The 114,976-nt window shown below is 56.7% G+C and carries 105 protein-coding genes and 9 pseudogenes (1 of these 114 cut by a window edge); 47 read left to right on the top strand and 67 right to left on the bottom strand.

The window, feature by feature from the left end:
* The 4 genes from AXG89_RS27245 to AXG89_RS44900 all read left to right on the top strand — a co-directional run.
* On the top strand, positions 1–63 hold the final stretch of the coding sequence (locus AXG89_RS27245) for a carboxymuconolactone decarboxylase family protein (RefSeq protein WP_062173920.1). The gene continues 507 nt to the left of window position 1, outside the view; only the last 63 of its 570 coding nucleotides appear in the window; its start codon lies beyond the left edge, outside the window; the stop codon is at positions 61–63.
* A gap of 10 nt (positions 64–73) precedes the next feature.
* A complete protein-coding gene (locus AXG89_RS27240) occupies positions 74–667 on the top strand; it encodes a carboxymuconolactone decarboxylase family protein (protein ID WP_062173922.1) in 594 nt (197 codons plus the stop codon).
* An 89-nt stretch (positions 668–756) separates the two neighbouring features.
* On the top strand, positions 757–1,761 hold the full coding sequence (locus AXG89_RS27235) for a hypothetical protein (protein WP_062173924.1): 1,005 nt from the start codon (positions 757–759) through the stop codon (positions 1,759–1,761).
* A 357-nt stretch (positions 1,762–2,118) separates the two neighbouring features.
* The gene (locus AXG89_RS44900; RefSeq protein WP_442861767.1) at positions 2,119–2,472 is read left to right on the top strand and encodes a DUF1330 domain-containing protein; all 354 of its coding nucleotides are present in this window, start codon (positions 2,119–2,121) and stop codon (positions 2,470–2,472) included.
* Positions 2,473–2,851: 379 nt separating this feature from the next.
* On the opposite strand, the gene AXG89_RS27220 is transcribed toward AXG89_RS44900, so the two are convergent.
* Positions 2,852–3,214: a response regulator gene (locus tag AXG89_RS27220; RefSeq protein WP_062173926.1), complete on the bottom strand. Its 363-nt coding sequence runs from the start codon at positions 3,212–3,214 to the stop codon at positions 2,852–2,854.
* Between the two features lie 415 nt (positions 3,215–3,629).
* Here AXG89_RS27220 and AXG89_RS27215 point away from each other — a divergent pair, with 415 nt between their 5' ends.
* Positions 3,630–4,757: a J domain-containing protein gene (locus tag AXG89_RS27215; protein ID WP_062173928.1), complete on the top strand. Its 1,128-nt coding sequence runs from the start codon at positions 3,630–3,632 to the stop codon at positions 4,755–4,757.
* A 138-nt stretch (positions 4,758–4,895) separates the two neighbouring features.
* Positions 4,896–6,661 (top strand): annotated as a pseudogene (gene ltrA / locus AXG89_RS27210) (group II intron reverse transcriptase/maturase).
* 211 nt (positions 6,662–6,872) lie between these two features.
* Here the strand turns inward: ltrA and AXG89_RS27205 are convergent.
* Positions 6,873–7,169: pseudogene (locus AXG89_RS27205) on the bottom strand (transposase); the annotation flags it as partial.
* Positions 7,170–7,363: 194 nt separating this feature from the next.
* A complete protein-coding gene (locus AXG89_RS44280; protein ID WP_069638448.1) occupies positions 7,364–9,031 on the bottom strand; it encodes a methyl-accepting chemotaxis protein in 1,668 nt (555 codons plus the stop codon).
* 360 nt (positions 9,032–9,391) lie between these two features.
* Between AXG89_RS44280 and AXG89_RS27195 the strand changes: the two genes are divergently transcribed.
* Positions 9,392–11,311 carry a putative bifunctional diguanylate cyclase/phosphodiesterase gene (locus AXG89_RS27195; RefSeq protein WP_162916143.1) on the top strand — a complete coding sequence of 640 codons (1,920 nt, stop codon included), beginning with the start codon at positions 9,392–9,394 and terminating at the stop codon, positions 11,309–11,311.
* A 180-nt stretch (positions 11,312–11,491) separates the two neighbouring features.
* On the opposite strand, the gene AXG89_RS42395 is transcribed toward AXG89_RS27195, so the two are convergent.
* Complete coding sequence (locus AXG89_RS42395) at positions 11,492–11,668, bottom strand: hypothetical protein (RefSeq protein ID WP_162916144.1); 177 nt, start codon at positions 11,666–11,668, stop codon at positions 11,492–11,494.
* A gap of 235 nt (positions 11,669–11,903) precedes the next feature.
* On the opposite strand from AXG89_RS42395, the gene AXG89_RS27190 reads away from it, so the two are divergent.
* Positions 11,904–12,233: a Type 1 glutamine amidotransferase-like domain-containing protein gene (locus AXG89_RS27190; RefSeq protein ID WP_062173934.1), complete on the top strand. Its 330-nt coding sequence runs from the start codon at positions 11,904–11,906 to the stop codon at positions 12,231–12,233.
* Positions 12,234–12,691: 458 nt separating this feature from the next.
* Positions 12,692–12,907, top strand: a complete 216-nt coding sequence (locus AXG89_RS42390) for a hypothetical protein (protein ID WP_162916145.1) — start codon at positions 12,692–12,694, stop codon at positions 12,905–12,907.
* Between the two features lie 303 nt (positions 12,908–13,210).
* Here AXG89_RS42390 and AXG89_RS27180 read toward each other — a convergent pair whose 3' ends face one another.
* The gene (locus AXG89_RS27180) at positions 13,211–13,837 is read right to left on the bottom strand and encodes a TetR/AcrR family transcriptional regulator (RefSeq protein ID WP_062173938.1); all 627 of its coding nucleotides are present in this window, start codon (positions 13,835–13,837) and stop codon (positions 13,211–13,213) included.
* A gap of 151 nt (positions 13,838–13,988) precedes the next feature.
* Between AXG89_RS27180 and AXG89_RS27175 the strand changes: the two genes are divergently transcribed.
* From AXG89_RS27175 to AXG89_RS27160, 4 genes and pseudogenes are all read left to right on the top strand, one after another.
* Complete coding sequence (locus tag AXG89_RS27175) at positions 13,989–14,996, top strand: aldo/keto reductase (protein ID WP_236873518.1); 1,008 nt, start codon at positions 13,989–13,991, stop codon at positions 14,994–14,996.
* Between the two features lie 237 nt (positions 14,997–15,233).
* A pseudogene (locus AXG89_RS43430) lies at positions 15,234–15,332 on the top strand (hypothetical protein); the annotation flags it as partial.
* 67 nt (positions 15,333–15,399) lie between these two features.
* Complete coding sequence (locus AXG89_RS27165) at positions 15,400–15,540, top strand: hypothetical protein (RefSeq protein ID WP_205583097.1); 141 nt, start codon at positions 15,400–15,402, stop codon at positions 15,538–15,540.
* Between the two features lie 210 nt (positions 15,541–15,750).
* Positions 15,751–16,026 (top strand): HU family DNA-binding protein, encoded by a 276-nt coding sequence (locus AXG89_RS27160; RefSeq protein WP_062173940.1) that lies wholly within the window; start codon positions 15,751–15,753, stop codon positions 16,024–16,026.
* Positions 16,027–16,101: 75 nt separating this feature from the next.
* On the opposite strand, the gene AXG89_RS27155 is transcribed toward AXG89_RS27160, so the two are convergent.
* The 3 genes from AXG89_RS27155 to AXG89_RS27140 form a co-directional block, all read right to left on the bottom strand.
* Positions 16,102–16,317 carry a hypothetical protein gene (locus AXG89_RS27155; protein ID WP_062173942.1) on the bottom strand — a complete coding sequence of 72 codons (216 nt, stop codon included), beginning with the start codon at positions 16,315–16,317 and terminating at the stop codon, positions 16,102–16,104.
* Positions 16,318–16,359: 42 nt separating this feature from the next.
* Positions 16,360–16,827 (bottom strand): hypothetical protein, encoded by a 468-nt coding sequence (locus AXG89_RS27150; protein WP_236873519.1) that lies wholly within the window; start codon positions 16,825–16,827, stop codon positions 16,360–16,362.
* Positions 16,828–17,272: 445 nt separating this feature from the next.
* Positions 17,273–17,920 carry a TetR/AcrR family transcriptional regulator gene (locus tag AXG89_RS27140; protein ID WP_062173946.1) on the bottom strand — a complete coding sequence of 216 codons (648 nt, stop codon included), beginning with the start codon at positions 17,918–17,920 and terminating at the stop codon, positions 17,273–17,275.
* Positions 17,921–18,009: 89 nt separating this feature from the next.
* Between AXG89_RS27140 and AXG89_RS27135 the strand changes: the two genes are divergently transcribed.
* Entirely contained in the window at positions 18,010–18,891 is an 882-nt protein-coding gene (locus AXG89_RS27135; protein ID WP_062173948.1) for an aldo/keto reductase family oxidoreductase, read from the top strand.
* Positions 18,892–19,066: 175 nt separating this feature from the next.
* Positions 19,067–19,990 carry an SDR family NAD(P)-dependent oxidoreductase gene (locus tag AXG89_RS27130; RefSeq protein WP_062173950.1) on the top strand — a complete coding sequence of 308 codons (924 nt, stop codon included), beginning with the start codon at positions 19,067–19,069 and terminating at the stop codon, positions 19,988–19,990.
* Positions 19,991–20,079: 89 nt separating this feature from the next.
* On the opposite strand, the gene AXG89_RS27125 is transcribed toward AXG89_RS27130, so the two are convergent.
* Positions 20,080–21,030 (bottom strand): alpha/beta fold hydrolase, encoded by a 951-nt coding sequence (locus AXG89_RS27125; RefSeq protein ID WP_062173952.1) that lies wholly within the window; start codon positions 21,028–21,030, stop codon positions 20,080–20,082.
* On the opposite strand from AXG89_RS27125, the gene AXG89_RS42385 reads away from it, so the two are divergent.
* Positions 21,029–21,190, top strand: coding sequence for a hypothetical protein (locus AXG89_RS42385; RefSeq protein ID WP_162916146.1), 162 nt, complete (start codon positions 21,029–21,031; stop codon positions 21,188–21,190). The two genes, AXG89_RS27125 and AXG89_RS42385, sit on opposite strands and share 2 nt — an antisense overlap.
* 212 nt (positions 21,191–21,402) lie before the next feature.
* On the opposite strand, the gene AXG89_RS27120 is transcribed toward AXG89_RS42385, so the two are convergent.
* The 6 genes from AXG89_RS27120 to AXG89_RS27095 all read right to left on the bottom strand — a co-directional run bounded on the left by AXG89_RS27120 (position 21,403) and on the right by AXG89_RS27095 (position 26,005).
* Positions 21,403–22,020 carry a TetR/AcrR family transcriptional regulator gene (locus AXG89_RS27120; RefSeq protein ID WP_236873520.1) on the bottom strand — a complete coding sequence of 206 codons (618 nt, stop codon included), beginning with the start codon at positions 22,018–22,020 and terminating at the stop codon, positions 21,403–21,405.
* Between the two features lie 76 nt (positions 22,021–22,096).
* Complete coding sequence (locus tag AXG89_RS27115; protein ID WP_162916147.1) at positions 22,097–22,756, bottom strand: YoaK family protein; 660 nt, start codon at positions 22,754–22,756, stop codon at positions 22,097–22,099.
* The gene (locus AXG89_RS27110; protein WP_062173957.1) at positions 22,757–23,131 is read right to left on the bottom strand and encodes a DoxX family protein; all 375 of its coding nucleotides are present in this window, start codon (positions 23,129–23,131) and stop codon (positions 22,757–22,759) included.
* Positions 23,131–23,994 (bottom strand): sugar phosphate isomerase/epimerase family protein, encoded by an 864-nt coding sequence (locus tag AXG89_RS27105; RefSeq protein WP_162916153.1) that lies wholly within the window; start codon positions 23,992–23,994, stop codon positions 23,131–23,133. Before AXG89_RS27105 ends, AXG89_RS27110 begins: the two co-directional genes overlap by 1 nt.
* A gap of 2 nt (positions 23,995–23,996) precedes the next feature.
* Positions 23,997–24,995 carry an alpha/beta fold hydrolase gene (locus AXG89_RS27100; protein WP_062173961.1) on the bottom strand — a complete coding sequence of 333 codons (999 nt, stop codon included), beginning with the start codon at positions 24,993–24,995 and terminating at the stop codon, positions 23,997–23,999.
* 8 nt (positions 24,996–25,003) lie between these two features.
* Complete coding sequence (locus AXG89_RS27095; RefSeq protein WP_082771647.1) at positions 25,004–26,005, bottom strand: YncE family protein; 1,002 nt, start codon at positions 26,003–26,005, stop codon at positions 25,004–25,006.
* A 471-nt stretch (positions 26,006–26,476) separates the two neighbouring features.
* Between AXG89_RS27095 and AXG89_RS27090 the strand changes: the two genes are divergently transcribed.
* The gene (locus AXG89_RS27090) at positions 26,477–27,016 is read left to right on the top strand and encodes a hypothetical protein (protein WP_062173964.1); all 540 of its coding nucleotides are present in this window, start codon (positions 26,477–26,479) and stop codon (positions 27,014–27,016) included.
* Positions 27,017–27,821: 805 nt separating this feature from the next.
* On the opposite strand, the gene AXG89_RS27085 is transcribed toward AXG89_RS27090, so the two are convergent.
* The 3 genes from AXG89_RS27085 to AXG89_RS27075 all read right to left on the bottom strand — a co-directional run bounded on the left by AXG89_RS27085 (position 27,822) and on the right by AXG89_RS27075 (position 31,714).
* On the bottom strand, positions 27,822–29,789 hold the full coding sequence (locus tag AXG89_RS27085) for an AAA family ATPase (RefSeq protein ID WP_236873521.1): 1,968 nt from the start codon (positions 29,787–29,789) through the stop codon (positions 27,822–27,824).
* Between the two features lie 67 nt (positions 29,790–29,856).
* Positions 29,857–31,031 (bottom strand): IS3 family transposase gene (locus AXG89_RS27080; RefSeq protein ID WP_119024612.1). Its coding sequence is split into 2 segments (ribosomal slippage): positions 29,857–30,758 and positions 30,758–31,031, totalling 1,176 coding nucleotides; the frame shifts between segments, so codons are not numbered across the junction.
* 47 nt (positions 31,032–31,078) lie between these two features.
* The gene (locus tag AXG89_RS27075; protein WP_062173971.1) at positions 31,079–31,714 is read right to left on the bottom strand and encodes a hypothetical protein; all 636 of its coding nucleotides are present in this window, start codon (positions 31,712–31,714) and stop codon (positions 31,079–31,081) included.
* A 1,636-nt stretch (positions 31,715–33,350) separates the two neighbouring features.
* On the opposite strand from AXG89_RS27075, the gene AXG89_RS27070 reads away from it, so the two are divergent.
* The 4 genes from AXG89_RS27070 to AXG89_RS43420 all read left to right on the top strand — a co-directional run bounded on the left by AXG89_RS27070 (position 33,351) and on the right by AXG89_RS43420 (position 43,541).
* Positions 33,351–39,968 carry a DUF3320 domain-containing protein gene (locus AXG89_RS27070; RefSeq protein WP_062173973.1) on the top strand — a complete coding sequence of 2,206 codons (6,618 nt, stop codon included), beginning with the start codon at positions 33,351–33,353 and terminating at the stop codon, positions 39,966–39,968.
* A 117-nt stretch (positions 39,969–40,085) separates the two neighbouring features.
* Complete coding sequence (locus AXG89_RS27065; RefSeq protein WP_062173975.1) at positions 40,086–41,837, top strand: DUF4236 domain-containing protein; 1,752 nt, start codon at positions 40,086–40,088, stop codon at positions 41,835–41,837.
* Positions 41,838–42,288: 451 nt separating this feature from the next.
* Positions 42,289–43,032 (top strand): hypothetical protein, encoded by a 744-nt coding sequence (locus tag AXG89_RS43425; RefSeq protein ID WP_236873522.1) that lies wholly within the window; start codon positions 42,289–42,291, stop codon positions 43,030–43,032.
* Positions 43,033–43,115: 83 nt separating this feature from the next.
* Complete coding sequence (locus AXG89_RS43420; RefSeq protein WP_236873523.1) at positions 43,116–43,541, top strand: hypothetical protein; 426 nt, start codon at positions 43,116–43,118, stop codon at positions 43,539–43,541.
* 1,081 nt (positions 43,542–44,622) lie between these two features.
* On the opposite strand, the gene AXG89_RS43415 is transcribed toward AXG89_RS43420, so the two are convergent.
* Entirely contained in the window at positions 44,623–44,934 is a 312-nt protein-coding gene (locus AXG89_RS43415) for a hypothetical protein (RefSeq protein WP_062173980.1), read from the bottom strand.
* 89 nt (positions 44,935–45,023) lie between these two features.
* Between AXG89_RS43415 and AXG89_RS27035 the strand changes: the two genes are divergently transcribed.
* The 4 genes and pseudogenes from AXG89_RS27035 to AXG89_RS27025 all read left to right on the top strand — a co-directional run bounded on the left by AXG89_RS27035 (position 45,024) and on the right by AXG89_RS27025 (position 47,780).
* Positions 45,024–45,467, top strand: coding sequence for a LexA family protein (locus tag AXG89_RS27035; protein ID WP_056361248.1), 444 nt, complete (start codon positions 45,024–45,026; stop codon positions 45,465–45,467).
* Positions 45,410–45,700: a Y-family DNA polymerase gene (locus AXG89_RS44420; RefSeq protein ID WP_335671990.1), complete on the top strand. Its 291-nt coding sequence runs from the start codon at positions 45,410–45,412 to the stop codon at positions 45,698–45,700. Before AXG89_RS27035 ends, AXG89_RS44420 begins: the two co-directional genes overlap by 58 nt.
* Before the next feature lie 14 nt (positions 45,701–45,714).
* A complete protein-coding gene (locus AXG89_RS27030; RefSeq protein ID WP_335671979.1) occupies positions 45,715–46,731 on the top strand; it encodes a Y-family DNA polymerase in 1,017 nt (338 codons plus the stop codon).
* A gap of 90 nt (positions 46,732–46,821) precedes the next feature.
* Positions 46,822–47,780: pseudogene (locus AXG89_RS27025) on the top strand (SOS response-associated peptidase family protein).
* Between the two features lie 124 nt (positions 47,781–47,904).
* On the opposite strand, the gene AXG89_RS27020 reads toward AXG89_RS27025, so the two are convergent.
* Positions 47,905–48,306, bottom strand: coding sequence for a hypothetical protein (locus tag AXG89_RS27020; protein ID WP_069638450.1), 402 nt, complete (start codon positions 48,304–48,306; stop codon positions 47,905–47,907).
* A gap of 192 nt (positions 48,307–48,498) precedes the next feature.
* On the opposite strand from AXG89_RS27020, the gene AXG89_RS27015 reads away from it, so the two are divergent.
* Positions 48,499–48,798 (top strand): H-NS histone family protein, encoded by a 300-nt coding sequence (locus AXG89_RS27015; protein WP_062173984.1) that lies wholly within the window; start codon positions 48,499–48,501, stop codon positions 48,796–48,798.
* Positions 48,799–48,937: 139 nt separating this feature from the next.
* Here AXG89_RS27015 and AXG89_RS27010 read toward each other — a convergent pair whose 3' ends face one another.
* The 3 genes from AXG89_RS27010 to AXG89_RS27000 form a co-directional block, all read right to left on the bottom strand.
* Positions 48,938–49,267: a hypothetical protein gene (locus AXG89_RS27010; RefSeq protein WP_062173986.1), complete on the bottom strand. Its 330-nt coding sequence runs from the start codon at positions 49,265–49,267 to the stop codon at positions 48,938–48,940.
* A gap of 20 nt (positions 49,268–49,287) precedes the next feature.
* On the bottom strand, positions 49,288–49,983 hold the full coding sequence (gene imuA, locus AXG89_RS27005) for a translesion DNA synthesis-associated protein ImuA (RefSeq protein WP_062173988.1): 696 nt from the start codon (positions 49,981–49,983) through the stop codon (positions 49,288–49,290).
* Positions 49,984–50,137: 154 nt separating this feature from the next.
* A complete protein-coding gene (locus tag AXG89_RS27000; RefSeq protein WP_062173989.1) occupies positions 50,138–51,127 on the bottom strand; it encodes an IS1595 family transposase in 990 nt (329 codons plus the stop codon).
* Between the two features lie 502 nt (positions 51,128–51,629).
* On the opposite strand from AXG89_RS27000, the gene AXG89_RS26990 reads away from it, so the two are divergent.
* The 3 genes from AXG89_RS26990 to AXG89_RS26980 are packed head-to-tail and all read left to right on the top strand — an operon-like array spanning position 51,630 to position 52,672.
* Positions 51,630–51,815, top strand: coding sequence for a hypothetical protein (locus AXG89_RS26990; protein ID WP_062173992.1), 186 nt, complete (start codon positions 51,630–51,632; stop codon positions 51,813–51,815).
* A 30-nt stretch (positions 51,816–51,845) separates the two neighbouring features.
* Complete coding sequence (locus AXG89_RS26985; RefSeq protein ID WP_069638451.1) at positions 51,846–52,448, top strand: LPD29 domain-containing protein; 603 nt, start codon at positions 51,846–51,848, stop codon at positions 52,446–52,448.
* Between the two features lie 11 nt (positions 52,449–52,459).
* Positions 52,460–52,672, top strand: a complete 213-nt coding sequence (locus tag AXG89_RS26980; RefSeq protein WP_162916148.1) for a hypothetical protein — start codon at positions 52,460–52,462, stop codon at positions 52,670–52,672.
* A 646-nt stretch (positions 52,673–53,318) separates the two neighbouring features.
* Here the strand turns inward: AXG89_RS26980 and AXG89_RS26970 are convergent.
* Positions 53,319–53,645 carry an antirestriction protein gene (locus AXG89_RS26970; protein WP_236873524.1) on the bottom strand — a complete coding sequence of 109 codons (327 nt, stop codon included), beginning with the start codon at positions 53,643–53,645 and terminating at the stop codon, positions 53,319–53,321.
* Positions 53,646–53,937: 292 nt separating this feature from the next.
* Here AXG89_RS26970 and AXG89_RS26965 point away from each other — a divergent pair, with 292 nt between their 5' ends.
* The 8 genes from AXG89_RS26965 (at position 53,938) to AXG89_RS26930 (ending at position 62,449) form a co-directional block, all read left to right on the top strand.
* Positions 53,938–54,534 carry a ParB/Srx family N-terminal domain-containing protein gene (locus tag AXG89_RS26965; RefSeq protein WP_062174001.1) on the top strand — a complete coding sequence of 199 codons (597 nt, stop codon included), beginning with the start codon at positions 53,938–53,940 and terminating at the stop codon, positions 54,532–54,534.
* A 69-nt stretch (positions 54,535–54,603) separates the two neighbouring features.
* Positions 54,604–55,761 carry a tyrosine-type recombinase/integrase gene (locus AXG89_RS26960; protein WP_062174003.1) on the top strand — a complete coding sequence of 386 codons (1,158 nt, stop codon included), beginning with the start codon at positions 54,604–54,606 and terminating at the stop codon, positions 55,759–55,761.
* Positions 55,751–57,565: a hypothetical protein gene (locus tag AXG89_RS26955; RefSeq protein WP_062174005.1), complete on the top strand. Its 1,815-nt coding sequence runs from the start codon at positions 55,751–55,753 to the stop codon at positions 57,563–57,565. The genes AXG89_RS26960 and AXG89_RS26955 overlap by 11 nt, the downstream gene beginning before the upstream one ends.
* A 2-nt stretch (positions 57,566–57,567) precedes the next feature.
* Positions 57,568–59,442, top strand: coding sequence for a hypothetical protein (locus AXG89_RS26950; protein WP_236873525.1), 1,875 nt, complete (start codon positions 57,568–57,570; stop codon positions 59,440–59,442).
* Positions 59,432–59,926 carry a hypothetical protein gene (locus AXG89_RS26945; RefSeq protein ID WP_069638467.1) on the top strand — a complete coding sequence of 165 codons (495 nt, stop codon included), beginning with the start codon at positions 59,432–59,434 and terminating at the stop codon, positions 59,924–59,926. The genes AXG89_RS26950 and AXG89_RS26945 overlap by 11 nt, the downstream gene beginning before the upstream one ends.
* A 108-nt stretch (positions 59,927–60,034) precedes the next feature.
* A complete protein-coding gene (locus AXG89_RS26940; protein WP_062174008.1) occupies positions 60,035–61,651 on the top strand; it encodes a ParB/RepB/Spo0J family partition protein in 1,617 nt (538 codons plus the stop codon).
* A gap of 121 nt (positions 61,652–61,772) precedes the next feature.
* Positions 61,773–62,129, top strand: a complete 357-nt coding sequence (locus tag AXG89_RS26935; protein WP_062174144.1) for a type II toxin-antitoxin system RelE/ParE family toxin — start codon at positions 61,773–61,775, stop codon at positions 62,127–62,129.
* The gene (locus tag AXG89_RS26930) at positions 62,126–62,449 is read left to right on the top strand and encodes a helix-turn-helix domain-containing protein (protein WP_062174010.1); all 324 of its coding nucleotides are present in this window, start codon (positions 62,126–62,128) and stop codon (positions 62,447–62,449) included. The genes AXG89_RS26935 and AXG89_RS26930 overlap by 4 nt, the downstream gene beginning before the upstream one ends.
* Positions 62,450–62,611: 162 nt before the next feature.
* On the opposite strand, the gene AXG89_RS26925 is transcribed toward AXG89_RS26930, so the two are convergent.
* Complete coding sequence (locus AXG89_RS26925) at positions 62,612–63,109, bottom strand: hypothetical protein (RefSeq protein WP_062174012.1); 498 nt, start codon at positions 63,107–63,109, stop codon at positions 62,612–62,614.
* 678 nt (positions 63,110–63,787) lie between these two features.
* Between AXG89_RS26925 and AXG89_RS26920 the strand changes: the two genes are divergently transcribed.
* Positions 63,788–64,354 carry a hypothetical protein gene (locus AXG89_RS26920; protein ID WP_062174013.1) on the top strand — a complete coding sequence of 189 codons (567 nt, stop codon included), beginning with the start codon at positions 63,788–63,790 and terminating at the stop codon, positions 64,352–64,354.
* Positions 64,355–64,375: 21 nt separating this feature from the next.
* Here AXG89_RS26920 and AXG89_RS26915 read toward each other — a convergent pair whose 3' ends face one another.
* The 23 genes from AXG89_RS26915 to AXG89_RS26805 form a co-directional block, all read right to left on the bottom strand.
* Complete coding sequence (locus tag AXG89_RS26915) at positions 64,376–67,249, bottom strand: LPD7 domain-containing protein (RefSeq protein ID WP_062174150.1); 2,874 nt, start codon at positions 67,247–67,249, stop codon at positions 64,376–64,378.
* The gene (locus AXG89_RS26910) at positions 67,239–67,631 is read right to left on the bottom strand and encodes a plasmid mobilization protein (RefSeq protein WP_086386491.1); all 393 of its coding nucleotides are present in this window, start codon (positions 67,629–67,631) and stop codon (positions 67,239–67,241) included. The genes AXG89_RS26915 and AXG89_RS26910 overlap by 11 nt, the downstream gene beginning before the upstream one ends.
* A gap of 1 nt (position 67,632) precedes the next feature.
* A complete protein-coding gene (locus tag AXG89_RS26905) occupies positions 67,633–68,196 on the bottom strand; it encodes a PH domain-containing protein (protein WP_062174020.1) in 564 nt (187 codons plus the stop codon).
* 11 nt (positions 68,197–68,207) lie between these two features.
* Positions 68,208–68,645 carry a single-stranded DNA-binding protein gene (gene ssb / locus AXG89_RS26900; protein ID WP_062174022.1) on the bottom strand — a complete coding sequence of 146 codons (438 nt, stop codon included), beginning with the start codon at positions 68,643–68,645 and terminating at the stop codon, positions 68,208–68,210.
* Between the two features lie 31 nt (positions 68,646–68,676).
* Positions 68,677–69,093, bottom strand: a complete 417-nt coding sequence (locus tag AXG89_RS26895; protein WP_062174025.1) for a hypothetical protein — start codon at positions 69,091–69,093, stop codon at positions 68,677–68,679.
* 12 nt (positions 69,094–69,105) lie between these two features.
* Positions 69,106–69,549 carry a hypothetical protein gene (locus tag AXG89_RS26890; protein ID WP_162916151.1) on the bottom strand — a complete coding sequence of 148 codons (444 nt, stop codon included), beginning with the start codon at positions 69,547–69,549 and terminating at the stop codon, positions 69,106–69,108.
* Positions 69,542–70,285, bottom strand: coding sequence for a StbB family protein (gene stbB / locus AXG89_RS26885; protein WP_062174148.1), 744 nt, complete (start codon positions 70,283–70,285; stop codon positions 69,542–69,544). Before stbB ends, AXG89_RS26890 begins: the two co-directional genes overlap by 8 nt.
* Before the next feature lie 24 nt (positions 70,286–70,309).
* On the bottom strand, positions 70,310–72,187 hold the full coding sequence (locus tag AXG89_RS26880; RefSeq protein ID WP_062174033.1) for an LPD7 domain-containing protein: 1,878 nt from the start codon (positions 72,185–72,187) through the stop codon (positions 70,310–70,312).
* A 292-nt stretch (positions 72,188–72,479) separates the two neighbouring features.
* Positions 72,480–74,489, bottom strand: a complete 2,010-nt coding sequence (locus AXG89_RS26875; RefSeq protein WP_062174036.1) for a type IV secretory system conjugative DNA transfer family protein — start codon at positions 74,487–74,489, stop codon at positions 72,480–72,482.
* A 122-nt stretch (positions 74,490–74,611) separates the two neighbouring features.
* A complete protein-coding gene (locus tag AXG89_RS26870; RefSeq protein ID WP_082771560.1) occupies positions 74,612–75,778 on the bottom strand; it encodes an ATPase, T2SS/T4P/T4SS family in 1,167 nt (388 codons plus the stop codon).
* A complete protein-coding gene (gene virB10, locus AXG89_RS26865; RefSeq protein WP_062172664.1) occupies positions 75,756–77,036 on the bottom strand; it encodes a type IV secretion system protein VirB10 in 1,281 nt (426 codons plus the stop codon). The genes AXG89_RS26870 and virB10 overlap by 23 nt, the downstream gene beginning before the upstream one ends.
* A complete protein-coding gene (locus AXG89_RS26860; protein WP_236873557.1) occupies positions 77,036–77,812 on the bottom strand; it encodes a TrbG/VirB9 family P-type conjugative transfer protein in 777 nt (258 codons plus the stop codon). The genes virB10 and AXG89_RS26860 overlap by 1 nt, the downstream gene beginning before the upstream one ends.
* 65 nt (positions 77,813–77,877) lie before the next feature.
* Positions 77,878–78,930: a virB8 family protein gene (locus AXG89_RS26855; protein ID WP_062172666.1), complete on the bottom strand. Its 1,053-nt coding sequence runs from the start codon at positions 78,928–78,930 to the stop codon at positions 77,878–77,880.
* A gap of 157 nt (positions 78,931–79,087) precedes the next feature.
* Entirely contained in the window at positions 79,088–79,408 is a 321-nt protein-coding gene (locus tag AXG89_RS26850; RefSeq protein WP_062172667.1) for a hypothetical protein, read from the bottom strand.
* A gap of 59 nt (positions 79,409–79,467) precedes the next feature.
* Complete coding sequence (locus AXG89_RS26845; protein WP_069638425.1) at positions 79,468–80,151, bottom strand: type IV secretion system protein; 684 nt, start codon at positions 80,149–80,151, stop codon at positions 79,468–79,470.
* 18 nt (positions 80,152–80,169) lie between these two features.
* Complete coding sequence (locus AXG89_RS26840; protein WP_236873527.1) at positions 80,170–81,114, bottom strand: type IV secretion system protein; 945 nt, start codon at positions 81,112–81,114, stop codon at positions 80,170–80,172.
* Complete coding sequence (locus AXG89_RS26835; protein ID WP_236873528.1) at positions 81,111–83,252, bottom strand: transporter; 2,142 nt, start codon at positions 83,250–83,252, stop codon at positions 81,111–81,113. Before AXG89_RS26835 ends, AXG89_RS26840 begins: the two co-directional genes overlap by 4 nt.
* Before the next feature lie 299 nt (positions 83,253–83,551).
* Entirely contained in the window at positions 83,552–83,980 is a 429-nt protein-coding gene (locus AXG89_RS26830; RefSeq protein ID WP_062172669.1) for a VirB3 family type IV secretion system protein, read from the bottom strand.
* Complete coding sequence (locus AXG89_RS26825) at positions 83,977–84,282, bottom strand: hypothetical protein (protein WP_119024689.1); 306 nt, start codon at positions 84,280–84,282, stop codon at positions 83,977–83,979. Before AXG89_RS26825 ends, AXG89_RS26830 begins: the two co-directional genes overlap by 4 nt.
* Before the next feature lie 61 nt (positions 84,283–84,343).
* Positions 84,344–85,012 (bottom strand): lytic transglycosylase domain-containing protein, encoded by a 669-nt coding sequence (locus AXG89_RS26820; protein WP_062172671.1) that lies wholly within the window; start codon positions 85,010–85,012, stop codon positions 84,344–84,346.
* On the bottom strand, positions 85,009–85,215 hold the full coding sequence (locus AXG89_RS26815) for a hypothetical protein (protein ID WP_062172672.1): 207 nt from the start codon (positions 85,213–85,215) through the stop codon (positions 85,009–85,011). The genes AXG89_RS26820 and AXG89_RS26815 overlap by 4 nt, the downstream gene beginning before the upstream one ends.
* Positions 85,215–87,326: a DNA topoisomerase gene (locus tag AXG89_RS26810; protein WP_062172674.1), complete on the bottom strand. Its 2,112-nt coding sequence runs from the start codon at positions 87,324–87,326 to the stop codon at positions 85,215–85,217. The genes AXG89_RS26815 and AXG89_RS26810 overlap by 1 nt, the downstream gene beginning before the upstream one ends.
* A 124-nt stretch (positions 87,327–87,450) precedes the next feature.
* Complete coding sequence (locus tag AXG89_RS26805; RefSeq protein WP_062172676.1) at positions 87,451–88,080, bottom strand: hypothetical protein; 630 nt, start codon at positions 88,078–88,080, stop codon at positions 87,451–87,453.
* 355 nt (positions 88,081–88,435) lie between these two features.
* Here AXG89_RS26805 and AXG89_RS26800 point away from each other — a divergent pair, with 355 nt between their 5' ends.
* The 3 genes from AXG89_RS26800 (at position 88,436) to AXG89_RS43410 (ending at position 91,116) form a co-directional block, all read left to right on the top strand.
* Positions 88,436–88,762, top strand: coding sequence for an XRE family transcriptional regulator (locus AXG89_RS26800; protein ID WP_235527625.1), 327 nt, complete (start codon positions 88,436–88,438; stop codon positions 88,760–88,762).
* Between the two features lie 486 nt (positions 88,763–89,248).
* Positions 89,249–90,616, top strand: coding sequence for a helix-turn-helix transcriptional regulator (locus tag AXG89_RS26790; protein WP_162916107.1), 1,368 nt, complete (start codon positions 89,249–89,251; stop codon positions 90,614–90,616).
* A 164-nt stretch (positions 90,617–90,780) separates the two neighbouring features.
* Positions 90,781–91,116, top strand: a complete 336-nt coding sequence (locus AXG89_RS43410; RefSeq protein WP_082771562.1) for a hypothetical protein — start codon at positions 90,781–90,783, stop codon at positions 91,114–91,116.
* Between the two features lie 687 nt (positions 91,117–91,803).
* On the opposite strand, the gene AXG89_RS26775 is transcribed toward AXG89_RS43410, so the two are convergent.
* Together AXG89_RS26775 and AXG89_RS26770 are read right to left on the bottom strand one after the other, a co-directional pair.
* Entirely contained in the window at positions 91,804–93,174 is a 1,371-nt protein-coding gene (locus AXG89_RS26775) for a hypothetical protein (RefSeq protein ID WP_062172683.1), read from the bottom strand.
* Between the two features lie 367 nt (positions 93,175–93,541).
* Positions 93,542–94,126: a DUF7713 domain-containing protein gene (locus AXG89_RS26770; protein ID WP_062172684.1), complete on the bottom strand. Its 585-nt coding sequence runs from the start codon at positions 94,124–94,126 to the stop codon at positions 93,542–93,544.
* Between the two features lie 317 nt (positions 94,127–94,443).
* On the opposite strand from AXG89_RS26770, the gene AXG89_RS26765 reads away from it, so the two are divergent.
* Complete coding sequence (locus AXG89_RS26765; protein ID WP_236873529.1) at positions 94,444–94,977, top strand: nucleoside 2-deoxyribosyltransferase; 534 nt, start codon at positions 94,444–94,446, stop codon at positions 94,975–94,977.
* Positions 94,978–95,107: 130 nt separating this feature from the next.
* On the opposite strand, the gene AXG89_RS26760 is transcribed toward AXG89_RS26765, so the two are convergent.
* From AXG89_RS26760 to AXG89_RS26735, 7 genes and pseudogenes are all read right to left on the bottom strand, one after another.
* The gene (locus tag AXG89_RS26760; RefSeq protein ID WP_082771563.1) at positions 95,108–95,260 is read right to left on the bottom strand and encodes a DUF2256 domain-containing protein; all 153 of its coding nucleotides are present in this window, start codon (positions 95,258–95,260) and stop codon (positions 95,108–95,110) included.
* A gap of 297 nt (positions 95,261–95,557) precedes the next feature.
* Positions 95,558–96,579: pseudogene (locus AXG89_RS26755) on the bottom strand (IS30 family transposase).
* Positions 96,580–96,679: 100 nt separating this feature from the next.
* Positions 96,680–96,814 carry an SEL1-like repeat protein gene (locus AXG89_RS44895; RefSeq protein WP_442861763.1) on the bottom strand — a complete coding sequence of 45 codons (135 nt, stop codon included), beginning with the start codon at positions 96,812–96,814 and terminating at the stop codon, positions 96,680–96,682.
* Positions 96,780–97,031, bottom strand: coding sequence for a hypothetical protein (locus AXG89_RS44890; protein WP_373408619.1), 252 nt, complete (start codon positions 97,029–97,031; stop codon positions 96,780–96,782). Before AXG89_RS44890 ends, AXG89_RS44895 begins: the two co-directional genes overlap by 35 nt.
* A complete protein-coding gene (locus AXG89_RS44885; RefSeq protein WP_062172688.1) occupies positions 96,917–97,246 on the bottom strand; it encodes an SEL1-like repeat protein in 330 nt (109 codons plus the stop codon). The genes AXG89_RS44890 and AXG89_RS44885 overlap by 115 nt, the downstream gene beginning before the upstream one ends.
* Before the next feature lie 102 nt (positions 97,247–97,348).
* Positions 97,349–97,546, bottom strand: coding sequence for a tetratricopeptide repeat protein (locus AXG89_RS44880; protein ID WP_062172690.1), 198 nt, complete (start codon positions 97,544–97,546; stop codon positions 97,349–97,351).
* Positions 97,547–97,606: 60 nt separating this feature from the next.
* Positions 97,607–98,290 carry a tetratricopeptide repeat protein gene (locus AXG89_RS26735; RefSeq protein WP_062172696.1) on the bottom strand — a complete coding sequence of 228 codons (684 nt, stop codon included), beginning with the start codon at positions 98,288–98,290 and terminating at the stop codon, positions 97,607–97,609.
* Between the two features lie 198 nt (positions 98,291–98,488).
* On the opposite strand from AXG89_RS26735, the gene AXG89_RS26730 reads away from it, so the two are divergent.
* Positions 98,489–98,821, top strand: a complete 333-nt coding sequence (locus tag AXG89_RS26730) for a flagellar transcriptional regulator FlhD (RefSeq protein ID WP_082771564.1) — start codon at positions 98,489–98,491, stop codon at positions 98,819–98,821.
* A 15-nt stretch (positions 98,822–98,836) separates the two neighbouring features.
* Here AXG89_RS26730 and AXG89_RS26725 read toward each other — a convergent pair whose 3' ends face one another.
* From AXG89_RS26725 to AXG89_RS26695, 7 genes and pseudogenes are all read right to left on the bottom strand, one after another.
* Positions 98,837–99,079 (bottom strand): hypothetical protein, encoded by a 243-nt coding sequence (locus tag AXG89_RS26725; RefSeq protein WP_082771565.1) that lies wholly within the window; start codon positions 99,077–99,079, stop codon positions 98,837–98,839.
* A 510-nt stretch (positions 99,080–99,589) separates the two neighbouring features.
* Positions 99,590–99,964: a hypothetical protein gene (locus AXG89_RS26720; RefSeq protein WP_062172699.1), complete on the bottom strand. Its 375-nt coding sequence runs from the start codon at positions 99,962–99,964 to the stop codon at positions 99,590–99,592.
* 23 nt (positions 99,965–99,987) lie between these two features.
* Positions 99,988–100,291, bottom strand: a pseudogene (gene ligD, locus AXG89_RS44415) (non-homologous end-joining DNA ligase LigD).
* Between the two features lie 303 nt (positions 100,292–100,594).
* Entirely contained in the window at positions 100,595–100,951 is a 357-nt protein-coding gene (locus AXG89_RS44875; protein WP_082771566.1) for a nucleoside 2-deoxyribosyltransferase, read from the bottom strand.
* Positions 100,933–101,190: a DUF3717 domain-containing protein gene (locus AXG89_RS44870; RefSeq protein ID WP_442861766.1), complete on the bottom strand. Its 258-nt coding sequence runs from the start codon at positions 101,188–101,190 to the stop codon at positions 100,933–100,935. The genes AXG89_RS44875 and AXG89_RS44870 overlap by 19 nt, the downstream gene beginning before the upstream one ends.
* A 106-nt stretch (positions 101,191–101,296) precedes the next feature.
* On the bottom strand, positions 101,297–102,589 hold the full coding sequence (locus AXG89_RS26700; RefSeq protein ID WP_062172705.1) for an MFS transporter: 1,293 nt from the start codon (positions 102,587–102,589) through the stop codon (positions 101,297–101,299).
* A 273-nt stretch (positions 102,590–102,862) separates the two neighbouring features.
* On the bottom strand, positions 102,863–103,864 hold the full coding sequence (locus AXG89_RS26695; protein ID WP_236873530.1) for a GntR family transcriptional regulator: 1,002 nt from the start codon (positions 103,862–103,864) through the stop codon (positions 102,863–102,865).
* A 313-nt stretch (positions 103,865–104,177) separates the two neighbouring features.
* Here AXG89_RS26695 and acnA (AXG89_RS26690) point away from each other — a divergent pair, with 313 nt between their 5' ends.
* Genes acnA (AXG89_RS26690) through prpF form a run of 3 tightly spaced genes read left to right on the top strand, consistent with a single transcriptional unit; the run spans position 104,178 to position 109,048 of the window.
* Positions 104,178–106,781, top strand: a complete 2,604-nt coding sequence (gene acnA, locus AXG89_RS26690) for an aconitate hydratase AcnA (protein ID WP_062172707.1) — start codon at positions 104,178–104,180, stop codon at positions 106,779–106,781.
* Positions 106,782–106,783: 2 nt separating this feature from the next.
* Positions 106,784–107,857, top strand: coding sequence for a lactonase family protein (locus AXG89_RS26685; protein WP_062172709.1), 1,074 nt, complete (start codon positions 106,784–106,786; stop codon positions 107,855–107,857).
* Positions 107,858–107,866: 9 nt separating this feature from the next.
* Positions 107,867–109,048, top strand: a complete 1,182-nt coding sequence (gene prpF, locus AXG89_RS26680) for a 2-methylaconitate cis-trans isomerase PrpF (protein WP_062172711.1) — start codon at positions 107,867–107,869, stop codon at positions 109,046–109,048.
* 470 nt (positions 109,049–109,518) lie between these two features.
* Here the strand turns inward: prpF and AXG89_RS26675 are convergent, their stop codons facing one another.
* From AXG89_RS26675 to acnA (AXG89_RS26665), 3 genes and pseudogenes are all read right to left on the bottom strand, one after another.
* Positions 109,519–110,256, bottom strand: a complete 738-nt coding sequence (locus tag AXG89_RS26675) for an ABC transporter substrate-binding protein (RefSeq protein WP_062172713.1) — start codon at positions 110,254–110,256, stop codon at positions 109,519–109,521.
* 34 nt (positions 110,257–110,290) lie between these two features.
* Positions 110,291–111,182, bottom strand: a pseudogene (locus AXG89_RS26670) (GntR family transcriptional regulator).
* Between the two features lie 50 nt (positions 111,183–111,232).
* Positions 111,233–113,860: pseudogene (acnA, locus tag AXG89_RS26665) on the bottom strand (aconitate hydratase AcnA).
* Positions 113,861–113,984: 124 nt separating this feature from the next.
* Here acnA (AXG89_RS26665) and AXG89_RS44865 point away from each other — a divergent pair.
* Positions 113,985–114,916 (top strand): annotated as a pseudogene (locus AXG89_RS44865) (lactonase family protein); the annotation flags it as partial.
* Positions 114,917–114,976: the final 60 nt, after the last annotated feature.

Below are 114,976 nucleotides of genomic sequence, written 5' to 3'. Positions count from 1 at the left end.
GCAGTCTCGCTGACCCTCATGGCGTTCGATGTGCCGTCTGATGCGGTTGGACTGCAGCAATAAGGAGCAAACGATGTCTAAACCATTACAGAACCTCGGCGGACGGGTGCCACTTTTCGATCCGCAAGAGCTGACAGCAGCGCAGGAGGCTGTCTATGAAACGGTCAACAGCAAGATGGTTCCATGGGCGCAAGCGGCGGGTTTTCAAGCGAAGCTGGACGACGGGAAGCTGGTTGGCCCTTTCAACACGATTCTGCTGAGCCCAGAGATTGCAGCCTCATTTTTAGCCCTTCAAGCGTCCGAGCAGGAGCATACATCGCTCAGCGAGCGCGTGCGACAGGTCGTCATCCTGACGGTTGGCGCGGTTTGGAATTGCGATTATGAGCGGTACGCGCACGCCGCAGTCGCAAGAGAAGCAGGCTTTTCGGAAAAGGTCATCAGCGCCCTCGCGGAGGGTACTGATGTCGAAGGCCTGAGCGCAACGGAGCAGCTTGCGCAACGCGTCACGTGGCAACTGACGGCTGAGCACCGACTATCAGCGGAGCTCTATTCGAAGGCGGTATCCGTTTTGGGTGCTCGCGGCATCGTGGACCTGATCTTCCTTGCCGGCTGCTATCAAAGTATCGCGGCGCTCCTGAATGCTTTTCAGGTTCCTGTGCCTCAGTAGACTCGATCCGGCTTCGACATCGTGGCCGATTCAAAAAAAGGATCGTCAGTGGCCCTCATCTTGCATCGTTCCCCCGGAGGAGACTCATCATGTCTCACAATCTAGCGCCTCAAGCCCGCCTGACCACCGTAGCCAAATTTCCAGCCAACTACTTCCTTGAAAATCTAGCCGTACGGCAGGACAATTCGGTCCTGGTCACGGCCATGAACAACAAAGAGCTCTGGTACGTTCCGCCGCAGAAAAACGATGAAGCGGTTGAGGCTGTATGCATCCACACTTTCGAGCAGCCTACAACCGGCATCGTCGAAGTGGAGCCTGAGGTGTTTCTCGTGCTCACCAGCAACTTATACACCACCCACGAGTCATTTGCGCATCAGTTGGACCTGCGTCATTGGGAGAAGGGCTCGCCGGTCGCGCCAAAACTTTTGTGTCGCTTCCCAGAGACCGCACGTGGTCTCAATGGCTGCTGCCTGATTGCGCCCGGCATAGTTCTGGTCGCGGATTGTTTTGCAAGCCGTATTTGGAGGCTGGACTTAGCTGCAGGCGATCGCGCTCCCGACATTCGAGTGTGGCTTGAGCACGAGAGCATGGGATACTTTCCGGGCAAAATGAAGCCTGAGCAGCCGGGAGTGAATGGGGTGCATTATGCCGCAAAGACCAACTACCTCTATTACACGTCAACGGCGAAGAAGCTTTTCATGAGGGTCAAGGTTGATCCTAGAACACTCGAACCTGCAGGCTCGCCCGAACTGGTCGTCGCCGGCCGCATGGGGGATGACTTCTGCATCGATGAGCAGGCTGGGGTCATTTACCTCAGTACCCACCGTCAGAACACAATTGATGTTGTGTCCATGGACCCGGGCCTGAATAGCGGCTTTACGCAGAGCGTCGCCGGAGATCCATTCACAGAAGAATTGATTGGCCCATCGAGCGGAACCTGGAGGCGCAGTCCTGGTGACTACGGCCGCGTCGCGTACTTCATCATGGACGGCGGTACCGCATCGGTCCCGCCCGATGGCGTCCCGAGGCCAGCCAAGCTGTTCAGGGTAGACCTTCAACCGATACCAAAATCTTTCCCCGGGACGGTCGCATAGTGACCTGACAGACCTAATATGTGATCTCTAACTATTTAATAATCCGAAACGTCGGTGATTCCTGGAAACGACTGTTGCACCGATCGTAAGTTCGCGTTGTGGCGATATTGGCGTGACCGAGCATCATGTAAATTAGGGACTTCTCGCACTTGTCTTGTCGATTTCGGATAATTGTTCTGACTAGCGAATCATGCGCCGTAAATTGACGACATGAGATCGCTTCACGCCGGATTGACATATCACCTGGATCGCGGATGTTTTCATACTTAGTGCAGAAGGCGACGTGATACGGTGACAGTGCAAATCGCTGATACCGCCGGTCAGTGCGGGAACGTGCTCAACGAAATCGGAAATCTAATGTCGGCTTATATGCTTGTGCAGGCCTTAATCAACGATGATAATAAATACGGACAATATCGTCAGGCCGTGATGCCATTAATAAACGCGTTCGGAGGGAAGCCTGTCCGGGGTGGAAAAGTTGAACAGTTAGAAGGCAGAGCCGACGGCCGGCGTATTGCCCTGTTTGAGTTTCCGTCTATCGAAGCCATACGCGCGTTTTGGAATTCCCCACAGTATGTTCCTGTGAAAGCGCCTAAGGGTTGGGGCCGCAGATTTAGAAATTTGGGCCATACCAGGGATTTGACTAACAACAGTCCAATCGGGTATATCCCACCAAGACGGCTCACCCGACTGTTGCAATCTTGGCCTTAACAGTCGTTGGCTAACCTCCCTCTCTTCGTGGTTGACGAAGGCTATGGTGGCTCTGCTTGTTGGACTAGGTTAAGGTTGGCAACAGAAAAAATTCGAGCCGAATTTTTATCTGCCAGCACGTGAACGGTCGCGGCCCGAAGGGTGCAGCAGTGTCGGAATACGCGTTCGAGACCGATTGCCGCAACGGCGACCCCAATGTAGACAATTCGGGTTAAATTTCGAATGACTCTTCGTGGCCGACATGCGCCGGATGGGATCAAGACAGCATAAAGCTGATTTTATGCACGCCTTGCTTTTCTCTATATGCAGCGTAGCTTGCAAATTGACGACATTTTCACTTTTGCGCCGACGTGTTTGGTCACGTTCGGCCGTTGGCTCGTCAATTGGATATGCCCTGCAGAAGTCGCGATATTGAAGCACGCATAGTCTCTATCGCAACCGGTTTTTCCCAAGCCTCATCCCAAGCAGGCGCACTAGAGAAATTTCCATGCTCAATGCTGGTCAAAATCAACGGAATTGCGAGGAACCTTGGGTCGCGCCGAAGCAAACGGCAAAACTCCGCTCCGCTCATCCCGGGCATCGACAGATCTGTAACGATCAAATCGGGTCGTACCTTGTCGGCGGCGATCAGGCCAGCCTCTCCGCTGTCGGCTATCTCAACTCGATAACCTTCCGCCCGCAAAAGGCGTCTCCATGCCGTCAAAATCCCATGATCGTCGTCTACTATTAAAATGGTGCTCATAAACGACGTACTTGTCCTTGGCAAAAACAACGGGTCGGGCTCGCATTGCTTGCGAGCAAACAGCTGCCGTGAGGGTAACAGGCAGATATCTTGAAAAGATATCGATACATCGATATTTACGTATCGAGGTCTACTTTGGATGCAAGCGCATCGCATGAGGCAAGCCGATATGGATCACGCGTTTGAGTGTCTCTAGGTAACCAAGCCCTTAAACGACTAACCGTTTTGTGTGATTTCCTACGGCCGTTCTCCCTGCGGGTCGATCGGCGTTCGACGCGCTGCCGGCATGAATCGATCGTTGATCGTGACGTGCACGTGCTCCGCTATAGCCGCGTGCGGAACCAACGCGGCTATAGCGACCTCCGTTAAAATAGTGGCTGCTCGCTCTCTAGCATCCACCAGCGGAAATCATCCTATGACCAGGACAAATCTCAGGGCCATCGGCATTGCTCCCGACCACAATAAGTCTGATCTGTCTAAGGGGCAGAAGGCATTCAACACGCTGATCAAGCAGATCGAAAAGCGGCGCGCCCGGCTGAGTGCTTGGGAGGCTGCAATGCCTGCCTTCCACCGGAAATACCTAAACGAGTTCGCGCCTCTTGAGCAAACTTCGATCAGCTTGCGAACCAAGCTCGTGTATCGCCTTGACCAAACATACGGTATGAAGGGGCTGACCAAATCCGAGCGACGTACGATCGCCGACCTGATCAGCGACTTGGCGGGGGAGTTGGTTGCCGAGAGCGATGATCCGGAGCTTAAGACAATTTACAACCGGTACAGCGAATCTGACTTTGACAGTGAAGCTGCCGCCCAGTTTGATGATATGAAATTGGCGCTCGAAGCCATGCTCGGCGTTGAGTTAGGCGACGACGTTGACATGAGTTCGCCCGAGGATGTGCTGCAGCGCGCGCAGGCGCAAATGGAGCAGCTCCGAAAACAAGACGCCGTCGAAAACCAAGCTCGTGAAGAACGCCGCGCAAAACGAAAAAAGACCCCTAAACAACTCGCTGCAGAGGCACGAGAACAAGCGGAGCAGGCAGAGCTCAGCTTATCGATTCGCGAGGTCTACCGAAAACTAGCCAGCGCTCTTCATCCTGATCGAGAAACTGATCCGCAGGAACGTGAGCGGAAGACCGCTCTCATGCAAAGGGCCAATCAGGCGTATAGCAAAAACAGCCTGTTGCAATTACTTGAGTTGCAGTTGGAGCTGGAACATATCGACCAAAGCGCCATCAACAACATCGGCGAAGACCGGTTGAAACACTACAACAAGATACTAAAGGAACAGGTCGGTGAACTCGACCACGAAATCCTGCATGTCGAGAACGGATTCAAGCACAGCTACGGAATTCCACCCTTCATCGACGTGTCGCCCGGCACCATCATGCGCAATCTTGCCTCTGATATCTTCTCGCTGCAGGAGAGCCTCCACGCCCTTGAACATGACCTGCTCGTATTCGAAGACATCAAGCAACTGAAGGAATGGCTAAAGATTGTGAAGCGGTCATTGGCCGCGCCGCGTGACGACGATATGCCGTTTTAGCGGACCGCTGATCCTCACGCTTCCTTCGTAGTGTGGAGAAAACACCGCTTAGTGCGGCTGCAAAGCCGATGAAAGATAGTTGAGTAAGTTCAATACGGAGAAGAAGTGGCGAATCACTCTGGCCCCGAGTCATGCGGCATGCATCGCGAGGTACATGTCGAAGCGTTGACAGGGGAAACCGACAGGCCAGCCATTCAGCCGCGAAATATTTCTTCTGGGATGCCGACGCTGTTAAGCGAAGCGGAAGGCAACACGGAGCATGACGATAATCGCAAGTCGTGCGCTGATCCTGCGCGGTCGGAGACCCTGAGCATGTCGGGAAGTCTTTCATACGGAAGCAGCGAGATCTCATCGGTGTCCGGCGTAGTATGGCCGGACAGGGCTGGGAAGGTCCATGACCGTAATCCAGCCATTGACGCCGGTGAGAAGTCGGATACGCCCATACTACCGAGGAAGTTGCCGAACAAAGGGGATGACCCGGCGGAGGTGATGGAGGGAAGGGGTGTAACCAAAGGGAACGCTGACGAGGACCCCGCGCCCCGGACTCAGAGCCGGGATATAACCGCGTCGACGGGACTCGAAGGCGTACGTGAAGCAGCTCGACGGAATCGGAAGTCGCGTTTCACGGCACTACTGCACCACGTTACGCCGTCACTGTTGGTGGAAAGCTTTTATGCTCTTCGCAAGCAGGCTGCGGCAGGCGTGGACGGAGTAACGTGGCACGACTACGAGGGCCATCTTTATGGGCGCGTACACGAACTGCACCGGGAGATTCATTCGGGTGCCTACCGTGCACAAGCGTCCAGACGGGTTTGCATTCCGAAAGCGGACGGCAAGTTGCGTGCGTTGGGGATTGCAGCATGGAAGATAAGATTGTGCAGCAGGCCGTAGCCACGGTACTGAGCGCAATCTATGAGCAGGACTTCCTTGGGTTCTCGTACGGGTTTCGACAGGGACGCGGTCAGCACGACGCGCTCGATGCCTTATCGGTAGGGATTTCGGATCGGAAAGTAAACTGGATTTTAGATGCGGACATTCGTTCGTTCTTTGATGAAATTGATCTCGAATGGATGCTCCGCTTTCTAGAACATCGGATTGCTGATCGACGAGTAATTCGCATAATCCGAAAGTGGCTGAAGGCAGGCACCCTCGAGGGCGGACGCCGCATTGCTTCTGTGCGGGGGACACCTCAGGGTTCTGTGATTTCGCCTTTGCTCTCAAATATCTACTTGCACTATGTGCTGGATTTATGGGCGCAGCAGTGGCGCCAACGATATGCGGCTGGCGATGTCATCCTCGTACGCTACGCCGACGACAGTGTGGTGGGCTTCCAATACGAAGGCGATGCAAAACGATTCCTGGCAGCACTGCGGGAACGTCTTGCCAAATTCAAACTGGAATTGCACCCGGACAAAACGCGGCTGATTCGCTTCGGGCGATTCGCCGCGCAACAACGTCAAGAGCGTGGGGCCGGAAAGCCGGAGACATTCGACTTCCTAGGCTTCACGCACTGCTGTGGCACGGCTCGGTCGAATGGCCAATTCAAGATCATTCGGTTGACGAGCAAGAAGCGGATGCTTGCATCACTGGCGCGCATTCGGCAAACGCTGATGCGGCGTCGCCATGAACCGGTACCTGTGGTAGGTAGATGGCTGAGGCGGGTGATTCAAGGGTATTTTAACTATCATGCAGTGCCGGGCAACCTTCGCCGCTTATCGGGCTTCCTTTACGCAGTGCGCCGCTCTTGGCGTCACGCACTGATGCGAAGAAGTCAGCGGCATCGGCTGCCTTGGTCACGGTTCAGTCGTGTGGTCAGCAAATACCTGCCTCCTTGCAAGGTACTCCACCCGCATCCGTCGGAGCGGTTTTACGTCAACACCTTTGGTAGGAGCCGCATGCAGTAGTTCTGCACGTACGGATCTGTGCGGGGGGCGCTGGGTAACCACCGTCCCTACCGCGACCCGCCAAGAGATTGCGCGAACGACGTCCACCTCTACTCGCGCCGATACGCGGTCGGCTCTGCAGGCAGCACTAGCGCGAGACTCGGACGATGGCAGGTTCATCAGCCGATCGACGCGTGCCTCGGCTACCTCGGTCCTGCGCCATGTGTGCCTAATCGACTTGCCCCGTTGTGCGTAACTCGGCGAGTAACAGTTCGTGCAATCGATCCCACAAGCCTGTTGCTTGCCAGTCGCGCAAGCGGCGCCAACAGGTCACGCCGGAGCCATATCCCAGATCGGAAGGCAGATCGCACCAACGCAGACCTGTGCGTAGCACAACGACTATGCCGCTCAGCGCAGCCCGATCTGATACCGGCTTGCGTCTTGGTTTCTTCGCGCCTGGCGCCTTCGATTGCAGCAGGAGTAATTCAAGTCGTTCCCACAATTCGTCGTCGATGATCGGCATATCCAATACTTCATTCTCGTGGGATTTTCGCTGTGAACCGAGATTAGCGACCAAAAACTGGATTCGTCCCATTCGGACACCTCTTTCTCTTTTTTGCCGCCTCGCAGAGTGTGTAGGCTGCGATGGCAACTCGATGAATCTTCTACATGAACTGCCTGCAGAGTTTCATGACCAGTTATTAGGGGTCAGCAAAAGTCGTTTTAAATAAACCCCTTGTCCACGGCAGTTTTGATTTGCATGATGCCAATTGGCTTCGCTTTAGGTATCCTGGATAAATGCCCCGCAGGAACGCGGGCAGCTGGCATTCCGCTTTCATCCACGTTGAATATCGACACCGCTTGGCGCAGCGAATTCGACTGATCCGCCATGGATTGGGCAGCGGCCGATGCCTGCTCCACGAGCGCAGCATTTTGCTGCGTGACTTCGTCCATCTGGCTGACCGCCTGGTTAACCTGTTCGATTCCCACGCTCTGCTCAGCCGACGCAGACGAAATTTCGCCTACGATGTCCGTAACCTTTTGTACCGATGTGACGATCTCTGCGATCGTCGTGCCCGCTTCCGAAACCAGTTTCGAGCCAGCATCCACACGTTGCACCGACTCGCCTATGAGTGCACCGATCTCTTTGGCCGCCGCCGCACTGCGTTGCGCGAGTGTGCGCACTTCACTTGCGACGACCGCAAAGCCACGCCCCTGCTCACCGGCCCGTGCAGCTTCGACCGCCGCATTAAGTGCAAGAATATTGGTTTGGAACGCGATGCCCTCAATCACGCCGATGATGTCGGCGACCTTGCTGGAGCTATCGGAGATACCTTGCATTGTGTCGACCACGCGTGCGACCACCTCGCCGCCTCGCTGCGCCGTAAGCGACGCGGAACCAGCGAGCGCGGCGGCCTGTTTCGCGTTGTCCGCGTTATGGCGAACCGTGGTCGTGAGTTCTTCCATGCTCGCCGCCGTTTCTTCCAGAGATGCCGCTTGTTCTTCCGTGCGCTGTGATAGATCCGTGTTGCCCTGCGCGATTTCCGAGGCGGCCACCGAGATCGATTCGCTCGAAGTCTTAATGCCGCGCACGATCGTGGTCAACTGTTCCTTCATCGCGGCGAGCGAAAATAGGAGGCTGCGGTCATCGCCGGCCCTTAACGTGATCGGCGCAAGCAGGTTGCCTGCCGCGATCTCGCGGGCCATTGCGGCCGCATCGCCAGGTTCTCCACCAAGTTGCCGCGTCAGCCCACGCGCGATCAGCAGCGCCAGCGTCAAGCCAATAAGCGTGGCCGCGACTGTCCCGCCAATGACGAGCGCGACCGCGCGCGAAAACGCGTTGCGCGAGTCAAGGCCTTCCTTGTTAGCCTCGGCAACATTCATATCGACGATGGCTCTAAGAGACTTTTCGGCGACATTTAAAGATTCAACCGATTTTCCTTCCAGCAATGCAATTGCGTCATTATGCTTGCCGTCCTTAGCCAATGTGCGAATACTGTGGTCGGCATCCAGATATTGGCCCATGGCAGCTTGCAATTCCCCGTACTGTTTCTTTTCTTCAGGGTCATTTATCAGCGGCTCATACTGACCAGCCGCGTGACGAAACCCGGCGATAGCTTGATCGACCTGCTGGCTTGCCGTATCAATATCGACAGCTGACAGGCTGTTTGCCGCCCGATAATCACCGAGGCGAATCGCGTGTAGGCTGCCCCGCATTTCCAGACTGTACCTAACCGCCGGCAAGGAATTTTCGCTCAGTAAAACGACGTGGTCGTTCTCGCCGGCTATTTCGAAAAGGCTAAAAATGCCCAGCCCAAGGAGCAGGGCAATTACGACGGAAAATCCGCCGACAAGCTTGGTAAATACCTTCGTCTCATTAAAAGTCGGCACAGTTTCTTCCCGCAGTTTTAAGGTTTGTGCAAGCTAACAAACAAATTAACGGAAATTATTTTAGATACTGAAGGCTTTTCTGCAGGCGAGCGGTGTAGCTGGAGATAAATTGTACTTCCACATGTCGTATGGGAGCGTATAAGTCCGTAATCCCCGACCGTGTACACTCATTCGCCACTAGGGTTTGTTCGGGTGCTGTAGGGTTGCGATATGCCGTTGAAAGCATTGATGGCGCCTCCGGCGCACGCGTTTCGCCGAGCCGGCGTTTGGAACCCGAACAATGATTGCTCATTTTGCTTCTTCGCTGTTGGCTGGACGTCTGGTCGACCTAGAAAATTCGTGGTCAGGCGTGGAGTTGCCATGACTGGATCGTCTCGTCGCACTCCCCGGATCAAATCAGGCAAATGGGTGATTAGCGACCCCGCGGCCGATACTTTCGACGCTTTTGAACATACCCTATTACGTGCGCTTGCCGAAAACGTACCGCACCGTATCTATGCGAAAGATATGCGGGGGCGGTTCATCTTCGCCAACAGGGCGGTGGCTCGAGGCATGGGGGTGTCCGAGCCCGCTGAGTTGCTGGGAAAAACCGATTTCGATTTTTATCCGCTCGAACTCGCGAGCGGATATTACCGCCAGGAACAGGAGGTCTTAACGCACGGACGCTCGCTCCTCAATCACGAAGAGCATGCCAAATATCGGCTGCTCGAAGATGAAGCCTGGTTGATTACGACCAAGGTAGCGGTGCGGGACGCCAACGGACGCATTATCGGTTTAGTGGGCATTAACTACGAAGTCACTTCTCAGAAGGCAGCGGGACTGGCGCTGCAGGCTGCACATGCGCAGGCAGCGGAGGCGGCCGTCCGGCTGCAGGCCACCGTCGCACGGCTGGATCTTGAAGTGCAGGAGCGTCAACGCTTCGAACAGGAGCTGCGCCACCGGGCGATGCACGACACGCTCACCGGTCTGCCAAACCGGGCGCTTCTAATGGACCGGATCGACCTGGCGATCGATTTCGCCCGACGCCGCGAGCACTCGCTCACGCTGCTTTTCCTCGATCTTGATCGCTTTAAGCTCGTCAACGACAGCCTTGGTCACGCTGCAGGCGACGAACTGCTGCGCGCGGTCACGCGCCGGATCGGCCGCTTAATGCGTGCGAGCGATACATTCGCCCGCCTTGGTGGGGACGAATTCGTCTTGTTACTGACTAATCCCATCACTACCGACGAACTGACTCGTTTGACGAGCCGGCTCTCCCGGGTGGTAGCCAAGCCGGTGCTCATTGCCGACCGCGAGGTGTCAGTCACATGTAGCCTCGGCTACAGCGTCTATCCGCAGGACGGTGAGGACGCGACTACATTACTCAAGCATGCCGACGCTGCAATGTACGGCGCCAAAGAAGGCGGTGGAAATCGCGTCCTGCGTTATACGCCTGCACTGAGCGCTCACGCGGGCGAACGATTGGACCTCGAGGCTCAGATGAAGCGCGGGCTGCAACGCGGCGAATTCCTCTTGCACTACCAGCCGCAGATCGAAATCAAAAGCGGGCGCATCGTTGGCGTTGAGGCTTTAGTGCGCTGGCAGCATCCGGTTCGGGGATTATTGCCTCCAACGCGCTTCATTGGGTTCGCCGAAGAGTCGGGGTTAATTGAGCCGCTTGGGGAATGGGTGCTGCGCACGGCTTGCGCCCAAGCTGCGGCGTGGCAGAGCAGCGGATTGCCAGCTTTGCGCATGTCTATAAACGTCTCGGCACGCCAGTTCCACGACCCGGCGTTGGAGTCAGTCGTCGCTCGGGCTCTCGTCGAGCATGGGCTCGCCCCCGAGCAGTTAGAACTGGAAATCACTGAGAGTCTTTCGATGAAGGACCCGGAAGAAAGCATACGCATTTTGGATAACTTCAAGGCCCGAGGTATCAGCATTGCAATCGACGACTTCGGCACAGGTTACTCTAACCTCGCCTACTTGCGCCGATTCCCCGTGCGTCGCATCAAGCTGGATCGCGTATTTGTCAGTGAGCTCACTTCGCAAGCGAGCAGCAACGCCATCGTCGAGGCAATTGTCGCAATGGCTCATAAACTCGATCTCCAAGTCATCGCCGAGGGCGTCGAGACCACTGAGCAGCGCGACGCATTGTTGCGCTTCGGCTGTGACGAATTGCAGGGCTACTGGTTTTCAAGACCCGTCGATGCGACCGCCATCGACATTCTGTTGCGGAACCAATGGGAACTTGGGCGAGGTCTCAACTTGGGCGCGCCCGTTTGCCTTGCGCTTACGGGGTGACGGTCTGAAGCTTTCGTCGGACGAGCGTATTAAAAGCGTTACAGCAAAGCCCGAATTTTATTGTCTGGTAGAGGAACGTCGATGGGACGTGGCGTAGCACGCGTGGCGCGTGAAGGATTTAAGATTTGAATGGGCATGTTTTCAGGCACATTAAGCTGGAACGGAAGAGATTCTGCAAGTTCATTTGAGCACGCGAAATCTCTTCCTGCACGTTTGAATGAACTGCTCGATCAACGCGGACCGCTCGCCATTGATCGCTACGCTTGCGACCACCGGAATTGCAATTTCGGGCGCGAGCGGGACGACGTTCATCCCTTGCGAGCGAGCGGAAATAGCCGCGACTTCGTCGACGATCATTACAGTTTTGGCGCGTGCCGCAAGCGCCTCGGTAAAAGATCCGCTTCGAGCATCTCTGAGACGTTCGCAACACCCGCTTGATCATGCAATTCGATAGAGGCGCCCGCTTTGACATGCCGTTATCGACACGTCATCTTGCTACCGGCAATTACCGCAGCGATACTCTGCTTCTTAAATGTGGAACACCCAGCTCAACAGGTGATTTAACTAACCATGCTGAACCGAAGAGCGTTTCATGCAACGAATTCTTGCAATCGGGGGCTTCAGTATCGGCGATCCGAAAGCGATTGCTGCTGCGTACATTCGAAAGTTTACGGGCAAACAAAAACCGAGGACCTGTCTCCCGTCGACGCCGGCCGGTGACTTACCCTTACTCATTCAACACTTCGAGGAAACTTGCGGACGTATCGGTTTCGAGACATCAGACGTTGCCTTCTTCTGCCAAGCGACGATTAATACGGTGAACCCGGATGTCGCGGTTGCACATCTGATCAAGCAGGACGCGATTTTTATGAGTGGTGGTAACGCCAGATGCGCGATGGCCTTGTGGACGGAATGGGGTTAACTGCTGCGCTGAAGGAAGCTTGGAATCATGGAGTACTGCTGTCGGGATGAGCGCTGGAGCAGCCTGCTGGTTGAAAACAACGTACCGCCACCAATCATTGCGACGACAATACCGCTTCATCGCTTCCTTAGCTTTTTGGAAGGTTCCTGCGCCGTGCATTACGACGTGCGTTTAGAGGACACCCAAAATACAATGCGGTTGTGGGTCGACGGTTGTCGGCCACTTGCCCTTGCAGCGCACGGCAGATGGTTATTTCCTTCCAACTTGTGGTGCCGCGAGTGTCCTTCGACGGCAGTGTTACGGCTGCTGGCCGGTTATCATTTGCTATTCAAAGCATAGGCAAAAAATGATGTGATAAATGTTACAAGCTCGACGCCGAGCATGGCAACTTTAAGTCCGTCGATTGATGACAGTGCTGGCATATCGAGCTATCTAGCGGGCGTGTCCCCGGTGCAAAAATGAATCGACCTAAAAACCAGCGCAGGGCGCCCCGAAGCGCTCGCCGCTGGGCTGTAAAAGTGCGTGAGGCAGAAGCGGAACTGGTCTACCGCATCGCACATATCGAAGCCGGACTGAACAACTTGCGAGAGAGCGCTGACCGCGTGTCTATGCTCACGCGCTTGCGCCAACGGCTTGCTCGAATCGTCGACCGATACGGTTCGATCCTGGACTGATCGCGCACACCAGACCTGGAGGAATCTGACGCGTTTCGGATCTTGGCCCGACGGCGTTCGTCCGGAGCGTCCTCCGACGCACGCTGTGACTGCCGTTTAAGAGTGCGATTAAGCACAGTCGGATAACTTAGCGCGATCAGCGCGCTCATGGCAACCGATAGCACCTGATAAAGTATCAGCGACAGAGGATGCTTATTCGCAAGCGTCGCCGTTTTCGTAAGCAGCGATCCAAGGGCACCGCGCGCAATAAGATGGAGCGAATAGCGGTCGTTCCGGGTTTCGGTCAAGATCGTACGCGTTGCTTCATCCAATCTGAGGCGGCCAAGCCCGAAGAGCAGTCTTGGCGATTGCCAGCAACGAAGCGCGAGGCGCACCGTCACGCGCGAGAACGGACATGCCTTGCATGAGAGCGAGGGCCATCCCGGACAGCCCGACCGCGTCTGTCGTGGGCGGAAGCATCCCTTCAGCAACGTCGCGTTCAATCCTTTCCTGAAGGCTGCGTTGCACACCGCGCCGTACGTCGGCAACGACCCGTTGAACGTCGGCGGATGCCGCTGATCCACTCGCGGTCGCACTGGCAAGTAGGCAACCCTTGGGGGTCGTCTCACCCGTATAAACAGTCACGGCGTTGCTTATTAACTCGCGCGCTGCCTCAAGCGAAGTAGGCGCGTCGTAGATCGCTCGCGCCATAACCGTCTGATCACCGGCATAAGCACGTACAGCTTCAAGGAATAACTGCTTCTTGTCGCCGAAGGCGGTGTAAATGCTCGGCGCGCTCACGCCCATGGCGGCCGTCAAGTCCGCAATCGAGGTCGTTTCATAGCCGTGGCGCCAGAACGTCAGCATGGCCTGCCGCAAAGCTGTATCCCGATTGAACGATAACGGCCGGCCTACCTTCAGGGGACGAACTGGGGAAGTTGCATCTTCCATAACGATCACTATGTAATGCTAGACGTCGGAGCGTAAGTGGCCTATTGTTATCCGTAACAATCACTATGAAACTAGGTAATTCCATGGCATTGAACACATATAAGACACTCGGCCGGTCGGGCTGGTCGTCAGCCCCCTTACTCTTGGCACAATGACATTTGGCCCCGGCCAATGGGGCGCTAACGAGGCCATTTCGCGCGCGATGTTCAACGCCTACCGCGAGGCAGGCGGCAACTTCGTCGACACGTCTGATATTTATTCGGGCGGCGAAAGCGAGCGGCTGGTGGGTCAATTTATCAAGGAAACGGGGTCGCGCGATGAAATCGTGCTCGCCACGAAGTTTGCTTTCAATGGATCCGCGAGCCCTCTCGTGGCGAGCCAGGGCGGCGCCGGCAATCCCAATGCGGGAGGTGCGGGTGCAAAGAATATCTACCGTGCAATTGATGGGTCGCTTAAGCGTCTTGGGACGGACTACATCGACCTTTACTGGATGCACATCTGGGACGGGGTGACCCCAGTTGAAGAGATCGTGCAGACGTTGGGCGACTTGGTGCGCGCTGGAAAAATTCGCTACTATGCCTTTTCTGATATGCCAGCGTGGCTGGCCATGAAGGCTGCGACCATCGCTTCGGAGCGGCGCATTCCGGGCCCGATTGCAGTTCAGGTGGAGTATTCGCTTGTCGCCCGCGACATCGAAGGCGAGCATATTCCCGTCGCGCGGGAGGCCGGGATGGGTGTGATGCCGTGGAGTCCGCTGGCAGGTGGCTTCCTAAGCGGAAAATACAGCCGCGAGAATACCAAGGACAAGGGTCGACCGAGCGGCCCGAACCCGTTCGGCGACAGTAAGTTCGTCGATCGCAATTGGGAGATCCTTGACGTTCTGAAGTCGGTTGCCGCTGAGCATAGTTGTCCTCTGGCGCAGGTCGCGCTGAGCTGGGTGATGGCGCGCCCCGGTGTAACGTCCACCATCGTTGGGGCGAGCAAGCTCACGCAGCTCGCGAGCAATATTGCCGCAACGGAGATCGTCTTGAGCGAGTCTCAGATGAAGCGCTTGAACGAGGTGAGTGCTCCAGTGATGGGCTTCAGCGCAGGGCTGACGACTCCGATGATCCGTAGCATGGTCTTTGGCGGGAACACCGTCGCAGGATGGATGGAATAACGCGATTGGCGACGCCGATTGGTAGAGTAACTAGTGCGGCGTAAAACGGGAAATCGGCGAGCGCCCCATAGCGGTTGCTGCTTGCGGGTCTGCGCCAACAGCGTCCTGCGTTTGCACAACTCGACGCTTGCGGAACCGTTGTTGGAGTAGGAAAGTATCCACAAGGGGGTTGTTGACAATGCGGATTTTGCGGTTGCTCTCGGATTTTCGGCATGAAGACCCGAGACGACGCAGCGCATGGGTGGACGAGGATTTGAGACGCCGGATTTGGGTGATCCACGGCAGGACCGGCGCGCGAAGGAACTGGTCAAACGGTTCGCAAGCCGGCCCACGGCCAGCATTTTGGGCGCGTCCGAAGGCGGGGCCGAGACAATCGCGGCCTATTCCTTCTTGGCAATGAGCCATGGACTTACGCGACATGAAGCAGTCGCACCGGACCGTACCACGGCACACATTCGGCACTCCCGCCGTGGCGCTCGACATGCCCATCGACGTGGTGCAGCGCATCCTCGATCTCGCGTCGCGACAGACCACATCGATCTAAGTGCGCGCCGAGCGGCAGCGCTTGCTGGATGCTGCGGCTCAATACTATTTGGGACACTGCGGCTAAGCGCTATTGGTAACTTCAACGAGGGAAGCGGGCGCTATCGCTGTGTACCCGCACTGCTTCGCCCCCAAGGTGCCAGCCCGGTGCGGTATGCTCCAGGCTGGCACGCATACAGGCTGTCGGTTCGCTTAACTGGAGAGCACAAGCATGAACAAGCAGGACCTTATCGACGCGGTAGCACGCGACGTGGGAATCGCGAAGGCTGCCGCAGCAGAAACAATCGACGCAATTTTGATGACCTTGACGAACGCAGTGGTCAAGGGCGATGCGGTTCAATTGATCGGGTTCGGTTCTTTTGGCACGGGCGCGCGCGCGGCGCGAACCGGGCGCTACCCGAGGAGAGGGGAACCGCTTCAGATCGCTGCCTCGAAGACCGTCAAGTTCACTGCGGGCAAAGCGTTCAAGGATGTCGTGAATAAGTAAGGAACTGGACGCAATTCTGCCCGCGCCGGCCGCGGGCGGTTGCACTTAGTTCAGCGCCATAGCCGCCCGCTCACGCTAGAACAATTGATCGTCGAGCAGTCGTAGGTTTTTCCACTTCACCGAGCTGCGCCGCTCGACACCATCTGCGTGCAGCGAGCGGATCACGAGGGGCTTGCCTCGTGCATCACCCAGCACCTGCGCATAGCGGTTGCTGTATCGCACCAGCACGCCGCGCTTTGGACGCACCGTTAGCAGAAGCGGGCGCGGGGTAACACGTTTTTTACGCAGCATGATTGAGAAGCGAACGCGTGCGCGCGAAAGGGAGTGGGGCCGTTAATCGGATTTGCGGCGGATCAGCGGCGACGCGCTGGTGCCGGCTATGAATTGACGTAGTTGTTTTTCGGCTTTCACCACTTGGTGCATCGGCGCCTCGCTCAATTGTCGGTCGTGCAGCAACAGCAAGCGTTCGATGGCAGGCGCGTCCTCCTCTTGGATTACCCACTTTGCAGATTTCTCCGCGATTGCAAGAACGTTTTCAATCACTGCTTCTGCGTGTTCGTAACACTCAAAAGGCAAATTACCAAACCCCAGGTTCTGAAGAAAATAAGACATGTACACCGAACGGGTCAACTCGTTGATCTGATATCGGTTACCGCCATCGCCGCGGCAAGCTGCTAGCGCAAGGTGATGGGCGAGCGACATCTCACGCGCCGAGTGCGCTGCCATGGGCAGCAGCAACGCCTTGCTTAGGGGCTTGCGGTTCATGCCCGTGCGGTTGGATTTTCGTTTTGTTCCTGCCATGCGTGGATTAAACCGGAATTTATAGAAGCGGCGGCGGCAAGCCGCAGTCGACTTCCGGGCTATTAGTAGACGGTCGTCGTCGGCACCGAGGAACGGAGTCGGCCCGGTATGGGTTGTTACTGATGCCCGAGTCTATGTCCGCTGCGTTTGCCGATGCCATCACTTGGGCCGCAGCTTCGGTGAGTTGCACGGTACCCCTGGATAATGACCTCACTGTGTTCAATTATCAGTTGGCGAAGGCCCGCTCGAGGAACATTTTAGCCCAGCACGCAAACGACTTAGAGATGAAGAAAATGCAGAGAGCGGCGAAGTTGAGACAGTCATGAGTTTTTGTGGCCCGCTTACAGCGTGCCACGCCCGGAGAATGCGTCTCGCAGCCGCAGCCATCTTGCGTGGCTATGCAACGGCTTATAGTCGCCTGTTTCCCCGCCACCCATGGTGGAGACTAGCCCGTCGGTAACTTGGGACGTGCCTCGCGTTCCAGATATCCAATACAAATCGACTCAAGCTGACCAGTTAGCTTACGGACCATCGATTGCGGCAACTTTCCCTCAAGCAACGCACGCATCGGGCCGACCAACGCTCCTGTGAACATAAACGTGGTCATAGCGACATCGTCAAAATGGGCATCGGAAGCGGTCTTTAGCATAGCCTCGAGCGCCGCACGGTTGCGTGCCTCCACTTCTTGAACGTAGCCGCGTGAGTCCAGTTCAGCAGCGACCGCGTAAAGGGCGCGAGCTTCGTCCAAATTTGCCGTCTTCGCTCTTACGAATGCTGCAACGACTTTTTTCACCATCTCCGACAAACAGGCATCACGCGCTGACAGAGCGGCGTCCTCGATTACTCTCACCATTCTTTCCAAATGCCGCTGCAGTACAGCGAAAAGAAGCGCCTGCTTTTGAGGAAAGTATTGGTAGAGGGTTCCCACTGACACGCCAGCCCTTTCGGCCACCCGGATGGTGGTAAGCCGCTGCAAGCCCTCAACTAGCAAAACCTGAATAGTTGCATCAAAGATTGCGTCCACTGTGGCTTGAGAACGCGCCTGCTGCGGCTGTTTGCGGGGGTCCAGCCTCTCTGCGTTGTCTGTGCGCATATGCGAATTCACAATCTGAATGATTATTCGTATTCTATCCGAACATCTCGCCGTAACAGAAGCGACAACCCGAAGGAAGGAATTGTCCAATGACTACAGTTTCTCAAGCAGGTATTTTTCAACTTGGCGATCGGTCCGTTACGCGCTTGGGGTATGGCGCAATGCAACTAGCGGGTCCTCACGTTTTCGGACCACCGAAGGATCGCGCGGCGGCCATCGCGGTGCTTCGTGCCGTTGTAGAGAGCGGGATTACGCACATTGATACCAGCGATTTCTATGGCCCGCACGTCACTAATCAGCTTATTCGCGAGGCACTTCATCCGTATCCCGATGCACTTACTATCGTCACAAAAGTAGGCGCCAGCCGTGGCAGCGATGGTTCGTGGAACGTTGCATCATCGGCGGCAGAACTGGAACGAGCGGTGCATGACAATCTTCGCAATCTTGGTCTTGATATACTGGACGTCGTGAACTTGCGCGTGATGTTCAACGTGGGAGCACCGTCCGAGGGGAACATCGAGGAGCCTCTGACGGCGCTCGTTCGGCTTCAGGAAAAAGGCTTGATCCGTCACATAGGGCTGAGCAATGTAACTGCAAAGCAAGTGGCACAGGGACGCGAAATTGCGCGCATTTCGTGCGTGCAGAATCTGTACAACCTTGCGCATCGACACGATGACGCACTGATCGACAGTCTTGCAAAAGACGACATTGCATATGTGCCGTTTTTTCCGCTCGGAGGGTTCTCTCCGTTGCAGGCCGATGCACTTAGCCAAGCCGCAGACCAATGCAACGCGACACCTATGCAGGTCGCCCTTGCATGGTTGTTGCACCGCTCACCGAACATCCTCCTCATACCCGGAACCTCTTCGGTCGAGCATCTGAAGCAGAACATCGAGAGCGTGGACCTTCGCTTGCCAGAGAACGCGTTATTGTCGTTGGACAAAATCGGTTTCGATAAGACGCGAAACTAGCTCTGTTGTCGGGCGCAACGACCGGCAAATCGAAGGCGCCAAGGCTGCGGTGACGTCCATGAGCAAAGTGTGTTGCACCTAAGACAGGGAGGGCGATGAGAGTACTCTCGCGCCAGCGTTCCAAATTCCGGCCGTCGGGTCTTGAACGAACAACAGATTTGTGCAGGAGAAATCGATGTCAATATCATTCGGCGCGACAAGTACGGCCGACGAGGTAATCGAAGGAGTCGACCTACGCAACCGACGCGTACTCGTGACCGGCGTGTCTTCCGGGGTTGGCGTAGAGACGGCTCGTGTTCTGGCGTCTCACGGGGCGTGCGTGGTCGGCGCTGCCAGAGACCTGAACAAGGCTCTGCGGGCGACCGAACAGGTCCGCGCTCAGGCAACAAGGGGCGGAGGCTTCGACCTTATTGAGCTTGATTTGGCCTCCCTTACGAGTATCCGTGCGAGCGCAGACAAACTAGTGAGGGCGGGCGAGCGCTTCGACGTCGTCATTGCCAACGCCGGTGTGATGGCGAGCCCGAAAGGGACGACCGCTGACGGATTCGAGACGCAGTTCGGGACCAACCACCTCGGGCATTTCGTTTTCGTCAACCGCATCGCGAGCCTCATCAAGCCTGGCGGCCGTCTCGTCACGGTCGCCTCAGCTGGTCATCGCGGCGCCGATGTCGATTTCGACGATCCTAATTTCGAGCACACGCCCTACGATCCGCTGGTGGCGTATCGCCGATCCAAAACGGCGAACATCCTCTTCGCGGTCGAGTTCGACCGGCGTCACGAGCCTGCGGGCGTGCGCGCCGCAGCCGTGCACCCTGGCGCCGTGCTGACCGAGACCACCCGCAAAATGATCGAAAAGCAGCCGGCTGCCGCCTCTGCCTTCCAATGGAAAACCGTCGAACAGGGTGCGGCAACATCGGTGTGGGCAGGTTTCGTCGCGGCTGCCGACGAGGTCGGCGGCCTCTATTGCGAAGACTGTCACGTCGCTGCCGTGAACAACCGCCCCGCGGACGCTTTCGGTGTCAGGACCTACGCTCTAGATCCCGAGCATGCAAAAGCGCTGTGGATCAAAAGCGAGGAAATGGTCGGCGAGCGGTTCTGATTGCTGACATCACTGGCCTAGGTTTTGTGTGCTCAGACGCCTTGGGGTCAGGATTCAATTCCATTACATACGCATGGTCCTGAAAGTCATTAAACTTTTTCGTCAGCTTCACCAAGAAAGGCCAAAAGTTCTCTAGTTACTGCTTCTGGCTGTTCCTCAGGCAGGAAATGTCCGCAGAACGGCACGACGATCCCGCGCACGTCATCGGCGAATGCACGAAGCGGCGCCGCCATATCGGCGATGGATCCTTGATCGGAGCCAAGTGCTAGGAGCGGCATTTTGAGCTTCCCCTTGGTTGCTTGCTCTCGGTTCTGTCGAGCCGAAACCGCTGCGGCGCGGTAGTAGGCGAGCCCGGCGCGAAGCCCGCCGTCTTTCTTGAAGATCCTGAGATACTCGGTGAGGTCGGCGTCCGTGAAGGTCTCAGGATTCGCTGTTTTGCGGCGCAGAAACCAATCGAGGTACACGCGCTCGCGGCCGCTGATCAAGGCTTCGGGCAAATCAGGTATGCCATGAAAGGCGAAATGCCAAGTGCGCCAAGCTTGATCCGGCGCGATCGGCAGGGCGTCCGGCAGCGTGATGCCTGGAATGCCGGCATCCAATAGGGCCAAGCGCCGCACTTGCTCGCTGAACAATGCCGCGTAGGGATACGCAACCCATGCGCCAACATCGTGGCCCACCAGGTTGCAGTTGGTTATCCCGAGTTGCTGAAGCAGCCCGTGCACGCGAACGGCTAACGTTTCCGTATCGTAACCATCGGCAGGTCGGTCCGAATCGCCTTGTCCGGGCAGGTCCGGTGCGATGACACGGTAGGTCCCGCCGAGCAGTGGCATTACCTTTCGCCACGCAAACCAGCTTTCGGGAAAGCCAGCGAGGAGGACGACCACGGGTCCGTCCGCTTTGCCGCCCGAGACGTAGTGAATCCGGATGCCATCGACAGTTTGAAAGCCATGTTCGAAGCCGTCAAGGTCGGGATCGGGCCGAGAAGCGGGAGTGGCCTGAATCGGCCTGGTGGGCGGTGACGACAATTGCGGTTCGGTCATGAGCGACGCTCCAAAAATTGGTCATAAAGAGGAGGAAGACCAGCCCCGCGTCAACGTGGAGGCGGCCATCGAAAGAAACTGGCCGCCGTGTTTGCAGTATGGCGACGCATCGGAGGGAGCGTTCCAAGGGTTGATTCTCTCGGATCGCCAAAAGACATGAAGAATGGCAAGCAGGAGCCTATCGGCGTCGTGACAATGTTTGGGTGCCTGTTCGCGCAGACGATTGCAACTTCACGTGAATCGGCTGGGAGGGCCTGCGCCTGGTAGATCTCGCTCCGACAAGTCCGCGCGTGATCGCGAAGAAAAAGATTGTGCGAACCGGTGGTTTTGACGTGTCGTGATGCATGCAACTGACCGTTTCCAACTTTGCCCTCATTTAGCGAGCAATCGCATAGTTTGGTCAACCGCGGCTGTTACCTCGGCGGGAGTCTGACCAATTTTGCCAACTACCCGAAATCCCTGCACGAGACACAGAAGGATGCGTGCCGACGTGTCAGGATCAATTTCGGCCGCGATAGATTTATCGGATTGGCCGAGCTTTATAATGTCTCGAAAGAGCGCTTCCACTCGCTGCAATGATCGCGTCACGCGCGCTGTCATTTCTTCGTCAAACAGGGCGATTTCGGTAGCGCTCGCTACCACCAAACAACCCCGTCGACCTTCAATACCTTGTGACGACTCAGCGTAAAAAAGAAGCATGGCACGAAGCTTTTCCTCTCCGCTTTGCTGAGCATCGAGCAAACCTCGCAGATGCGCACTACGGACATCGGTATAGCGAACAAAGGCGGCAAGGAAGATCGCCCGCTTGTCACTGAACGCCTTGTAGATGCTGCCAGCGGTAAGACCCATGGCCGAGCCCAACTCCGTTAGCGACGCAGCGTGATATCCGCGCTCTCGAAAAACGAGCAGTGCCGCGTCCAAGGCAGCATTCATATCAAACTGCCGTGGCCGACCAGGGCCGCGACGTCCAATTTCCAACGTATTATCCATGCTGATAGATGCTATTCCAAGTTATTGAGGAAGGTCGACTTTAATAATTTAGCGTCCGTTAGTACTACTGCTTCGTTTAATCGAAGCCGGCCCGCAGCGGTTCCCATCTCAATGCAGCCATCGCGAGCAACGATCCGATGATAGGTAAAGGCCACGGTCGATGAATGTCGAGATGTTGCAAAGCTGCTGCAGTGCACGAGCCCGCGAGCAAACTCGCCCACAAAGGTGCCTGAAGAGTCCAAGACAAGTCGGCGCGCCTGCCAGTCACCCAATTGCCGATCCCCTGTCCGAACTTGATAAGTGCACCAGTTACATAGGTCAGGCTCACGCTCATCCCGTTGACCTTTGTCAACGCCGCATTCAACGCACCCATCGCCGGCACGAACGCCAAGCTTGCCACGTGCGGTTGAGCCACTGGTATGCAGAGCATTGCCGATACCGCTGAAACTACCGCAGCGGTACGATGATTCCCGGAGATATTGAACAAAGCTTCTCCGCCTGCGGCTCCGAGAACGAAAAGTCCGACCAGCATGGCAATGTCGACTGAGCGCGCGAAATCGTGACTGCCCAGTAACATGCCGAGCATCGTCGTATTGCCGCTCATGAATGATACGTAAAGACCGTGAAGCTCGACGAAGCCATACACGTCCGTCGCACCCGCCAAAAACGCCATCCCGCCCGCGAGCGCGAGCGCCGACATCACGCTCGTCTCACTGGGGTTGCATCGTGTGGACACCTAGGTCAGCCCTGCAACGAACGCCAATCCGCCGATCACGCCAAGATTAGATGTCCATCCGTCGATTGCGGACATGCGTTTTTCACCGGTCAAGGCCCAGGTGTTCATCAACATGCACGAACTTGCAATCGTAAAGAGGATCAAGGCAATTGCAGCAAGTGGAGCGTGCCACCTGACAATGATAGCGATCCCGGCGAGCATCTCGAACATCGAGCCGGCGAGGAGAGTTGCCGTCGGAAAGGGCACGCCCCGCTCGGCAATCTTCTGCGTCATGGTGGGTAGGACAAAGAAGTGGTGTATGCCACCAATCACGAAGAGAACGCCGACAAGAAAACGGCCGGCCGACAATAAGAACACGGGATTGATAAAAGACATTATGGTGTCTGTTCGCTCTTTGCAGCGCTCGCATACGTCGCGCGTAAAAACGTGAGGCCATCCCTAACCAAATCGTCCGGTGACGCTGCCAGATCGCGCCAGGAACGGGTTGTCGCAGCGAGACCGGGCTGGTTCCAAGCGAAGCTTTCAATCACACACCAGCCATCGTAGCTGACGTCGCGAAGCGCCGTCATGAACGCCGTCCAGTCTGTCTGGCCGGTGCCGGGCGTCCCCCTATCGTTTTCAGCTACGTGCACGTGTCGAAGCCTTCGAGCGGCACTTCGCAAAGTCGCAGCCTGATTCTTCTCCTCGATGATCATATGCGCGCTGTCCAAGAGCAGTCCTATCCGTTCGTCGTCGATCGCGTTGCAGAGCGCTGTCCCGTCAGCGGCGGTGTTGAGAAAGAATGTCTCCCAGCGGTTCACGGGTTCGATCGCCAAGGTGACCTCCAGCCGATCAAGGTCGGGCTTTAATGCCGTGAAAGCGGCGACCGCCCAGGCCCACTCTTGAGATGTCCGTCGTTCGCCGGTGAACCAGCCGACTTTCGCGTAAAGCAAGCCTGCCACGACCCTTGCCCCAATGCGTGCCGCCATAGTGACTGCTTCGCGCAAATAGTCCAGCCCATCGGCACGGGCTTTGGCAGACGGATGGATGATGCTAAGTTCCGGTTCCGGGGGGGCCGTGCAGAGTGTGCAGCCCATATCCAGACGCTCTAATTCGGCCCGGATGTCGTCCGCCGGGAAACCGTCGAAGCCAGAACGCGCGAACTCTATTCCATCTGCACCCAAGCCTTTCAGGTGCTCAATAAGGCCCAGGTCTGCGGCAGCGAAACGATTGGTCCATAGGTAGGTGTTGACGCCCATCCTCATACCGACACCCGACCAGCACAAGCAGAGATCCTCATAAGCTCGGCGACGAACGGTGCCCACAACCGCCCGTCCCGTAAGTTCTGGTGCCCCCTCGAGCCAGGTCCAGGTTCGATCGTAACGGCGCGACCGCTCGGAACGTTCAAAATGGCCCGCTCCAGCACACCGAGCGTAGGAGGATTAAGCTCGTCATCGGCGAAATTTACAGCCAGCAGCGGCGCCGTGATTTTCCCTAACTGCGACGCCGGGTCGTAATCCCACGACGCGTCGAACTCCCATATCATGTCATTGACGTCCTGCGTGTTGATTGCGGTGGCGGCGACGGTTCGAATGTGTTCGTCGGCGGCGGCAACGTTGTCAAACTGCTGTGCTAGGCGCACTGGACTGTCCACAAGCAGTGCGAAGAGGTTCCAAGCCGCACCCAATTCCGCGTGCCCGGCGGCCGTATCCGGCCGGATCATCGACAGCATGATGCGCCGCATCAGCAAATTTCGGCCGGTCAGCTTCTCTGGCAGGCTTGCAATGGGCATGAGCGCGCTCATCATGTTTGGATAGGCTTGGCCCCACATCCACGTCTGCATCCCGCCCATGCTCGTCCCCAATACGAGACGCAAGCGATTGACGCCAAGGTATTGCGTCACCAAGACGTGCTGAGCTCGGACAAGATCGCCGTAGGTGTACTTCGGAAAGCGCGCGCCTAACCCATCGCTCGGCTTGCTCGAATGTCCGTGGCCGATGGCGTCTGGCAGGATAACGAAATGCGTCGCCAGGTCGAGCGGCTGACTCGGGCCGAACAGAGCGTCAGCCGTTTCCGATTGGAGGAACTGTACGCCGCTGCCTGATGTGCCGTGAAGCATGAGTACCACATTGTCGCCCGACGGGGCACGGGATCCGAGCGTTCGGCAGTAAAGACGCACGTTCATGCACTTCCCGCTATCGAACTGGAAGCCATCGACGTCGAACGTCTGCGCAACGGCACGGTGGATCCATTCGTTCATGATCGCTCCTAGAAAAACGACAAGGTCTCGACGCCTTCGCCAACGGGCATGGAGCGCAGCACTTCTGCTGCGTCAAGATCGACGATGCAAAGCGAACCTTCATTCTGGTTAGCAATAAGAACCGTCTTGCAGTCTGCGTGAAACGCCATGTTCATCGGTCCATTGCCGACATGGACGATGCGCTGACGCCCGAGATCGGCGTCGAAAATCGTTGCCAGCGGTTCCTCGAAACTCGTGACGACGAGGTACCTGCCATCGGGACTGTATCGGGCGATTTGCGCGGGTTTGGCGTGCCCGTCGAGCGCAATCGTTCGGGTTACGACATCAGTTGAAGTGTCCACAACGAGGATCTGCGGCGTAGTTGCATTCACCAGGATTACCGTTCGGCCGTCCGGTGACAGTCCGATACCGGCTAGGCCACCCGGCGCCGCAATGCTGCCGACGCGCTTCCGCGCTTTGAGGTCAATGACCGACGCAAATGCATCTTCTTCGTTCTCTGTGTAGAGCTTGGTGCCGTTGGGCAGTACCTCAATACGGTGTGCTTTATTGGAGCCGACTTCGATGACGTCTCGTATTTCCCAGGACCCGACATCCAGATCCAGCACGACACCGCTGTTCTCGCAGACACAATACAACTCGCCTTCGCGGCCCCAGCGAAGGCCGTGGGGCGCGAGATAGGGCGCAGTGCTGATATCGCCTATATGGCGACGGGCCTGGAGATCGAACACGGCGATGAGGTGGCCGGGGTTTGGATTATCGCCATGTTTGCCGTCTCCATAGATTGGAACGTAAGCGGTCTTTCGGTCAGCCGACACAGCGATTTCGTGGACGCGCGGCGCAAACCCTGAAAGCGTCAATACCGTCTCATAGGTCGAGGGATCTAGGAACAGGATCTTGTTGGCGATCTTGTCGACTGCGATCAGACCATCGGCCCCGGTTATGAAATTGGGATCGCGTGACAGTTGGGTCTGTTTCGGACCGGCGGCAGTAGGATTCGTTTGCGTGTTCATGCATTTAGTATGGAAGTGATCGTTTCCTAAATCAAGGTTTATTTGTCATCAATCTTTTTTGCTGAAAAGGGTAATACGGCGCAGTAAGCAGTCGAACGCGAAGGCGGCGGTGCATCGGTAGCAGTCGATTCTGCAGCGGTCTGGCCGCTTACCAAACGTTCACGACCGGCCGTGATGAGCATGCACAAACGTTGAGGGCGGTCACAATCCCTGACGTGGTGTCAGACGCAATGAGGAAATCGAAAAGGTAATGGCGATCGTAAATCCAGCGAAGCAACGGGATTTTACAAGCCGTATATCGAAGGAAAGATTTTTCGGAGGCATCAAAGCTCTTAAAAATGCATCAAAGAAGAGATGAATGTGTGTTTCATTGATAGTTAGTAATCCTGATAACTTTTATTATCGGGATTGCATTTGAAGGGTAAAATAGGGCATTTTCCCATCGCGCTTCTTCGCAGACCCTGAGTTTCCATGACCCAGACCCCGCCCGCAGTCCCGCCAGACAAGGACGCACCGCTCGATCCGGTCACCGCGCGCATCGTCCTGCGCCTGGATGACGCCATTTCGGCATTCCGGGCAGGGGACGGGCCTGCCGCCTTAAATTCGGCCAGTCGCCTGATGGGCGAACTGATGGACGATGAGATTACGAGCGCCGCGGCTCGGCGGGGTGAGCGACCACGCGTTCCTCGACGGCCCGACCGCGTCGAGCTGGCCATTCTCACGGCGCTTGCTGATACGTACGGCAACGAGATTCTGACCAACGCATCGCTCGGTTACGCACTGCGCTTGGTCGCGCAACATGGAGGTGTGGCGCTGGTTCAGCGCGTCTTATGGGGCGAGTCCGCGTCCGATGTGCAACTGGCCACGATGCTTGGTGCGGCCCGCGCAGCATTCACCCAGATCGCCTTCGCGTTCAGTGACGATCTCCTGGCAGAAGCGAACGGTGTGCTGTCCGGATTCCGCCCGCGGCCACCGGGCGGCCCAAAGTCGATCCGAGGCAAGCGTGGCTGAAAATCTCACGCTCACCTACGGCTACACCGCGAAGGATCTCGCGGCGGTGCGCGCGTATGCCATCGCGGCAGCGCCATCCCCACCGGATGAGTTCGGCGAACTGCTCATGTAGGGAATCATCCTGCAAAAAGACAGAGACCTGAGTGCCGAGAAGATTCAAGCATATGCCACGAGATTGGAAGGTTCAGGGATGTCCGCGACGTTGCCGTGGATGACCTCCTGGTTGAATAGCACGCGCTACTATTGAGAGAAGGACTACCAGAAAGCCCACCCATACGCCGAAGAAGCCTTCAATCGAGCCGAATATTGCGCTGGAGCACATCAAACCCTTCTGTTGATGCAATTCATCGATTTGGCTGCGAAGAACGACAAATGGAAAGAGTTCAAGAGTTCAAGAAGAAAGTTCAGTGGGCCGAGTATTTGGGGATTGAACTGAACGGTTTTGAAAAGTCGACAACCACAGGTGACGGGTTGAAGTCCATGTTCGAATTCAACAAGAGAAGCCACTACCTCTATTAGAAGCACGGCAGCCGACACTGACCGGCGGAGCGTTGCCAGCCTATGGTGCGTTCGACTCGACCTGACATGGGCCGACATCGAACCGCGACGTTCATTGTCGACCCGGGCAAACTATGCGCGTGTCACCTCTCCGTAGAGCTCGACTACTGGCCCGTCCGTGATATGCGACAGAAGTTCGGGCAACATCGCTCGAGCTATCAAAGGTGTTCAGTGGTCCGGGACGGCAATCGCATTGCCCTTGAAGCGACTCTCCGTGCACGTGGCCAATCGCCGGACCAAACCAGCTTTATTGGACCGGCCTTTCCGTGAACTCCTTAATCCATGCAATCATCACGTCAACGTCCTTCTCCAACACATCGATATCCGGACATTCGGCGGGAAGCTCGGTAGATTGCGAATGCTCGAAGACCGAATAGCGTGTCATTAGGTCGTCGATCAGGGCGCAGTCATCCGGTTGAATCTTCGAGAGCGTACTGATTCTGTTCTGTGTTGTTACACTGCGCCGAAACCTAACCAATACATCGTTCAGAAGTACCGTCTCAACGCACCGCTCGACGAGGATTCGGACGTCGCTACATATACCTTTTACCTTTTCCTCGTACCCTGCCACATCCGCGTCATCGTGCAGCTTCCGAAGTTGCTTCAACGACTCGTTACGAATGCGATTCAGGGCCTTATCCGGCTTGGCGTCTCTGATATTGATGTCGGCTATTAGTCCGACTGTCTTGCCTAGGCGGCGGAGAGAAAGCGAGTTGAGTTCGATTGGTATCGGCTTTTTTGCTAGCTTGGCCTTGTCTTGTAACTTTTTCACCAATGACTCGACCTGAGCCACCAAAGACAGCCTGTGAGTGAAAATAATCACCTGACGCTCTTGGGCCAGGTCGACAAGCCGCTTGACCACATGCTCTTCGAAGTCTTGGTCGAGCGAAGAAATCGGGTCGTCGAAAACGAAAGGTGTCGGTTGACCCGACCCAGAAATATCAGCTAAGAATGCCGCCATGGCGATGATTCGTCGTTCACCCTCACTCAGGACCGCCTCTGCCTTCACGCCGTCGCCAGTATCTTTTAGCGTGAGCGAAAACGTGACTTTGCCCTTGCCCTGCTGCTTACTCCTGGGTTCGATGGGGATTCGTGAACCGTTGAGAGCCTTCAGTTCTTGCTCGAAGCGTTCTTGATACCCACTTCGCAGCTCCAGTTCCGCCAGCTCGGTGTTCTTCTTGGTCAACGCGGTCGTCGATGCCAGAGAAACTCCCTTCTGGAGTATCGCAAGCGTGTCCAAGCGCTTGACCTCAATTCGAACGGCCTCCTGCTCTCTATTTATCCATTGGCAGGCAACGAGTTCGTTCACGCGGGCCGCGAGTTCCTTACGCTTTCCGTCCTGCAGGAGTTCCTGCAGTGTCTTCTGCTCCGCGAGCAGTGCATCGGACACTACTGTGATGGGTGATTCGACAACAGACCAATCCACGTCAGGCACCGCGTCAGCTGTCACCGCGGTATCTGCCGCGCTTCGCCGCTCTGCTACGACTGTGAGCCAGTCGGTCGCTGCCTTGTGCTCTAACTTGATGGGGGCCGTGGTGACTACCCAAGCCTTCACTTCAGGCAAGCTTGGTAAAGCCTGCTCAAGCTTCTTCAGCGCACGTTCTGCTTCCTGCGCGTCCTTCTCGAGTTCGCCCTTAACAAAGCGCTCGAAATGCGAGAGGCGGTTTTTGGCATCATCGCCTAACAATTGCTGACAGAGGACACATCGCGCGCCACCGTCTATATTGGGGAACTCGGACTCTTTGTAAGCATGAAAAACGGAGAAATCGCGCGCTTTTTCCCACAACTCGTGCCAAGATTCCTGGCCAATCCCATCTACCGGTGAGCCAGCAAATATCTTGGCCGCATCTTCGCCAGCAGCTTTCCGTTTTCGCAGCGCGGCAGCACGCGCGCTAGCCAGCTCAGTCAGCTTGTCGTCGCCCAAGGCCGCCTTCCACGATTGAACCAACGTTTTTACGATGTCGAGGGCTGCAATCTCGCGACCGATAACCTTGAGCCTGCCTGGAATATCCTTCTCCGCAAGCGACGCTTCTCCTGCAATGCGCTCACGGTTCATTTCGTCTGTGTACATGCATGCTGAAGCGATTGCAGCTTCAGTGGTGCCCGCTTTGAGCTTTAAGGCAAACATCGCTGACGTAGTTGCCGCCAGTTCGACCGGTATAACCGGCAGCTTTGTTTGGAGCTTCTCCTTGCGCGCATCAAGCTCGACCGACACTTGGTCACATACCCTGATGAGCGATGAGACGAAGTGAGGTCGGTCGTCAATAGTGGAGAGCAATGGGTTAAGCCGCGAGTCGCGTTTTATAAAATCGCTGCACGAAGGCAGCAGGCGACAGATAGTCAAGACGGGCTTGCTTGCGTTGCCGGTTGTAGAAGATCTCGATGTATTCGGTGATGGCCTGCCGGGCCTCGGCGCGCGTCGTGAACCGGCGGTGATGCACGAGTTCGTTTTTGAGCGACCCCCAGAAGCTTTCCATCGGCGCATTATCGTAGCAATCGCCTTTGCGACTCATGGACATCGTCATGCCGAACTGCTTTGCTAGATCCCGATAGTCATGCGAACAATATTGACTGCCACGATCCGAATGTAGGATCAAACCGGCTGCGGGCCGTTTAAGTGCGACCGCGGCAAATAGCGCCTGCATTACCAAGGTGCGGGTCATACGTTCGCTCATGGCGTAGCCGACCAGCTCGCCGTTGAACAGATCCTTGATGCCGGCTAGATACAACCAGCCCTCATCTGTCCACACGTACGTGATATCGCTCACCCAGGCCTGGTTCGGCATGCTCATGTCGAAGTTGCGTTCCAGCAAATTCGGTGCGACTGGCAAATCGTGCTTCGAATCCGTCGTGTTTCTGAACTTGCGCTTCTGCTTGCAACGCAGTCCCAGCTTGGTGCGAATGCGCCTAATGCGGTGAAGGCCAACGCACACGCCATGATCAAGCAGATCCGCCTGCAATCGCTCGCGCCCATACGTTTGCCGAGTTCGTTCGTGCGCCGCTACAATCTCGATTTCAAGGCGCGCGTTCTCTTGTGCACGTGGCGAGTCGAGCCGTCGGCGCCAAGCGTAGAAACTGCTGGCCCCTAGCTCAAACACACGGCACAGCACGGAAATCGGGTAGTCCTGTCGCATCGTTTCGATCCGGTCACATCTCACCGCGACTCCTTCGCGAAATAGACCGTCGCTTTTTTTAAAATATCGCGCTCCATCGTGACCGTCGCCAGCTCGCGCTTGACCCGCGCCAATTCCGCCTCCAACTCGCTCTGCGGCTTTTGCGTCTCGCCTACCTTCGTTAGCGTCCCTTTTCGCTCGGCAACGACCCACGCGCCAAGCGTTTTAACCGACAAAGATAATCGGCCCGCAACTTCTCGCTGCGACAGTCCATCGACAAGAACGAGCTTCACCGCCTGCTCGCGAAACTCCTTCGTGTAGCGGCCTTTCGGTCCTCGATTCATTTGATCTCCATTTCGCTCATTCTACGAAACATTGATCTCCACTTTCTTCAGCCTATCTCAAAGCGCATGCGCGACGGCTCGTAAGTCGCCTCGTTTTTTTGACCGAAATATAAGGTCGCCACTGTCGAATCGAACACATGGAGATGCCGCAACTGCGGGACAGCGCCTCCTGGCAGCGTCCAGACTCCTTCTTTTTCCTTTTCCCCAACGGAAAGAAAAATGCGGGCGGACGGCTCCGGCTGTTCCTTGCTGAAGACGTTCCCAAGCAGGTCTTCTTTTGCACGAGAGCCACAGATTTGCTTAATCAGGCGCGCAAAGCCGCTCTTTCCTGAACCGTTCGAACCATAGACCAGAGAAATGCTGCTAGTCCCAAAGTCGATGGATGCGCCACTTCTTATTGCGTTCACGCCCGTTACATCACTGATTCGGCGAAGGCGAATAGGCGATTGGCCCTGTGCCTGAACTAGAGTTCCTGGTGCAACGGTTTCAAACTTATCTGCGCCTTGTTTTGACGCTTCAATGACGCACAAGTCTGCTAGTTCGCGGATAGCGTCCGCGTCGGGAAAGGCACGAGTCTGAATCAACTTGGCTGCGGCGGTTTGAAGCCACTTATGGCGCTCTGATAGCCATTGTTCGAAAGGGTCTAAAACAGGGCCAACTGCCGCGTCGTTAATATCGCTCATCTATCTCTCTTTGTTTTTATCGAGAATGTAAGCCTTGGCGACCGAATATGCTGCTACCGCGCTAGAGCACGGCAGACATCGAAGTACGGAAGGTTTATTCAACTCAGCGTCGGCGTTACCCAAGCTAGCGCTTCCCGGAATGCGCCATCAATCATATCGGGAATTTTGAGGCTTAGGTAATTCGCGCTTTGCGTGGCGTACTGTTTTCACCGCAATTTAGGAATGGGCATGTAATTCCGTAGCCCGCAACAATCTGGGTGAATCTTGGTGCTTTGTTCCGTGCAGTTCTTCCTCTCTTGCATTGGATACCCCATTCGACGGTTCGCCCACACAACATCCGGCTGATCGAGCAAGAACCTGTTACAACATTCAGTAGGGGTATGGGCCTGTTCTCGGCGGGAGACCGACAGCGCCTTCGTTTTCACGACGGCTTATCAACTGTCGTTTCACCAGAATGCGAAGAGCAAGTCGCCCACGGTCGATCGGCTTCCCTTTGGAAAGGTCGTCCTGGGCTTGAAGATAGAAGGCTCATGGCTTTACGTTGAGTATCCGGACGCTGACACAGGGAAAATCAAAAGCGGATCAATTGGGCATCCAGCTCCTTCGACAACCACCCGCGCCAGTAATTTTGAGGCTTCGACCCGTGCGCTCGTGTAGTCAGATATTGCTTAATGATTCTTCACGGTTTGCTCCGTCGCTGCGAGTTCGGCTCAACAACAGGTCAGGTCGCCATAGCTCAGCCTCAGCCGCCGTTTGTCATCCCAAGCCAGAACGTACGCGCGATGGCGTGTAAGCAATCGCGCGGTCATCGACGGACGGAATTCGTACCGCTTTCGGCGGAATGTCGACAATGTGGATTTGCCATCGTCTGACGCGGGTCTTTCGTATTGAGTGAGATTACGTCCGGTCTTATGGCCCGCGAATAGACGGTCTCGGTATGCGTCATATAGCGAGGCTAGTCCGTGGCACTTGCAAAATGTTGTCGCCGAGCTAGTACGAGCGAAGTGAAGCAGTTCTTCCAGTTTTGCAAGTAATGGAGCGGACCGGAAGGCTGCGACCGGCTGCGTCTTCGGTCCGAAGCGAGCATATGAACTCGCGGCGCCCGAACGCGGACCGTAGTTGCAAGTGAATCGACCGCTGAAAATATGGGATATGCGAATCCGAGCGCACGGGAATATGCATTTTCTGAGACATGGTGTGTTCCGTCGGCTGTATCGCAACTATCGTATGCCTTTTCTTACAAGTCTTGTAATGCACGCCCAAGTGTGCGGCTGCTTTGCAAGCCGTCTATACCCACAAGTCAGCCCTAATGTTCTCGGCTTTAGCGCCGATAACCAGGGTGATACGCTGTCGAGCCGAAGCATGCGTAGCGGCTCTGTCATCCACAGAAAGTGGCGGCATTGTTTGTCTCCGGAACCTTTGAGCGAGTTGAAGATGGCATTTGTGTCCTTGCGTATTCGGCGGCCTGAATTGAATTTAGGGTAAACGCGGAGACTAGGAACAAACAGGTGTTCCTTGCCGGCGCCGATTCCATGAAAAGCCCGTATTCTGCGTGCCTTCTCGGCATATGGGTCACGGCTAGCTGACGACATAATCAAACTGATAGAAGACATACAAGCACAGCGATGGGGGCCAGATGGACGAGAGTATTGTTGAGCCGGCAGAAACGCCGGAGGAGCCGCATTGCGTGCAGATTAAAGCCACGCTCGCTGGCAAGATAAATCTGGCCGACTTCCAGAACGCCGTCCCTATTGTCCACGAACTCTCGCTTGCCAATGAGACCGACGACGATATCGAGCAGTTGAGGCTAACCGCATCGTCGGAACCCTCATTTTTCAAACCGAAGACGTGGCACTTGGACCATATCGCGGCTGGGACGGATGTGCGCATTCGCGACCTCGACCTGTCGTTGGACGGGGCGCTTCTAGGTCGGTTGACCGAATCGGAACGGGCGGTCATAACCTTCAGGCTTACGACGGGGTTGGTAGAGCCTGTTGAGCTCGCCTCGCTTGAATCTACCGTTGAACTGTTGCCGCGCAATCAATGGGGCGGCCTCTCGGCTTTACCTGATATGGTCGCGGCATTCGTTCAACCGAATGAACCAGCGATAGAGCGGGTTTTGAAGAAAGCCGCAGACGTACTCCACAAAGCCGGCAAGTCGGGCGCGATTAACGGGTATCAGGAAGGGCCGCGCCGGGCCTGGGAATTGGCTTCCGCTATATGGAGCGCAATTGGGTCGATGGGGCTCGATTATGCGGTGCCCCCGGCTAGCTTCGAACAGTTCGGACAGAAAGTACGCAGCCCCAGTCAGATTGTCGACTCGGGCCTTGGCACTTGTCTCGACCTCGCACTATTTGTGTGCGCTGCGCTTGAGCAGGCAGGACTCAACGCTGTCCTTGTCTTTACTGACGGTCACGCGTTCCCGGGCGTCTGGCTGAAAGCGGAAGAGTTCTCGACCTCTGTTGTCGATGATGTGACTGCACTACGCAAACGTGTGAAGCTGAAGGAAATGGTCGTATTCGAGTCGACGATGCTCACGCACCGACCTTACCCGGCTTTCAGCTTCGCCATCGGGAATGGTGACGAGCAAATCTCCGAGGAAGCCGAACGCAGTTTTCACATGGCTGTTGACATTCGCCGCGCTCGACTGCAACGCATCAAGCCGCTTGCCAGCGAGCAGGTGGTTGAGCGAGGGACGGCTGGCACGGAAGGAACAAATTTGGAACGCGGACTTGAGGATTCTCCGGAGTTGCCAGAAGACCTGGAGAATTCTGCGGACGACAAGGCTGTCGAACGCCCAGAGGACCGACTGATCCGCTGGCAGCGGAAGCTTCTTGACCTGTCGCTTCGAAACAACCTGCTGAGCTTCAAGGCTGGCAAGAAATCATTGAAGCTGGATGCACCTGACCCGGGTCACCTTGAGGATATTCTAGCCGAAGGTCACGTCATCAAGTTGCTTACGCGCCCGGACTTAATGGATGGGAACGACCCTCGTAGCCAGGCAATTCACGAAGCGCGTGAGCGCGAAAACATCCGGCGTTCCCACGCGTTAGATGCTTTAAAGCGCAAAGAGGTTTTTGTCGGACTGTCGCCGGACGAGATGGACACGCGACTCGTTGAGCTTTTCCGTACCTCGCGTACCAATTTGCAGGAAGGCGGCTCTAACACGTTGTACTTAGCGCTGGGCTTCCTGTCCTGGACTCGTGACGCGAAAGATGACAAGAAGTACCGGGCGCCACTTATCCTGGTCCCAGTGTCGCTTGAGCGACGCAGCGCCCGCTCCGGGTTCAGCCTCAAGTTGCACGACGACGAGCCGCGCTTCAACCCGACCCTTATCGAAATGCTGCGTCAGGATTTCGAACTGGAACTGGGCATCCAGGACACGGAGTTGCCGAAGGATGATTCCGGTTTGGACGTCGCGGGCATATGGAAGACGGTCTCCAGCGCTATCAAGGACATCAAGGGATGGGAAGTCGTTGAGGACGTTGTCTTGGCTACCTTTTCGTTCGCAAAGTACTTGATGTGGAAGGATTTGACGGAGCGAACCGAGCAACTAAAGCTGAACGCGGTCGTGCGGCACCTCATCGAAACGCCGCGCGATTCCTATGAGAGCGCGGTTGAGTTTCCGGACGCGAGAAGACTCGACGTGGAGCTTCCGGTGGAGAGCACTTTCTGCCCGCTGCCGGCCGACTCGTCGCAGCTTTCAGCAGTCGTGGCAGGAAGCAAGGGGAAAGACTTTGTTCTCATCGGACCTCCGGGAACGGGGAAGAGCCAGACTATCTCGAATCTGATTGCTCAATGTCTGGCGGAAAAAAAGCGTGTGCTCTTTGTTTCGGAGAAGATGGCGGCGCTAGATGTAGTGTATCGCCGACTCGCCGAAGTGGGTCTTGGCAACTTCTGCCTCGAACTACATTCCAACAAAGCACGTAAGACGGAAGTTCTCGAACAGCTGCGTACATCGTGGGATTCTGCTGCCGCTCTGGAACCTGATGAATGGCATGCGGAAGCTGCACGGCTTGAGGGATTGCGAAATCAGCTAAATGGTTATGTCGAACGTTTGCATCTTCGATACCCGAACGGGCTAAGCGTCTACGAGGCGATTGGACGCGTCGTTGCTTGGCATGACATGCCAGTTCTACAGCTCTCATGGCCATCTGCTAGGGTTCACGATTCAGTTGCAATGCGAACGCTGCGTGAGACGGCCGAGCTGCTGGATGTTCACGCGAAATTGATGGGAGAGGGGCAGTTGACGTCGAGCCCACTCGCTCACGTGGTTCAGACTGAGTGGTCGCCGCTGTGGCAAGCCGCGCTGCTAGATTCGGCTCGTGCCATTGGCCCGGGGGTCGCCCGTTTCGAAGCGGCAACTGAGCAACTGAGGGTCGCCATCGGTTTACCGCCACCTGTTCTCGACACCCGTGTTAGGGAAGGCCTGCGCCTCATGGCTGCGACTCTGCCGTCTGCGTCTGGGCACGATTGGCAGTTCGTTCTGCGTCCGGATGCAAAAACAATTGCAGACTATCTGCGCGTCGCGAAACCATTGGTCGAACGACACCGCGAACTGCACGCTTCACTTTCAGCGCCGCGGGGCAACCAGGTCTTGGAGGATGTGCGACAAGGTATCGTTCAGCTCACTCGTTATCACGAACTTCATTCGCAGCTTTCCCAGCCGTGGAACAAATCGCTAAGGTCACGGCTTTCCGCCGGCATTGAGCTGCTGCGAAAGCGCCAGGACGTGGTTGACCAACTGTCACTCAAATACAAAGACGGTATTTCGACGGCAACGGTTCAGCAACTCCAGCTCGAGTGGCGGGAGCTGCAGGATTCGTCCTGGCCGATGAGCATGATGCGCCGCCGCTCGCTTTTGAAGAAACTCGTGGACCTGTCGACCGGCGGAGGCGAGCCCGACATTGGCGGTGACATCGAACGTCTCAAGCAGATTGATTCACTTCAAGAAGAAATTAAAGCGCTCGACGAACTGTCGTTGCCGACATCGGGCGCATGGCTGGGACTGAAGACGGAACTTGATGTCGCGCGGGCTTCCCTTGGCTTCCAAACTGCCCTCGAACAGGCTCGCATACGCGCGGCTTGGGAAGATGTTGGGCTTGACCCGGTTAGCCGGGGTCAGTGTGGCGAGACGGCGCGTGAAGACCTCGCTCGCATCAGAGAACTTCGTCAGATTGACCAGTTAATCAATCGCCTTTCCGGACTCGAGGAACAGACAGACGGCGTTTGGGTTGGATATAAAACGGATTTGGCTGTCGCGAAGACATACGTCGTCTTTCAGGGTGCGCTGGCAGCAGCAGTGGCTAGCAGCTATTGGCAGGACGAGGACTTCAGCGTTATCGAACGCGGCAGTGCTGGTGCCGTCGCGTCGGCGGACCTCAAGAAGATGCGCGACGTGGTTGCGCTCGGTGCTCGTCTCAAGGAGTTTGACGACCTCCCCGCGAAGACCGGCGGACTATGGAACGGTCTGCAGACAAAATTGGAGGCAATCGAACCAGCGCTTATTTTCTTCGAGGCGCTATCGGGCGCGCTTGCATTGATGGCAAATTCGCCTGATGCGCTGGCGGCGGTAAAGAGCCCGATTGCATTGCTGCTGGGCGATAGTAATGTTCTGCTTGAGCCGACGGGCGCGATTGCGGCTGCCGGGCGTATGTATGCCGAGGCACTAAAGGGGTTTAATCAGGCAGTGACGCAATTCACAGTCGCGAGCGGCTTGCCGAGTTCTGATGTCGCGACTCTGGGTGCACTTATCCCTACCGCACTGGCCGCACGTGCAAGCGACGTCTTGGCTAGCTCGAATCGGTTGAATGCCTGGTGTGCGTGGCGTAAGACCCGCGCATCGGCTCTTGCGTTGGGGCTTGCTCCGCTCGTGGCTGGTGTTGAACAAGGCGCAGTCCGGTTGGAGCGCGTGAAGGAGGCGTTTGAGACCGATTACTGCCGATGGTGGTTGAACGCGGTCGTCGACGTCGACGACGTGTTGCGTACATTTGTTTCCGCAGAGCACGAGAAACGCATTCGGGATTTCCGTGAGCTTGATGAACGGTTCATTGGCCTAACTCAGGCATGGGTACGTGCGCAGCTGTCCGCGGGACATCCTTCACCGGACCGTGTCTCGCGAGGCTCTGAATGGGGCCTATTGCGCTACGAGATGCAAAAGAAGACTCGGCACCTGCCTCTGCGGGAATTGATGTCTCAGGCCTCGAGTGCAGTAATGCGCTTGACGCCGTGCCTTTTAATGAGCCCGTTGTCGATTGCACAGTATTTGCCAGCTGAAACAGCAAACTTTGACGTTGTCATCTTCGACGAGGCATCACAGATTCCAGTGTGGGACGCTATTGGCGCGATGGCGCGTGCGAAGCAGGTCATCATGGTTGGCGACCCCAAACAGCTGCCGCCGACGAGTTTCTTTGACCGCGCGGAATCGGACATTGACGACACGGACGTCGAGACCGAACTGGAGAGTATTCTCGAAGAGTGTATCGGTGCCAATCTGCCGACCATGAAGTTGTCGTGGCACTACCGTAGCCGCCACGAAAGCCTGATTGCATTCTCGAATCATCGCTACTACGACGGAGGGTTGGTGACATTCCCGAGTCCGGTCACAAACGACCGTGCTGTCAGCTTCACTCATGTTGCAAATGGTCAGTACGAGCGCGGCGGCGCGCGGACAAACAAGCCAGAAGCCAAAGCCCTTGTAGCTGACCTAGTCGGCAAGATGAAAGCACCTGGTTTCCACGACAGCGGCTTGACCATCGGTGTCGTGACGTTTAATTCTGAACAGCAATCGCTCATTGAGGATTTGCTCGACGAAGAACGCCGCAGGGACCCCTCCATTGAGCACTTCTTTCTCGAAACGCAGCTCGAACCAGTGTTTGTGAAAAACTTGGAGAGCGTGCAGGGCGACGAGCGGGACATCATGTACTTCTCAACGACCTACGGCCCGGGGGTTGACGGAAACATGCCGATGAACTTCGGCCCCATGAATCAGCAGGGCGGCGAGCGCCGGTTAAATGTCGCTATTACCCGTGCAAGACAGGAGCTTCGTGTTTTCAGTAGCTTCCGTCCGGAGCAGATGGACTTGTCGAGAAGCCAGGCCCTCGGGGTTCGTGACTTGAAGCACTTCTTGGAGTTCGCAGACCGTGGTGCGCGTGCGTTAGGCGAGGCCGTCGCAGGCAGCCTCGGAGACTTCGAGAGTCCGTTTGAGAAAGCAGTATCGAACGCGCTCACCGAAAGGGGGTGGACTTTGCATCCGCAAGTCGGCGTCTCTGCATTCCGGATTGACCTTGGCGTAGTCGACCCGGACGCACCTGGACGATACCTCGCCGGTGTCGAGTGCGATGGCGCGACCTATCATCGTTCGGCAACCGCACGCGACCGCGACAAATTGCGTGAGCAAGTCTTGCGCGGGCTAGGCTGGGACATTCTGCGTATCTGGTCGACCGACTGGTGGATTGATATGCAGGGAACCCTCGAAAAGATTCATCGCCAGCTTGAGGAACTGCTCGCCGAACAGCGGGCGAAGCGAGCGCAGACCGAGCAGGAGGCGACAGTCCTTGCGGAGCAGGTCATCGCGGACGTTATGGCAATGCCGGATGAACAGGTGGGTCACTCGGCCGAGGCGGCCCATATTTCGTCGGACGTCGATGCCGCAGTTGACGCTACCGTGCTTCCTGTCACTTACGCTCGAAATGCCTCCGTTTCAAATCTAGCCGACTCGGTTGAGGAACGTTTCGTTGAGGTCGATTTGACGCTCGAGGGTTACGCCGTTGATGCTAACGCCTTCTTCGACATCGTCTATAACCCGACGCTTTTGCGCTTGATTGAGCACGTCGTACGAGTGGAAGGACCAGTTCGCGACGAAGTCCTCGCGCGTCGCATTGCACGGGCTCATGGCTGGGTTCGGACGGGCGCGAAAATCCAGGACCGGGTCGTACGCTTGGCTTTGCAGCACTGCAGCAGCGACCCAGAGGATGTAGGCACGTTTTTCCGTGCAAAAGATGATTTCGCCGAAACGCAGATTCGATTCAGACGACCCGTCGATGGCACAGCACGGTCAGTCGATGAGGTTTCGCTTGCTGAACTTCGCGCACTCGCGTTTGACATGATGCGAGTGGGGCACGACAAAGAATCTGGCGTGCCGGCGATGGCCCGGGAAGTTGGGCTTCGCAAACTTAACGCGGGCAGCAGAGCGCGCCTGGAAATGGCTTGGCTAGATGCGACGAAGGCCATCTCTCCGAACGCTGAAGCTTGAGACTAAATTGGCCCGACGGCCGGCACATTAAGTGTACGGCCGTCGGAACAACGGGCAGAATTTTGCCTTGTCGGACAGGCGGCATTAGTTCGCTGGACAAGGTGTTCGGGGGATGACATGGGTTGGGGCTTCAGGAAAAGTATAAAAATTGCGCCCGGTATTCGCATCAATCTCAGCAAGAGCGGAACTAGCACGTCTCTTGGTGGAAAGGGCTTCACATACAACACACGTGGACGCATCACCACAAGTATTCCGGGTACCGGAATCAGATATACGACAAGTTTGAAGGGCGAGAAAAAGAACCGTCGGGAGATTCACTACGCACCTGCGAACACAGGTACTGGATATATGAATACTGAGAATCTATCAAAAAGGGAACAGGCCACGCAGGATTTCGTTCACAAGGTGCAGTCACGCACAACGAGTGCGTTACTACAGTATTTTCTCTCGCATGGCGTTTATGTTCACGATGCTGACATCGGCGATGCGGTAACGCTCGAGGAGCACCGGCCGTTCCTCAACACACTCGCTCAAGACTGGGCGCTGACAACGAAAGCCATCAAGCTGGCCATAGATATTGGTACGGTTTCGCTTGCCGAGAAAGAGAAAGCGATGCTGGCTCTCTACGAGTTGGAGCACAAATGTGCGGCGGCTCGTGGACTTCGCGGCGAACTGCAGGCAGCCGCGAGCGCACTTCTGGTCAGAGTGCAGGCGTGGCCAAGAGTCCCTAGATTTGTTGGTCCTTTGTTTGCGGCGCTGTTGGGATGTTTCCTAATGGCTGTCCTTAGCGTGCCTATGGGGCTCGCTTTGACAGGATTTGCGCTTGCCTACGGTGGATACAAGACATTCAGTTTCACGCGTAAGAAGGCGGTGGCCTCCGCCGCTATTAAGGAGGCGAGCGAGTGGTTTGAGTCCCAACTTACAGTGGAGGTGACGCCGCGGCCAGCGGTCCATTCGGGCAATGACCACGTTCCGCTCAAGGCGGCGGCGTCCGCCGCAGTTACCGTGGTGGCGGTTGTCTTGACCCTCATCATGTATTCGCACCATAGCGCTCTTCATGGCGAGGGTGAGCAGGTGACGCTCCAGTCCGACGCGATAACGCAGGCCACCTCCGGTACTAATGGCGCGGTGCCCGCTGCTAGCACGGTCGCGGCACCTATTGCAGCTCATTCGGTCCAGGACTTCAGCTGGCTTGTTGGTAAGTATCCTTCTGACGTCGTGAACGACAAACGATTCCGCTCTGCATTCAACGGCATTTCGCGATCTGACTGGAAAAAAATCTCTGAACGGCTCGCCGTGACCAACTCAGCGGGCATCCAGTCGCAAGGCGGCTATCTGGTCGCGCAGGGTTGCAAGGAACATGAGTGCAGCACTGAGCAGGCCGCTTTTGCCATCAATGAAGCGACCGGCAAAGGGGTTATGGTCTTGAAGCAAACGCTAAATTCCGCGGATAACGCCTTCAAAAAGGTGTACCCATGGCCTGACCTGCTTGTGCGTGCGACACCGCTGTCGGGTTGGGCACAGGAAAACGGCGCAGTGCCCGCTGTAGGCGATTCGGTGGCGACGGACACAGCTCCGGCGGCCTCTTTCCAGCAAACCAGTTTTGATTGCACGAAGGCTCGTTCTGTCGCCGAGCACATCATTTGCAGCGACGCCGAGCTGGCATCGGACGATGTTCAGTTGGCAGCAATCTATGCCAAGGCAAAAGCCGTTGCGGATGACCCAGCTGCATTCAGAGAGCGGACTCGGGCCCAGTGGAATTACCGTGAGCACCAATGCCATGAGCGCGAATGCCTAATCCGGTGGTACGCCGACCAGAGTGTTGCGCTTGCAGCGATTGCCGAGACCGGTAAGGTTAATGAGCAATAGGGAGCTCCGCAAAAGCAAGGGCAAATCAACACATTCAAACGAGTCGGCATCGGTTGTGACAGAAAACATGGGTGGCGAGGGGATGCTTCTGGAACATGACAGGAGAAGCGCGAGGCGGTCCGTACGCGGACAGGTCGTGTTACGACAACGCGATATACCTGCGGATAATGAAAAATCCACATCTATGAAGCGCCAGATGGTGTGCAGATTGCATGGGACACTGGAAGAGCCGATGTGCGGCGGCTTCCCAACGTCGACGAACTTGACCAGGTGCTGATGGATGATATGTTCAGCAAGACCGAAAAGCTGGGCACTGCTCGCATGCATTTTGCAGCGAACCAAACTCGCACTGTTCAACTTGACGCTGTTTTGAAATCCAGACAGCTGGCTGCGCTCCTGGCATTCAGCAAATAGATAAACCAACGATTGCCCGTTAGAAAACTGGAATCACATGGCTCTATTCGAAATCTCCGGCGCTGGTCTTCAGCCAATCCCGCTGGGCACCTTCGGAAATCTCGGCTTGCGTGAAAGGACCGATATTCAGCGTGCGGTCCGCACACATATCGAAGCCATCACGCCCGGTGTGCGAACGAAGGTACTTGCAGAAGAATTCGGCGATTGGGCTGGAGCAAATCGCAGAATCGACTTGCTATGCGTGGATGAGAACGCGAACTTGGTAGTTGTCGAGTTGAAGCGCGACGAGGGTGCCCATATGGACCTGCAGGCGTTGCGATATGCGGCGATGATTTCCACAATGCGATTCGAACAAGCAGTGGCCGCCCACCGCAAGTATCTAACGAACAATGGGTCGGGTGAAGACCCGGAGCAAGCGATTCGCGAATTCTTGGAGGTCGATGAGGGGCCTATCGTATTCACAGACACCGTGCGTATCGTACTTGCGTCGGCGAACTTTTCGTCGGAACTTACAACAGCGGTCCTTTGGCTAAACAAGCAAGGGAAGATGGACATCCGATGCGTACAAATGCGTCCTCACGCCGTTGATTCGCGGGTTTTGCTGGACGTCCAGCAGGTTATCCCACTGCCGGAAGCTGCTCAATACACGGTGGCTTTGCGCGAGAAATCGATAGAGCAGGACAACGCCCGTAATACTACTCGCGACACCACACGATACGATGTAACGATTGGCGAGCTATTCTTTCCGAATCTACCGAAACGCAGACTGATGCTTGCATAGTGCGAGAAGCCATCAATCAAAATGTGTCGCCTGACCGGATTCGCGAGGAAATCTCTTAGCGGAAGCGGGACCTCTTTATATCTGTGTCTGGCCACGGGGACGAAGCAGCATTTCAGGCTGCCTTCCCGGGCAAGAAGCTTCGTTATTTTTTCGCACCCGACGAGGTATTTTTCTTTGGCGGGGCTACCTATGCGTTGTCACGTGCTTGGGCTGGGCGAACGCTCGAAGCCGCCGAGTTACTTCGAGGACTATTACGAAATTCCAACGAAGTGTCCTGGGAGCCGGCCTCATCAACCAATGAGGAGGAGACCTACGATGGCTATGTCCTCAAGCGGATGGCGAATGGCCCCATCGAGTTGGAGCAAGATGGGCACCCGGTAACGCCCGTTATGCCAGTGCTTCGAATACTTGCACAGAAGTTGAGAATCTCGACGCTGTATGAGGGCGGGACTGAGGCAAACACGCAACAACTGGGCAAACGTGTGATTGCGGCCATTCAGTCTCTGTGACCCGCCGGTGCAGAGCTCAGCATATACCGCTCACCGGCGTCGCGCCCACGGCTAAACGTGGACATGTTCACGTACCCGTACCCGTGGCCAACTTCTAGACGGGCGTTCGGCTGGAGTCGTTGTTCAAGGCCTCGAGCTGTGCGATGCGCTTCGGACTGCCGGCGCCCCCAAGCGTCGCATTCGAAATTGTGTTCGGTTTGACTGCGGCTCGGGAAACGCGACGCTATGAGTCGCTTGGATTTAGGATTGTCGAACTCGAGCCAATGCCCGTTACGAGACAATTTTTTCAGAACTCTTCGCCGACTAATCGGCTAAAGACAATGTGCTGCTGAAGCGGTCGCCGCTTTGCTGGCAACTATCACTTTGGGTCTAGGGAGGGCCACGCCTTTGCTTGAGCGAGTCGACCCTCCACCGACCCCTCCGGCGCTAGGTAGTCGTCGCAAACTGCAATGGCTCGCAGCACGTCTTGCGTCTCACCATCTACCCGAGCTAACAGTTCGTCGCGCCAAGTCACTACATCTGCGCGTCCTCGGTGTTTCATTTCCCACACCATGTAATCGAGTAGATGGACCAATTCTTGTCTAGGGATATCGATCAGTTCTGCGTTCATCATCTTCCGCTCCGTTTGCGGAGAATATATCCCACGACCGGCCCCACTGCTGGTCGAGACCGTTTTGACGCTTCACGCATCGAGCGGTGAATAGACTTTGTTGGTTGTGACCATACTGCTAAGAGCGCTGCGCAATAGCGTCCGCGCAGATGGCCAAGACACCTGAACCATGGTGCTTGATAGATTCAACGCCATATCTCCCGTGAACAATGCTTGAACGTGCGCCTGCCGGATCACGACCTTGGCTTTAAACAGGTCGCGTCTCGCGAGTCGTAACGCGAGCTGCCCCAGGTTGACTCGCTCAAGCCACGGCATCTTTACAGCGTTTCGTCTGAGCCAGAGCCGGCAACTCTCGACCACGTGGTCGACCCGCCATTCACTGGTCAAGCTATGCGACGCTGCAGCGGTCACGACCAGGAAGCACAGCAATTCTGCGCGCCGTTCATTCTCTACAAACATGCAACTCCTCGTCTAGCGTTTCTGTTGGACTTGCATCGTTTGGGTCATGCGCTGACTGCACCTGATCGCGGTTCCGATGCAGCTTCCGTCACACCCGTCGCAATAGTGACGAGCGCGAACGTCTTCGGACGCCTTCCGTGCGTTGTGATGGTCTGCTGGCGGCGTACCGACCGTGCGCCCGTTTTCCCGCGCGTAAAACGTTGGCTCGCCGCTCTTCCCGCGAGACACCGCTTCGTCCACCGAGTCGCCGAAGGCCGCTCGCAGTTCCGCGACGAAGGCCGCCATCTCCGGCATCGGATGCTTTCGTCGAACAAGCATATCCATAACAGCCTCCGCAATCGACTAAAAAGGGGCAATTCAGCGTTTCAAAACCGGTTATCGAATACTGTACATCCATACAGTGCTGTCTGTCCATGAGCCGCCCGATTCCCATCACCGCCGACGCCGCAGGCTCATTTCTCATCGAAGTGCTGGCGAAGGTGCCCGCAGGCTTTCCCAGTCCGGCGCAGGACCATACGCAAAAGCGCATCGATCTCAATGACGTGCTCGTGCTCAACCCGATCGCTACATTCCTGTTCCAGGTCGAAGGGGACTCGATGATTGATGCCCGGATTTTTGATGGCGACCGGTTGATCGTAGACCGTTCAATCGAGCCGGTGCATGGTCGAGTGGTCCTTGCCTGCGTCGATGATGAGTTCACGGTCAAGCGCTTGTACAAACGCTCGGGGGTCGTTCGTCTGCATGCCGCGAACCCGCTCTATCCCCCGATCACGTTCGTCGAAGGGCAGGAGATGAGCGTATGGGGTGTGGTCACGTGGAATTTGCGTCAGCTGCTGCATCCGCAGAAACGTCGATGACCACCTTTGCGCTCATCGACGGTAACAACTTCTACGTCTCGTGCGAACGGTGTTTCAGGCCGTCGCTCATCGGAAAACCTGTCGTCGTACTCAGCAACAATGATGGGTGTGCAGTCGCGAGATCGCAAGAAGCGAAAAATTTGAAAGTGGGAATGGGGCAGCCGTATTTCCAGATTCGCGACCTCGAGCGCACCAACGGACTTATCGCACTCAGCTCAAATTACGCGCTGTAGATCTCAGCGACCGCATGATGTCAGTGATCGGCCAGTATTCGCCGGTCCAGGAGATCTACTCGATCGATGAATGTTTTCTCGACCTAGGCGGGTTTCGCTGTGACCTGACAACCTATGGCCTTCAGATCCGCGCGCAGGTGCTGCAATGGATTGGCATTCCCACGTGCATCGGCATCGGTCCCACGAAGACGCTCGCGAAAATGGCGAACCACATCGCGAAGAAGAATGTGGGACGCGTCTGGCATGGTGTATGTGACATCGGAATACTGACGGCAGAAGAGCGCGACAGTATCTTTGCGAGCGTGGACGTTGGCGAGGTCTGGGGCGTCGGCCGCAAGATTGGCGCGCGTCTGCATGAGATGGGTGTCGAAACGGTGCTGCAATTCAAACGCGTGAGCCCCTCGTTCATTCGCAAGCAATTTTCCGTAGTGCTCGAGCGGACTCTGCTCGAGCTCAATAGCATCGCGTGCTACGGCTTTGAAGATGCGGGGCAGCCGCAGAAGCAAGTGCTTTGCTCGCGCAGCTTCGGTCATGTCGTCTATACACTCGATGAGCTGACGCAGGCCGTCACGCAATTTGTCGCGACAGCAGCCGAGCGATTGCGTCGTCAAGCGTTGCACGCCAATCAGGTTCAGGTTTTTATTCGCACGAGTCCGTTTAAGCGCGACGACCCGCAGTACAGTCGCGCCATCAATGTTCCGCTCGTTTCAGCGACGTCGGACACCTTGACGCTGGTCGACTCGGCGTTGTTCGGGCTGCGTCAGATCTATCGGGAGGGTTTCCGGTATGCGAAGGCCGGGGTGCTGCTTCACGAGTTGCAATCAACGTCGATTGAGCAAGGCGAGCTCTTCGGTCGCGATGCCAGTCGGCAAGCGAAGATGATGGTTGCACTTGATGCGATCAACGACAAGTACGGACGTGGGACATTGAAGGTCGGCGCGGTTGAGCAGCGTAGAACATGGCACATGAATCAGGACAGGCGCAGTCCCGCCTACACGTCTGACTGGGCAGCGCTTCCCATTGTGCGATAGGACTGGTTAGTGAAAGGGTGATCACCTCTTCGACCAGCGCCGGCCACGCGGGTATCATGGTTCACGAACAAGAGATGGAGAGCATTCGTCATGTGTTACTCGGCTCAGATCACCGCGGACTATCGCAAATACGTGCACGTGTATGGCGCGGACATCGACATCGATGAATTTTTTCGACTGTTTTGGGACCGCCGAAGTGGCAGCAAATCGAAAATTCCCAAGGGAATGGAAGCGCCGTTCCTGCTGCCGCAAACGGATGCTGAGGCGCGCATCAAAGAAGCGATCGTCGAGTTTTCGGCTGGCCAAACGGCGAAGCTTGAAGAGGACCTGTTCAAACAGCGCACGCGGCTGGCCGATGCCGAGCGTACGCTGCTGACAAAGACCACCAAAGCGGCGACCGAAAGCCAGCGGATTGCGACCGACAAGATCGCTTGGATCCGCGGCAAGCTGGAGGACTTCAACCGGACTGAGCTGAAGGACCGTGACTCACGGATCTTTCCCGGGCAATACGCGCCGGTGATGGTTGTCGAAAATGGTCAGCTTGTGGTGAAGCCAATGCGGTATCAATGTCGTCCCGCCGGCAAGCCGGCGTTCTACGACACCAAGTATCCCGGAACGTACAACGCGAGGAGAGACAACCTCGAAGGCTTCTGGAAGGGCCTCTTCGGATACACACACGGCCTGATGCTGGTGAGCGCGTTTTATGAAAACGTACCCCGTCACCGCGTCGAGTCTCGTGAGTTGGCTGAAGGCGAGAAAGAGGAAAACCTCGTGCTCGAGTTCAAGCCCAATCCGCCGCAGGACATGTTGATCGCTTGCCTCTGGTCGAAGTGGACAGGCAAAGGTGAGCCAAACCTGTTGTCGTTTGCGGCCGTCACCGACGATCCCCCAGCGGAAACGCGCTCGCCGGTCACGACCGCTGTATCGTCCCGATCAAGCCCGAGAACATAAACGCCTGGCTCAATCCAGACCCGACCAACCTGGCGGCTCAATACGCCATTCTCGACGATCGTCATCAGCCGTATTACCAGTATCGGCTTGCCGCTTGAGCCGAGGAGCACCGCGAATACGTTCCGTGAGCGTCGGCGCTTGGACCGCCACTCGAACCCTCCATTCAGAAGGCCGACTAGGTTCACCGAGTGAAGTTAACAGCAGCGTGGCTGCGGGATAAGTTTAAGAACGAGCGCGTCTGATTGCTTCCACTGCCGTCGCGCTGGCGAGGTCCGCGTAGAGTTCGGCCCACTTGCCAAGGAGCGATGAATCGTCGGTGAGGAACAGGGGGTGTTCAGCCCATACACTGACCATGGGTCCCTTCCAACCCAGTTCGAAAATACGAAGGTCTTCGTCGTCGCTCACGCCCGAATCGACCAGGTCGACGAAGGACGCGAGGTTGTACAGATAGACTTCGAGCGGCTCGATGTCAAAGAGCGCCGCAAGTACCGATGTCGCCCGCTTGGACGCGGCTTCTCGGCTGCCGGCCATCAGGAAGACGATGCGTTCGTCGTTACTGTTGGGCTTACCGAATATCACACGGTATAGGGATGTCCTGCACCGATTGCTTAGTTGCGTGCTCATTTTAATTTTTGTCCTGACCTAATGTCGAATCGTCCAAGGGTCGATTGCGCTTCGCCGTCACACGTCCTGGTCAACGTACAATTGGCACAGAGCGGCGCACGTAACTGCTTTGCCATATCTTCGTTTTTGGAACGGCCGGAGCCTTTATCGGTCGAACTCACATCACTAATCATAGAAGAAAACACGACCCAAATGACGGACACTGGATACCGCGCCCTGCTTGCGCAACGTGAAGCACTGGAAAAGCAGATTGAAGAACTGAGAAACGCCGAGCGCAGTGACGCGATCGAATGGATCCGCGAGCAAATGGCCCTATACGAAGTTAAGCCCGAAGACCTCGAGCCACGCAGTAGCCGCGCCCCGCGGAAGCAATCGGCGCCTGTCGCTGCAAAATACCGTGATCCCGCATCAGGCGCGACCTGGAGCGGTCGCGGCAAGCCCCCTCGCTGGATCGCGGACCAGGATCGCGACAAGTTCGCTATCACTGACTGATCCTCGCCACGATACCGAGCCCACGATGTTGTCCACACAATTTGTGGACAGCGTTGTGGACAACATCACTTGAAAGCCCATAAGTCGTTGTAGTTCCAACATTTATCGAACCCGCCTTGATGTGCGTCATGGGCCCCGGTCAGTCGACCAACGCAGGTTCGGGCTCGGGTGGCTCAGATGGCTTCGTTCCCTTGGGCGCCGGCTTGATCTCGGCGAGGACGGTCTGGCGCAGGTGCTGCTTGACCAACACAAGCCGCAATTTTTCGATCGCGATCAATTCACCCAAATTTTCCTGTCTCCATGTGCGATGAATGATCTTGAAGTAGTCGTCGACTTCGTTGATTACACCCCGGCTGAACTGAACCTCCAACACGAGCCGCTCGATATCTTCGTTGCCTCGGTACTTCTTCCAAAGCGAACGCAGTTCCTTTAGGCTCAATGGTGCGAACTCAGGGAGGGCTTTGGCCATCGCATCGATCTCGGTACGAACTATTCGGTGATCGCGGCGTGCTCGACCGCAGCCACGGGCAGTTCGACCGTGCGCCGTTGGACGCGACGATGCTCGCTGATCAAGTTGGGCGATGGAGAAAGTTTGATCATAATCGGCGCCGGTGCAGCGGGACCTTTGCGCTTGATCAGTTCGACGGCGACGCCCTCAGCGACCGCCCGAACGGCAAATCTAAGGGGCGCCGGCGACGAGTCCTGGGCCCGCGCCAGCGGCCGCATGACGACAAACAGCATCTCGGAACTCTGTGCTGCCAGCAGCAGGCGCCTGAGCGACTCGGCGCGGATATGTTGCTGCCAGAGCACGAGGGCACCGCAGCTGCCTGCTCTGAGGATCTGTTCCGCGCCCCACAGCGCATCGGACGATTTAGCAGCCTTCAGCCACATGAGCTTGCCTGGATCAATGCCCATAAAGGCGTAACCGTGCGCATTCGGAATCTGCTGCGGGGCGATCAGTGCAATCGAGCGCTTATCTAATACCGCCGCCATGGCAGGACCCAGCAGACGCATTTCGCCGATCCCCGGCTGCTGTAAAAGCAGCTCGGTCATTGTTCCCAACGGCCAGCCGCCGCCAGGCAGCTCGGCTGATAGTGCGGCGTAACCCGTGTCCACGGTACGCCCATGGGCACGCGCCAATTGCGTCCCTCGCCAAAGACTTATTCCTCCCGACCCGGGATACATAGTCTCGTCAAGTAGGGCATCGATAGAACGCGCCCGCTCGTCTGGAAGACGTACCGGCTGCGCTTGGACGGCGGTGCGATTCATGAAAACGCCCTCTAATACTGTACAAATATAAGGGCTATCCACTTAGAGCCACCATCCCGCAAGCCGAAATTTAAGCGTCGCGAGATGTTCTTTTTGCGATCTGACGGTAGGTGATCGGGTCGGCTTGAACGGCCTGTTCGAGCAAGCGGTAGAAAATAAGGCCGCGAGAACGTGACGCGCGTCGGTTGAAGCGGAACACGAATTCGTCGAGATAGTGTTCCAACTGGGCCGGCTTAACTGCTCCTTGATGTGTACCGAGGAGCCAGCGCTTGAGCAACGAAGCCACCCGATGTACGCCAGGCAGCGGCATGTGAGCTGGAATGGCATCCGCCGGTATCACGTTTCTGACCACCGTCCGTTCATGCTGATATTCCTCCCGCAGGTCCCGGTAGATGGCTGCGCCGTCCGTACGCAGCACGGAGCCGCGTTCCACGACTTCTCTCACGAACGGAACGATGTTGGCGCCCGACTCCGCTTCAATTCGCTGGATACGGATACGGCCGAACCCTTTTGGCACCAAGATTTCCACGGCAATCACCACGATAGCTTTAGTGGTCAGCCCCCTCGTGCCTTTACCGACGGGGGTAACACGGCGATCACGAATTGCAAGATAGCTCTGGTCTACTTCGACGATGCCTTGCAAGCGCTCTCGCCCCGGGCGAACCATCGCCCGCCGAAAGCGATGCAGAATGGTCCAGGCGGTTTGGTAACTACCAAAGCCCAGTACACGCTGCAAACCCAAGGCGCTCATGCCTGATTTCTGGCTCGTAATATGCCACGCAGCTGCCAGCCAAACCTTGAGGGGCGTGCGTGTCTTATCTAAAATCGTACCTGACGTAACCGTGCACGAATGGCGGCAGGCTCTGCAGATCAGGCGTCCGCGGCTACTTCGATATGGTTCACCCTTAATTCTACAATCCGGGCAAGCGAATCCATCTGGCCAGCGCAGTCGCTGAAGATAACGCGCGCAGTCGTCCTCGGTGGCAAACCATTCTTCAAACTGGTTCCACGTCCGAGGGTAGTCGAAGCCCGCAAGAGGGGTAGGTTGAAATTCGCTCACGCCGACATGATCGCTCCGTTGGCGCTAAGTGAATAGCCCTTATATCCATACAGTATCGTACACCGGATCCCGGATGCCAGAACGCGGAATTTGAAAACGCGAAAATTAGGCTGACGCGGGACCGACCCAGTTACAAACCAATCGCTTTCCGCTCACCCACCCTTGAACAGTGGCGCGATGCGCCAAGTGTGCGAGAGCCTGGCGGCTCCCGCACGTGAGGTTGCATGTGTGGGAACCACGTCGCCGCGCTCCATCCTTTGCCTGTCGTTCAAAGCGCGTTTCCTCTGCTCTTCAAAGCCGCCTCTTAATCGACGCATAGCACGAACCGGCTTCAGCACAAGGGTTTGCTGCGCCATGTCCTCACCCGTTCGATGCTCGCCTGCGGCTGCGCTTCGCTGCGGCCTCCGGGCATGCCCTTGTGCCGAATCCGCCCCGTGCAAAACATGCGTCGAGGCGGCTCCGAAGAGCAGATGAAACAGAACGACAAGCAAAGGACGGATTTATGAGCGCAACGACCACCCACACAAGCAACCTCACCAACGAAGCGGGATTTCCTCCCGCGCCCTCCGAGGCCCACCAAAAAGCATATGCCAAAGGCGATGTCCAAGAGGTCCTTTTAAATGGCACGCGCATTCGCATGGTGTTCGACGGCGCACCGTGGTGGAACGTCAGCGTCACACGGATCTAGGTTTTCAACTCAATATTAAGGACAACTACGATGACTAATTATTTTACTTGTGCCGAAACCGCCAAGCTTATTCGCCAATCGCTGAAGGAAGCCTTTCCGGGGGTTAAGTTTTCCGTGCGTAGCAGCACCTACAGCGGTGGCGCATCGATAGATGTGAGCTGGACCGATGGCCCGAACGCGGCGCAAGTCGAATCGATCACGAAGGGATTCAAAGCAGCCTATTTCGATGGCTCGATCGACTACCAAGGCTCAATCCACCACATGACGGACGGCGAGCAAGTCCGGTTCGGCGCCGACTACATCACGTCAAGCCGCCGCTATTCGGACGCTGCGGTGGAGCGCGCCATTGCAAGCGTGAGCCGCCGCTACGCCGGCAACTTCAGAAAGGCCGGAGTCACACGTCTCACCGTTCAACAGTTCCGTTCCGGGGACCTGTACCGCATCCAATTGCCTGGGCTTCATTGGGACGGCGCGAGCAGCGTTCAAACCATGATTCACCAGGCACTGGCAAAACACGCGGACCGCCTCAAGGTGAACCCGAGCAAGACGGCCGCGAGGAAGTTCATCACCCACGGCGACGGCTACAGCCGCAGTATTGGAGCCGGGTATTCTGCGGTTTCTGTCGACGTATGAGCCGCTCGTCCATGCAAAGAATAAGCGATGAAACCGCTCGCATTGTCGTCGGATATAACGCCACCGCCACATACTCTATGCTCGGTTACGCCGGAACCTTCACGGGCAATGGATTTGTGGGTTCAGACCTGCGCCACTATGACGGGATTATGCAAACTGGGGCGTTTGACCTGGGCAACGCGAAACACGCGGAATTCGTTGCATATTACGACTATGCGATTTAACGCGGACAGCGCCGCACCAGACGCGCGCGTTTGGCACGTGCTCTTGATGCTCAAACCGGTTCACTTACCCAAATAAGGCCCAGACCCGCAGCGTGGCATAGCAACGCCCACGCGGAATAGGGGATGCGCGCGTCCTCAGCGATCCACTTACGGACTTGGCGGCAGCCACCCGTCTCTTGAGTGGCTATGCCCAAATACTTCCCGGCTTTGCTTCCTGTGAAACCGGCGCGTTCGATAACCTCACGAACCTCGGGACCGGTCGGTTGCAACCAGCCGTCAGCTGCTGGGCGCAGGCATTCCGGTCTGATTGTAGTTGCTTGATCCATCGTCTCTTCCTCAAAAAAGTTAAGTTGCGCTGCGTGAGACGCCTTTTGGCATCCAGCCCCCGCTAAAGCGGGGGATACACCGTGGCCTTTGGCCACTGGACGACCCCGAACCGTGGTCCGCTACGGCCCAGCTGTCGCGCCCCTTCGCTTCGCTTCGGGTCCGCGGCTCTCCCCGCGCTACTAGCGCGGGTCCCCGTGCCGCTCGCTCCAGGCGCGACGGTGCGCGCGATAGTTTAGCGGTCGGCTCACCCCCAGTCTGCAAGAGCGGGGCGTGTCGAGGCGAGCGAGTTACCCGGCCTCTCGACCGGGTCCTCCGGTGACTAGTCGATGGCCCTCATGATCAAATTAGATTCCGCATGTTGAATCGCGAAATCGCGAAGCCAATGATACTGATTGATGAGTTTATCGATGCCGTATCGATTGGCCAAATCGCATTGGGCAAATAGCGATGCCACAATACCTGCGGCATCGGCGCTCATTTCGCCTGAGAAATAATTTCCCGATACGTCGATTTTAAATCGTTTCTCATCGCACGGAGCCATATAAAAACCACCGTTTGACAAGTCATAGAAGTTCCAAAGCCCTCCACCATAGTCTTCTGACAGCTTCCCTAGCCATCCGTACACCAGAAACTCCCCTTTCAGCATTAGACCTCCTAGATGCCTAGGAAGAAAGTGGTGTCGAAGGTTTTCCGGAATTGGATTCGCGGATATTGCAGATACATCAGAAGGGTTCGACATCTTATTTCCTTAAAACGGGCCTTAGCAATATGCTCGGCCACCTCAATATAATAAGGAATTGGCGATCAATGGTAAAGGTATTAACTCAATAAAACGTGTAACTTCTAGTTTACAATTAAAGACTGTTTAAATAGGCATAAAGGGCCTATTATGTACTCAGTGGTCGAGCACATCGCTAAGACCAAAATCGGAGAAGCAAATGATGGATGATCGTTCAGTTGATGTTGCAGTGGCAGAGAATGCGAACGGGTCGGGTGCAATCGGAGCGGTGCTGGAAACAAGTTTTGCTGAAACGTCGATAGCGTCTGTTCCTTTGTCCCGGTTAAGCGTCTCGCCGCTCAACGTGCGCCGTAGAGCGCTAACAGGCATCGAGGGGCTGGCCGACAGCATTTTAGCCAAAGGCTTATTACAGAACTTGGTGGCCCACCCAGCGAAAGGCTCACGCGGCAAGAACCCGAAGCTGTGCGTTTGCGCCGGTCAGCGTCGCCTCGCCGCGCTCCAGTTATTAGCGGATCAAGGCAAGATCAACCCCGACATGAACATCCCCGTCAAGGTGCTGACTGAAGCCGAAGCCGTGGCGGCTTCGCTGATCGAGAACGAGTCCCGCGAACCGATGTTAGGTTACGCGCCTCAAGTGTCCTGCCTGTTCTCCCTGTCATTCGTTTGTCATTGGGAGTCCTCAATCTGGCGAAGGAGTTTCCTTAACGCGAGCCAGGGCAAGCTTGCCCTGGCTCGCGTCACCCGGCGGTTCGTGTCCCTGATAACAGCAGGTCACGCCGACCGTCCTTGTTGTTGAGCCGCAAGGCTTTGCGGCCCATCCACTGTCTGACGATGTGGATGAGCACGAGAAGTACGGAGGACACCAATGGCACGAATCATCCGAGCGGCTGCGTGCAACCCGGGCATACCGGCCGGTTTTCCGATTCTCCTCTCTGATCGAATGGCCATAATCGAACCGGCGTTCTCCTACTTGTTCGAACTGGCGACAATCCCTGGCCGCTCGCACGCAGCGGAAACGGTTCGCACCTACGCTGAGCATCTGCACGATTGGTTCGACAGCCTCGAGCAGTCCGGACTTGAGTGGCAGGCGATCGGCGAAGCCACCATCGCCGCGTATCGAAACCGGATGTTGGAGAATCCCAGCCCACATACCGGCCGACCCTACGCCCGATCCACCGTGAACGACCGCATCCATACGGTTTGTCGCTTCTACAAGTGGGCTCGCGACCGAGGCCGGATCGAGGAACTGCCTTTTCACTTTGTCGATGTACGAGTGTCTGCCGAGCGACGACATTCTTTTCTTGGCCATTTACATACCGGAGCGTTGGTAGTGTCGGCCAACGCGCTGACTGTGTCCGAGCACGAGCGCTTGCCGCGCCCGCTGCGTGTAGACCAACTGCAACTTCTCTTCGCCCGGCTGGCGATGCCTTACCGCCTGATCGCTGAGTGGGCGCTAGTCACTGGAATGCGTCGGAAGGAACTCTGCGGCCTGTCGGTGTTCCAGATACCCGAGACGGCGCACTTTGACGCCGATTACAGGCCCCTGATTGGCGTCGCATTGACCATCACGAAGGGGGATCGGCCGCGCACTGCATATCCGCCGATCCGGTTAGTTGATTGCACGCATCGCTACATCGACGAAATCCGCACGCCGCAGATCCGCGCCCTGTGCCGGCAGCATTCGGACTACCGACCGCCCGATGCCCTTTTCCTGAATAGCCAAGGCGCAGCGATAACTCGCGAGCGAATGTCGGCCGTCTTCAACGAGGCGTTTCGCGCCGCGGGCCTAAGTGGTTCCGTCCATTGGTTACGGCACACCTTCGCCATGACCATGCTGGTAAGGCTACAACGTCAAGCGCTGCTTAAGCCAGACATTAATCCGCTTAAGACAGTACAAGTTTTGCTCGGCCACAGCTCGATCCAGAGCACTGCCATCTACCTGCGCTGCGTTGAGGTCAACGAGCGCGAGTTGGGCGATAGCATCGACTACCTTTACGGCGAGTTGATCCTCGATGGCAGCTAACCGCGCAAAGATCGACCGGCGCCTGATGACCGCATCCGGTGCCGGGAAGGCGATCGGAAGCGATAGCGTTGTCGTGTTCCACGATGGCTGGGGCGACGTCGTCCGGCGTTACGACCTGATGACGCTCGCCTTGCCAAACGATGTGACCTACGTCTTCGCGGATGCCTTTCGCCATCACCACGTGGCGTCCGCGCCTAATACACAGCGCGCCTGTTGGCAATCGCTGCAGATCTTTGCGCGCTTCGCAGGAGAGGACCGCGGCATTGCGTCGACCGACGACCTGAACACGGCGACTATCGGACGCTACATCTTATGGCTGGATCAACAGACCACCCCTGCTGGTAGTCCTCGCTCGCTGTCAGCACGTGCCAACCTGCTGTCTTATCTGCGCAACCTTGTGAATTGGACGAAACGGCTCCATCCATCGCGCCTGCCGCAGCGCATCGACTTCCCGTTTCGGACCTATCCAAACCGTAATAACCAGCACCCGCTGCGGGGGCGCCTGTCCGAGGACCAGCTCAAGGCGATCTTGCGGGCATGCTACGAGGAAATTGATGCTGCCTGGGAGCGCTTTGAGCTGGGGCAACAGATATTGAACCAGGACATCGTGCCCGCAGGAGTATCGGCGGATCTATACCGCCTGATTCGCGACCTCGCGCAGGTGAGCGACGGGGTCATAGCGGCGCAACTGACTCTCATCGGGCATCGTTTTAACAGGTCTATCATTACGCGTCACGGGGGACTACGCACATTAGCAGGTTACCTGCACCTGACGGGTGAAGCACTGCTGCCGTTCTACGTTGCGCTGGCAATCCAGACGGCGGCGAATCCGCAGGCGCTGATATTGTTTCGGCGGGATTGTCAGCGGCCGCATCCCCTGGAAGAGTTCCGGGTGATCGTCGACTGGGACAAGGGGCGGGCCGGTGACAAGCTGAAGCGTGCGCAGCGCCGCTCGTTCGACCGTCGCAGACGCTACGCCGCACCGAACCTCATCGACAAGCTGTTAACAATGACCGCACCGTTGGTCCCACAGGCATCGCTGCGTGATAGAGAGCATCTGTTCCTGGTCAAGAGCGAGAAGACGCACACCGTCGCGCCAGTCTCATTGAGCACAATCACGCATGCTGTCGCAGGGTTCGTTGCTCGATCCAACGAGCGCATCGCTATCTGGAACCGGGCTGCGCCAGAGCGTCCGCGCACGCTGCTGCCGGATTTCGCTGCGATGCTTCTGCGTGGCAGCGTGGCCACCGAACACTACCAGGCCTCGGGCGGCGACATCGTGCACGTGCAGAAGGTCCTTAACCATGTGTCGGTGACGACAACTGAGGTATATGTCAAGGGGCCGCGCACTGAGCAAATTCGGCGTGACATCGTGGCGCGACTGCAGCGTCTGATGGTCGGGTGGATTGTGGGTGAGGCCGACACGCATGCAATACAGCGCGACATCGTCGCTCCGGAACTCGCCACTCGCGCGACAGCGCCGTTCGGTCATGATTGCCTGAACCCGCGGGCTGGTGAGGCACCCGGTACGCAGGTAGGGCAGACCTGTCCGCACATTGGCGGTTGCCTGCGCTGTCCGGGCTTGGTGATACCGATCGACGCGCCGCATCTAGCTCGTATTCTCCGAGCCAAAGAGGCGTTTGAGCGTTCTCGCGAACAGCTCGATCCGCTGCGCTGGGAACTGCTTTACGCACCCAGCTACCGCATCCTGGTGCGGGATATTCTGCCCGACTTCCCGGACGCGTTGCATGCGCAGGCGGCCGTATTGGCCGAAGTCTTGCCGCGCTTGCCGGCGCTGGAGTGAACATGGTCAAGCCGATGCTCGCGCCCGAGCCGCGGGCTGCCAACGAAGAGATCCGGGTGTCGACTCGATCGCTGCTGGGTGACACCGTCTGGCATCTTGACGGACTGCGTCCGGGCGGGAGCCTCAGTGACTTCTCGCTCGACTGGGGCTTCAGGATGCACGACGGCAGTCCCTTCAGCGATCCGATATGGGCAGACTGGTCGGTTGCAGCCAAGCGTTTCCTATGGAGCCTGAAGGTCGACCCGCCTCCCGGCCGCAAGCGTGTGCATGACGGTACCGTGGTCTCAGCCTTTAAGATCCTGCGCATCCTAATTCGATGGATGGCCGAACGCGGCTGCCGTTGCTTTGCCGATTTGAACCGCGACGCTGCGGTCGAGTTCATCGACGTTGTCGCCCAGCGACCCGGCATCAAGAGAGGCAAGAATCTGTCCGCTGCGACCCTAAATAGCTATCTTGGCATCCTGCATTTGCTCTACCTGCAGGGCAGTCGCATGCCCGAGGTGGCGATCGACGAGCCGATCGCGGCACTGATCAAGCGTTCGAGAGACCGCGACCGTGGTTGGCTGCCGTACACTCCTGACGAAATCGCCGTGCCATTGGTCTCAGCAGCATTGCGCCTGATTGGTACGCCCGCCGACGACGTGATCGTGCTATGGCATAAAGCTCAGGCTCGATACGACGAAGCGCTGGCCGCCGGGTTCAGCCAGAGCAAGGCAGGCTTCGTAGTGATTGACGAGATAGCCGACTTTAGATTCTCGACGCTGCCTGGCGAGGACAAGCCATGGCACCTTGAGTCAATGGTTAGCACCAAGCAGGTCCGCGAGCTCGTGTCGCGCATTGGTGAAGCTTGTTTCATCGTCGTCGCCTATTTGATCGGGGCACGCGTCTCCGAGATACTGGGGCTTGAGGTCGGCTGCATCGAAAGGCATCCATCGGCCGACGGCACGGAACAGTTCGCTTACCTTGTCGGGCGCATCTACAAGACCGCCCGCAGCGCTGATGGCGATCCGCATAGATGGGTGGCACCCGCTCCGGTCGAGCGCGCCATCGCGGTGATGGAGAGGCTCTCGGCCCCGATGCGTCAACGTAGTGAGCGTGCAGAGCTCTGGCTGTCGTTCAGTAGTACCGGTCTAATGGGCCCCGCCGCCGGCATCCATCTGCCGGCAATCCAGACCATCATCATGCGTCTAAACAAGGGTTTTTCCGCGTTCATCGAGTTGCCGGCTTACCGCGGCGAACCCTGGCACCTGAACACTCACCAGGGACGCAAGACCTTCGCGCGCTTCGTCGGGAAGCGCGATCGCACCGGGTTGGATGCGCTACGCTCGCATTTCGGCCACGTGAGCCGGGTGATGACCGATCGCGGTTATGTCGGCACAGACTTCGTCCTTGATGAACTGATCGACCGTCATGCGCGCGAAGAGACACGCCATGCGCTTGAAGAATTGCTCACGGCTGTGTCGCTCGGCGGCAAGGCCGGCCGCATGATCGCTGGCCGTTCCGGATTCCGGGGGCGCACGCGTGACGGCAGCGTACAGGCCTATGTTGAGTTTTTGATGGCGGAAACTGACCTCCATCTAGGGGTGTGCGACTGGGGTTACTGCGTCTACCGAAGCGAAACTGCGTCATGTTTGGGTGGCGAAAAAGGCCCCAACCCGGCCCTGCGAACGCAAAGCGTGTGCGCCTCCTGCGTCAACTTCGCCGTGACGCAGAAACACCGGTCGGTGTGGGAAGAACGGCGTGCGCATAACGTCAGCCTGGTCCAGTCCCATATCCTTGATCGTGAGAGCGTGACGCTGGCACAGACGAGGATCGGAGAATGCGACCGCATCCTGGAGCAACTGAATGATGCAGAGGGAGATGCGCATGCCACGTGACCCGAACCGTCAATCGAGCCGAATCCCAGTTCCGAGCCCTTACGAGAAGCGCCTGCAGCAAACGGACTGCAAACTGCGCGATGCACTGGACCGGCTGGTCAATGGAGCGCCGCGTAACGATGCATCGCTGGAACGATGCCACCATTTCAGTGTCGCGAACCTGGCGCGCGAAGCTGGTGTTGCCCGCAATGCCATTTATACCAACCACAAGGCAATGATTGAGGCATTGCGCCACGCAGCTAAACAGCGAGTCGTGCCAAGCAAGCTGGAGAACTGGCAAGACAAGCTCGGGCAGCAACGGGCGGTGATCGAGGTGCTGAAAATTGAGCAGCGGCGCCTCGCTACTGAGAACGCCGCGCTGCTTGCGCGTGTAATCGAAGCCGAAACTATTGCGGCACGTCATCAGCGGCAGAACGCTCGTTTCCTTAAGGAGCGGGATGAGGCATGTCGACCGGTAACGATAGTGTCACGTCCCAGCAAGTGATTCTCCGCGCTCGGACAAAGTACAGGCGAAAGATGCGTCATCGCGTGCAAAGCGCTGACGCTTCAATGACCTGCGTCAAAGAGGACAGTTCAAGAAATGACCTAACCGATGCATGCGGCAGACCAGGCGATTGCTTTTCGTTTGTTGCTCGAAGAAGGGCGCAGCATCGACTATGTTGCGGCTTTGTTTTCCATCCCGGCACTTGCTGTTCAGCGCCGCCTGAAGATCGCCAACGTATCGCCCAAGATATTGGACGTGTACCGAGACGATGGCATGACCACCGAGCAGATTCAGGCGCTTGCCTTGTGCGATGACCACGACAAGCAAGAACGCCTCTGGTTCGAAGCGGCGCAATCGTGGTTACGCGATCCGTATCACCTGCGTGAGGCCATTGTTGAAGAAGAAATCAACGTCAGTGAAAATCCATTAGTCGCGTTCGTGACGCTCGACGCATACATCGCCGCTGGCGGATATGTGCGCCGCGACCTGTTCAGCGAGTCCGCAAACGCCGGATACATCACGGATATGGCGTTGCTCCAACAACTGGCCACTGAGCGCCTTCTGGTCATCGCGCAAGACGTATCAGCCGAAGGATGGAGCTTTGTTGAAACACGGGTGAAGCGCGACTTTAGCGAGCTTTCCGCGTACACCCACATCACGCCGCAAGCGCGCGATATGACCAAGAAGGAAGCCGTGCAGTATGCCAAGCTTGAAAAGGCGCGGGACAAGGCGAGCAGCGCCCTCGACGCCTATTACAGCGACGAAACCATCGACGAGGACGACGACACGCGCGATGCGCTTGAGGACGCCGCACGCGGCGCGCAGAACACGTGTGAGCAGTTCGTGGAAGCACTGGAAGTGTGGACGCCCGAGCAACTCGCGAGCGCCGGAGCGTTTGTCTTGCTGAACCACGCCGGTAAGGTGGTGATCGAGCGCGGATATGTGAAGCGAGGCACAGCGACGAGCCCGGCCCATGAAGGCGATGGACAAGATCAACCGAAGAAGGCCAAGCCCGTGCACAGCGACAAACTATGCCGTCGCTTGACGGCTCACCGCACCGCCGCCGTTCAGGTTGAGCTTGCAGCCAAGCCAACCATCGCGTTAGCCGTCCTTATGCAACGGTTGATCCCTACGGTGTTTTCAAGTCTCTACTACTACGGCGAGGAAACCGGCGTACATGTATCGGCCACGTGTTCACACGACAAGCTGCTGCGCGAGGCCGACGACATGGAAGCGAGCGCCGCATGGGAGGAGATCGATGCCGAGCGTAGCAAGTGGGCTGCGATGTTGCCCAAACAGCGCTCGAATCTGCTGCCTTGGTTGATTGAACAAAGCGACGACGTGATGGCAAACCTGTTTGCATTCTGTGTGGCTTCGACGCTCGATAGCGTCACCGGCACCGAAGCCGCGCACCCCGTCAACGCACTCGCTGACTTGCTCGAAGTCGATATGACCAAGTACTGGACGCCGACGGAGAGTAGTTATCTGAACCACGTATCGAAGGCACGAATTGCGGAAGTCGTATCGACGGCGGTTTCCCCTGAAGCCGCTACGCCGCTCGCTGCGATGAAGAAGGGCGATGCCGCAGCGACCGCCGAGCTTCGCCTTGCCGGTACCGGCTGGCTTCCGGAGGTGCTGGCAAAGCGGGAAGCGTCGGACAGTGTTGCCGACGTGTACCAGAGCGATGAAATAACGGACCCGGAAGACGAAGAAATTCCGTATTGATCGGATAGTCCGCGCGTAGGGATCACGGGGCGCATCCGGAGAAATTCGGATGCGTCTTATTTTTGGTCAGCCGAGCGTCGATGAGCTTGTGATTTATACCCATCTGTATATAATCCATGGTATGGAAAACATCAAGACTCTGCGCTGGATAGCGTCTTCCAAGAAAGACCTGAAAGCGATGCCCGAAGTCGTACAAGACACTTTTGGATTCGCGCTGCATCAGGCCCAGATAGGTCTTAAACACGTGGACGCGAAGGCGCTCAAGGGATTTGGTTCTGCGGGAGTGCTTGAAGTGGTCGAATCGGCGGAAGGCGGGACTTACCGGGCGGTCTACACGGTGCGTTTTGCCGACGCGGTGTATGTGCTGCATTGCTTTCAAAAGAAAGCGACCCACGGAATCGCGACACCGAAGCCGGATATGGACCTGATCAGAGATAGACTCAAGATCGCGGAAGAACTTGCCAAGGAAAGGAAATGACCGACTACGAAGAAAGCAGCGGCAATGTCTATACTGACTTAGGATTGGCCGATGCGGAGGAAATGCTAGTCAAGGCGCAACTCGCCTCAAAGATTGGCGAGATCATCAAGGGCCGCCGATGGACGCAACAGCAAGCAGCGGAAGTGCTGGGCATGACACAACCCAAGCTGTCCAATTTGCTGCGCGGTCAATTCCGTGGTGTTAGTGAAGCGAAGATGCTCGAATGTCTCGCCAAACTTGGGCGTGACGTAAAAATCGTTGTCGGCCCGGCACGCCGTTCGACCAAACCGGGCCATGTTGAAGTGGTGTTTGCTGCATAGCATTAGCTTGACGCTGCAAGTGAATGCAACAAAAAGCGCTGAACCACAAGAGGGTCAGCGCTTTTTTAATTGGCAAAAGATTTAAATCCATACTCCATGTTTATACAAGCATCCTTTGCAGACCGCTTTTTAGCGTAGTTATGGGCGCACTGCAATGATGAATTAAGAATCGCCAGCGTTTGGCTTAAATCGGTTTGGAAAAAATTGTGCAGTTTCAGCGTCGATTTTTGCTCTACTTTGTTTAGGCGAGAGCAGACGAAACTGAGCAGGCGTCAACTTAGCGGTGATCCAGTCCTCCGGCAGCGTTTTAACGCTAGTTTTAGTTTGGCAAAGCGAAGCGTTGCTTTGTTCTTGCGATGTTAAGAGAGCCATGCTTTTTAATTCCGACTTCCCGGTAGCGGTGGATGGAGGAATAGCATCTTTCTTCTCCGTCGGATTAGCGGCCTGTTTTTTTCGAAGTCGGTAAAGGATGTTATCGAAGTTTTTTAGGCTTAACGCAATGCCGTAACGGGTTAACGTTTCGAGCACGGCGGTTCTCTGAACGCCTGCGCTCAGGGCTCCCTCAATTTCAGCGAAATGCTCGGCCACACGCGCGGTGACGGAGCGCTTATCCGACTCGCGCGAGAGTGCCAGGAGAGCGGTTTTCAGGTCGTCTGTCATATCGGCTCTGGATGTTGTCGTATTGAAGCACAAGATAGCGTTATTGCGGTAATTTTGCAGTACTTTTGAGGATAAGAAAAGTAGATGCGCAGTAGTTTGAAGGACTTTGGAGTGCTATTGCGGAATTATGAGTATTGGTTGAAATTTCAGGATTAACGGAGGCACGTTGCATATGTTCGACAAAAAATGCTTCGCTTTTTTTCCCGATCATATGGTGCCAAAAGGGGTGTCCCCTTTTGAAACCCCGACGGCTACGCCGTCAGGGTCGCGCCCACTGGGCGCTCCTTGTGCACGATTCATCCCTCCATTGCTCAAACGCATGTGGAGGGCACGCCAGACCGAAAATAGGTTAATACTGGACTGAGCCACGTCCGCGTAACATCCCGCCGGGTTCAGTGCCAAAATTGTCTAATATGGAAACACGCTCGGCGAGATCGCCACCGTTCGATCCACGAGTACGAGCAAGTGCATTTAGGCTCTTTTCGACTTGAACGCGAATCACAGTACACGTATTGGCTGATTAAAGTCCCGAGAAACGTAAATTTACGTTGTTGCTAGCCGTATTACGAGGAAATAGTCATGCCCTTGGATTGGAATGTCATACCAACATTGATACCCGCGTTATCGGGACTAGGCGGAGTTTGGTTAGGAGGATCGCTAACTTCCAAACGCGAGCGAATGAAAGAGGTTGCTTTATCGGAAAAAGAAACTACCTATTTGGCAATTCTTGTCGTTTCACATCTAGATCGGTTTGTCGATGGTTGTGTTGCAGTCGTAGGTGATGACGGCACAAGTTATGGGCAACCCGCTGGAGAGGGCGGAATTTATCAAACAACCGTCAAGACGCCTGACTTCGATCCCCTCACGCTTAATGTTAATTGGAAGTCGCTACCATCCAATTTAATGTATGAAATCTTGAGTTTGCCATATCAAATTGAAACACTAAATCGCAAGATCTCAAACGCGGGCGATTATGACGACCCGCCTGAATATGCAAGCTTTTTTTGGGAACGACGGCACGGGTATGCTGCAATGGGTTTGGAATTCGTGCGAATAGCGAAACTACTTCGGCAGCACGCGAACCTTCCTCCGCTACCGTCAATCAACGGTGAATGGAGTCGCGATAAATTTTTGAGTGACCAAAAAATTCGGTTTGAGAAACTGCGGGACGATCACCAGCGAACAATGCAGCCAGTGCCGCTGGCAAGCGCGACGGTAAACGTACCAGGAGCGCCAGCCGGGTAATCTAGTGTGCCAACCAAACCCTTATAACGATGGCGCAAAGGGACTGGGCGGACGTAAGTCGCCATCCGGCACCGGATCCGGGTCTTGAATGGGACCTGGGGCACGATCAGGCGCTACCGGCTGCGATGCTACCGGGATATCGCGCACGCGTGACCGATCTTGCGTTCGCGTCTCAACAGCCGCCGCGCGATCGCCGATCAGCTCGACACGCCGTGCTTGCATGATGTCGTTAAGAGAATTGTCGGAGAACTCGACATACAAGCCCGCTTCTGCCGCGACTTTCGCGGCTTCCCGTTGCATTTCGACCGGCCCTTGCAGCTTGAGTGCCGGTCCGAACTTGGCGTGCGCGAGGCGCAAAGCCGCTTCAACTGCAGCACGATCCGTTTGCAGCACGCGTACCGCGAGGCCGTGATCCCGAACCACGCTGCGCCCATCGTGCCGATAGGTCACGGCGCCGTCCCGATGCACTTCGTAGCTCAAGTACGGCGCCCGGTAAATGATTTGGTTGTCGTAGCCTGATCCGCTCGGATCTTCTGCGTCCTCTCCTGTGGACGCTTGACTTTTCCTGCGCGCGTGCTCTTCGCCAGCGGCTGTGATCCAATTCTCTTCAGGTTGAGGTGCTTCCGAGATCGTTGGACGCATCCGGCGCAGCTCGACCAATGCGCGGGTGTCGCCGGCTTGCGCGCGCGCCTGCAGGAACTCACCAAAGGTCGCGCCATGACGCTGACCATACTTCGCTTTCAACCCTTCGCGCTCGAGTTGGATCTGACCGCGCAATGTCTGTTCTGCGTCTGCCTTGGTCATTCGGGCGATCGACGCCAGCGCGCGCCGGCCGGACGGCCGCAAATCAAGATGGTTGCGTGCCGCGTCGCGAGCGACATTGAAAGTCTGTTTGATTTGAGCGCGGCGTGATTGTTCGCTGGATTGCTGCGTCGCCATGGCGTCCTGGCGCGCGCGCCGGAAAACGTCCCGGTCGATCGTGTACTCGCGCCAGAGTGCGGCACGTGGAAGCTCGCGGGCTAAGGGGAAGGCAGCGCCCGACATCTGACGCTGGTACGAACCGCCAAGGATCTCGGATGCGTCGCGCCAGGGCAGATGCAGTTCCTTGGTCAAGAAATCCGAGACGTTCAAATGCCGGGCACCAGCGCGGATTCGACTTGCGCCATCGCGACCCACCGTGATCCCGTATTTCTCCGGCCGCACGCCGTGAGAGTGCGACAGCTCAGCAAGCAATCGATGGGGATCCAAGTTCGCGCGAATGTCAGAGTACTCATCGCGGGCGGAACGTTGGGCGATATGTTCGCGCTCGTCGCGCATACGCTGCGACAGAACGCTATCGGCACGTCGACCGGTTGCCCTTACGCCTGGTCGCTCGCGATGGCGATTCCGTCGCAGGCTATCCGTTGGTACGGTGCGTTCGTGCTCCAGCTCGTGAAGTGCATGATCCGGCACCAGCACTGCACGTCGTGGGGCGAAGCGGTCCACAGGGACGCCGGACATACCTCGCATACCGTTGAAGGCCGAGGACGGCGTTCCTTGGGAATCTGGGAGAGCGCCATGCTGCCGGTGTTCGGGAATAGTTCCGCGGGATTCGCCGGGGATGTCGCGCCGGGAATCGGGCGGGAGGCCGCCGAGGCTTCCCGATCCGGGGCCGCGTGGAAATCTGGCGTCGAGCTGGGGATCGACTCGAGATCCGACTCCGGCGCTTCTGTCGAATTCATATAGTCGTCCATCGCCGCGAACACGTCCGTCGCCGGCGTCGCGTTCGCCGATTCCTCGTGCTTTGCCTGGTGCATATCCCTCTGGTTGTCCGCTTGATTGTCGTCCTGATCCTGACTCATGATAATCATCCAAATGTTTTGAATAGAACGCGTCACGCCGCTGTTCAAGCATGGCCACGCGTTCATTGAGGGATGCCGCTCGATAAGCGGGGAAACTTTTGGTGTTGCCGTTATTCAGATATTTCACTTCGAGCGCACGGGTTTGCTTCCACTGCGCCAATGCGTCGAGATAGCGTGCGTCGGTCTCACGGGCCCTGCCAGTTGCTTCATACGTCACGGAAACGTCTGCCGAGAGCTGCGATAATTTGTCTTGCGTGGGCAGTTCGATGAACGCACGTGAAAAGACCCCTTCTTTCAGATTGACACCCTTCAGCGCATCCTGAGGCTTCACGTTCGCGTACTCGTTGTCGCGCCCTTCATTGCGTAGCCGCGCTTCACCGTGCTCAGCCAAGAGAGCCAAAAAATCGTCGTAGCGCTCGATCTTCCGATCCAGCATCGCATTCAGAACCGTCTCTTTGATATCGCGGCTCGCAGGCTTAAAGAGGTCGCCCTTGTAACGGCTGATCATTTCAGACTCGCTTGTAAATCCCGTGCGCCGATGATCCTTGGGACTCGCCAAACCGTACTTCGCGTTCACGTGTTCCTGAAATGCCTCGATGTACTGAATGTTTGATTTGTAGAAGCCCAGCGCTTCAAGGTGACCGCCCGAAATCAGATTCAGCTTCGGAATAACGATATGAATGTGCGGCTTTCGTTCAACCAGCGCGCCGGCACCGTCAAGATAGCTTTTGACCTTCGGAAGATGCGCTTCCGCATAGAAATTGAACTCTTCAGGGAGATACGCGACGCCGACGAATTTTCGGAAATCTTCAGTGATCGCTTCCAGCGTTTCGCGGCTTACGTTATCTTCTTTAAAGCTCATCGTGACCGACAAATACCGGTCGACATTGGGCGCGACGTCGATGGACTGGATAATCGAATCAGTTAATTCCAGGTCGCCGGCGAGAACCACGCGCTCGTCCATCTCGTCGCGTTCCAGTTCGCGGCCAAGCTTGCGGCCTTTCTCGAGATATTCCTTTACGCCATCGTGCCGCCCCTTCGCCCTAAGCAACATTTTGCAGGTGCGCCTTTAAAAGCAGTTCAATGCTTTCCAACGCATCGAGGGCCGCGAGATAGGTACTTTCCGTCGCGCTACTATCCAAACGCGCTGCGTTTAACACATGGGCGATCTGATTCAGGTTGTTGCCGGATTTATTGACGACCAGCAGCGCACGCTTTTTGTCGATGCTCAACGGTTGACGCGCAACGATCCGCGTGCGGTTGGTCAGTACACAATCACGAAAAAATTCAGACGCGCTCATGCCGGATGCTCCAACTTTTGCCAGATACGCACGGTGTTCCGCATCAGTCAGCCGAAATCCGACCCGCTTGGCCAACTGTGTCTCAGCTGCCATCGCACGGCGTCCACGCTTAGTGGATTTAGCGGCGTGGCTCATTTCAGACGCGTCCCATGTTGACTTCGCGAATGCCTTTGGCGTCCCGTCGCGCGATCGCTGCAAGATTCATCCACTCGCGCAAAACCTCAACATCCGGCATGCCACGCAATGTCCATCGGGGATGATTGACGTCGCTGCTCTCGACAACCAGCGTCCCGAAGCCCATTAGCCGTTCCCACCAGCTGCTCACGCACTCGACGTTCTGGACGCGATACATTTCAACGCTCGCTACGCGTCGGCTCAAAATGCCGTAGCGCATGGTCATGCGAACGCTATCGATCACAATTTGTGTTTGCGCCGTCGTGGCAGCACGCAGGCCGATAGCGATAGCAATCCCGACCGTCCCCGATATCAACAAAAAGAACGGAATTAGCGTGGGCCACGCGGCGGACTTCCACACAACGGCCAAACCCGCGATCGAGGCCAATGCGCACTTCAAATAAAACGGCAGGTTCACGGCCCAGTTCGGCGATCCGAGAAACTCGACCACTGTTGGCTGATCGATCGACAGCGGAATTGCGATAGCGCGAACGTTTGAGCGAAGATCATGGTCGGTTCTTTTCATCGTTTAACTCTTCACTGAGCGATACCCTGAGATAACTCCGCTTCGTCATACGCACGAACCCACTCGTCTCCATCGCTTGGCATCGGTGCGCCCGCGTCGGTTTCTCCTTCCGGGTGAGCGTGACCACGTGGTGCGCCAATCATTTCGAGCGATTCGACAACGATTTCAGTGGTGTACCGGTCCTGGCCATTGCTGGACCATTTGCGCGTGCGCAGCCGACCGTCGATATAGATGCGAGAGCCCTTCGCTAAAAAGTCCCGTGCAATTTCGGCATAACGTCCGAAGAACACAAGGCGGTGCCATTCCGTGGCCTCTTTCATGGTGCCGCTCGCTCGGTCCTTAAAGTAGTCGGTCGTCGCGAGTCGACAATTGGCGACGACCCCTGCACTCAGGTCCTTCACGTCCGGGTCGGCGCCTAGGTGGCCAGTCAGCGTTACTCGATTTACCATGACTTACTCCTCGATAAATAGGTTGGTGAAACTACTTTTGCGTGAGGGGGACGTCTTCTTCACGCGGTACTACGGGATCCCGATTTGCCCAACGGGGCAACGGTGCGTGCACAGTCCAGGGCTTCGATTCGGCGTATGCGCTGAACTGCTTGCGGTTGAAGGTGATCGTCCAGAAATCAAGCTCCGGGCGCAGTTGCCGTATGTAGAGGTACGCCAAAAACCACCCTTCTCCAGCTCGCGCCATATCCGCCCACCGGCTGGCGTGGATATCCGACGAGTACGCTTCCCAAGCCACGCCCACCGCATCGGCGGGCCACGTTTCAATTTCTGCGTAAAACGCCTGCAGGGTGGCGATCGTAGCGCGCTGCGCGACAGACCATGCGTGATCGGCGAGGGCGTGCGCGTCAAACTCGAATCCCGCGCCTATCGCGTCAAATTGGAATGTCATCGCGGTTCGGTCTCAATGAATCAACGCCCAGACGCCGGCAAGGGTTGCGGCGCCCGCCAGCGCCGCACTTGCGAGTGCGACCGCAAACAGCTCGATGAGCCGGCGAGTATTGCTATCCCGCACGGTCCCTCCAATCGACGCGAGCGTGAGGTCCACCTTGGCCAATATGCCGCCGAGTGAGTCCGCAATGCGCCGTTGGGTGGCAATGCTTGCTTGGGCAGAAAGCTCCGCGATCGCGCCCTCGCGTGCATTGGCAAAGTCACTCGATACCTTGAGCAGGTCGGCAATACGGCCGCTCAATCGTTCGTCAGATGTCTGAATGATTGCAGCGAGATCGCTTACCGACTTGTGCAGCGTATGAACGTCACCCAATATCTCCGCCATGACCTCATCGCGAACGTGGGGAGATAGCGGATCTCGCCGCACGCGAGCGTTTGGCTCGCCGGTTTCACTCATCGCGCGCACCAACAGCAATCGTCATGGCCGGACGAACGATTGCTTCAAATACAGCGTCGAGCTCGGCGTTGACGCGTAAGGCCAAGCGACGCAGACCTAAAAGAGCGACAAGCCGGTTTTTCTCGGAACTGGCTGGGGTTTCTGCAATTGCTGATTTGTAGTCGGTTGGGTCTGTCAACACGGCATCCATGCTGCGGCCAGCTTCGGCGGCATACTTATAGACGTCGCTTTGGTAGAGCACTGCGTCACGATCCAGGCGAAACGACCTTTTCAGGTTATAGAAGCTGAAGATTGAGCTGAATTGGCTTTCTTGAAATCCGAGCACTCGATCGACCTGATTGAAGACCACAACAATTTTCTCGCGGGCAATACCCATGTTCGCGAGATTTAAGAGGGTGGCAACGGTGTCGCGTTGCTGTTTTTCCGCGCTGACAACGGGCACGACGAACAAATCAAAATCGTCATGCGAACCGTCGTATTCGCTCATCAGCGCGACGAAGGACTCGACATTGGATGCGCCTACGTCAACCACCACGTTATCCCCCGACAACAAACGAGCTTGCAATTCCGAGAACTGCCGACCTCGAAATTTTTCGTCAGTCTCCTGTGCGCCATCGTCAGCATTAATTGATTCAACGGCGATGACCTTGGCATCGCGAACACGCGGCGCTAGCAGATGCCGCGCAATCGTGCTCTTGCCGACGTTGCCCGAAAAATTGATTACGGCGATATTCATGGTCGTTCCTTAATTAAGTGTGGTTTATCGCGCGACGCTCGGTGCGGTTTGTTTCGCGACGTCGCGCTCAGGATTGCGCTGTGGTTTTGGCGCTTGTGCGATTGCTTGACGGGCCTCGCGGTCAACATCGACTTGAGCCAGGCGCGTATCAATCGCCAGCTTCAGATCTCGTGCGGGCGAGGGCGCCTTGTGCTGCTCCGTCTGCACTGCAATTCCGGCTTGAAGACGCTCGGCCAGCCGATCCATCACCTCCCGCACGACGTTATCTGGCTGACCCGCTAGCGCTTTCTCAACCTGTTCGCGCAAGCCCGCAACGTTCATTGCGTAAGCGGTCGAGTCCTGAGCGTCCGGAGATTGTCTTTCCTGCTTCTGGATGTCCCAGACGTTGAGCCGCGTTTCGATTTGCTCGACTCCTACTACCTTGCCTTCAGTATCTTTGATCGACCGATTGACGGTGACCGGGCGCGAGCCGAGGTTTTCAAGCGTGAGTGCGTCACCTGACTCAGCGCCCGAATCCCGGATAGCGCGTTCCAGATCCTTACCCCATACCGTCTTTGTGGCGCCGTCGGATTCGCGATATGAGACGTAGTAACTGTCAGCGTTGTCCTTGTCGTGCTTGTACGGTGCTGCGCCATGCGCTAAGAGCACGTTTTGATTAGGCTGTACCGGGGCCGGGCGTATTTCAGGAACAATTGGCTCGGCCGATGCTGAAATTGCGGTCGGCTCTGTCGATCTAACAGAAGGAGTCGGAGCGGTGGGCTCTGAAGGGGTAGGAGTGGCCGGAGAAGCAGACGCGGCCTGTGAGAGTGTGTCCACTGGCGCCGCAGCGGTGGACGCAGCCGCACTAAGGTTGTCCACTCGACGCTCGGGCGGCTGCTTGGCTCTCAGTTCAGTTGTAGGTGCCGCTGTCGGTGGCGACTGCGGTCGCGAAGCGTCGGGGACACGTTGACCGGCGGTGATGGTCAACGTGTCGAGCTCGCGGCGTGCCGCTTCGAGCATCGCGCGGTCTTGTTCTTTCGGCTCGAATCCGTGGGTTTTGATTCCCGCAAGCTGGGCTTCCATCCATGCGTTGCGACGGAACGGTTCGCTTCCCTTGAGCGTGATCTGTTGCCAGCCCTTCGCTTGCGCAACGGTAACCATGTCTGCTGCCGTGCCGCGATCGTCTTCACGTGTTGCCAGGCGCGGGCCTTTGTCGGTGAACTTCGGCTCATGCTTATCGGCGTTGCTTGGATCCTTCTCATCAAAGCGCCAGAAATCGCCATCGCGCACGACGTAGCGGGATGCAATTGCCTCAGGCACGGCGTAGCCGTCCTTCGTCATGACAGCCGGTGAAGAAATCTCGTTAGCGCTGCCCGTGCGCTCACGGCCGACAAGCGATCGCGTAAAAGCGTCTAGCAGACGCGCGCCGGCATTGCGGCGCGGGATCTTTTCCTCAGCTTCGCGGCGCTTCTCGGAATCCGGCACTTGATTGGGCAAGATCTGGCGCGTGGGGGCTGGTACCGCTTCGATGGCGTTTTCCTCAACGGCCTCGCTGTCGTGCGCCGCGTTTGGCGCTTGCGGCGTCGACACTGTAGTTGCGGCGGCGGACAGATCCGCCGGCGCGCTAACAGGTGTGACCGCAGCCGGGGCCTGCGCTGCGCTATTTGCGGCCGACGTGGGGCTTTCGACTTTGATATCGCTGCGTGCGTTAAAAGTTCGCAACGCCTCGCGCTCCAGACCGTAATCGACCTGCGACAAAGCTTCTCGGTACTGCGGCATATGCATGTTGTCAACAATCGTCTCGAACGCCTTTTCACGCACCTGCGGATCTGCGATTAGCTTCAGATCTTCCGAGTCTCCCGACGCCCATACTCGATAGGCTCTCTCGCTGCCGAGATCAGACAACACACCGACAGCCAACATGCCATCGCCGCTATGGCGAGACGCGATCCGCTCCTCAGGGGCCTTTATAGGTTCCGACACGTTGCTCGGGGCACGGCCGACGCCTTGAGCGGTTAGCCCTGCGGCGCGTACTGTCGGAGTTGCTGTGCTGGCACGGAGAACTTCTGGTGACGACGGTTCGGGCATTGCTCGACCATCCCGAGCACGCGCGAAGAACGCGTCACGAGCCGCCTTGATGGCGGTTATTTCTGACGCGTCAGACGCTTCTTTGCTAGCATCGTGGCCTGCGCGTGATGAATCGATGGGTTTATTTTCAGCCATGAGTGATTTCCTCTTGAATAGGCGAACGAGAGCCACGGGCCGCGCTGGCCTGGCTACCTGTGTCCGCGAAGTTGAATCGCTTGCCGGTTAGTTCCAGCAAGTCGGCATAGACGCCTTCGGCGAGCACGGCCGCGAGCGCGACTGACACCTCGGCATCTCGCATCGCAACGAGATCCGTCGCCCGCGCGACGCGCGTTCCGTCCTCACGCCGTACTGCGGTCGCGGCGCGACGCTTTGCCTGCCATTCGATCGGATCAATTACTGGCACATCGCCTGTGCAGAGCTCGTTCGCGCCTGCGGCCGCCTTAAGCTGCGTCTCGGTCGGCAGGTCTTCGCCAAGACCGCGCAACGACGGGCTCATTTCCTTGAGTCGGTCCACAAACACCGGATCGTTGTAATAGAACGCTTTCTTACAGCGGATCGGCTTACCAAAGCCGAGCAAGATTTCCTCGTCCTGTCCCATCTCTTCGAGCTCTTGCGGCATCATCAGCGCGCGCTTCTGATCCGAATGATTCTCACCGCGCGGCTTACCGGGCGTCCTGCTTTTTGAAATCGACGTTTCCGTGAAATAGCCCAGTGCGTCGGACAGATCCTTCGCTTCCTGATGATCCTTAGGCGGATAAACCACCTTGGCCGCGTGGTTCACGACGAGCGTGCGCGTACCTTCCTTGCCATACAACGACGGGCGTTCCATCTGTGACACCGCCTGGATAATCGTGAGCAAGCGCAGGTCATAGCCCGCAATGAACGCGTTCGACGTATCGATGATGTTCACTCGGCCAATGGCCGTGAACTCGTCGAGCACCAGCGTGCATTGATATTTGAGCGACGCGTCGTGCTCGGGCAGCACCGAAGTGTTCAGATCGATCAGCTGTGAAAAGAACAGGTTCACGAGAAGCGCTGCGTCCTCGAGCCGGTTTGGTTGGATCCCGATATAGATCGTCATGCGCTGGCGGCGCACTTCGTTGATGTCAAAGGACGAATGGCTGGTCGCCGCGTCGACGATCGGGTTATCAAAAATCAGCAACGGCGCATTGAAGGTCGACAAGATCGAAGACAGAACCTCGTCGCCGGACGCCAGGAAACGGTTCAATGCACCGGTACACGCCTCAGACAGACCTTTAGTGGCCCGCAACTGCGCGATGTGCTCCTTGATCGGTCTCCCCATGCCGGACGACTGACGGAAGATCTCGCCAAGCGTGCAATAGCGCTCTGTGCTCGCCGTCTCCATGAGATACAGGCTTAAGCCCACGAACAGGTTGCGCGCTAGGTCATTCCAGAACTTGGTTTTGGCCTCGACGTTGGTTGGATAGAACTTAAGGCCAATCGCCTGTACGTCGCCAATGCGAAGATGCTCCGGGCGATGAGCGATCGAGTCGAACACATTCCACCCGTGCGACTTGCCATCTTCCGCAAAGGGAGCCCACAGGAATACCTTCTGCCCATACTTTTGTCGGTAGGCGGACGTGTACTTATAGTTCTCCAGCTTCAAGTCCAGGACGACCATCGAATCCGGATAGGTGAGGAGATTCGGGATCGCTACGGCCACGCCTTTTCCCGATCGCGTAGGCGCGGCGAGCATGATAAATTGCTGGCCCGGAAAAGTCAGATATTTGCCTCGATACTTGCCGACGATCAGCGCGGGCTTGCCGTCTTCGCCATCGAGTAATCCGGTCTTGCGGATTTCATGCGCCTTCGCGAACCGAGCACTGCCATGAAGCTCGCGTTTGGCCGTACCGAACGCAGCAAAGCAAGCAGCCGTGATCGCACCAACGGGAATGGCCATCGACACAAACGTACATGCGGCAAGCGCTTTCTTGACGGCAGGTACATCGCCATAGGCATGCCAGTAGTCGCGCAACGTAAAGATGCCAACCACCGACGACGGCAAGTGCTGCATTTTTGCGAAGAGCGCAGCGCCCGCGTACTGGCCGCCCACCGCAACGGCCGCAACGCCGGCGGCTGCAAGTGCGCTCACGAGGATCTTTGATTGAATCGTCATGTCCGTGACCTAAACGCAGCTGACTGCATCGCCGGGACCAAACATCCGAGTGGTCCAATCACCGGCTGCGACCAACCCGGACGCAGCGTCAATTGGAAACACGGGCATCTTGCATCGGTCATTTATGCGAGCCCCCGCAAGAGCTTCCACTTCTCCACCGGGTCGTAGTGGATCTGGGTCAGGCGTTTCCGTTCCATGAAGAGCACGACGTCGATGGTGGTCTTCACCTCATGCAGGATGTAACTCCAGTCGAGCGTCTGGCCAACCTGGCTTGCCTTGACCAGTGTCGCGATTCGCGAGAAGGCAGACGCGCAATCGTTCGCATGCACGGAGGTCATGCCGCCATCGGTACCGGTATTAAGCAGCGTGAGGTAATCCCACGTTTCATCGCCGCGCAGCTCGGTCAAAAACACGCGGTCGAATTTCATGCGCAACGTCGAGCGGACGATTTCTTTCGCCGGCAAGCTGTCGCTAAAGAACATGTGCACGTGGTTGGGATGGTTCGGCAACGACAGTTCGTGCGTGTCTTCGATCGTGCCAATGCGCGTGGTGGGTGGCACGAGATCGGCCAACATCTTCATGAGGGTCGTCTTACCGGACCCGACACCACCAACCGTCACGATGTTGAGCTTGTGCTTGATCGCCAGCTCGAATAGCCGCGGAACGTTGCGCGTTGCTTTCGCCGCAAGCATCTCCAGCTCGAAGGGCGCAAGCGTGACGCCGGCCGGCACAAATTCGATGGGTGCAGCATCCCGAACACCGTCATCCAACAAGCCAGGCATACGCCGTACAGCAGCCGATCCCGCAAGCACCGACGGAGATACATCCACGAACCCTGTCAGCGTGCCCGCACGAACATAATCGTCTTTGGAAAAGCGAACCGTGCTCGGAATTCGGATGGTCATCGAGACTGTGCCCGGCTCACACGCGGGCGCAGTCATGACCTGGCCGCGTTCGCCGTCGGGCAAGCGCACTGGCTTGATTGGCGCGAGGGCTGACAAAGGCGGGGACGCCTTGTTGTAGATCGTCAACGCGTCCGCCAGCTTCTTGCAAAGATCGAACGACAGGGCGGGCGCTGCGTGTTGCTGCCATCCATCGACCGTCTCGGTCCACATCTCATGTGGACGGTTGATCGTCACTTCTGTGACACCTTGGGTCGCCATTTTTTCGGCAATGCCGGTTGAACCAAGATAGCTGCGGACTGTTTTGCTCGAATCGAAATGGGTCGATGCAGTATGGATTGACGCAGCATGGGCGGACCCGACATTACTGCTGGTGTTCGAGGTCATAGACGCTCCTGAAGTCCACATCGCGTGCCACGAAAATGTTCAACGCGGAACCCTGATTCGAGTACGCGGTCGGCGGGATATCGATGGTGTTTTTGAGGGTGTCGTCAGCCAGGCTTTGCCCAGCCGACGAGGTGTTCGAAAACTGAATCTGGTTGTTGCCGCTGCCAAGCGACCGGTTGCTCGCGGCCTGCCCAAAGTCGCCAATGAGGCTCACCATGATGGCGCCGCCGAAACGATCCCAGAAATGGGTATCGACGTAGGCATTAAGTCCGCTTGCGCCAAGCGAATCCGAGCCCGGCGAGTCCAATGGAATGGTGACGCCATTGGGCATATCGATGCGTGACCACAGCACGAAGATGCGCGCCTGACCCTGCATGAGCGAGGTGCGCTGTTCACCGGTAGCTTCGCTGCCACGCTCGATCAGGAGTGTTTGACCGTCTGCTGAGTACACGTCCTTGGTAACGATGCAGGAAGTCGCGCCAGGATAGGTTGTAACGATCTTGGTCCTCTGACCGCACGGGATGATGATCCCCCGCTTGAGCAGATAGTCCAGATCAGGGAGAAAGCTCGCTTTGACGCTGGCTAGCGCCGAGGGCGTGAGCCGGTCATCCAGACCGCCGGTGACGCCGCGCGCGACAACAGGGACGAGACTTGCGCCCTTGCCACTGCTACTTCTGGTGTCATTCGGAGCGCCACTGCCGCCATTGTTCAGCAATACATCTCCATCGAGACGTCGCTCCGCAACGGTCTCCACGTGTGGCGCGGGTTGTGCCGCCGCGCCCCCACGCGCGCCAGTGCTTGTTATCGCGACAGCACTCGCGGGCGCGCCGCTCGGCACGGGCATCGATGCGGCTGACTGCGCGGCCGCAATGGACGCTTGCTCGGCCGCTGCGGCTTTTTCGCGCTTCAAACGGTCCGCATCCACTGCAAAATCGTGTCCAGTATCAGCGCCCATTTCCTTCGGTGCTGCGCGCGAATCAGCCTTGGCCTGGTTGTGCTGGTCCTGCAAACGCTTGGCGAACATCGCACCACCTAATGTCACGGTCGCCAAGGCGATCACGGCGATCGCCACAGCGGTCAACTTGTTGACATTCGCTTTCTTGCGCGTCTGCTTGAGGTTCGGCATCCCGCGATCGCCGGCCATACCACCCGTGGCCCCAGCGCCCGCCTCTCCCGATATCGATGACATCCCTGAAGGATTTCCTTCGCCGTCGTGGCCATGACCTTCACGTTCCGAGCCAGATTCGATTCCGTTCATTACTGATGCTCCTTCGTGATGCGCACGGTGCCGGGAACCGTGGTGCCGGTCGTGTTGAACTGACCGTCGGGCGTGTAGCCGTTGTTGCGCACCCCCAGCACTGACTGCCCAAGGCGCAACATGAACTTGGCCGCCGTCTCGTGCACGACAACCGTGTCACCATCCACATGCGAATTCACCAACGCTTCCGATCCGTCTGGAAGCACGCGATTGATGTCCGGCAAATCACGTGTCGTGGCGTATCGGAAATACGTGAAACGACCGTCGTCCCACATCGACGTAGGCGCAAGCACGGTATCGCCCTGCATGTCGAAGTTCTCGTTTGCGTGAACGGAGGTTGCCGCGCTGCTACGCGCGCGGTCGGCGGCCAGCGCCTGTTTCTTGGCCGTCGCCTGCGCCTCACGCGCTCGCGTGTCCGGATAGGTGAAATTGAGCGACCACACAGCAGCCTCGCCACGATCTGCGGTGACGAGCTCAACCGCATAGCGTCGGCGATCAGTGACCAAAATCAAATTGGTATCCGCATGCGCCTCCGTGGGCTTGAACAAAATCCAATTGCTCTTCGCACCCACTTTCCAGGCCTTCGAATCGCCCATACCCATCCCGGATGCAGGACCATCGATCACCTCGCCGGGCTCCAGCTGGATAAGTGTTGCGGTACCAGCCCGAAACGGCACGCGATAAACTTCCGTCGAATCGAACACAGCACAGCGAATATGGGCGTCCGTGCCACACGGTCCAGGTGTCGTCAACGCGTGAGCAGGGAGCGCGCACACAGCGGCCGCGATCGCAGAGGAGGTGGCCAACGCATGTGCGCTGCACCCCAACTTCAATATGAACGTCATTGCGCGGTACCTCGCTGAACGGCGGCACCGGCGGCCGCAGGTGGCACCGGCTGAATGCCAGACTGTGCGGGGGGCAGGGGCGTCAGCGTGTCAGACGCGCGCGTCCAGTCTCGATCAACGACATAACTGGTGACACGAAACCCTGTCGGGTCCATCTCCAGCTCACTGGCTTTTTCCGGAAGGTGATCATGGCGATAGGCGATAGTCGCCACCCAGTACTCCGTCTTGGGCGGCATGCTGCCGCTCAATGAGATGAGCTTGCGTGAGAAGAACACCTGCGCTGTGCTACCGACAAACGTGATCGCACCCACGCGCGCGATCACACGGTACTGGTCCTTAAGCACCTTTTGCGGGGCGTTAGCCAGTGAGTACATCGAGATGAACTGGTCACGCTCCTTGTCAGCTGACATGAGCTTGACGGCATCGAACATGTCCTGGATCGTTTCCCAGTCGTAGCTCTCGCGCATCTCGACATAACGGCGCAAATCGGCGCGATCGTTTTTTTCGGTGAAGATCTCCCGATTGTTGGGGCTCACATTCAGCACGTCGACCACCCCGGTCGTATCGTTCATGCGCAACACAGCAGGTGGGTTGGGTCTCTTCAGTTGTACTAAAGCTGCCGAACCAATAATAGAAACAACCGCAATTGCGCCAGCGCCGATCGCAACGCGCCACGCGAGTTTGGTTTGCCTGGCCTGTTGCTCCTGCTTGGACGCTTCAAACTTCAACGCTTGTTGCAAGTACCAACGTCCGGTCGCAATGGCAGAGCCATTCTTTTCGGTAGGCTCTGTCTCGCCGGAACCAGGTACCGCAACGGCTTGGTCACCCATCACGAGCGCGGACGCGTGCGGGCGCTTGCGTTTTGAAAACATGATCATGCTCCCTTTGACGCAGTCGACAACGGCGCAGCGGATGACGACACTGACGGCGGATGATTGACAGGGACCCACGCGCCCGATGGCTGCGGTGGCTGCGGCGGCGAACACCCTGCCAAAAGCACCACGAGAAGTATGCAGATTGAAACGGCTTTCATTGGTCAGCCCCGACATTGCGAGGCGCCGGTGCGGCCGTTCGACACGTGAGGCATGTTGGTCCAGCTAAGCGGCCAGATACATTCATCTCAATCTCCTTAAGCGACTTGAATATCATTTATCGCGAGGCAGGCGACTTACGTCACCGCCCTGCATACAGGCAATAGAAAACGTCTTACTCTCCACCGCGCTGCAGCTCTTCGCCCGCAAGTAATAGATGGCCTGTCGACTTGTCGATCACCACAGGAATTTCTCCGCCTACGCCTGCGTGTAGCACCAAGCGATCGCCAACCATGTCAGCGGTGAATTGATCGAATTGCCCGGCCATCAAAACGCTAGGCTCTTTGATAATGAATACGTCTCCGTGCTTTTCGATCGTCAGATCGGGGCCTTGCCCAGCGACTTTCGTCCAGTGGCCGAGGTACTCCTCACCCGAAGACTTCCCGCACGCGGAGATCAACAGTGGAAAGAGCGCTGCGATAAAAAGCTTTTTCATTTTTGTTCCTTCAAAGTGTTAGGCGCAGCCGACGTCTTGTCGTTAGCCGCGCGTCGTGACTACTGCGGCGCTTGCGAGGCGCTTCCCATCAGCGTGTTCTTGAAGGTGTCGGCGTCCTGTTTTTCCGCGAGCTTTTCTTCAGCCTGCTGCAGCTGACCCACCAGGTTGAGCTTGGTCTGTTCGTTCTGGATCATTGCGTTTTCACTAAGCAACCGATTTTGCAAATCAGCCTTCGCCGCAGGGTCCTGCGTCAGGTCAGACTGCTGCATCAGGTTCTGGATGTTCTGCAGGCGGTCGGCCGACGCCTGATAGGCCTGCGTTGCCATCGCTTTGTTGGTCGCGAGCGTGTCGTTGTAACGCTGCTGAGAAGGTGTGGTTGCGGTCATAGCTTCCTGGCTTTCGATCAGCTGCGCGGCGCTGCTTAACCCTTGCAATTGACCGGACTTGACCTGGCTATAAACCGATTGCCACTGGGAAGGCAAATAGCTCGTCAATGACGGGTTGTTCAGGATCTGCCCGAAACCACGATTTCCAGTCAGTGCGTGGTATTGATCCGTCATGGTGACAAGCTGCGATTGAAGGTTTTTCGCCATAAGCAGGTCTTGCGCAAGTTCGCTTGTGCTGATGACAGGGATACCCTGTGCATGCGCGGGAGCAAATTGTCCCTCGATAGCAAGGACGCAACCGACGAGCGTCACCATCTGCCGGAATTTACTAGTTCGAGTTTCGATGTGTATAAGCATGAATACCCCTGAAATGAATTACCCGTCGATCGATCCGCCGGCAGCACGGCCTGTCAGCTGCTTCGCAGCCCTGTATCCCGAGCTGATGCCTTTTCCAACACTCTTTCCGGCGAACCTGGCCGGGCCGCCGGCGTGTTGTGCCATCGCCGAGATTCCGACACCACCCGCCAGTGCAGAGGCCAGCGCAGGCAAGTTCAGCGATACGACGATGAACGTGATCCCCATCATGGCAAGCTTGGCCGTGGTAGGAATGTCCGTCAGGGACCCCGCTGGTACGCTCGCGGTTGCGAACTTGACCTCAATGGCGCCGGCCGCCGCAAAGAGCGCTGTCAAGAACGCGTAATTGAGGCATTGCGCGGTCCATGCTTCAAAGAACTTGCGCGTTGCAGGAAAGAGCGCCGCCGCGATGAACATCGGTCCCAAAGCAAGCAACAGCCCAAGCGCGAACTTCGCAAGAATCAGATAGGCGGCCGCAAGCGCGAGAAAGGGGAGGGCGACCAATATGATCAGTAACGCGTTGGCGCAGGAAGCAACGTAGCCACCAACGTTGAACGGGCTCAAAGGCGCAAACAGGTTGTTGATCGCGGTGAGATAAGACGACAGCAAGGTGTCCAGGGCCGTACCTGTCGAGGGGCTATTCGTCAGCGCCTGAGCGATGTCGTCGCCGACGCCATTGAAGAATGGCACCACATACTCGGTGTAGTACTGGATGTTCATCCCGGCGGTGATGATGAGTCCCCATGCAGCGAACCGCATGAAGAAGTCGATCACCGGCTGGTCCGTCGCACCACGCCAGTAGGAGGTCATGATCAACAACATGTAGACGCCGAGGCCAGCCGCGACCAAAGGGCTGATCAACGTGATCAGGTTGGCAGAGCCCGTCATGATCGTCTGGTTGACGGTCGTGTCGAACATGGTCATGAGGGGCTGGAAAATGGCGACATTGATCGGCGCAACGCTCATGATGTTGCTCCCTCTTCAAGACTCGCTGCATAGGTCGGGCCATGCGAGGGGTCTATGGCATGCCGATCGAACCTGGCAGCCTTCTTCTTGCCCTTGCGCCGTGATTGAAAGACCGCCATACACTTGTCGATATCAGGCCCATATTCCGCCCATACTTCGTCCCAAATTGGGATGTTGTCTGTTGTGCCGGAGAGAACTGCAAGCGCGTCTGACATGCCGTATAGGTCAAGCGTGGCGAAGACTGATTGATTACTCTGTTTGATGAGAAACGTCCGCGATTCCTTGTCGAGGCTCTTGAGGACGTCGAACTCCTTTCGGTTCATGTTGCACACCTCGTAAGCCTCGAAACGCGCGTCCGGATTCGGCAGATAGATCTTGGTGGCCGTCTGCTGTTGAATTGCGGCAAAGATCGGGCTCGCAATGGCATCTTCCGGCGACTGCGATACAAGCAGCACAAACTCTTCAATCTTTCGACCCGTCTTGAGCGACTTTAAAATTAACTCTTGCGTCACGGGGTACTGCGCTGGCAACCAGAATTCTTCGACGATCGTCACCAGCAGGCCGCCGTTCTCCTGCATCAGCTTTTTGAGGTAGAAGAGGTAGGCAAGGACCGGCTCAGTTGGCTGGTAGTTTTTTTGCAGGAAGTCGGTGACATCAAAGCCGATGCGGTGCTGCTTCGTCACGTCGATCATCGTGTTCGGCACGTTGTCGAGCGCCCACGCGAATTCGCCGCCGGCCGCATGGCACCACTTCGACAGCCGCGTCCAGAGCGAATTGGGCGTGCCGTCATCCGCAATGTTTTCGAGCAGACGGCTGAACACGCGATCTTCGACCCGCTCGATCGCATAGATGGCGTCGACCGCGTTCTTGACTTTGACCGCATCGGCGTCATTAATCTGTCCGGCCGCGTCACGCCCGCACGACCTCACCAAGCTGTACAGGAACTGCAGGTTCGCTTCGGTGGGCGGCAGTTCAAAAGGCGCAAGCCCCGTTTCGACACCGGCCTTCAACGGCAGATACACACCGCCTAAGTTACGAATAAAGATCTCCATGCCTCGGTCGAGGTCAAGGGCGAAGATCTTCGGATCGAACCGCTCGAGAAAACCGACGAGCGACAGCTGCAGCGTGGTCTTACCTGTGCCGGTCGCACCGAGGATCAGGGTGTGACCTGCGAATTTCTCGCCGGTGTTGTCTTGATCAGGCAGCGACGCATGGAAATTGAAGTCAAATCGACCTTTGCCGATGGTCGAAAGCGGCATGACCGCAGTACCGTCGCCGATCGGATTGCCTCGTGCCTTGCCGGTCGAGTAGTTGTGCATGGAGGACGTCGACGCCAGCGTGCGCGTAGACCGCGGACTGGGTCGCGGCTTTTTGGTCGCCCCGGGAACTTGACTAAAATAGGTCACCGGTGCCGACAAAGTCGCAGGCATCCAGCTCACGCCGCATTCATTGAGCGACTGCGCGGCAACGTAGGTCCCGTTTTCGATTGCCTTCTGCGCGCTCGATCCGTACACCACGAGCGCACCATGGTAATCACCGAATGCAAGCTCACGCGCAGCGAGTAGGGCCTGCGCGTGACTCAGGTCGTCAATTTGATGAACGGCCTTGTCTTGCACTGACGTAAGCTTGCCAATCTGTGTTTCGATCTTGGCGTTCGCCTGATGCGTGCCCAGAAATCCGAACGATTGCGTCAAGGTGAACTCGACTGGCACAGTCAGAAGCGAGTTCATCTGCCCCCAGCCGCTTTTCGGCAAGTCTTTCAGGTCATAGCAGACAGCGTATTTGGTGTTGTTGTCGGAGCGCACCTCCAAAACGTCGTAACCAAAGTGCATCCACGCGTTGGGTATGGCCTGGTAGCCGGGCATTTCGGTCACTGGCACCCGACGCTCGACGCCATTGATCAGCTCGCCGATGAATTCAAAGGTTTCAGAAAACATCATGCCGTTGCGCTCGTAAGCGCACAATATTTCCGGGTCGTACGCGCTGAGTGCCTTAACGATCGTCGCCCCAAGCTCTTCGATCTCGGCAACGCCCTCATTGAGGTTGTCGTGCTTGAGCACAACGCTTAGGTAATATGTGTTTTCGAAATAGTCCGTCTTCTTGAATCGCGCCAGATACTGCTCACTGAAATCCATCATGAACGACGAGCGAAACGCGTACGTCTGATCGTGCGCCATGCGCCGGCGCTTGAGCGTCGTTGTCATCGACAGCCGATTGCCTTTGGTCGCGCCAAGCGATGACAAGAAACGGTTCAGAGAATCAAAACGGTTCTCCAGAATGGAGTCCGTTGCCGATTCGAATGGGATGCCCGGCAGACGGATAACGAGCAAGGTTCGGTCGTTGCCGCAACTCGTCACTTGCTCGGAGACGGCGTGACCAATCTTCGGCATCTTGTCTTCAACGGCCGGCTGACGTTTCATTTTTTCGTAAATGGACATCATCTTTCCTTGCGCTGCGGAGGCCCGTTCCGAAACAGCTCGGCTCGGAACTGCTCGTGGGCAACGAGTGACGGGATGCGCTCGAATGCCTGGCGGAACGTATCAAGCCGGTAGCCGTACTTCATCGGACTGAGCGTGTAGGTGTTGCCAAACATCCGGGCGTTCGTGCGTCCTAGAAAGCAACGCACTTCCAGCAATAAGATGTTGAGCGCCTGATCATCGGTCGCACACACCTGTTTGATGAACATCACGGGTGCGAGGCAGGGGACGAACAGGAGAAATCCTGCTGGCCCGAAGGCAAAGCCGCCAACCATGGCAACGGCGACGCTGATCCCGAAAAGGACCAGGCCGGCCATGAGGGGTACACCCTTGATCATGGCAACGCGCCCAAGGCCCGCATACGACGAATACAGGGCTTTTTCGCTCATGATCCGAAAACGGTCCAGGCCCATGCGGCGAGAACCGGAACGGAGCCGACGGCCGCGACCTTGGCAATGGCGCCACCAAAGTCATGCACCCAGTCGGCCTTGTTGCTCCAGCACTGAATCCCGACCCAGAGCAGGTAACAAATCGCCAAGATCCCGCAAATCGTAAAGAACCAAAGTTCGAAATTGGTGATCGCGCTGGTCCCGGCAGTCAGACCGCCTGCATGCGCGCTCGCGCTGACCAGCGATACAGCGAAGCCAACCAACGGCGATACAAGCAGGGATAATAGTTTGGTACGTTTCATAGTTGTCCTCATAACAGGCTATTCAGATGGGGGTGAAGAAAAAGAGTGCTGGATCAAAGGTTCAAAAATCTCCGAATGTGTCCCAGGATGGGTGGGTATGCTCGGGCTGCGCACGCCGTGATGTCGAAGGCGTTCCAATCGCTGCCGATGTCCCTGTACCAGGGTCGAGCCGCGGCACGGTTTGCCGCACGGTCTCGGGCGTAGCGACTGGCACGACAGCAATGGGCCGAACATCTCCCTTAGCCGTTTCTGGGTCTGTCGACGCTACGAAGGAAACAACACGCTGGACGTAGCTCGATGTTCCGGAATCACGGACAAACCCACGCTTGAAATTCCCGCTGTAATAGCAGCTGAGCGCCGCGTGCAACGCGTTCTGGCCAGCACCCATACGGGCGGACGCACGGCGATAACAGTCCGACAAGATCGCCGAGCCTGCACGCAGATTCGTGCAAGGGTCAAGTGCGGCATTCGCGTCCATGCCATACCTCGCGAGGTTGTAGCGATTCACTTGGCTCAAGCCCATGCTGTAGTTCCAGCCTCCCGCGTCGAGCGCCGCAACAGTGGCCATCGCTTCATCGCGGTTCTGTGGCTGACGCACGAGGCGACCTCCTACGACACCGATCGCAAAGGGGTTGAAATCCGACTCGCCGCGAACAATCGCCTGCAAGGTCGTCGGATGAACTCCGGGCGCGCATTGCTGCGCGAGGCTATTGAAGTCGGCGGGCATCATTGCGCGGGTTCGCTGTCAACGTCCGGATCTTCGTCCGGACGGTCTGGTTCTGCATTCAGGAGCGTGTTCAAAGACGTCGTTTTCCCGACGTGGGCCGAATCCGAAACCATCGTGTTCCCGGCTGGTGGCTTTTCATCATCCGACGGCAGGTATGCTTCAGTCGCAAAATCCCACACGCGATCTTGTTTGGGTTGCTCAGCCATTACATCGCTCCCACTTTCTTAAATCCAAAGCCCTTGCTCCTGGGTTTCAGTTTCGACGTGAAGTCTGGTGCGCCGTCACGGTCCGGATAGGACGCGGAGCACTTGGGCTGCGCCTTGAAGTTCGAGCAACCCCAAAAGTGGCCGTCATTGCCCGGGATTCGCCGCAAGCGGCCCGATGTACATTTCGGACATGCTGGTGCGGGTGCCACGGGCAAGTTCATCTTCGAGGTCCGCAAGCCCGCGATCACCTTGGTAATGAAAGCGACGTTGCGGTCAATGAACTGGTCGTACGTGATTTGCCCGCTCGCTACCGCGTCGAGCGCGATTTTGAACATGCCGGCCATCGTTGGATCCTTGACTGGGCCGGGCAGTGCCGTAAGCAACCCCCGGCCGCTCGCGCTGCACGTCAGCTTGTTTTTGGTGCCCTTGGCGATCTCGAGGAAACCACGCTCGCGCAGGTCCTTGATGATCCCGGCGCGTGTGGCGCTTGTACCAATGCCTTTTCCCTCTTTCAGACGCGCTCTAGCCGCCGGATCGGTCGTGAATTTGTGAAGGTCAATCATGGCGCTCAGCAACGATGCTTCATCAAAGCGGGAAGGGGGCTTCGTTGCTCGGCTCGCGGTATCACATGCCGTGCACGTTGCAGGGTCGCCCTGCGCCATGTCCGGGAGTGTCTGTTTGGCATCTTCAGTTTCGCCGTCGACCGGCGTTTGCACAGCCGCTTCCTCGTGCGGCGCATAGACCTCACGCCAGCCGGCGGACACGGGCGTCTTGCCGTTCGCGGTCAAGCGCTCGCTGACACATGAAATTTCGATGCGTGTTTGCATAAATACGGCGGGCTCGAAGAATTGGGCGAGATAGCTGCGCACGACCAGGTCGTAGACGTTGCGCTCAATCTCATTCAGCGCGGATAGGTCCGTTACGCATACGGTCGGCACGATGCCGTGGTGCGCTTCACCATTCATCTTCTTGTCGTCGAACGCAGCCGATTTGCGTTTCGTGTCGGCGCAGCTGATCAATGAGCCGAGCCCGCGCAGGTTTCGGCTAACCGACGCCAGAATGGTCGGCGCTTCATCGTGCTGCGCCTCCGACAGATAACGGTTCTCCGTGCGCGGGTAGCTTGTGACTTTGTAACGTTCGTACAGCACTTGCGCCGCGGCCAACACTTCGTCACCCGTGTAGCCAAACTTGCCGCATGCGGCCACCGTCAATTCGTTCAGGGACAAAGGCAGCGGCGGCGCCTCTCGCTTGGGCGACTTGTCATACGCTGATATCTCTGCCGGCTGGTTTCGCATCCGGACAACAAGCGCACGCGCAACAGATTCGTCGATCAAACGGCCCGCATCGTCTAGACCGGCTTGGTCTTCGCGCGCCTTCCAGTTCGCGACAAACAGGCCGTTCTCATGCTGCATCTTCGCCGCGATAGTGAAATAGCCGACCGGCTTGAATGACTCGATAGCACGATCGCGTCCATATATGATCATGAGAGTCGGGGTTTGGACGCTCCCGACGGTCAATACGCCGTCGAATCCGAGTTCACGAGCGCGTAAAGTTGCGGCACGCGTTAAGTTCAGACCGAAGAGCCAGTCGTAACGGGAACGCGCGAGTGCCCACACGAACCATGCGCGAAACTGCGGCGCCTCGTTGCTGTGCATCGAGTCAAGTGCCTGACGGACTTTGGCCGGGTTGTAATCGTTGACGAGCAGCCGTAGGACGGGCTTGGTGTTACCTAGATAGATCAGAACTTCATCTACAAGAAGCTGGCCTTCCTCATCCGGGTCACCCAGATGCACGACTTGATCGACCTCGGACAAAAGTTTTTCTACCGCGCGGACGTTGCGCTCCAAATCACCACGGGGAGCCATCAGCCAGGCAGTTGGTACGATCGGAAGGTCTTGATAACGCCAGATCTTTGCACCGCTCTTGCTGCGTGGTAGGTCATCGGGAAGATACTCGTCTGGCATGGCCTGCTCGAGTGCGTGACCAGCGAGCGGCACGAACGCATCGTCGCCGATATAGGTCACCACGCCGTCGCGACGCGGCGTGCCCGGCAAGACTGCGACCACGGCTTGCACGAGAGATGACTTTTCACCAACGAACAATCTACGCACCTTGCATACCTTTCAGTTGTACTAATTGCATCATCGAAAATTTGAAGTGCTTTTTCTCAACTCTGAATTCCCGCCGCAGGCCTACTGGTGATGACAACGGCAGTTTGATTCGGAGTGTGTAGAGTTAGTGGTTGCCGCCGCTGTCTACGGCAGTCGCGCTACCAGACCCTGGAGCATCTGTTTTTGACAAGAACTGCTGCGCGGATGAGGCCGGGTCATAGGGGACCGTGGTCGATCCTTGCCCATAGAACTCAGTAACGGTCGTTTTGCCATTGATACCCCACCACACGCGCGTAAAAATGTGGTTGTCGATGGTGACGTTGATCGCTCCACGCGCGCCGCATGTGAGCATGCTTTGCTCGGGCGGACCCCAGAAGAGGAGATTTGGGCTGCAATAGTTTGGCCCTGCGCCTACATTTTGGGCGCCAGTGCCTTGCCCAGCATTACGCGCACTCGCGGGCACCGAGCTCCTGACATCGGGCGACAGATTCGCCGCGCTGCTATTCAGGTCGCAAGTGGGAAATGATTTGCCGTGCTCAAGCGCATTCCAGAGCTTTTCGATGGGGGGCTTGCATTCTGACTCGGTCTCCGGCCCGCGGGGGTCGGCGAGGCACAACAGCACTTGGCAGCCCCAGTCATCAGCAAAGACCGGGGAAGGCGACGCAATGGAGATGGCGCCAGACGCCGCAACCCAAAGGAACTTGCGATCCAGTTTTTGTGAACGAACGTTCTCATCTATAATGGTTTTAGCCATTTCGATTCCTCAACAGTCCTGCAATGGTCAGGCCGATGGTGGTGTTGGTAGCACTCTCATCGGCCGCTACAACTTATACTCGCTTAGGTTTGACTGGGCTGGCGCTGCATGCGCCCCCACGAGTCGCGCTGTAATCCCCACGGATGAGTAGAAGCTCTTCGTCGTTCATCCTCTGCATGAATCTCATCGAAAACTTCCGAGGCATTTCCCGCCTCTTATAATAGCGTTGGAATGGACCATTAAGGCCATTCTGGGTCGTTTTGAACCCAATGTCAATAATAGGTACGTTATGACGCAAAGTATCGGTGCTCGTCTGCTGAGCGAGAGGGAGCGCAAAGGCCTAACACAAGGGAGGATGTGCGAAATCACCGGGGTGAGTCGGAAAACCCAATTCACATATGAGACCGGCGCACGTCTGCCAGACGCGTCATATTTGGCTGCGATTGACGCCGCAGGGCTAGACCTCTTATACATCGTGACCGGTCGCCGCACTAACGGGTCGATCAACGACGCATTGCTGCAGGACGTGCTGACCCGCGTCGATGAAGCGATCAATGGGTTAAAACCTAATATGGCTATCGAGGTCAAGGCGCGACTCATATCGTTGGTTTATCTGACTGCGTCCGAGAGCGGACGGGTGGATCCTGAAGTGCTCAACAAAGCGGTTCAACTGATTTCCTGATTGCTCGCTTGGCGTACTGAAGGCGTGCCGTCAACCACATCGACACCCTAGCGCGCGGACCACACGCATCTCGACCCGCATTGGCATGATCTCTCCAAGTTCGGCGACTGCATCGTCCAGCCGCAACCATTTCCGCGGCTCTCCCTCAACATTCGAGAACAGCATCTGACCGTCTCTTGCGACGACTAGCGCGTGCCATCTGATTCTGTTGCCGTGTCGCAGCTGGAGAAAATCAACATGGGTTATGACGGCCGTTTTTCCCCACACGCTTTGAAGCAAACTGAAGTTGCTGAGTGGCATTGTTATGAGCCTCGCGATCGCTGATGACTCATCGTAGATGCGAAGCACCCCCGAGGTGTACCCCCTTGACCTCGGGGGGCGGTATGTAGTAGGCGCTGAATGCAACCCTTTGTAACATCGGATGAATTGGTAACGACTCCGCGTTTACATTGATGCGCAGGTAATCGCGCAAGGGATGAGATGTCGATGTTGAACGCAGAAAGTGTTACGTTTTCAGCTGGCCATGAGACGGTTCATTTAAGAGCACGGCTGTCGCAGTTTGGAGGTCTCCTCGAACGCGAATCGTTATTGCGCCTGGGGCGCAACGGCGAGACGCGATTCACACAGGTTGTCCTCGCGAACGAGGCAAATGTCCAAGATCTACAGCGTACCGAGCCGTATCAAAAGATAAGAGACGCTATCCCGCGACTGGCGCGCGAGCCTTTGGCTGCATGCGCGAAAAAAGCTTCGCTTGGTCACGATGAAGACGTGATCGATATGATTCGTCATCTTGCGAATGCGCAAGATGAAGCGGCTCTCCTCAGGCAACTCAGAGATGTCGTTCTTCGGCTCGGAGCCCGGACAACATTTTTCTGTTTGACGGAAAAAGGCACAGATGGCGCCCATCATTCATATCGTGTGCTATCGGCTTCCGCTGTGGACCTCGTTCAGAAGTATGCGGAAAAAAGGTGGTACGCGACGGACCCCTTCATGACGCATGGGGCACATTCTCAGCAGCCGTTCTTTTCCTCCGACGTGGGTTCGATAAAATACCTGGATGGAAGCCGGCGTGAGATGGCCGAATTCATGCGCAGTTTCGGCGCCTCCAGCTGGATCACCATCCCGGCACACGGCCCGGAAGCGCGTTTCTTCGGCGTGCTCTATGTGGCGATGCCGGACCTGCCTGAAGATGGTGGGGAAGAACCGCTTCGTAAAAACCGCTTATTGTTCAAACTGATTGCTGGTGAAATTTTTGATTGGTACGACCGGGGAGAACGGGCATCCTCTTGGAGCAGTAGCGGATTAACCCGGCTTGAACTCGACATTCTGTACCTGTCGGCACAAGGTGCGTCGTCAGCCATGATCGCTGAATCGCTTGGCCTATCTGCCAATGCCGTAACACGTCGTCACTTTAAGTCGATCAACGCAAAACTCCGCACGAACTCGATCACCGAATCGGTCCGTCTAGCAGCAGCTCGTAACCTCCTGCCGATTGCGAGTAATCGCAAAGTTGCCTATGTCCTACATAGTCCTGTTTACGGCATCTTCTTGGGCTGCGACCAGAGCGTGCCATTTTGGTCAGGGGTCATGCCCTCGGGGATGGACGAAGCGGCGGTTTTTGAAGACATCGAATCAGCCGAAGCCGCCTTGTGCGAACTCGGGCTCCCGCATGGGCACGACGTAGAACTCAAACGCGTCGATATTCATCAAGCTGCCCAAACGGCAACAATTAATGACTGTTTGCGTGCAGGTTTGCCAGCTTGGGATCCGCTTGTACAAACAAGTGGCGCACCAGCGGATGATTCCGCGACGCCTGGCGAAATCGAAGAAGGACCGCCGCCGTCGTACCACTGATAAAATTTGAGACTGAAACTGGCAGTTGCCATGACATGCTGTCAGTAAAGAATCGGTTGACGGTGAGACATGCGCTCGCAAGGAAATTTTGGTTTAAATTACAACCCTGCTTGCGCCAGCGATTGTAGCTGCTCGTTCGCGTGTTTTTATCACGTGCATCTCTGATGGAAAGAGCGGTGAAATCAACGTTGCCTGTTACTCCGGACGGTCGCTACTTTGTTGTCAGAGGACGTCTCTGGCGATGTACAAACCCGTTCTTGTCAGCCGAGGTAAAAAAGGTTTTGGTAGACGAGTTGATGCAAGCCCGCCGCGAAAAGGGTTCAGCATTACGTGGTGGCGATAACGCGGGTCGCGAAGTCGCGCGTCAGAGAATCGATGAAATCAAAAAGCAGCTGGGTGAGCGGGGTCCCGTTTGGTGGTCGGACGGCGCGCCTGACTGGAATCGGCATATGGCAAAGAACACCCCATATGCCGATTGGTATGCTGGGCTACCTAGCTGATACCCTCATCAAGTCGTAGGTATGCTCTTGCGAATTTTCTCGTTTATCTTCGAGCAGTTTGAACACCGCTAAAAGCGCTTGGTCTTTCGACACTGATAGCCGCTGTCACCGACGTCGGCTTACCCGTATTGCAGGCGCCCAGGTCGAGGATGGTTGATAACGGTGCAGGCACCCCCGACGTGAGCGTCATTTCGCTCGGCGGTATTGAAACTACCTACTCATCCGCGATATCTCCAGATTTTGGACGCTGGCCGATCTTGACCGGTTCAGCCGCTTGCGACTTGGGCCATTTGGGGAACGGCCAAATGACTGCAGCTGGTTCGGTTTTCTTCACGACAATGTCGGGAGTGCGGCATCCGCATGACGTTCGGAGGCCGCTCCTTACGTAACTCGATGGGAAGATTTTCACGGATCCGCAATCGCACTGGAAAGACCAACGCGCCCCGTTTTTGCCGTGATTCACGTAAAGGGATGCAGTCAGGCGGCCAAAGCGTTGGCCGGGCGCAATGTCGATCTGTCGCAAGCAGCCACACGACAAAGTCTTGCGATACCTTGCGCTACGAGCCTCGATAACCTTTTCGACGCCGCATGCGCACTTGAATCGCCAACGAGAACCGTCCTCGCGGGCAATCGCAGTGAGCCTGCCAAAGGTCCGACCGGTGAGATCAAGTGCCATATCAAATCAGGTCAAAGCAATACGGCTTGCCGCAACAGTTCCAACGCTTTCAGTTCGTCCAAGCGACCGGTACGTGCCTTGCCTGCGGGCGTCTTGAGCAGCGCCTCCGCGATCGGTGCAATGCCGAGCAAATGGTCCAGACTGGTCGCAGGAATGAGACGGTACGGCTGCCTGCTGCCTTGCGCTTCAGGGGGCGCTCCGAACTCCTGCAGAGCAGGGGACGACGAGACACGACTATCGACGGGTTGCAGAACTGCTGATTCGGCGACGGACGGGACCGCCTGATCCTGATGCTCAACGACCGCTTCAGTCTCAAAGACTACGCCTGTCGGATGGCCCGTGCCATTCGCATCATCGATCTTGGCGATTCGAGGCTCCGCCTTCCGCGCTTTGATATTCGCAGGCGTCTTCGCCACTGGCGCTTTTGGTTCGGCCACAGGCGGCAGTTCTTCATGACTGACCGCGCGACGATCCGACGAAGGGATCAGCAATTCCGACACCGACTTGGGAATGTCCGTTACTGTCCGGGGAACGTCAAACCAGCCAGTGGGCAGACCGAGGCGTTCCGTGAACCGGTTCACTTCAGCATCGTCCAAACGCTTTTGCCCATAAAAACGATTGGCCATGTTGGAGTCGCTAAGTTCCGTCACCGCGCCGAGCCGAGCCTTTGATCCTTTGCGGGCTGTGAGCACGTGCAGGTTGGCGCGACGGACTTTTTCCAAAGCGGCGACATCAATCAACGGCAGTGATTGCTGAGCCGCCGACTTGGATGGCGCTTTCGTTTTCCCAGGCGCCGTCTGCGGTGGCGTTACCTTGCTAGGCTTTGCAGCAGTCGTGTTGTTCTTCGCGACGGCCTTATGCGACCCGCCATTTGTTTTCTTTGGCATTTCCGGGTCTCCGGGCGGATGATCAGTAAGGGTAGGGTGGTGATTGAACTGTGTAGAAGGAGCTGGCCAAATCACTTCCACGTACGCCGATTCCGGTTCAGCGTTCACGTGAATAAAGTCTAGGGGCGACCTCAAGCGAGCAATGATCTCAGGCGTGAGGACCGGATTGGGTTGATCGAAAAAACCATGCGGGAGGCCAAGCGTCGTTTCCATGTGAAAAGCTGTCTCGGGCGTAAACCTCTCCCCATTCACCAGTTCGGCTACGCGCGTTAAATTAGAGTCAAGTCCGAGTGCGATATTTTCTGCGCCCACTGCATCGACCAGCAATTTAAACGAACGCGTTTTGAAGATGGACGCCGTCTGAGCCGCGTCTCTTGCAGGCGGCGCTTTAACGTAAGGCTTGTTCGTTCGGCGCGGTGTTGCATCTGATTGTTGGCGCGATTGATGCTGGCCCTTATCTCGAGATCCAGAGTATCGCCCGTGTGGTTGACTCATAAAGTGGGGCTCCCGGTCGTCAAATCACTAACAATTTCCACATTATAGGGCGAGGGTGTACCTACAGCGGCTTCACTATAGGGAAAGAACCCGTCCTCAGGATTCAACTCTCTCTGTGCTGCTGTTGGCGCCAGATGTTACCGGGTCGAAGGCAGCGCCCCATTAAAGATACAAGATGTCGAACCTCGTGACGCGGGGCCCAACGTTTAAGGATGAGTCGACGACATACTAGGGAAGGGCGTACGCAGTGTTCGCTGGCGGTCCTGATGCGCTTGCTGGGCTCAGCAATTAAGCTACACGGGAGTCAAGATACGAACCGTCTAATCTACCTGACAGCGATCGGGATTGTTGGGGGGAAGCCCCCATCTCAGATTTCGTCACTTGGATCGCACAGTTCGAGCTTGAACTGCCATCCTTCAAATGTCATTAGCATGCGCCCAAGCTCGTCCCATTCAACACGGCGCCCATCTACGACGACGCACGGCATACGCGAATGCTCGTCACCGTCCCATTCGATTCTGCCGCGGATTGTCTCGTCGACAATTTGCAACCCGAGATCACCATCTCTTACGTGCACAACCGCAAGCAAACGACGCATCTTTTCAATCAGCCTTCCAAGCAAAACAAATTGATCCGCTTCCGCATCTCCAAGAATCTGAAACCGGTAGCCTGATGGTTGATTCTCGCTAGTCGCGCCGAATGCCTCCAGAGAAAGTTTGTCGCCAAACAGCAGACTTCGAAAACGAAACTCGTGAACAGTTCCGCTGGCGTCCGACAGGTGCATCGGTTCAAACTTTGTTTGATCAAAATTGTCGATGCCGGCGTGCTTTGCCATTTCGCGGTTAAAGCAGGCGGTGCACAGCAATCGGTCGCTGTGCTCGTCGCTTCCAGTATGGATGGTGTCGTACTGTGGCACGGTGGCTTTGCAAGCTGCGCATTGACTGACGGACATGACGGAACTCCACGAAATCAAATGAGCGGCGCGTTTCGCAACCGATGATACTTCGCGGGCCCGATGCGGTACGAAAGATCGGCTTTGTTCGCGACGGGCCCATTTTGTCATGCCAGAACGGCCCTGCAACTATATGCGGCCGATCTATTTTCCTGAGAGCGCTTTTGATGTACAAATTTGTTGTAGCTTAAGTGGCATACAACGTCTCACATCAACCAGGTTCCGCCTTAACAGATTGTCTGACTGCCGAGAGATAATTGCTCATGTTACGAATTTATTGCGCGGGTCCGCTTTTTAACCCAAGCGAGCGCGCTGAGATGGACAGCATTGCCAGCACACTGGAGCTGTCTGGCTTTTCAACCTTTCTTCCGCATCGCGACGGGTTAGAGTTTGCTCAGATCAAGCCTGCGTTGGAACAATGCGGCGCATCGCCCAGCGAAGCAGCGAGGATTATTGATAGAGCGATCTTCGCTTTGGACACTTATCAGTTGCTTCGATGTTGCGATGTCGTTGTGGCGAACTTGAACGGCAGAGTACCCGATGAGGGAACAATCGTCGAGGCGACGCTCGCGTGGCACTCCGGCAAACCGCTTGTGCTGTACAAAACGGATGTACGCTCGATGCTCGGCGGTTCTGACAATCCGATGGTGACAGGACTTGGCGACTTCGAATCAATCAACGATTTGTCCGCTTTGCCGGCTGCCGTAGAGCGAGTCGTCGCCATTCACAGCTCAGAAAAATTATCCGAAACCATGGAATTTGGCGCATCCATAGCGGCGCTTCGGGACAAAAACGACAGTGTCTGCGCCGTTGCGGCGGTGCTTTATCAGAATAAGCATCCAAAAAAGTAACTTGAGGCGCCATACCTACGGTGAGGACCTCTGGAAACACTATCGATACTTTTAAGCAATTTCGCAACACCAACCGAACGTTGTTGATCTTTGCGGATTAAGAGTTAGTACAACGGCTACAAAAAGAGGATCACCTTACAGCTGTGCCGCGCGCACTACGACATTTATCCGAGCAGTATTTAACGCTGCTCCAATCGCGCTCCCATTTCTTGCGCCATGTGAATGTGCGGCCACAACTCGCACAAACCTTACTTGGGAGGGTATCTTTTTTCTGCATGCGCATCCGGGACCTCCTAAAACCATTGTTCAATGACACTCATTCTGAATCACAAGTCATGTTTGTGCAAAGAACTGCAATATCCATACGCCCGCAATAGCCAGTCGTTCAACGAAGAAACCTAAGCGAGTCGAAGTCAAGTAAGGTACTTAGGACTGGTAAAAATCGATAATTTCTTTTTATGTCAATATCGAGAAAGTGTCAGGATTGTTTTCCTAAGGCTCAAACATATGCATCAGGTTCACTTGATTCCTATCAGCGACCAATAAACTTGGCGGTTTAAGGGTGAACTGCAACAGGGGGTCAATGTTTAGAGCTTGGAGGTCGGCTTGCTGAATCAAGGGTCGCAGCGAAGACCTCGAATGGCGAATGGAACGCGTGAGTGGCGCGCGGGCGGCTGTTCAGGCTGTCGGCGATCGCGTCGAGTTCGTTCTGACTGTAGACCGATAGGTCCGAGCCTTTAGGCAAATACTGGCGCAGCAACCCGTTGGTGTTTTCACAAGTACCGCGTTGCCAGGGACTGTGCGGGTCGCAAAAGTACACGTTCACGCCGGTGGCGGCGGTGAGTTCCTGATGGCGCGACATTTCTTTGCCCTGGTCGTAAGTAAAGCTTTGCCGTAACGGCGCCACAATCGAATTGAGTTTGGCGGAGAAGCCCGCTAGCGCTGACGCGGCGGTGGCGTCCTCCATCTTGGCAAGCAGCACCAGACGGCTGGTGCGCTCGACCAGAACGCCGACAGAGGATTGGTTGTTCGCACCCTTGATGAAGTCGCCTTCCCAGTGACCTGGCAGTAGTCGGTCTTCAATTTCGGGCGGTCGCACGTGGATACTGACCATGTCGGGAATCTGTCCGCGCCGGTCTGTGCCCCGAGTGCGTGGCATGCGCGTGCTGTGGCCGTGGCGCAGGCAGGCAATGAGTTGGCGGCGCAGTTCACCGCGCGGCTGAGCATAGATAGCCGTGTAGATGGTTTCGTGCGAGACGTGTTGGGTCGAGTCGGTTGGATACATGCGCTTGAGTGTGCCCGATATCTGCTGGGGCGACCATTTCCACTCAAGCAGGGTGAGAACGATGCGCCAGCAGACGCTTTGCAGGCAAAGCTTGGCGGGGCGGCGGGACGCGCTGCGGCGTGCGCTGCTAAGCGCTGCAGCGGGCACCGATGCGTAGCCAACAGAAGAGCTGTTTCGCATTAGCTCACGGCTGATAGTCCCGGTGAGCGCCCGAGTATGCGAGCCATGGCTCGCATACTTGAACCCTGCAGATGCAAGCTTGCAATGGTCAGGCGTTCTTCAGGTTGCAGCTGCTGGTATGAAGTTTTTTCGGGCATTGCGACACCTTATACGAGACAGGTGTTGCAGTTCACATTTGAGGCCGCCCTTCCAACCAACGAAATGCGGTTACTCTAGGTTAAAATGTTATTTCTGTGCTCAAAGCGTCTCCCTGTTACGCCGCCGTTTGCTGTTTGGCGCTTGCACATATCCTGCAGCCGCCTTTTGATGCCAATCACGAGCTTGCGCGGGGTTTTGCTCAATACCTAATCCGTCCTGGTATGCCTGTCCCATGTCGAACATCGCTTAAGCATTGCATGATCGGTGGACTTCCGAAACCACACGACCGCCTGACCGTAATCCATTGCCACCCCTGGCCGAACGCATAACACTTACCTACCCAGAGCTCGCCGCGCGCATCTCCCAGCCTGGCCGCCTTCGCATACCACTCAAACGCGTTGCGATCGTCTTGGGTGGTATTACCCCAGTAGTAGGTACCCAAAAGTAGCATTCCCGATACATTGTCTTAGCCCGAAGCGCGTCGCAGCCAATCGAGGCCAGCGGCTGTATCACGCTCAACGCCCACCACCTCAGATAAGCAACACCAAGACTAGTTTGGGCGTCGGCGTCTCCCTGCGCGGCCGCTTTAACGAACCAGCGATACGCTTCGGCGTCGTTTTGCTGGACGCCTTGTCCGATTGCGTAACCGGAGCCGAGCAAAAACATTCCTCTTGCATCGTCCTGTTCTGCTGACTTGCGAAACAACCCTGTAGCTTCGGTCAGATTGGTCTCAATGCCGAGACCGGTCGCGTAGCGGTTGCCCGACTTCTACTGCGAAGAGGCATCACCTTGAATCGCCGCCGACTTAAGCCATCTGGTAGCGAGCGCTTCGTTATGCGGCACGCCCTGGCCATGGGCATACATGATCGCAAGATTCCCCTTAGCGCCAACGTTCCCACTGAGCGTCGCCTCTGTTAATAGCTCTGCCGCGCGCATGTCGTCGCGAGCGACGCCCAGGCCAGTCATGTACAGGTATCCGAGATTCAATTTTGATTTGAAATCGCTAGCTTGCGCTGACAGTGCAAATCATTGTGCCGCCATTTTCAGATCCGGCGGCACTCCGATGCCATCCTGGAAGCAAACCCCCAACTTGAACTGGCCAAGTGCATAGTCCTGAGCTGCGGTGCTCCGGTACCACTCGAGTGCCCAGTCAACATCGCGAGGCAGGCCACACAGCCCGTATTCATAGAACACCCCAACGTTGTACTGGGCAGGTGCATAGCCGCCCGTTGCGGACTTCATCATCCATTGCACCGCTAGGGCGTCGTCTTGTTGCAGTCCTAACCCCTTCAGATAGGCGTAGCCGAGCCTGTTCTGCGCTGCCGCGTATCCTTGGTCCGCAGCTTTCTGATACCACATCGCAGCCACGCTGTTGTCTCGCACCGCCCCAACGCCCGCGCTGTACATCCGGGCCAAGGTATGTTCGGCCTCGGGCTGTCCTTGTTCGGCCGACAGCCGAATGGCGCGGGTACGCGCGTCGTTTGCATCACGTTGCCGAGTCTTAATCGCCTCATTTGCATCGCCCTGGACCAGCTCGCCGATGTGGCCGGATAGCATCGGAGCGGGCGCGGCGATCTGGGACGCAGCAATTGGGCGGGCTGCCAACACAGTCAGGCCAATGGCGATGCACCCGCTTAACCGGCGGCGCTTCGGTAACCATCTGTCCACAATAAACCCGGCATTCCGTATTTTCGATCTGTACTCAGTCATGGGGCAATACGGCAAAACCGCCGGGATCACTCCGAAACCGTAATCTGTACCGACTCAAGATTCGCCGACCTGATTTTGTCTTACAAACCCTTGCCGAACGGTCTAAACAATCCCACAATGGTCATTGTTACGAGATCGGAAGAGGGATGAGCACTTATTGCCGATTTTGTTCGACCCATTTTCGATCAGGGCTGGCCTATGAACACTTTGAATGATACCGCGGCTTCAATTTGTGAAATCAACCTTGCGTACTTGACGCTCGCGCAGCGACTTCTTCGTTCGGATCGTTCAGTCGCAGAAGCGCGTTTTGGCTTTTCAGCACAAGCGGCAGACCTTCTAGTCGACCTTTCGGCGATCCAGGTAACGAAGCTGGCATCAGCCCCTCATCTTCTCTGTGCGTTTCGATTCCACGACCTGTCAGTGCTGTCGACGCTTTCTCGACCTACTAGCGAATCACAGGCTGTGCCGGCGGAAAGCGACTTTGGCACTGGCATGAGAGGTCACTTTGCTGCCGATGCGTTGTATAGGTGAAGGGCATTAAAGCACTCATCCGCATGATTTCTTCCGCGCCACCGGCTTTGGGAGGGATAGTGGATCTGCGGGAAGACGCAAAATGTCTGCCGCGAAGTCTGCAATTACGGCCGACCACTCTGGCGTGCCCACAGGAAAATCGGCCGGGTTGGGCTTTCCCTGTGCTCGCCGAATAGAAACGATAGAAAGGGCGAAAGCACGCGCTTCCAGGAACAATTTGTCGTCGGCTGGGAATGGATCCTCGGTGTGATGGGTCATTGCGCTCTCTGGTTATTATGCTTGTATTTGATTTTGCCGCTCTCGGGGAGGCGGTTAGTTATCTGAAGGTCTCGCATCCTTAATCTCGGCGGATGCTCCGAAAACTTGAGTCTCTCCGAGCTTTGCTTCAAGGATTTCACGGACATTTGCCCAGGCGGCCGCTGTTCTTGAGCCAACTAACAGAGAGCCGATGCTCGGCGCTCTCACTCCCTGAAATGCAGCCCAAATGCGCCTATAAAAGCGGCTTGATGCCCATGAGCGGCATTCTCGTGGTGATATCTCATATCTGGGATGGGGCTTTCGTCGCCGATCTGCGCGCGGCCTTCGGCAGGTTCGTCAACCCGGAGGTAGGCGATGGAAAAGCGGGCGAGCCTCGGCTAAGGCGAGCGATAGTGAACGCACTGGGAGACGCGTTGGAGACGCGTTCAATGGACACATCTCGGTCGACTGCCAACATTCGATCAATGCGCGGTGGGCGGCCACACCGCGACGCTTTGCTCGGACGGCCCCTCAGGTACCTGGTTCAAACCGTAGGCAAACCACGGCACTTGCTGTCGGAGCTCGGAGACGTAGATTCCCAGCCGCTTTGATTTCCGTGAATGAGATCGTGCTGCACAAGGTTCGCGAGCAGCGGCCGGTTGATCGTTCATCGAGCAGCAGCTTCGGCCAGAGGAAGAACGCGCTCGCCGCTCGTTTCGCGAACTCGTACGGGGTGATTTCCGCATCGACCATACGAAGGATGGTAAAGGTCATCAGGGATTCTTCTTGCCCGACGGCCTCGCCAACGGTGTTGAACCGGTTTGCGCATTTCATCACGCACGCAGATGCTTCCAGTACGTCGCCCAAATGCAGCAGCAGGGCGCGTCTCTCGATTCCATCGTCCATCGTCTCCCCGTTGTGTAAAGCTGCTACTTAAGGTCAATCGCTCTCTTCATGGCAACGGTCAATCCCTGCCGGCAACGTGCGTATCCTTGCCACGGGTCGGCACCCAAGGTGCGCTGGCGTTTGATCGCGCTGTGAATCGTCCACTGGTCGGCCGCCTTGATTTCTGGCAGTTCTTCCCACTTGATGGGCATCGAGACGTCCATGCCGGAGCGTGCGCGCGGAGAAGGCGGCAACTGTACTCGCGCCTTTGCTGTTACGCAGGTAGTCAATGAAGATTTTCCCGACGCGGTTCTTTGGACCCAGCGCCGCAGAAAATTGGTCGGGCATCGACGCAGAACGGCTCAAGTGGCACACGCCGAGCGATGCGCGGCCCACGTTTCTCTACATACACATCAGGTCAAAGACCGTCCACGTTTACGACATCGAAATCAAGTTTCCGACATTCGCCGATGTAAGACCTAAACCCAAAAACATGGCGACGATCGCTACGCTTTGTAGCTGTTTGAATGGGGCATCCGTCGGCGCCACGCACACGCCTTGCAGGCGTTTAACTGCCATTCGTCGTACACCGCTTGCGGATCGTCCAGCCAGTCGAGGTCGTTTGTAAAATGGATATACTGAGATTGCGCATCACCCAATATATACGAAGCTGCGCTTGCAAACCCCGTAATCAAAATGGGAGCCACCATTGCTGAACTTCTTTATCTCACGCAGACAATCGCCCGGGCCACCTACTACGAAGCCTGCCGAACTGGCCACCATCGGATTGACATTTAGGCCAGAATGTTCAAGGACATATCCACGCGCGCTCATAGGGAGGGAAGAGGGTGGATCGGACGTTGCAGCGATCTGTTCGACAAGCGCTCGAGCGCCGGATTGATACGCCCATGTAGGCTTGCCGAGCGCGGCCGCAAAACCAATTGAGACCGCTGTACCGCAGTTCGGCTCACCGAGTCCCCGAAAATTGTTTAAGTGCGCCACGACCATGTCAGCGGATCGGATGCCATCGATGTTCGCGCGACAGATCCAGTAATGCGACCTACAGCGAAAGTGGCAGCTGGCTCAGAGCTAGGTTCAACGCCTCGTTCTTTAAGGGATAGAGTGTTAGCCAAGACAGTTTCGGCGCGCTGGTAAATCATAGCGCTGTAAGTATCTGCAAGTACGCCTGCACGCGGACGTAGTGCCACATCCTCGCACGACGCTTTATGCTCACGCCAGTAGTTCATCGCGTTTTCAAACTGCCTGATAGTGAAGGTATTCATGGCGATGAGTTCGAAAAGAACAGTGCCAACTGTCTACCGAGCGCAACTCTACTGAGGTTCCCTCCTCGAGCTATGCGGTTGCCCTTACCTTCACTGATTTAGGGGGAGCAGCCATTGGGGAGCGGGTCATCGTAATTACAACGGTCGCGCCTACTAGCAACAGCAGTCCTGCGATACCGAATGCCCAGTCGTAGCTGCCCGTCGCAGCGATTACGTAGCCGGTGGCGATTGGCGCAATCATGCCGAAAATATTTCCGCCTACCACGACGAACGCCATTGCCTTCGCTACATCTCGTGAATTGGGAAGCAGATCGTTCAGCAACGCAAAATTGAGCGATGTCGTGGATGCGATACCAGTAAGGGTGATCGAGAAGACAACCAGCAGAACAACAAGGTTAGAGGTGAAGGGCACTGCGAGAATGGCCGTACCGGCAAGCATGGATAGCGCGACCGCATTGCGACGCCGGCCTGTGCCGACTCCACTTTTCTTCAGGTACTGATCGCTCAGACGACCGACGAAGACGCAAAGCACGACGGCAGCCGCATAGGGAACTGCGGAGAAGAGACCAGTATGCGTAATGCTCAGACCGCGACTCACCTGAAGGTAGCTTGGCAGCCAGGTAAGGAACAGGTGCTGGGTGTAGACGTTGCAGCCCTGTGTGAGAGCGAGTCCCCACAAGGTCGGGGTGCGCATCAATGACAGAAGACCAGATGATTCGGCATGAAGTGCGCTCGCGTTGATTGGCGCGGGGTTGCGCTCGCGAACAATCTTTTCGCGCTCTTCCGCCTTGAGCCAACGAGCATTTTCTGGGGAGTTGTAAAATGCCAGCCAGGCCGCGAGCCATACGAAGCCAATCCCTCCTGCGATGACGAAAGACATGCGCCACCCGTAGAGAGCAATGAGTGAGCCGAGTATCACCGAGCAGATCGCTGGCCCTGCATAGGATCCGCTGTTAAACACTGAAGTGACCATCCCCCGTTCGTTTGCCGGTATCCACTGTCGAATGACCTTCGCGCCGACAGGGTTGCTGACTGATTCGCCTGCGCCCATCACTAATCGCGCCAGCAGAAGACTTCCGAAGCTGCTGGCCGCGCCGGTAAGGGCCGTTGCAGCCGACCAGACGAAAATCCCGACGCCGGCCATACGCTTGGTACCAAACCGGTCAATGAGAATACCCATCGGAATGAGAAAAAGAGCGTAGCTCCAGATGAACGACGAAAAGAGATAACCCATACCCACGGCTGAGAGCTTGAATTCGCTCGCAATTGGCTTGGCCGCTATCGATAATGCAATCCGGTCCATGTAGTTAATCATTGAAAGCGAAAACAAAAACACGGCTATCCAACCTCTGCGGTATGACATGGTTGTCTCCAATATAGTCACGCGCACCGAACAGACGTAGCCCGGTGGCCGGTAAACCGCATCTCAAGGACGGCGGCGAAAAGATAAGCGTTTGACGATCACAAAACGCAGATCACCACTTTCGAAACGTAGGAGCTTCACATCGTATGAACCAACGAGCATCACGACAAAATGAAGGCTCCTATCAAAAAAACTCTTAAGATTTTTGTAATCACAAAACGCACTATTGGGTGAAAAAAAGCGGCGAAATGCCGCCAGCGTCCGCAACGCTATTTACCGCGTGGCGAATACTTCACGTGAACGAACCTTTGCGCGACGGGCGCCCTCGATGTGATCGCGAAGCAATGCCGCCGCCTTCAGAAGATCTTGATGCTCAATCGCGTCGAGAATTGCGAGATGTTCGAGCGCCTGCTCCTGACGTGGTTTGCGGGTTTTGGCCTGGCGATATTCCACCAGTCGGCGCAGCCGATCCATCCGGCGAACCGAATGGGCGATGAACCGGTTTCCCGACCATTTGGCAATCGTTTCGTGGAAGTCGCTGTTCGCTTCAAAAAGCTCGATGGAGTTCATCGTGAGGTAGCCTCCGTCGACAATGAATTGCTGTCTGCGCTGTAACTCCCTCAATTCAACCCTGTCGGCGCGGAACATCGGCGACAACACGCCGGTAGGTTCGATCGCTGCGCGAAACAGGTAACTCTCCTCGTACGCTTCAACGGAGTCGATCATCGGCATGAACTGCCAGCCATGCCCCACCTGTCGCTCTAGCCATCCTTCCTCCTGCATCAACGACAAAACCCTGCGCAGCGCGCTTCGCGACACTTGGTATTGCCGCATCAGATCCGCTTCGGATATCACGTCTGGCAAACGCTTGGCGAGTCGGTCGTCAGCGATCTTCAGATACAACGGCTCTTCGGGCTCGTCGAAAAACTGCGCCGCGACATCGGTTACTTCCCGCGCCGGTTTTGCCATGAAGAAGCCCCGGTTCGCGTCGTAGAACACAACGCCCAGTGAAACCAGGTGATGCAGGCCAACGTTGACGGGTGAGCGGGATGTCCCAATCCTTTCCGCAAGCACTGATTCAGCGAGTCTGTCGCCCGCCGAGAGGTCGTCGCGTCGTGCGAGCGACAAGATTTCGCGGATCACCCGTGTCTGCAGCGGGGTCAGGGGTGCGGGCGATTGTTCGGTTAAGTCCATATGGGATAGAGGCACTCTATGACCGTTCACGACCGTCAAGTGAGGCGGTGCATCTGAAAGGTCCATCTGGGATTTTGCCATCGCTCGCTCCGATCGGGATCGTGTTGGGCACTCACTGGCTGCACCCACCATATCTGCCGCGTCGTCATGGGGGAAACAGTTATTTTCAGGACGTTACTGATTGCGTTTGATGATCATATAACGCACTTTTGCTTTGTGCAAGGACGTGTCAGGCGAGCGGTGTAAACCCCTATTTTTGCTCTTCAAAATAGCGAAGCAGCTAACCATAGCGGGCAAGCACTGACAAAATTTGCGTTTGCTTATTGCGTTTTATGATCATAGAATGCATTAATCAAAACATAGATCGCACTGCACCTCCCCGGAGAACGCCCAAATGCCCCGCAATCCTCTTCCTAGCCAGACGGTAGATTTCGTCAGAGTCGTTGATGCGACGCAGTCGCTCGATGCCGCTCAATTTGCCCGCCTGCCATATTGCGTTCGTGTGTTTGCCGAAAACATCGTGCGCAGGCAGCCCGGCCCTGAAGCCAGGACGTATCTCTCGGCGCTGGCCGCGCGCCGTCACGACGTTGACTTTCCCTACTACCCGTCGCGCGTAGTGTTGCAGGATTTACTTGGCACCCCAGCGCTTGTGGATCTCGCCGGGATGCGTGATGCAGTGGCCGAAGCCGGCGGCGATCCATCCGCTATCAACCCGGTGGTGCCGACGCATCTCGTGGTAGACCACTCGCTCAATGTTGAGGTGGCGGGGACGGACCCAGAGGCGATGGCCAAGAATATGGCAATTGAGAGAAGCAAAAACGCCGAACGTTTCGAATTCCTCGCATGGTGCAAGCAGGCTTTCTCAAATCTCGACGTCCTGATGCCAGGCAATGGGATCCTGCACCAGGTCAATATCGAACATCTGTCGCCGGTCATTCAGGTAAAAGACGGCGTTGCCTTTCCCGACACGCTGGTGGGAACCGATAGCCACACCACGATGATCAATGCGCTGGGAGTACTGGGCTGGGGCGTTGGCGGTATCGAAGCTGAATCGGTGATGCTCGGTCGTGCCGTATGGTTGCGCCTGCCGACCATCGTCGGTGTAGAACTCAAGGGTTTCCGGCAACCTGGCATTACGGCGACCGATCTGGTCCTCGCAATCACGGAGTTTCTGCGCAAGCAAAAAGTGGTTGGCACGATCATCGAGTTCTACGGCGATGGCGCTCGCGCTATGACGTTGAGTGACCGAGCGACCATCTCGAACATGGCTCCGGAGTTCGGCGCGACTGCCGCGCTATTCGCGATCGACGAAAAAACGCTCGATTTCCTGCGCCTGACTGGGCGCACCGAAGCGCAAATCTCCTTGACCGAAGCCTATGCGAAAGCACAGGGGCTTTGGGCCGATGCATTCGCCCATGCCGAATATGACCGGGTCCTGTCATTCGACCTGTCAACCGTCGGCCGCGCACTGGCCGGGCCGGCCAATCCGCACGACCGCGTGCCGCTCTCCAGTCTCATCTCGAAGGGTATCGCGCGTCCGGCCGAAGCTGTAGCCGAGCAGCCGGATCCGGCGAGCCCGGTCAAACTCTATGACGGGGCCGTCGTCATTGCGGCGATCACGAGTTGCACGAACACCTCCAACCCGCGCAACATGATTGCCGCCGGACTGGTCGCCCGCCGGGCTGTGGAGCTCGGCCTCGAGCGCAAACCGTGGGTTAAGACCTCTCTCGCACCCGGATCGAAGCCGGTCGAAAGCTACCTGCGTGAAGCGAGACTGATGGAGCCGCTTGAAGCACTCGGGTTTGGAATCATCGGCTTCGGCTGCACTTCCTGCAACGGCATGTCTGGTCCGCTTTCGAAAGAAATTGAAGCGGACATTGTGAGCCGTGATGTGCATGCAGTGGCTGTCCTCTCGGGCAATCGCAATTTCAATGGACGTATTCATCCGCGCGTGAAGGAAGCTTTTCTTGCCTCTCCGCCGCTGGTCGTGGCGTATGCGATCGCCGGGACCATTCACGTGGACATCGAGAACGGTGTGCTCGGAACAGACAAGACCGGCGCGCCGGTCTATCTGAAGGATCTGTGGCCGGCTGACGAGGAGATCGACACGCTGCTCAAGGCAAGTGTGCACGGCGAGCAGTATCTCAAGATCTATACGGAGATGTTCCGCAAGAGCGAGCGTGTGCATGGCCAAGCCGCGGTGCCGGCACGCTTTCCGTGGCGCGAGGACAGCAACTACATCTGCCGGCCGCCTTACTGGCAACCCGATCTCATCAGCGCGGCCAGATTTGCGGACATGCGGGCCATCGGTGTGTTTGGCGACAACGTTACGACCGACGACCTTTCACCGTCAGGTGCGATCCTTCCGGAAAGCGCAGCGGGCGAATACCTGATCGAGCACGGCGTTGAGCCGGCGGAATTCAACTCGTACGGCACGCGGCGCGGCGATCATCGGGTGGCGATCCGGGCGACCTTCGCGAACAACCGTCTTCATAACGAGATGGCTAATGGTCAGGAAGGTTCGCTCACGCGACTTGAGCCGGAGGGCAGGATCATGCGTTTGTTCGATGCGGCTGAGCTGTACCTGTCTCGCGGACAGGAGTTAATCGTGATCGCAGGGAAAAACTACGGTTCTGGCTCGTCGCGCGATTGGGCAGCCAAGGGCGTGCGACTCATCGGCGTGCGTGCGGTTGTCTGCGAAAACTTCGAACGCATTCATCGCTCGAATCTCGTTGGCATGGGTGTGCTGCCGCTGGAATTCGCGGAAGGCACCGACCGTTTGACACTCCAGCTCGATGGGTCGGAAATTTACTCGGTTGAGGGCTTGGGGGGAGACGTGTCTTCCGGCGTGACGCTCGGCCTGAAAATCAGGCGCAAAAACGGCGACGTGGTCACTGTGCCGGTCAAATGCCGCATCGACACCGAAGAAGAAGCGGAAATCTTCAATGCCGGTGGGCTGTTGCCGCGCATCTCGGACGAAATGTTCGAGGCGGCGTAAAAATGGCACCCGTCTTCGCCTATGTTGGATGCCGCACGACACACGAGAGAAACGCGCGCGGCAAGGGTATCGGAGTCTACGCGGTGGAGCCTTCGTCTGGATCTTGGGAACACGTCGAATCGTTCGAGCCACTGGAAAACCCAAGCTTCCTGACTTTGAACGAGGCCCAGAACATTCTCTATGCCGTGCACGGCGACGGCACCGAAGTAAGCAGCTACGCGGTCAACGCAACAACTGGAAAACTAACCGCTTTGAATCGTCAACCGTGCGGGGGGCGCAATCCGGTACACCTCGCTCTGTCTCAAAGCGGAGAGTCGCTGGTCGTCGCCAACTATGCAACTGGAAATGCGGCGCAGCTTCCGATCGATCCCGACGGATCACTGGGCAGTGTTGCTTCGTCGGTCCACTTTCCTGGTGCCGCCGGTCCACATCGAATCGAACAGGTTTCGTCGCATCCGCATCACATCTCACGATTCGTGACGCGACGTTACAACACTGACTGGCACATCGTGCCCGACAAGGGACTGGATACAGTTTTTGCAGTCAGGTGGGACGGTGTAGATAGCATGCCAATTCCGACATCCGGCCGGGCGCGGGAAGGCGCGGGGCCGCGCCATGCGGTCTTCCATCCGACCCTTGCGATGATTTACGTCGCAAATGAACTCGATTCAACGCTCACGGCATGGTCCTTCGACCCACTATCCGGTGCGCTCAAACCGTTACACACGATGTCTGTTGTGCCTTGTGACAGCCACAAGTTGTCACGGGCCGCTGGCATCGCGATACGGCACGACGCAACCGCCCTCTACATATCGAATCGCGGCCACGACAGCATCGCGACGGTCGCGCTTGACGGAGCAACTGGCATCCCGTCAAAGGCACGCTGGATTGACGCTCAGGGGCAGTGCCCCAGATTCATCTGTCTCAGTCACGACGGTCGAATGCTCTATGTTGCCAACGAACAGTCCGATTCAATCGTCCAGTACCTCCTTGACGCAAAAACTGGCGCCCCGACGCCAACCGGTCACGTCGTTTCCGCAGGTAGCCCCGTGTGCATCACCTTCAAAACCCAATAGGAGCAGAGCTTGACTCAATATAGGATTCCCGCTGTGTACATGCGCGGCGGCACGAGCAAGGGTGTCTTTTTTCGCGCCGAGAGTCTACCCGCCGATCCCGTTCTTCGCGACAAGATTTTGCTACGCGTGATCGGTAGCCCGGACCCGTACGAAAAGCAGACCGACGGGATGGGCGGTGCCACCTCCAGCACGAGCAAGTTGGTGCTCGTCGGGCCGTCGTCGCGGCCAGACTGCGACGTCAACTACCTCTTTGGCGCGGCTTCCATCGACAAGCCTGTCATCGACTGGTCTGGCAATTGCGGCAATCTCATCTCTGCAGTCGGCCCGTTTGCGATCGAGCAAGGGTTTGTTAAGCCACCTCAGGACGGCGTGGCTATTGTCCGCATCTGGCAGGCGAACATCAATGCGAAGATCATTGCGCATGTTCCAGTGAGAAATGGGGAGGTTGTCGAGGAAGGTGACTTCGAGCTCGACGGTGTGACCTTTCCGGCAGCCGAAATCAAGATCGAATTTCTCAACCCCGGCGGCTCTGAGGATGGTGAAGAGACAACGGGAGGAATGTTTCCAACAGGAAATCCCATAGATTCGCTCGACGTCCCGGGATACGGCACATTCCAGGTCACGATGATCAATGCGGGTAATCCTGCAATCTTCATAACGGCGGAAGATCTGGGTCTGCGTGGCAATGAAATGCAGGCGGACGTGAACGATAACGTCCAGTTGCTGAACAAGTGCGAAGCGATTCGCGCGCACGCGGCGGTTCGGATGGGTCTGGCGGCGACGCCCGAAGAAGTGACGGCACTTCGTCCTCACACGCCGAAGCTGGCGTTTGTCTCTCTACCTACAGAATACGTGGCGTCGAGCGGAAAGCGAGTCGACTTGTCAAGCATCGACATCAACGCGCGAATTTTGTCGATGGGCAAACTTCACCACGCGATGACTGGAACCGGTGCCGTTGCCGTCGCCGTCGCCGGAGCCATACCCGGTACCGTGGTCAACCAGCTTGTCGTAGGGAAAGCGACGAATGAAATCCGTTTCGGACATCCTTCCGGCGCGATGACAGTGGGCGCCGAAGCCGAACAGAAGGATGGTACGTGGATGGTCACGAAGGCAATTATGAGTCGAAGCGCCCGTCGCCTTATGGCGGGTTATGTTTTCGTTCCCTCGTCTCTAGACCCCGAACTTCACTAGCCGCTTTGGCTTTCGTGAGGTGTAGCCTTGGCCACAAGGTCGTTGGCATAGGGGCCAACAGCGACGCGACAACCGGCCAGCCTTCTGGCGTTTCAATCGTCCTTGCCCGGGAGTTTGCGAAGTGTTTGGCGGTCGACATCGAGAGTGTCATCTTCGACGCTGGAGAATAGTCTGTCGAGGCAGTCTGGGACAATCGTGCGGGTATTGGTTTCTTTGCCATATACCCGCTGCGAGCCGCGAGCATTGCATTCACTACGACGTATGTATTAGTTTGAGGGCTTCTACGTAGCGCGAAACGGGTCCGCGATACAAACGAACACCGACATTAATTCAGAGTCCTTGCGTCGCGATTGGCAAGGGGAGGGCCTACGATCTTCTCCTTCCGCGCAAGCTCAAGCGTGTGTAGAGGGACGTTGCGACATGCGTTATCAACAAGTGGCAGCGCCGATGAAACGGCTATCACCTTTTAATCAATCACGAGGCGGGGCAAGTGATGCACCAGCGATGCGATGCATTTCAAGTGCGTTTTGAACGAATCCCGAAGCCTTTATTTCTTCCACAAAATCGGCCAAATACGCTGCGGCGGCCGCTCCCCGGCTCTTCGGTGTTCCCATCGCCTGCTGTATGACCATAAAGCGTTCGTTGAGCAAGCGTAGGCCAAGTGTTTTGGCGGCATCGGCTTCGAGTTGCTGCTTTACGCCTGCGGCCACTTCGAGGTTCTGTTCAACGAAGGTTTGCACGACGGTAGGGGACGTTGGCGCCCGAACGATTTCTGCTTGCTTCAGCTCGCGCGTCAGATACAGGTCGTATGCGCTTCCTTTGCCAACAGCCACACGATTTTCAGCACGATCAACGTCGGCATTCTCGCGGATTACTGACTTGTCGCGCACAAGATAAAAGCCTTCAATCAACACATAGGGTGCGGTGAAGGCGATGCTTGCGCCCCGGACTGGATCGATCGCAAAGAAGCCAAAGTCGGCGTGTTCATTGGTTACCGCTTCAACGGATTTCCCCGCTGCATCGAATACAACTAGCTCGACAGGAACGCCAAGTCGTTTCCCAAATTCCAACGCAATATCCACCGACACGCCAAACGGCTGTCCCGTTGCGGAATCCTTGTTGGCTAGTATCGGATTCCCCAGATTGATTGAAGCACGAAGTCGCCCGGTCGGCGTAAAGGAGGAAAGTATCGAAGCGTTGACTGTCATGAGCGATGTGGAAGAGATCAGGTAAGGATCCGATCTAGGGTTTGAGAATGTTGCTGATGTTGGATAGCGCGTCGAGCGTGTGGCGAAGATGAGCGCGAAGCTCCTCGGACGCTTCTTCGTTGCGTTCTTTCTCCAGTAGATCAAGAACGTTCAGGTGCTGCTTGCAATGCTCGGTATAGCGCTGTCTGTCCTGCATCGAGCGATAGGAGAGTAAGCGTCTGACGCGATTTACGCGCTTGATGGTGTCAATAAAAAATGAGTTGCCCGACGCTTCCACCAACGATTCGTGAAAACGTACCCCTCGGTCGTGAAGCTGGTCAGCGGTATCCGTTTCGATTCCTCCCTGCAGCAAATGTACCTCGGCCGCTCGGCACCGTTTGAGTACCTTTGGATCAAGCCAATATCCGGGTTCTAGCAACGCAGCGGGCTCAAGCGCCAACCGCAGTCGATACGATTTCAAGAGGCTATCCGGGTGGTCAGCATCGAAGAGAACTGCCAGCCGTAGCCCGGTTTGCGCTCGGCCCAGCCTTCTTGCGAGATGCGCCCAAGCACGGAGTTGAGTTGGGTATTCGTTAATCCGTAGCGCGTTTGAGCGCCTGCTCTGAGACTTCCTCTGGCAGTAATCCCTTCAGCCTGTCGTCGGCGATTCGAAAATAAACGCTCGTGACGACATCCGCTTCGCCCAAACCAAGCTGGTCGACGACCTGGTCGAGCGGCTGCTCCACTGGCTTTGCCAAGAAAAATCCGCGATTCCGCTCGCGAATTAACACGCCCTTTTCATGCAAGAAGGCGAGAGCATCGTTGACCGGGGAGCGCGACACACGAAGGCGATCCGCGATTAGTTGTGCCGGCAAGTGACTGCCGACAGCCATTCCTTCTGCGTGAATAAACGCGACGATTTGCGAGGCGATCGATTTGTCGATCATGACGATTCTAGCCTGTTCCTTCATTCGGCTCGCACGCTCCGCCTAGGTCGTCAGGTCGGGAGCGATTGCGCTGCCAGTGTTTTTTGCAGGATCAATGGGATTACGCCTCCGGCGCGCAGCAGTGCCGTTTCAAGTTGCGTTTCTACGGCTGCCGTTGCTTCAAATTGGTCGATTTTCCCATCCACACGAACGATTTTGACACCGATTAGGCAACGAGGTGCCAACGTCTCGGCTGATGCGCTGATTTCGAGCTTGTCGCCGGGGCGAACGTTCAACGAAACGGGCGTGATGCCTTCAGGCAGGCGCAGAGGCAGGATGCCCATCCCGATCAGATTCGACCGGTGAATACGCTCGAAGCTGACAGCCAAGACCGCGCGAATGCCGAGCAGTCGCTGGCCTTTCGCGGCCCAGTCGCGCGAGGATCCCGTCCCATATCGCTCGCCGGCGATGAGAACGACCGAGTCTCCATCGGCGCGGTATCGATTGGCAGCTTCGAAGATCGGCAGCACTTCACCAGTCGGGACGTGCAACGTGTTTGCCGTCGGGGCGTCAGCCTTCAATAGATTGACAAGCGTCTTGTTGTAAAAGGCGGCACGCACCATGACTTCCCAGTTCCCGCGGCGAGACGCAAAAACATTGAGGTCGTTACGATCGTCTCCGCGCTCCACCAGGAAGTCAGCGACGTAGCTATCTTTCGGAATCGCACTTGCAGGGGAAATGTGATCGGTTGTTACATCGTCGCCCAGCACGAGCAACGGGTAGGCGATGTAGGTGCCAAGCTGGGAGCCTTCCGAGAGGGAAGCAAAGGGCGGCCGACGCAACGCAGTCGACGCGTGATCCCACGGAAATTGAGCACTTTCCGGGGTTTTCATTTCGTGCCAAAGCGGGTTCTGACTGGCGATAGCGAACGCGCGGGGGTAATCACTCGGCTCCGCAGCCTGCTTCACCAACGCTGCAACTTCCTCGCGGCTTGGCCATAAATCATTCAAGAAAACGGGCTTACCGTCTGCGGTGATTTGCACCGGGTCCTGGCTTAAATCGACTTCCGCGTCACCAGCTAGTGCAAAAGCGATGACCAGGGGCGGTGACATGATGAAGCCCAGATCCAGATCCGGATGAATCCGGCCCGGAAAATTCCGGTTGCCCGACAACATGGCGACGGGATAGACGGACTTGCTTGCGAGCGCTTCCTTGATCGGCTGGGTGAGCTGACCGGAATTTCCAATGCAGGTCGTGCATCCGTATCCAACGATGTCGAACCCTACCGACGACAGGTCATCAATCAAACCAGCACGCTCGAGATACGCCGCGGCAGCGGGCGAACCGGGTCCGAGTGAGGTCTTGATCCATGGCGAGACCTTTAGCCCTCGTTCTCGCGCCTTGCGGGCGACTAGACCCGCCGCGATGAGCAAGGCCGGGTCAGACGTATTGGTGCAACTGGTGATGGCAGCAATCGCCACCGGGTGCTTGGGCATCGACGTCGCGGCGGTGCTTGGTTTAAAAGCAAAAGTTGCAAGCGCCGCCGAGGTTTCTGAATAGTCCAGCAAATCCTGCGGACGGCGTGGGCCGGCGATATGCATGCCGATCTCGCTCAGATCGATGTTGATACTTCGCGTGTAGGTTGGCTCCGCGGACGGGTCAAACCACACACCCAGTCGCTTCGAAATTCTCCGACCAGTGCGATCGCGCTCGAAGTTCGATTAGTTGTTCGAAGGTACTCGAGCGTGGATTCATCAACCGGAAAAAAGCCCGTGGACGCACCATATTCCGGGGCCATATTCGCGACAACAGACCGGTCGCCAGCAGTCAACGTCGCAACGCCAGGACCAAAGAACTCCACGAACTCGCCAGATACACCGATTTGGCGAAGGCGCTGCGTCACCGTCAACGCCAGGTCGGTTGCGAGCGTCCCGGGTCGGAAAGCGCCCGTCAAGCGAACGCCAATGACATCAGGAATTCGCTGCATCACGGGCATGCCAAACATCACCGTCTGCGCTTCCAGACCTCCAACGCCCCATCCAAGTACGCCGATGCCGTTGATCATTGGCGTGTGGCTGTCGGTGCCGATCAAGGTGTCTGGTACCGCCCAGCGCTCATTGTCACGTTCTACGACCGAGACAACCGTTGCCAGCTGCTCAAGATTGATGGTGTGCATGATCCCCGTTCCCGGCGGATGAATCCGCACTCCGGTCAACGCTTTCGATGCCCAGCAAAGAAATCGATACCGCTCGTTATTACGCCGAAGCTCGAGTGACAGGTTCATCGGCGCAGCATCGGGTCGGGCGAAATATCAACCGCCAATGAGTGATCAACCGACGAATCCACGGGTAGTACCGGATTGAGGGCGTTCGGATCAGCACCCGCTTCGGCGAGCGCGTCGCGCATGGCCGCGACATCGACCAGCGCAGGCGTGCTCGTCGTGTCGTGCATCAACACGCGATTGGGCTGGAATGCGATTTCGACCTCGCTCGTGCCGCGCTCGAGCCAACCGAAGATCCCGTCGACCGCGAGCCGGCGCTCTTCGCCGTCCGTATTGCGGATCGCGTTTTCCAGTAACAGGCGCAATACAACCGGCAACCGCGTGAACTTAGTGCCGAACATTCCCGGAAGATCGATGAACCGAAAAGCTCATCGCCGGACCGCAGGCTCGCTTGTGGGGGGGAGTAAGTGTTTTCCATAACTGTATTTTTGCACTTTCACGAGTAAAATGCAATCTAGTGAAAACCCCAGAAGAAAAATTGTGGAGACGAGACCGTGGATCTAAAAGATCAATTGACTGCTGTTGGTTCGACCGTAGCGAACATGAGACGCCGTCGTCTTCTTCAGAGCGCCGCGTCGATAAGTGCCCTGGCGACAATTTGGTCCACGTTTCCCACGGCCTTTGCAGCAGCTAACCGGGCAAACCGCCCCTCGAATTCGAAAGGAAATCGTATGTTTGCTTATGTTGGCTGCCGTACCACTCGCGAACGCAATGCCCGAGGTGACGGTATCAGCGTCTATTCAGTCGATGAGGAGTCTGGGAAGCTTGAACGGGTTCAACTTCTAAAGGACCAAGTCAATCCGTCGTTTCTGGCACTGAGCGCCAACGGCGAGCGCCTCTACACTGTCCACGGCGATCTCAGTGACATCAGTTCTTACGCGGTGGACAAAGCGACTGGGAAATTGCGTTCATCAACAAGCAAAGCACACAAGGCCAGAACCCGGTTCATCTGGCGATCGATCCGAAGGGTCGTTATGTGGTCGTGTCGAACCATATTGGATCAAGCCTCGCTGTGTTGCCTATTGCTGACGATGGCTCGCTTAAAGAGCTAACGCAACTCGTGAAGCTCGAAGGTCCGCTCGGTCCGCACCGGGTCGAGCAAAAGGTGCCGAAGCCCCATTTCAACCCGTTCGACCCGTCAGGCGAGTTTGTCATCGTGCCGGCCAAGGGGCTGGATCAGATCCTGACTTACCGATTCAAGGACGGACAACTCACGCCAGGCACACCAGCGTTCGTTTCAACACGAGAGACGTCAGGGCCTCGTCATATTGCGTTCCACTCGAAATCGGGCTTCGCATACTGCGTCAATGAACTTGACTCAACGGTCACTACCTACCGGTACTTGCCCAGCAACGGTTCTCTGCAGCCTTTGCAAACGGTTTCGACGCTGCCAGACACCTTCACGGGCAATAGCCGCGCGTCCGAGATCGAAGTCGATAGCACGGGCCAATACGTATATGCGTCCAATCGGGGATATGACAGCGTCGCCGTGTTCAAGGTTGATCAGGACACCGGTTTCTTGAGTCTGGTTGAA

It is taken from the genome of Burkholderia sp. PAMC 26561 (assembly GCF_001557535.2).
Lineage (GTDB): Bacteria > Pseudomonadota > Gammaproteobacteria > Burkholderiales > Burkholderiaceae > Caballeronia.
Note: the sequence above shows the minus strand (reverse complement) of the source record. Positions and strands in the feature narration are given on the sequence as shown.

Coding starts and splice junctions, on each gene's coding strand:
- AXG89_RS27240 (WP_062173922.1), top strand. CDS start 74: ATGTCTAAACCATTACAGAACCTCGGCGGACGGGTGCCACTTTTCGAT.
- AXG89_RS27235 (WP_062173924.1), top strand. CDS start 757: ATGTCTCACAATCTAGCGCCTCAAGCCCGCCTGACCACCGTAGCCAAA.
- AXG89_RS44900 (WP_442861767.1), top strand. CDS start 2,119: ATGTCGGCTTATATGCTTGTGCAGGCCTTAATCAACGATGATAATAAA.
- AXG89_RS27220 (WP_062173926.1), bottom strand. CDS start 3,214: ATGAGCACCATTTTAATAGTAGACGACGATCATGGGATTTTGACGGCA.
- AXG89_RS27215 (WP_062173928.1), top strand. CDS start 3,630: ATGACCAGGACAAATCTCAGGGCCATCGGCATTGCTCCCGACCACAAT.
- AXG89_RS27195 (WP_162916143.1), top strand. CDS start 9,392: ATGACTGGATCGTCTCGTCGCACTCCCCGGATCAAATCAGGCAAATGG.
- AXG89_RS42395 (WP_162916144.1), bottom strand. CDS start 11,668: ATGATCGTCGACGAAGTCGCGGCTATTTCCGCTCGCTCGCAAGGGATG.
- AXG89_RS27190 (WP_062173934.1), top strand. CDS start 11,904: ATGCAACGAATTCTTGCAATCGGGGGCTTCAGTATCGGCGATCCGAAA.
- AXG89_RS42390 (WP_162916145.1), top strand. CDS start 12,692: ATGAATCGACCTAAAAACCAGCGCAGGGCGCCCCGAAGCGCTCGCCGC.
- AXG89_RS27180 (WP_062173938.1), bottom strand. CDS start 13,837: ATGGAAGATGCAACTTCCCCAGTTCGTCCCCTGAAGGTAGGCCGGCCG.
- AXG89_RS27175 (WP_236873518.1), top strand. CDS start 13,989: ATGACATTTGGCCCCGGCCAATGGGGCGCTAACGAGGCCATTTCGCGC.
- AXG89_RS27165 (WP_205583097.1), top strand. CDS start 15,400: ATGGACTTACGCGACATGAAGCAGTCGCACCGGACCGTACCACGGCAC.
- AXG89_RS27160 (WP_062173940.1), top strand. CDS start 15,751: ATGAACAAGCAGGACCTTATCGACGCGGTAGCACGCGACGTGGGAATC.
- AXG89_RS27155 (WP_062173942.1), bottom strand. CDS start 16,317: ATGCTGCGTAAAAAACGTGTTACCCCGCGCCCGCTTCTGCTAACGGTG.
- AXG89_RS27150 (WP_236873519.1), bottom strand. CDS start 16,827: ATGGCAGGAACAAAACGAAAATCCAACCGCACGGGCATGAACCGCAAG.
- AXG89_RS27140 (WP_062173946.1), bottom strand. CDS start 17,920: ATGCGCACAGACAACGCAGAGAGGCTGGACCCCCGCAAACAGCCGCAG.
- AXG89_RS27135 (WP_062173948.1), top strand. CDS start 18,010: ATGACTACAGTTTCTCAAGCAGGTATTTTTCAACTTGGCGATCGGTCC.
- AXG89_RS27130 (WP_062173950.1), top strand. CDS start 19,067: ATGTCAATATCATTCGGCGCGACAAGTACGGCCGACGAGGTAATCGAA.
- AXG89_RS42385 (WP_162916146.1), top strand. CDS start 21,029: ATGAGCGACGCTCCAAAAATTGGTCATAAAGAGGAGGAAGACCAGCCC.
- AXG89_RS27125 (WP_062173952.1), bottom strand. CDS start 21,030: ATGACCGAACCGCAATTGTCGTCACCGCCCACCAGGCCGATTCAGGCC.
- AXG89_RS27120 (WP_236873520.1), bottom strand. CDS start 22,020: ATGGATAATACGTTGGAAATTGGACGTCGCGGCCCTGGTCGGCCACGG.
- AXG89_RS27110 (WP_062173957.1), bottom strand. CDS start 23,131: ATGTCTTTTATCAATCCCGTGTTCTTATTGTCGGCCGGCCGTTTTCTT.
- AXG89_RS27105 (WP_162916153.1), bottom strand. CDS start 23,994: ATGGGCGTCAACACCTACCTATGGACCAATCGTTTCGCTGCCGCAGAC.
- AXG89_RS27100 (WP_062173961.1), bottom strand. CDS start 24,995: ATGAACGAATGGATCCACCGTGCCGTTGCGCAGACGTTCGACGTCGAT.
- AXG89_RS27095 (WP_082771647.1), bottom strand. CDS start 26,005: ATGAACACGCAAACGAATCCTACTGCCGCCGGTCCGAAACAGACCCAA.
- AXG89_RS27090 (WP_062173964.1), top strand. CDS start 26,477: ATGACCCAGACCCCGCCCGCAGTCCCGCCAGACAAGGACGCACCGCTC.
- AXG89_RS27075 (WP_062173971.1), bottom strand. CDS start 31,714: ATGAGCGATATTAACGACGCGGCAGTTGGCCCTGTTTTAGACCCTTTC.
- AXG89_RS27070 (WP_062173973.1), top strand. CDS start 33,351: ATGGACGAGAGTATTGTTGAGCCGGCAGAAACGCCGGAGGAGCCGCAT.
- AXG89_RS27065 (WP_062173975.1), top strand. CDS start 40,086: ATGGGTTGGGGCTTCAGGAAAAGTATAAAAATTGCGCCCGGTATTCGC.
- AXG89_RS43425 (WP_236873522.1), top strand. CDS start 42,289: ATGGCTCTATTCGAAATCTCCGGCGCTGGTCTTCAGCCAATCCCGCTG.
- AXG89_RS43415 (WP_062173980.1), bottom strand. CDS start 44,934: ATGGATATGCTTGTTCGACGAAAGCATCCGATGCCGGAGATGGCGGCC.
- AXG89_RS27035 (WP_056361248.1), top strand. CDS start 45,024: ATGAGCCGCCCGATTCCCATCACCGCCGACGCCGCAGGCTCATTTCTC.
- AXG89_RS44420 (WP_335671990.1), top strand. CDS start 45,410: ATGGGGTGTGGTCACGTGGAATTTGCGTCAGCTGCTGCATCCGCAGAA.
- AXG89_RS27030 (WP_335671979.1), top strand. CDS start 45,715: ATGATGTCAGTGATCGGCCAGTATTCGCCGGTCCAGGAGATCTACTCG.
- AXG89_RS27020 (WP_069638450.1), bottom strand. CDS start 48,306: ATGAGCACGCAACTAAGCAATCGGTGCAGGACATCCCTATACCGTGTG.
- AXG89_RS27015 (WP_062173984.1), top strand. CDS start 48,499: ATGACGGACACTGGATACCGCGCCCTGCTTGCGCAACGTGAAGCACTG.
- AXG89_RS27010 (WP_062173986.1), bottom strand. CDS start 49,267: ATGGCCAAAGCCCTCCCTGAGTTCGCACCATTGAGCCTAAAGGAACTG.
- imuA (WP_062173988.1), bottom strand. CDS start 49,983: ATGTATCCCGGGTCGGGAGGAATAAGTCTTTGGCGAGGGACGCAATTG.
- AXG89_RS26990 (WP_062173992.1), top strand. CDS start 51,630: ATGAGCGCAACGACCACCCACACAAGCAACCTCACCAACGAAGCGGGA.
- AXG89_RS26985 (WP_069638451.1), top strand. CDS start 51,846: ATGACTAATTATTTTACTTGTGCCGAAACCGCCAAGCTTATTCGCCAA.
- AXG89_RS26980 (WP_162916148.1), top strand. CDS start 52,460: ATGCAAAGAATAAGCGATGAAACCGCTCGCATTGTCGTCGGATATAAC.
- AXG89_RS26970 (WP_236873524.1), bottom strand. CDS start 53,645: ATGCTGAAAGGGGAGTTTCTGGTGTACGGATGGCTAGGGAAGCTGTCA.
- AXG89_RS26965 (WP_062174001.1), top strand. CDS start 53,938: ATGATGGATGATCGTTCAGTTGATGTTGCAGTGGCAGAGAATGCGAAC.
- AXG89_RS26960 (WP_062174003.1), top strand. CDS start 54,604: ATGGCACGAATCATCCGAGCGGCTGCGTGCAACCCGGGCATACCGGCC.
- AXG89_RS26955 (WP_062174005.1), top strand. CDS start 55,751: ATGGCAGCTAACCGCGCAAAGATCGACCGGCGCCTGATGACCGCATCC.
- AXG89_RS26950 (WP_236873525.1), top strand. CDS start 57,568: ATGGTCAAGCCGATGCTCGCGCCCGAGCCGCGGGCTGCCAACGAAGAG.
- AXG89_RS26945 (WP_069638467.1), top strand. CDS start 59,432: ATGCCACGTGACCCGAACCGTCAATCGAGCCGAATCCCAGTTCCGAGC.
- AXG89_RS26940 (WP_062174008.1), top strand. CDS start 60,035: ATGCATGCGGCAGACCAGGCGATTGCTTTTCGTTTGTTGCTCGAAGAA.
- AXG89_RS26935 (WP_062174144.1), top strand. CDS start 61,773: ATGGAAAACATCAAGACTCTGCGCTGGATAGCGTCTTCCAAGAAAGAC.
- AXG89_RS26930 (WP_062174010.1), top strand. CDS start 62,126: ATGACCGACTACGAAGAAAGCAGCGGCAATGTCTATACTGACTTAGGA.
- AXG89_RS26925 (WP_062174012.1), bottom strand. CDS start 63,109: ATGACAGACGACCTGAAAACCGCTCTCCTGGCACTCTCGCGCGAGTCG.
- AXG89_RS26920 (WP_062174013.1), top strand. CDS start 63,788: ATGAAAGAGGTTGCTTTATCGGAAAAAGAAACTACCTATTTGGCAATT.
- AXG89_RS26915 (WP_062174150.1), bottom strand. CDS start 67,249: ATGTTGCTTAGGGCGAAGGGGCGGCACGATGGCGTAAAGGAATATCTC.
- AXG89_RS26910 (WP_086386491.1), bottom strand. CDS start 67,631: ATGAGCCACGCCGCTAAATCCACTAAGCGTGGACGCCGTGCGATGGCA.
- AXG89_RS26905 (WP_062174020.1), bottom strand. CDS start 68,196: ATGAAAAGAACCGACCATGATCTTCGCTCAAACGTTCGCGCTATCGCA.
- ssb (WP_062174022.1), bottom strand. CDS start 68,645: ATGGTAAATCGAGTAACGCTGACTGGCCACCTAGGCGCCGACCCGGAC.
- AXG89_RS26895 (WP_062174025.1), bottom strand. CDS start 69,093: ATGACATTCCAATTTGACGCGATAGGCGCGGGATTCGAGTTTGACGCG.
- AXG89_RS26890 (WP_162916151.1), bottom strand. CDS start 69,549: ATGAGTGAAACCGGCGAGCCAAACGCTCGCGTGCGGCGAGATCCGCTA.
- stbB (WP_062174148.1), bottom strand. CDS start 70,285: ATGAATATCGCCGTAATCAATTTTTCGGGCAACGTCGGCAAGAGCACG.
- AXG89_RS26880 (WP_062174033.1), bottom strand. CDS start 72,187: ATGTTGGCTGTCGGTGTGTTGTCTGATCTCGGCAGCGAGAGAGCCTAT.
- AXG89_RS26875 (WP_062174036.1), bottom strand. CDS start 74,489: ATGACGATTCAATCAAAGATCCTCGTGAGCGCACTTGCAGCCGCCGGC.
- AXG89_RS26870 (WP_082771560.1), bottom strand. CDS start 75,778: ATGACCTCGAACACCAGCAGTAATGTCGGGTCCGCCCATGCTGCGTCA.
- virB10 (WP_062172664.1), bottom strand. CDS start 77,036: ATGAACGGAATCGAATCTGGCTCGGAACGTGAAGGTCATGGCCACGAC.
- AXG89_RS26855 (WP_062172666.1), bottom strand. CDS start 78,930: ATGTCGGGGCTGACCAATGAAAGCCGTTTCAATCTGCATACTTCTCGT.
- AXG89_RS26850 (WP_062172667.1), bottom strand. CDS start 79,408: ATGAAAAAGCTTTTTATCGCAGCGCTCTTTCCACTGTTGATCTCCGCG.
- AXG89_RS26845 (WP_069638425.1), bottom strand. CDS start 80,151: ATGCTTATACACATCGAAACTCGAACTAGTAAATTCCGGCAGATGGTG.
- AXG89_RS26840 (WP_236873527.1), bottom strand. CDS start 81,114: ATGAGCGTTGCGCCGATCAATGTCGCCATTTTCCAGCCCCTCATGACC.
- AXG89_RS26835 (WP_236873528.1), bottom strand. CDS start 83,252: ATGATGGATTTCAGTGAGCAGTATCTGGCGCGATTCAAGAAGACGGAC.
- AXG89_RS26830 (WP_062172669.1), bottom strand. CDS start 83,980: ATGAGCGAAAAAGCCCTGTATTCGTCGTATGCGGGCCTTGGGCGCGTT.
- AXG89_RS26825 (WP_119024689.1), bottom strand. CDS start 84,282: ATGAAACGTACCAAACTATTATCCCTGCTTGTATCGCCGTTGGTTGGC.
- AXG89_RS26820 (WP_062172671.1), bottom strand. CDS start 85,012: ATGATGCCCGCCGACTTCAATAGCCTCGCGCAGCAATGCGCGCCCGGA.
- AXG89_RS26815 (WP_062172672.1), bottom strand. CDS start 85,215: ATGGCTGAGCAACCCAAACAAGATCGCGTGTGGGATTTTGCGACTGAA.
- AXG89_RS26805 (WP_062172676.1), bottom strand. CDS start 88,080: ATGGCTAAAACCATTATAGATGAGAACGTTCGTTCACAAAAACTGGAT.
- AXG89_RS26800 (WP_235527625.1), top strand. CDS start 88,436: ATGTGCGAAATCACCGGGGTGAGTCGGAAAACCCAATTCACATATGAG.
- AXG89_RS26790 (WP_162916107.1), top strand. CDS start 89,249: ATGTTGAACGCAGAAAGTGTTACGTTTTCAGCTGGCCATGAGACGGTT.
- AXG89_RS43410 (WP_082771562.1), top strand. CDS start 90,781: ATGGAAAGAGCGGTGAAATCAACGTTGCCTGTTACTCCGGACGGTCGC.
- AXG89_RS26775 (WP_062172683.1), bottom strand. CDS start 93,174: ATGAGTCAACCACACGGGCGATACTCTGGATCTCGAGATAAGGGCCAG.
- AXG89_RS26770 (WP_062172684.1), bottom strand. CDS start 94,126: ATGTCCGTCAGTCAATGCGCAGCTTGCAAAGCCACCGTGCCACAGTAC.
- AXG89_RS26765 (WP_236873529.1), top strand. CDS start 94,444: ATGGACAGCATTGCCAGCACACTGGAGCTGTCTGGCTTTTCAACCTTT.
- AXG89_RS26760 (WP_082771563.1), bottom strand. CDS start 95,260: ATGCGCATGCAGAAAAAAGATACCCTCCCAAGTAAGGTTTGTGCGAGT.
- AXG89_RS44895 (WP_442861763.1), bottom strand. CDS start 96,814: ATGGGACAGGCATACCAGGACGGATTAGGTATTGAGCAAAACCCCGCG.
- AXG89_RS44890 (WP_373408619.1), bottom strand. CDS start 97,031: ATGCTACTTTTGGGTACCTACTACTGGGGTAATACCACCCAAGACGAT.
- AXG89_RS44885 (WP_062172688.1), bottom strand. CDS start 97,246: ATGTTTTTGCTCGGCTCCGGTTACGCAATCGGACAAGGCGTCCAGCAA.
- AXG89_RS44880 (WP_062172690.1), bottom strand. CDS start 97,546: ATGACTGGCCTGGGCGTCGCTCGCGACGACATGCGCGCGGCAGAGCTA.
- AXG89_RS26735 (WP_062172696.1), bottom strand. CDS start 98,290: ATGACTGAGTACAGATCGAAAATACGGAATGCCGGGTTTATTGTGGAC.
- AXG89_RS26730 (WP_082771564.1), top strand. CDS start 98,489: ATGAACACTTTGAATGATACCGCGGCTTCAATTTGTGAAATCAACCTT.
- AXG89_RS26725 (WP_082771565.1), bottom strand. CDS start 99,079: ATGACCCATCACACCGAGGATCCATTCCCAGCCGACGACAAATTGTTC.
- AXG89_RS26720 (WP_062172699.1), bottom strand. CDS start 99,964: ATGGACGATGGAATCGAGAGACGCGCCCTGCTGCTGCATTTGGGCGAC.
- AXG89_RS44875 (WP_082771566.1), bottom strand. CDS start 100,951: ATGGTCGTGGCGCACTTAAACAATTTTCGGGGACTCGGTGAGCCGAAC.
- AXG89_RS44870 (WP_442861766.1), bottom strand. CDS start 101,190: ATGAACTACTGGCGTGAGCATAAAGCGTCGTGCGAGGATGTGGCACTA.
- AXG89_RS26700 (WP_062172705.1), bottom strand. CDS start 102,589: ATGTCATACCGCAGAGGTTGGATAGCCGTGTTTTTGTTTTCGCTTTCA.
- AXG89_RS26695 (WP_236873530.1), bottom strand. CDS start 103,864: ATGGCAAAATCCCAGATGGACCTTTCAGATGCACCGCCTCACTTGACG.
- acnA (WP_062172707.1), top strand. CDS start 104,178: ATGCCCCGCAATCCTCTTCCTAGCCAGACGGTAGATTTCGTCAGAGTC.
- AXG89_RS26685 (WP_062172709.1), top strand. CDS start 106,784: ATGGCACCCGTCTTCGCCTATGTTGGATGCCGCACGACACACGAGAGA.
- AXG89_RS26675 (WP_062172713.1), bottom strand. CDS start 110,256: ATGACAGTCAACGCTTCGATACTTTCCTCCTTTACGCCGACCGGGCGA.